This is a genomic window from Streptomyces sp. NPDC001530 (genome assembly GCF_042894545.1).
Lineage (GTDB): Bacteria > Actinomycetota > Actinomycetes > Streptomycetales > Streptomycetaceae > Streptomyces.
This window is the reverse complement of the sequence record NZ_JBIAVS010000026.1, coordinates 1-115343: the sequence shown is the minus strand read 5'-3', so window position 1 is coordinate 115343 and position 115343 is coordinate 1. Positions and strand designations below refer to the sequence as shown.

Below are 115343 nucleotides of genomic sequence, written 5' to 3'. Positions count from 1 at the left end.
GCCGCGCGCCTCGCCGAGGAGGGCGGCTCACTCACCATCCTCGCCACCGCCCTGGTGGAGACCGGCTCCCGCGCCGACGACTACTTCTTCGAGGAGCTCAAGAGCACCGGCAACATGGAACTCCGCCTCGACCGGGCCCTGGCCGCCCGGCGCGTCTTCCCGGCCGTCGATATCACCCCGTCCGGCACCCGCCGCGAGGAACTCCTGCTTCCCGCCGCAGAGTTGACGGCCGTACGAGGACTGCGCCGCGCCCTGCAGACGCGCGACAGCCAGGCCGGCCTCGACACCCTCCTGGAGCGGCTGCGCGCCACCCCGGACAACGCGACCTTCCTCCGCCAGGTCCAGCCGACGCTGCCCGCCACCTGACGGCACCCGCCCGAACCTCTCACGTGCGGCATCCGGGTGCTGGATCCCGCCGCTCGGCCCTGGCACCCCGGTGTACGGCGACTCCGTTCCTACGTTGGCGGAATGACCATCGGATTCTCATCCCGCGCCGCCGCCCGCGCCGGCCTCTCTCGCGCCGCCGCCTCCTGTTCCGCCGCCTGCGTGGTCGGCGCGCTGGCCTTCGCGCCGAGTGCGGCCATCGCCCGGACCGGCGCGGACCCCGGAGCGCCGCGGCCCACGGCATCACAGCCGCCGCCGCTGTACCGGTCCGGGACGCAGGTGCGGCCACAGGCCGGGGCGCCCGAGGTTCCCGAGGACGTCTCCGCGCTGTCGTGGCTGGTGGCCGACGCCCGTACCGGCGACGTGCTCGCCGCACACGACGCCCACCTCAAACTGCCACCCGCCAGCACCCTCAAGACCCTGTTCGCCCTCACCCTGCTCCCGACCCTGCCCGGCGGCATCCGGCACACCGTCACGGAGGAGGAACTGGAGGGCATCGGCGACGGGAGCAGCCTGGTGGGCGTCGCGGAGGGGCACACCTACCGCGTGGCCGACCTGTGGCGCGGTGTCTTCCTCAACTCAGGCAACGACGCCGTGCACGTGCTGGCCGCGATGAACGGCGGCTGGGAAACCACGGCCGCCCGGATGCAGGCCAAGGCCCGCTCGCTGGGCGCACTCGACACCCGCGTCCTCTCGCCCGACGGGTACGACGCACCCGGCCAGGTCTCATCCGCGTACGACCTGGCGGTGTTCGGGCGGGCCGGGCTGCGCAACCCGGACTTCGCGCGGTACTGCTCCACCGTCGAGGCCACGTTTCCCGGCGAGACCTTTCCGTACGAGATCGAGAACACCAACCGGCTGCTGACCGGCGCCGACGGGGTGGAGCCGTACCGGGGCCTGATCGGTATCAAGAACGGCTACACCAGCAACGCGGGCAACACACTCGTCGCCGCCGCGCGGCGGGGCGGGCGCACCCTCCTGGTCACCGTGATGAACCCTCAGTCGGACGGCGGGTTCACCGTCTACGAGGAGGCGCGTTCGCTGCTCGACTGGGGCTTCAAGGCCTCCGGGCACGTCGATCCCGTCGGGTCACTGCTCGACACGCGTGGCGTTCCGGCGGCGGGACCCGCCGCACTGCCCGCCGCCCACGCCTCGCGGGGGGAGCCCGCGGACGAGGGAACCGACTGGCCCGCGGTGGCCGGGATCGCGGGCGCGGCGGGGCTGGGCGCCGGGGGCATGGCCCTGGGCCTGTGGAAGAGCGGGCGGTTCACGCGCGGCTGACCGATGGGCAGCCACAGCAGCAGCCCGAGCGTGATCCACGTATACGTGTTGCTGCCGAGGAATCCGTCGAGGCCGGAGGCGTCGTCGAACCACAGCCACACCACGCTGCTGCACAGCACCGCGTACAGGGCGCCCGCGACCCGCAGCCGACGCCGGTGCAGCAGCACCGCGAAGGACGGCAGCAGCCAGACGAGATGGTGCACCCAGGTGATCGGGCTGACGAGGCAGGCCGCGAGTCCGGTGAGGGCGAACGCGGCCGTCCAGTCCTCGTCGGCCAGCGCGCGGGAGGTCCGCCACGCCCACACACACAGGACCAGCAGAGCGGCCGTCGCCCAGGCGGCCCTGCTCGGTTCGTCCGGTGCCGCGAGCCGGGCCAGGACGCCCTGCAACGACTGGTTGGAGACATAGGCGAGCTGTCCGATGCGGGTGGTGTCCCACAGCGCGTCGGTCCAGTAGAAGCGCGAGGCGTCCGGGGCCACCCAGGCGGCCAGGGCGGTGGCCGCCGCGGCGACGGCCGTCGCGACCCCGGCGGCGCGCCAGCGGCGGGTGAGCAGCAGCAGACCGATGAAGAGCGCGGGGGTGAGTTTGACCGCCGCGGCCAGGCCGATGCCGACGCCCGCCCGGCGGCCGCGGCCGGTGGACAGCAGCCACGCGTCGCTCAGCACGAGGGCGAGGAGCAGAAGGTTCACCTGGCCGAAGCTGAAGGTGTCGCGCACCGGTTCGAGCAACGCCAGCAGACAGCCCGCGAGGGCGAAGCCGAACCAGCCGTAGCGGCGCAGCGCGGGCCCCACCAGGATCCACACGATGACGGCCATGGCGGTGAGGTTGAGCAGCAGTTCGACGGTGATCGCCGTGCGCAGCCCGACCAGCGCCATCGGCAGCATGCCGAGGGCGGCGAACGGCGGATAGGTGAAGCCGTACGTCGTCCCCGGCACGTGGTAGTCGTAGATCCGGCCGCCGTGGTGGACCCAGGCGTCGACCGTCCCGTAGTAGACGCGCAGGTCGAACCAGTCGCGCAGCAGCGGCACGGTGGCGGTGAACACGGCGACGGCGAAGGCGAGTCCGAGCACGAAGAGCAATCGCCGGCGGTCGGTACTCAGCGCTCTCATGCCGCTCGACACCTTCGTGCTGCCCTGCCCTCTCATGCCGTCCAGACCTCTCTCGCCACCCAGCCCTCTCATGCCGTCCGCCCGAGCACCGGTGACTGCGCCGCCTGGTGTGCCTGCCAGAGCACGACGAGCGCGAGCGCTCCGCCGGAGACGGCCAGGACCACCTGTTCGGCGTCCGGTGGACCCCCGCTCGGCAGCACGGCGAGCGCGAGCACCGCGCTGGCGGCCGCGACCCGGTGACGCACCGAACCGCTGGGCGCCGCGGCGGCGATGAGGAACAGGCCCCACAGCGCGTACCAGGGCCGGATCGCCGGGCCGAACACGGCCACCGCGGCCAGGCTCAGGCCCAACGCGTAGATCGGGCCGGGCCGCAGACGCAGCCATATGAACAGGACCACGATCACGGTCAGCGCGAGTCCTGCCGCATGCCAGACGGGCAGGGCCAGCGGTGCGAGGCCACTGCCGAGTTTCTCGAGCAGGGCGCCGGTGACGCGGCCGAGGACGCTGGTGGGCGACCAGTTGTGCGGCGAGACGGGGGTCTTCAGGGCCGCGATCCATCCGTATCCGGTACCGGTCGCGGCGGTTGCCGCGACCGTGGTGGCGAGGGCGACCACCGTCGTGGTCAGGGCCGACTTCACCATCCCTCGGCGCCCGCGCAGCGCGACGACCGCCAGCAGGCCGAGCGCGGCGGGCGCCTTGACCAGCGCGGCGAGGGTGATCAGGACGACGCCCAGGACGTGCCACCGGCCGCGCGCGGCCACCAGTCCGACGCCGAGCAGGCCGAGCATGATGGCGTCGTTGTGCGCGCCCGCCACCAGGTGGAGGAGGACGAGGGGGTTGAGCGCCCCCAGCCACAGTGCGGCCGCCGGGTCGGCGCCACTGTGCCGGGCGAGGCGCGGCAGCGCCGCCGCCATCAGGGCGACGCCGAGCAGGGCGACCAGGCGCATGCCGAGCAGGCCGGCCGGTATCTCCCCGCGCGTGAGTCCCGACAGCGCGGAGGCGACGGCGAGGAAGACCGGGCCGTACGGCGTCGTGGTCTGCTGCCACACCGGCGCCACCTCGTCGGCGAGCGGGCCGCCGAGTTGCGCCGGCCCGTGCGCGTAGACGTCGATATGCGCGTCGACCATGGCGCCCTGCGCGAGATAGCTGTACACGTCCCGGCTGAACAGCGGCGGCGCCAGCAGCAGCGGCGCCGCCCACACGGCCAGAACGAGCAGCAGCGAGCGGGGAGTCGGCGGTTCGGGTCCCCGCACGACGGTGCCGAGGAGCGCCCACGCGGCGATCAGCAGGACGACACCGAAGTACACGCCGACCAGGCCGAGTACGGCACGCCCGGACTCGGGGGCGAGCAGGTCGCGCGCGGGCAGCGCCCCGGCGGTCTCACCGCCCAGCGCGAGGAAGGCGGTACCGGCCAGGCCCAGAGCCTGGCAGCGGCGGAGATCGACGGGGAAAGCCATGGCCAACACTCGGGAAGCGTGTCAACGCCGGGTGGCCGGAAGGCGACGCGGTGCCCTCCGGGCGGGGGCCGTCGAGTGACCTCCGCGTGGTCGCTCCGCTGAATTCGCCGGAATGCTGCCGGTAGTTCGCTGGTTGCGCACCGTCTGGGGCTGGTCGCGCCCACGCGGCGGAGCCGCCAATGTCACAGCCCCGCGTCCCTTACAGGGGCGCTCGACGCACCCGTCTCAGAAGACAGACAGGCCCGTCAGTGTCGTGAAGCGGTCCAGTGCTGCCACGCCCGCCACCGAGTTGCCCCGCTGGTCAAGGCCGGGGCTCCAGACGCACAGGGTGCAGCGGCCCGGCACGACCGCGATGATGCCGCCGCCGACGCCGCTCTTGCCGGGCAGGCCCACGCGGTAGGCGAAGTCGCCCGCCGCGTCGTATGTGCCGCAGGTGAGCATGACGGCGTTGACCTGTTTGGCCTGGCTCCGGGTGAGCAGTCGGGAGCCGTCGGCGCGGATGCCGTGCCGGGCCAGGAAGCCGGTGGCGAGGGCGAGGTCGGCGCAGGACGCCTCGATCGAGCACTGCCGGAAGTACTGCTCCAGGAGCACCGGTACCGGGTTGTCGATGTTGCCGTACGACGCCATGAAATGGCCGAGCGCGGCGTTGCGGTCGCCGTGCGCGGCCTCGGAGGCGGCGACGTCCTTGTCGAAGGTGAGCTGCGGGTTGCCGCTCTCGGTGCGCAGGAACTCCAGGAGCGTGCCCGCCGTGTCACCCGTCCGGGTGTGCAGCCGGTCGGTGACGACGAGGGCGCCCGCGTTGATGAAGGGGTTGCGCGGGATGCCGTTCTCGTACTCCAGCTGGACCAGGGAGTTGAAGGGGTTGCCGGAGGGCTCGCGGCCGACGTGCTCCCACAGTTCGTCGCCCTCGCGGGCCAGGTCGAGGGCGAGGGTGAAGACCTTGGTGATGGACTGCGTGGAGAACGGCTGCCGCCAGTCCCCCACGCCGTACACCGTGCCGTCGAGCTCGGCGACGGCCATGCCGAAGCTGCGCGGGTCGCAGGCGGCGAGCGCCGGGATGTAGTCGGCGGGCCGCCCGCGCCCCGGCGTCTGCGCGATCTCGGTGGCGATGCGCTCCAGGACCGGCTGGAAGGTCAGGGACGGAGACATGATCACCATTGTGCCGCCGGGCCGGTCCCGGTGCTCATCGGCTCAGACCGCCTGCGGGGTGCCGCTGCCCGCGACCACCTCGGGCCGCAGCAGTTCCGCGAGCCGCTCGGCGGGCAACAGTCCCTTCTCCAGGACGAGTTCGGCCACCCCGCGCCCGCTGGCGAGGGCTTCCTTCGCGATGTCGGTGGCCGCCGTGTACCCGATGTGCGGGTTGAGCGCGGTCACCAGCCCGATGGAGTTCTCCACGGCGGCACGCAGTTCCTCGGTGCTCGCCGTGATGCCCGCGACGCACCGCTCGGCGAGGGTCAGGCAGGCCGCCCGCAGGTGCGTGATGCTCTCGGACAGGGAGTGGAGGATGATCGGCTCGAAGGCGTTGAGCTGGAGCTGGCCGGCCTCCGCGGCCATGGTGATGGTCACGTCGTTGCCGATCACCTCGAAGGCGACCTGGTTGACGACCTCGGGGATCACCGGGTTGACCTTGCCGGGCATGATGCTCGAACCGGCCTGCACCGGCGGCAGGTTGATCTCGTTGAGGCCCGCGCGCGGGCCCGAGGACAGCAGTCGCAGGTCGTTGCAGCTCTTGGAGAGCTTGACCGCGATCCGCTTCAGCACGCCCGACATCTGGACGAAGGCGCCGCAGTCCTGGGTCGCCTCGACCAGGTTGGCGGCGGTGACCAGCGGCAGCCCGGTGATGTCCGCGAGATGGCGGCGCACCGACTCGGCGTATCCGGCAGGGGCGTTGAGGCCGGTCCCGATGGCGGTGGCGCCGAGGTTGATCTCGTGGATCAGTTCGACGGCCTCGGCGAGCCGGCTGCGGTCCTCGTCCAGCATCACCGCGAAAGCCGAGAACTCCTGGCCGAGCGTCATGGGCACGGCGTCCTGGAGCTGCGTACGGCCCATCTTCAGGACGTCGCGGAACTCGACGGCCTTGGCCGCGAACGCGTCCTGGAGCACGCCCATCGCCTTGAGCAGGCCGCGCACCGCGAAGACGGTGGCGACCTTGACGGCGGTCGGGTAGACGTCGTTGGTGGACTGGCCGAGGTTGACGTCCTCGTTGGGGTGCAGGTGCTGGTACTCGCCCTTGGCGTGGCCGAGGAGCTCCAACGCCCGGTTGGCGACGACCTCGTTGGCGTTCATGTTCGTGGAGGTGCCGGCGCCGCCCTGGATGACGTCGACGACGAACTGGTCGTGCAGTTTGCCGTCCCTGATCTCCCGGCAGGCCTCGACGATGGCGGCCGCCTTGCCGGGCTCCAGCAGGCCGAGTTCCTCGTTGGCGCGGGCGGCGGCCTCCTTGACGGCGGCGAGGGCGTCGATCAGGTGCGGGTAGGCGGAGATCGGGGTGCCCGTGATGGGGAAGTTCTCCGTGGCGCGCAGGGTGTGGACGCCCCAGTACGCGTCGGCGGGGACGTCGCGGTCTCCGAGCAGATCGTGTTCGCTGCGGTGGGCTGCGGCGGTCATGACGGTGCGGGTCTACTTTCAGCAGAGAGTCAGTGGAATCTGGGTGTTTCAGGCGTACGTGGGTGCTGTCCCACCTGGACGGTTCAGGCGTACGTCGGCTCCGTCAGCGGTTCGAGCGCGCGGGCCGGTCGGATGTTCCCGACCACCGCGCCGCCCCCGAGGAGCGGCGCGCCGGCGAACTCGGCCAGCGCGGCCGGGTCGACCCCGCAGCGCGCGAGGGCGGCCGCTGCCACCGGGATACGCGCCCGGTCGGCGCCGTCGGCGATCTTCACGGCGACGGCCCGGCCGTCCGGCAACGCCGCGACCTGCACGCCTTCGAAACCGTCCTTGGTGAGCAGCCCCGGCACGGCGCGCATCAGCGCGGCGACGTCGCGTCCGGACCCGGAGGCCATCTCGGCGTGTTCGCGCATCGCGTCCGCCACCCGCGCCTCGGGGGTGCCGGGCGCGGCGGTGGTGATGCGGGCGGCGGCGCGGGCGAGGCCGTGCAGCGAGATGGAGAAGAGGGGTGCGCCGCAGCCGTCGACGGTCACCTGGGCGATGGCCTGTCCGGTGAGGTCCTCGACGATCTCCGCGATGGCCTGCTGGAGCGGGTGCGCCGGGTCGAGGTAGTCCTCGAGCGACCAGCCGTTGAGGTGGGCCGTGTACAGCATGGCCGCGTGCTTGCCGGAGCAGTTCTGGGCGAGCTGCGAGGGCAGGCGGCCCTCGCGCACCCAGTCCTCGCGGACGACCGGGTCGAACGGCAGGTCCGCGACGTTACGTAGCCGGTCCTCCGGCAGTCCGGCCAGCTCCAGGATCCGCCGGGTCCCGGCGAGGTGCCGCTCCTCGCCGGAGTGGCTGGCGACGGTCAGCGAGAGCAGCTCGCCGTCCAGCGGCAGCCCGGCCCGCAGCATGGCCACGGCCTGGACGGGCTTGAGCGCCGAGCGCGGATAGAAGGCGGCTTCGATGTCGCCGATCTGCAGCTCCACGCTGCCGTCGGCGGCCAGGACGACCACCGAGCCGTAGTGGATGCCTTCGATGACACCGCCGCGTACGAGATGGGCGACGGGGGCGTGCAGGGGTTCGCGGATCACGGGGGCGGCGGCGAGTGAACTGCCGTATGTCAGGGGCTGGTTCACGCGTCTGCTCCGTCGCGTATCCCGGCGACCCTGCGGCGCACTCCGTACCAGCCGGCGACGAGCGCGGCCGCGATCAGCGGCAGGCACAGCACGGTGGTGCGGCCCGCTCCCCCGTCGGCGTACATCAGGACGAGCACGGAGGCGAGGAAGCCGATGGTGACGATCTCGGTCCACGGCGAGCCGGGGAGGCGGTAACTCGGCCTGGACAGCTCGCCGTTCTGGGTCTTCCGCCAGAACAGCAGGTGACAGAGCATGATCATGCCCCAGGTGGCGAGGATGCCGATCGCCGCGAAGTTCAGCACGATCTCGAAGGCGTCGGCGGGCACCACGAAGTTGAGGCCGACGCCGAGGACGCAGATGCCGCTGGTGAGCAGGATGCCGCCGTACGGGACGTGGCTGCGGCTCATCACGCCGGTGAACTTCGGGGCCGAGCCGGACATCGCCATGGAGCGCAGGATGCGGCCGGTGGAGTACAGACCGGAGTTGAGGGACGACATGGCGGCGGTGAGGACGACGAGGTTCATGACGCCGCCCGCGGCCGGGATGCCGATGTTCGACAGCACGGTGACGAAGGGGCTCTGGTCCGCGCTGTACATGCTCCAGGGCAGCAGCATCGACAGCAGGACCACGGAGCCGACGTAGAAGAGGCCGACGCGCCACATGATCGAGTTGATGGCCTTCGGCATGATCTTCTCGGGGTTGGCGGTCTCGCCGGCGGCGACGCCGACGAGCTCGACGGAGGCGTAGGCGAAGACGACGCCCTGGATGATCAGGAGCATCGGCAGCAGACCGTTGGGGAAGACGCCGCCGTTGTCGGTGATCAGGGACGGTCCCGGGTTGTGCCCGTCGACCGGGTGCTGGGTGACCAGCAGGAAGATGCCGATGAGCATGAAGACGACGAGCGCGCTGACCTTGATGATCGCGAACCAGAACTCCAGTTCGCCGAACATCTTCACCGAGATGAGGTTCACGGTGAGGACGACGGCGAGCGCGATGAGCGCGATCACCCACTGCGGGATGTCGGAGAACATGCCCCAGTAGTGGGTGTAGACGGCCACGGCGGTGATGTCGGCGATGCCGGTGGTGGCCCAGTTCAGGAAGTACATCCAGCCCGCGACGTACGCGCCCTTCTCGCCGAGGAACTCACGCGCGTACGACACGAAGGCGCCGGACGACGGCCGGTACAGAACGAGTTCGCCAAGTGCGCGGACGACCAGGAAGGCGAAGAGGCCACAGACCGCGTAGGCGACGAAGAGGGAGGGTCCGGCGTCGGCGAGGCGGCCGCCGGCGCCGAGGAAGAGGCCGGTGCCGATGGCGCCGCCGATGGCGATCATGTTGACGTGCCGGGACTTCAGCGACTTGCTGTAGCCCGCGTCTCCGGCGTCGACGTGCGCGGCGGGCCGCGTCGCCTTCTGCGAGGACTGGCCTTGTACGGATTCTTCTTGCAGGGATTGCTCGCTCACGCCTGGGGTCCGCCTTCCGCGGGTGAGTCCGTGCGCTCGGGGCGCACGATGGAGGTGAGGGTGGTTTCGACACGGTCGAGGTGGTGGGACATGGCCTCCACCGCGTCGTGCTCGCTGCCGTCGATCAGCGCCTCGACGATCGCCCGGTGCTCGCGGTTGGACTGCTCGCGGCGGCCGCCGAGTTCGTTCAGGAAGGCCGACTGGCGGGCCAGGGCGTCCCGGATCTCCTCGATGACCCGGCGGAAGACCGGGTTCTGGGAGGCCTCGGCGACGGCGATGTGGAAGATCGTGTCCATCGCGACCCACGCGGTGGTGTCGGTCTCCCGCTCCATCCGGTCGAGCAGATGGGCGAGGTGGTCGAGGTTCTCCGGGGTGCGGCGCGCCGCCGCGTACCCGGCGACGGGGATCTCGACATGGCGGCGCACTTCGAGCAGGTCGCTCGCCGCGTAGTCGCCGAAGGTGGGGTCCTCGACCGCGTTGGCGACCACGAAGGTGCCCTTGCCGGTACGGGACACGGTCAGGCCCATGACCTGCAGGGCCCGCAGCGCCTCGCGGAGCACGGGGCGGCTGACTTCGAGGCGGCGGCAGAGCTCCGCCTCGGAGGGGAGCTTGTCGCCGATGGCGTACTCGCCGCGCTCGATGGCGCCGCGGAGGTGGGTGAGCACCGCTTCCATGGCGCTGACGCGCCGCGGTACCGAGCCACCTGTCTGGCTGTCTGACAGGTTCACGGGGGAGATACTCCGGGTGAGCGGAGGGCGCTGTCAAGGGCAGCGAAAGGAAAAATTCAGGGGGCGCAAAGCCTGAAAACCGGCTTTACGCCCCCTGTGATCAGCTGTTTCCGTGATCAGCCGGCTGCTTCAGCTGTCGAGGACCCCGGTCGCCAGCAGCCCGAACAGCGCCACGCCGATGACGATCCGGTAGATCACGAAGGCGTTGAAGGAGTGCTTGGCGACGAACTTCAGCAGCCAGGCGATCGAGCCGTACGCGACCACGAAGGACACGAGGGTGCCGACGGCCAGCGGGGCGGCGCCGACACCTGTGCCCAGGGCGTCCTTCAGCTCGTACAGACCGGCGCCGGTCAGGGCGGGGATGCCCAGGAAGAACGAGAGCCGGGTGGCCGCGACGCGGTCCAGGTCGAGGATGAGCGCCGTGGACATGGTGGCGCCGGAGCGCGAGAAGCCCGGGAAGAGCAGGGCGAGGATCTGGGAGCTGCCGACCAGCATCGCGTCCTTGAACGAGGTGTCGTCCTCACCCCGCTTGTGCCGGCCCATCTGGTCCGCCGCCCACATCACGCCACTGCCGACGATCAGCGAGGCCGCGACCACCCACAGGGAGGCGAGCGGGCCCTCGATGAGCGGCTTGGCCGCCAGGCCCACGATCACGATCGGGATGGTCGCGTAGATGACCCACCAGGCGAACTTGTAGTCGTGGTGGTAGCGCTCCTCCTTGTTGCGCAGCCCGCGCCCCCAGGCGGAGACGATCCGCACGATGTCCTTGAAGAAGTACACGAGCACGGCGGCGATCGCGCCGACCTGGATGACCGCGGAGAAGCCGACGACGGCGTCGTCGTCGACGGGGATACCCATCAGCCCTTCGGTGATCTTGAGATGGCCGGTCGAGGAGACGGGGAGGAATTCGGTCACCCCCTCGACGGCTCCGAGGACGACGGCCTGACCGACGTTGATGACGCTCATGGGATCCAGTTCTGAGGAGTTGGTCGACAGTGCTGTAGACGGTGCTGGGGACAGTGTCGCCTATGCGCGTGAGCGCCCGGCGCCTACGCCCACAAAGCTTGCGCAAACGAGACCCCGGCGAACGCCGCGCCCAGGCCGGCCGTCACGCTCAGGATCACGTTGGCGGCAGCGTAGAACCCCGCGCCGGTCTCGGTCAGCCGCAGTGTCTCGTACGAGAACGTCGAGTACGTGCTCAGGGCCCCGCACAGGCCGGTGCCGATCAGCAGTTGCAGGTGCGGGGAGGCGTGGCCCGCCGAGGCCGCGCCGGTCAGCAGGCCCAGGATCAGACAGCCTGTCACGTTGACGACGAGGGTGCCCCAGGGGAAGACCGTGTCGTGCTTCAGCTGCACCGCCCGGTCGGTCAGATAGCGCAGGGGCGCGCCGACCGCGGCGCCGATGATCACCAGCAGCCAATTCACAACGTCTTCTCACCTTTCGCCCCCGTGGCGCCGCGGGCGCCGTCCCGTCCGACGTACCGGATGACCTCGCAGTCGTCGAGGATCACCAGCCCCTCGGTGACGAGTTCGTCGAGCTTCGGCAGGAATGCCCGTACGCGCTCCTCGGTGTCCACGATCACGATGGCCACCGGGAGGTCCTCGCTCAGCGAGAGCAGCCGGGAGGTGTGGATCAGGGAGGAGGCGCCGAAGCCCTCGATGCCCCGGAAGACGCTGGCGCCGGCGAGGCCGGCGGCGTGGGCGCGGTGCACGATCTCCGTGTAGAGCGGTTTGCGGTGCCAGGTGTCGTTCTCGCCGATGAAGATCGTCACCCGTAGGGCGCTGCCTGTCAGCCTCGTCATCGCTGCCTCCATGCCAGGGCGCGGCGTGCCGCCGTCACCGTGAGCCACACCGCCGCGAGCGCCGCGCACAGGGTCGCGGCGAGATAGGCGAGCCCGGTTCCGGGGTGGCCCGCGTCGACCAGTTTCTGGATGTCGACGGCGTACGTCGAGAAGGTGGTGAACCCGCCGAGCACCCCGGTGCCGAAGAAGGGCCGTACCAGCCGGTGAGCCGCCCATACGTCGGTGATGACGACCATGAAGACACCGATCACGGCGCAGCCGACGACGTTCACCCAGAACGTGGTCCAGGGGAATCCGCCCGTCTGCGCCGGCCACAACTGCGCCGCTCCGTAGCGGGCGGTGGCGCCGAGGACACCGCCGAGGGCGACCATCGCGACGACCGGCCCCTGACCGTGCCACGGGGACGCGGTCCGGGCAGGCACGCGGAAGGGTGTGTCGGGTTCGTCGACTCGCTCGGGGTGCGGGACGGTCATGTACGTACTTCTCCTACTCGCCGGGTCCCGGGCAGCACCCGGGCGCGCTCCATCGCAAGTAGGGACCGTTGGCGGCACCGGTGCCGCGGTTCGGGTACGGCGGGCCCCACCGCCGCGCCGCGAGGCAAGATCGCGGCCGGTGAACAGGGTAACGCCGGGGGTACGGGCGACGCACACCCGACTCAGCCTGTGGTCACTTGCCGGCACACCGGCTCCGCCCGTGGCCACGGGCCGCACACACCGGCCCCGGCCAAGGCCACCAGCCGCACACACCGGCCCCGCCCAAGGCCACCAGCCGCACACACCAGCTCCACCCAAGACCACCGGCCGCACACACCAGCTCCACCCAAGGCCACCAGCCGCACACACTGGCATCGCCCGAGGCCACCGGCCGCGTGCGACGGCTCCGTCCGTGGCTACGGGCCGTGTGCGACGGCTCCGTCCGTGGAAGCGGGCAGGTCACAGACGGCGATCCCCCGTTCCCAGAGGCTCCCCAGCACCAGCCGCCCTTCGGCCTCGCAGGCGCTGGTGACCATGCGGAAGCTTGCGCGGCGGCGTTCGAGGTGGTGGAGCACGCGGCCTTCGTCGTCGACCGCGATGACCCCCGTGGTGCCCGGCGGACGGAACGGAGCCCGTACCGCCACGCGGGCGGCGGCGTGCCGCAGTGCGGGGCCTCGGCGGTGGAGGAGTTCCAGGGCGGCGACGCGGGGTCCGGCCAGCGCGACCCAGATCGGGCCGCCGGGGGCACGCCAGAGATTGTCGGGCTGACCGGGCAGATCGTCGGCGAAGGTCTCGCTCCGGCCCCGCTTCGGCCCGGCGAGCCAGTAGCGGGTCAGGCGCCGCGCCCCGGTCTCCGCGAGGACGAGGAAGGATTCGTCCGCGGCGGGTGCGAGTCCGTTGGCGAACTGCAGCCCCTCCAGGAGCACTTCGGGTTCCTTCTCCCCCGGTGCGAGCCGCAGCAGGCGGCCCGTTCCCGTGTGCTCGACGAGATCGCCGATCCAGTGCTCCAGGGGGTGACTCCGGCTGGAGACGGTGAAGTAGAGCGTGCCGTCCGACAGAGCGACCACGTTGCTGCAGAAGCGCAGCGGTGCGCCGGCCACCGCGTCGGCGAGGACGCGTACGATGCCGTCGTCGAGCGCGATGCGCAGCAGTCCGCGCCGCGCGTCGCAGACCAACAGGGCGTCGTCCGGGAGGAGTTCGAGGCCCAGGGGCCTGCCGCCCGTCTCCGCGATCACCCGGACGCGGGTGCGCTCGGGGTCGCCGAGTCCGTCGACGCGCACGATGCGGCCGTCCTCCAGGCCGGTCAGCACCCGGCCCCGGGAGTCGGCCACCACGTCCTCGGGGCCGCGGCCGCCGAGCGGAACGACGTGCCGGAGGACGAGTGGGGCGGAGCGGCCTCGATCGCGCGAGTGTGCCGTGTGAGCCTCCTGCGGCCGGTGGCCCACGCCGCTACCAGCCCTTCTCGAAGAAGTGCGCGACCTCGGCGATGCGCCACTCGTCACGGCGGTAGAAGGTCCGCCGTCTGATCTTCTTGGCCCGCAGCAGACCGACCCCGGTGAGCAGGTCGAGGTGGGTGCGCGCCACGGCACGGCTCACACCGAGCTTGGCGGCGAGGGCCTCCGGGCTGACGCCGTCCTCGACGAGGTCGCCGTAGCGCTGTGGTGGGAAGTGCACGGCGGGGTCCCGCAGCCACTCCAGTATGTCCAGGCGTTGCCCACTGACGGGAACCCTCAGCATCTCGTCCCCCTCCGTCCCGGCGGTCTCCCGCTACTGTCCCGCAGCCCGGGGCGCCGCGCACGGGCTTCCACGACCCTGGCCGGGGCCGAACGGGTAGACCTCGCGGGGCCGAACGGCCCTGGGCACCGCAAGGCCCCGGCTGCCGCGGCAGCCGGGGCCTCATGGGCTCATGGGGCTCAGCGGTGACTGAACACCGACATGGCCGGAAGCGCCTTGTCGTCGAAGCCGAACAGGGCCTGGTTCTCCCAGCCGTTGCCGGAGGTGGCGTCGGTCGGGTCCCAGCCGTTGCCGGTGACGGCGGTCCAGGTGGCTTCCCAGTAGAAGACGCCGAGACCGCGACCGTTCGGGACGGCCTCCACGATGTTCATCACGTCGCGCAGCCAGGCGGTCTGCCCGGCCGTCGTGGCGCCGTAGCCGGAGACCAGCTCACCGGTCGTGTCGATCTGGTTGACGAGCGAGTCGTCGCTGTCCAGACGGAAGGGGTAGGCCGTCTCGGCGACGAAGACCGGCTTGCCGTAGCGGGCCGCCGCGTCGTCCAGGGTGGTCTGGAAGTCGTAGAGCCAGCCGTGCCAGTAGCCGTAGTACGACAGGCCGATGACGTCGAACTTCACACCATTGGCGACCGCGCTGTCGAACCACGCGCGGGTGCCGGACAGGTCACCGCCCTTGGCGAGGTGCAGGGCCACCGTGGTGGAGGAGTTGACCGCCTTGACCGCGTCGTAGCCGGAGTTGAGCAGACCGGCGAGCTGCGACCAGTTGGCGGTGGAGCCCTCGTTCCACAGCATGCCGCCGTTGATCTCGTTGCCGACCTGCACCATGTCGGCCGTGGTGCCCTGCGCCTTCAGGGCGTTGAGCACGTCGTACGTGTGGTTGTAGACGTCCGTCTTCAACTGGCTGTACGAGTGCCCGGCCCAGGCGGCCGGCTTGGTCTGGGCGCCGGGGTCGGCCCAGGTGTCCGAGTAGTGGAAGTCGACGAGGAGCTTCATGCCCTGCGCCTTGATGCGCTTGGCCATCGCCAGGACGCGCGTCTTGTTGTTGTAGCCGTCGGCCGGGTTCACCCACACCTTGAGGCGGGCGTAGTTCATGCCGGAGGACTTGAGGATGGCGAGCGCGTCGCCCGTCGTGCCCGAGCTGGTCTTGTAGACCCCGCCGAGGGCCTCGCTCTTGGCGAGGGAGGAGATGTCGGAGCCCTTGATGGACAGCCCGGTGGTGCCCGAGGTGAACGTCAGGTCGTCGACGTTGATCCAGTTGCCCGCGTTGGCGTCGGAGTAAATGCTGATCGTGCACTGGTTGTTGGTCACGGAGACAGGAACGACCAGGTGTATCCATCCGCTGCTGGAGACCGGCAGGTCGGTGCGCTGCTCGGTGCCGCCGCAGTTCTTCAGCGCGAGGTAGGCGGAGTTCTGGCCGCCGCCCGAGCGCACCCAGGCGGTGAGCTTGTAGTTCCCGTTGGTCAGCCCGGAGAGGTACTGGTACGTCTCCACCTTGTACGCGGAGGACGAGTAGTGCGCCAGGCGGTAACTCCCGCTGTGGCCACCGGACTCCACGTACGAGGCGCCGGTGTCGCCGTACTCCGACCAGCCGCTGGGCGTGGCGACGCCGGAGCCGTCGGACTCGAATCCGGTGTTGGTGAGGGTGCTCGCCGCCTGCGCCGTCTGCGCGGGGAGGGCGGTGAGGGCGAGCCCGGCCGCGAGCGGCAGCAGCAGGGCCCTGAGTGTGCGTCTGGGATGGAACATCGTCGTCCGTCGTCCCTTCGACGTGATGGGGATGGGTGCCCCCGAGATGGAACTGGAGGGGCGACCCCTCCGCCCGCGGCTCGTGCGCTCACACGGGCGGAGGGGAGTCGGCTCGGCCGTGCGGGTCGGGCGACCCGCACGGCGGACATCGGCTCAGCTGTCGAGTCGTACTACTCGGACGGCGCCCGCGGGGACCGCGAGACGGCCCGCGGCGCCTTCGCCCGTCAGGAGCTCGGTGCCGTGCGCCTCCAGCGGCACCTTGGCGTCCGTCGAGGTGTGGTTGATGGCGAAGACGTAGGTGCCCGACTCGCCGGTGCGGCGCACCACTTCGACATCGCGGGGCAGGTCGGCGCGCGGCGCGATGCGCGCGTCGTCGGCGGCCCAGCCGATCAGGGCGTCCAGGCCCTGGGCCGCGAGGCGCGTGGACACGTACCAGGCCGAGCCCTCGCCGAGGCGGTGCCGGGTGACGGCCGGGTGGCCCGCGGTGAGGCCGTCGGCGTACGTCCAGACGGTCTCCGCGCCGCGGGGCACCACGAACTCGGTCCACACGTCGCCGGTGAGTTCGGAGCCGTCGGGGCCGGTGATCCGGACGAGGTCGCCCTGGAGGAGAGGCGAGAACTCCTCGACGGTCAGGCCGAGTACGTCGCGCAGGGCGCCCGGGTAGGGGCCGTCGTGCACGGCGTCGTGCTCGTCGACGATGCCGGAGAAGTACGAGACGACGAGGGTGCCGCCGTTCTCGACGTACTCCTTGAGGTTGTTCCCGGCCGCTTCGGTCATCAGGTACAGCGCGGGCACGACGACAAGGGGATACGCCGACAAGTCGGCTTCCGGGTGGGCGAAGTCGACCGTGAGGTGGCGGTCGTAGAGCGCCTCGTAGAACGCGTCGGCGCGCTCGCGCGGGTCGTGGTCCTCGCTGGGGCGCCACTGGAGGTTCTGCGCCCACCAGGACTGCCAGTCCCACAGCACGGCGACGTCGGCGACGGTGCGGGTGCTCTTGATGGGGGCCAACGAGTCGACGGACGCGCCCAGTTCGACGACCTCGCGCCACACCCGGGAGTCGGTGCCCGCGTGCGGCAGCATCGAGGAGTGGAACTTCTCGGCGCCACGCCGGGACTGCCGCCACTGGAAGAACATCGCGCCGTCGGAGCCGCGCGCCACGTGTGCGAGGGAGTTGCGGGCCATCTGGCCCGGGGCCTTGGCGGGGTTGCGGGGCTGCCAGTTGACGCCCGACGTGGAGTGTTCGAGGAGCAGCCAGGGGGCGCCGCCGGCGACCGACCGGGTGAGGTCGGCGGCCATCGCGAGGTTCACATGGGTGCGGCGGCCGTCGGTGATCAGGTAGTGGTCGTTGGTGACGAGGTCGACCTCGCGGCCCCAGGCCCAGTAGTCGATCGAGTCGCACTGGCTCAGGGCGGTCATGAAGTTGGTGGTGACCGGGATGCCGGGCGCGAGGCGGTGCAGGATGTCCCGCTCGGCCACGAAGTTCTCGCGCAGGGTGGTATCGGCGAACCGCTTGTAGTCCAGGGCCTGGGCCGGGTTGCCGACCGTCGGGGTCACGCGCGGCGGGTTGATCTGGTCGAAGTCCGCGTAGCGCTGGCCCCAGAAGGCGGTGCCCCAGGCGTCGTTGAGCGCGTCGATCGTCCCGTACGTCCGTGTCAGCCAGCGGCGGAAGTGTGCGGCGCAGGACTCGCAGTAGCAGGCCGAGACGGGGACGCCGTACTCATTGTGGACGTGCCACAGGGCGAGCGCGGGGTGGTCGGCGTACCGGGTGGCGAGCCGTGTGGTGATGTTCGCGGCGGCGGCGCGGTAGTCGCTGTTGCTGTGGCAGATGGCGCCGCGTGAGCCGAACTCGTAGCGGGTGCCGTCGGCGGCCACCGGCAGCGCGTCGGGGTGTTCCCGGTAGAACCAGGCGGGCGGCGCCACGGTCGGCGTACCGAGGTCGGCGCGTATGCCGTTCTCGTGGAGCAGGTCGAGCAGGTGGTCGAGCCAGCCGAACTCGTAGGTGCCCGGCGCCGGTTCGAGCAGCGCCCAGGAGAAGATCCCGACGCTCACCATCGTGACGCCCGCCTCGCGCATCAGCCGGACGTCCTCGTGCCAGACGCTTTCCGGCCACTGCTCGGGGTTGTAGTCCCCACCGAAGGCGAGCCTGGTGAGGCCCCTGGGTGTGGTCTCCGGCATGGATCTCTCCCGTTTTATCGATCATTTGGGAACGTGCACACACAGCGCCAGCGGCGCGAGCCCAACATAACCGCACAGCAACAACCATTGACAAGTGTCCGGGATGTTTCTCTACTGTGAACGCTCACAGAAGCACCGCGAGTGAGCCGGAGGGGCGCGCCGGTGTCGAGGGCGCGAGCGCGCGGAGGCCCGAAGGGCTGAGCACGGTCGCGGTCTCGACACCGGCTGAAGCGCCCCGGAGGCGAGCCGCGCATGGAATATGGCAGGCCTCCGCAGCAGGCGGAGACCCAGGTCAGGGGAGAACGATCCATGCCCATCACGAAGCACAGCCGCCTCGTGGCCACCACCATCGCCGTCGCGCTCGGCGCCACCTCACTCGCCGCTTGCGGCTCGGAGGACAAGGACAGCGACGCCCAGTCCGGACCCGCGTCGCTGACGTACTGGACCTGGACCCCGGGCATGGACAAGGTCGTGGACCTGTGGAACAAGGGGCCGGGGAAGAAGCAGCAGATCACCGTCACGGTGAAGAAGCAGGCGTCGGGAGACGACCTGGTCACCAAGATCCTCACCGCGCACAAGGCGAAGAAGGCCCCGGACCTCGTCCAGGCCGAGTACCAGGCACTGCCGACGCTGGTCAGCAATGACGCACTCGCCGACATAGCGGGCGAGTCGAAGGACGCGAAGGGCAAGTTCGCCGAGGGCGTCTGGCAGCAGACGACGCTGGGCACGGACGCGGTCTACGCGATCCCGCAGGACATCGGCCCGATGATGTTCTACTACCGCGAGGACCTCTTCAAGAAGTACGGCCTGACGGTCCCGACGACCTGGGAGCAGTTCGCCGAGACCGCCCGCGCGCTGAAGAAGAAGGCCCCGGACAAGGACCTGACCACCTTCTCCGCCAACGACTCCGGCCTCTTCGCCGGTCTCGCCCAGCAGGCCGGCGCCAAGTGGTGGACCGCCTCCGGGGACAAGTGGAAGGTCGGCATCAACGACGCGGCGACGCAGAAGGTCGCCAAGTTCTGGGGCGGTCTCGTCAAGGAAGGCGTGATCGACAACCAGCCGATGTACCAGCCGGCCTGGAACAAGGCGCTGAACACCGGCCAGCAGATCGCCTGGGTGAGCGCTGTGTGGGCGCCGGGCACCCTCACCACCGCGGCTCCCGACACCAAGGGCAAGTGGGCGATGGCCCCGCTGCCGCAGTGGTCGGACAGCGAGAACGTCACCGGCAGCTGGGGCGGCTCCTCGACGGCCGTCACCACGGACTCGAAGCACAAGGCGGCCGCCGCGAAGTTCGCCGCCTGGCTGAACACGGACCCGAAGGCGGTGGCCGCGCTGGCGAAGGAGGGCGGCATCTACCCGGCCTCCACCAGCGCCCAGCTCAGTGACGCGTTCATGGAGCCGCCGGCCTTCTTCTCCAACCAGACGGACTTCTACACCAAGGCCTCGGAGATCGCGAAGACCACCGCGCCGTCCGCCTGGGGCCCGAACGTGAACGTCGCCTACACGTCCTTCAACGACGCCTTCGGCGCCGCCGCCAAGAACAAGTCGGACTTCGGTGCCGCCCTGAAGACCATGCAGGACACCACCGTCGCCGACCTCGAGAAGCAGGGCTTCGGGGTCGCTCAGTGACAACGGCACGTCGGAAGTCGTACGGGGTCAAGGGGGCCCCGTACGCCCACCCGTCTCCCACCACCGCCCTCAAAGGAGCGCTTCGCGCGCCCTACTTTTTCCTCCTCCCCGCGACGCTCCTCTTCGCCCTCTTCTTCGCACTGCCCATCGGCTACGCGCTGTGGCTCAGCCTGCACAAGGTCCAGGTCAAGGGCCTGGGCCTGGGCGCAGGCGCCCGCAGCGAAGTCTGGGCCGGCCTGGAGAACTACACCGACGCCCTCACCGACAACGAGCTGCTCGACGGCGCGCTGCGGGTGCTGGGCTACGGCGTCATCGTGGTTCCAGTGATGCTCGGCCTCGCGCTGCTGTTCGCGCTGATGCTCGACACGGACAAGGTGCGCCTCGCCCCCTTCACCCGGCTCGCGATCTTCCTGCCGTACGCCATTCCCGGCGTCGTCGCCGCGCTGCTGTGGGGCTTCCTGTACCTCCCGGACGTCAGCCCCTTCTACTTCATCCTCGACAGGCTGGGGATGCCGCAGCCGGACCTGCTGGACGGCGGCCCGCTGTATCTCGCCCTGTCCAACATCGCGGTCTGGGGCGGCACCGGCTTCAACATGATCGTCATCTACACCTCGCTGCAGGCCATTCCGGCCGAGGTGTACGAGGCGGCGAAGCTGGACGGCGCCACGCCCCTGCAGATCGCGCTGAAGATCAAGATTCCGATGGTGACGCCCTCGCTGGTGCTCACCTTCTTCTTCTCGATCATCGCGACGCTCCAGGTGTTCAGCGAGCCGACCACCCTCAAACCCCTCACCAACTCCGTCTCCACGACGTGGAGTCCGCTGATGAAGGTGTACCGGGACGCGTTCGGCGCGGGCGACATCTACTCGGCCGCCGCCGAGGCCGTGATCATCGCCATCGTCACGCTGTTCCTCTCCTTCGGCTTCCTGCGCGCCGCGAACTCCCGTAACAAGCAGGAGGAAGCACGATGAGTTCTCTTGCCGTACGCAAGGCCGCGCCGGCCGCCGGTACGACGCCCGGGACCGCCCAGGGGCCGCCGCTGCGCCGCCGGATCGCCCTGGTGCCGACGCTGACGCTGCTGCTCGGCGCCCTCTACTGTCTGCTGCCCGTCGCCTGGGTGGTGATCGCCTCCACCAAGTCGGGCCGTGAGCTGTTCTCGACGTTCACGTTCCTGCCGGGAACCGGCTTCACCCAGAACGTGCGGGACCTCAACGCCTACCGCGACGGCATCTACTGGCAGTGGATGGGCAACTCCGCGCTCTACGCCGGTCTCGGCGCCCTGCTCTCGACCGCCGTCTCGGCGCTCGGCGGTTACGCCCTCGCCCTCTACCGCTTCTGCGGCCGCGAGACCATGTTCAGCATCCTGATGGCGGGCGTGCTGATGCCGCCGGTGATCCTCGCGATCCCGCAGTACCTGCTGATGGCGAAGGCGGACCTGACGGACTCGTACGCCTCCGTCCTGCTCCCCCTGATCCTCTCCCCGTACGGCATCTATCTCGCCCGGATCTACGCCGCAGCGGCCGTGCCCGGTGACGTGGTCGAGGCCGGACGGATGGACGGGGCGAGCGAATGGCGGATCTTCACGCGGATCGCGCTGCCGATGATGGTGCCCGGACTGGTGACGGTGTTCCTGTTCCAGTTCGTGGCGGTCTGGAACAACTTCCTGCTGCCGTACATCATGCTCAGCGACGACGAGAAGTTCCCGATCACGCTCGGTCTGTTCACCCTCCTCAAGCAGGGCTCCAACACTCCGGCGCTGTACACGCTGGTGATCACCGGCGCGATGCTCGCGGTCATCCCGCTGGTCGCGCTGTTCCTCGTCATCCAGCGGTTCTGGAGCCTCGATCTGCTGTCCGGAGCCGTAAAGTCATGACCATGAGCAATACGGGGGCCCGGCGCAAACCGCCGACGATCCACGATGTGGCGCGCGAGGCAGGAGTCTCACGAGGCACCGTCTCGCGTGTGCTCAACGGCGGGCACTATGTCAGCCCCGCCGCACAGGAGGCGGTCAACGCCGCCATCCGCAAGACAGGTTACGTCGTGAACCGGCACGCCCGCTCCCTGATCACCGGGCGCTCCGACTCGATCGGCTTCCTGCTGACCGAGCCCCAGGAGAGGTTCTTCGAGGACCCCAACTTCAATGTCCTGCTGCGCGGCTGCACGCAGGCGCTGGCCGCACACGACGTTCCCCTCCTGCTGATGCTCGCGGGCACCGAGGACGAACGGCGGCGCATCACGCGGTACATCACCGCGGGCCATGTCGACGGCGTGCTGCTGGTCTCCAGCCACTCCGGCGATCCGGTCGCGGAGGAGCTGCGCGACGCGGGCGTGCCACTGGTCGCGTGCGGCAAGCCCATAGGCATGGGGTCCAAGGTCAGCTTCGTCGCCGCGGACGACCGGGACGGCGCCCGTGACATGGTCAGGCACCTGCTCTCCCTCGGCCGCCGCCGGATCGGCATGGTCACCGGCCCGCTCGACACCCCCGGCGGCGTCGAGCGGCTCGCGGGCTACCGGGAGGTGCTCGCCGAGGCGGGCATCGAGGCCGACGACCGACTCGTCGCCTCCGGCGACTACAGCCGGGCCAGCGGTGAGGCGGGCGCCGAGCAACTCCTGCAGCGGGTCCCCGACATGGACGCCGTGTTCGTGGCGTCGGACCTGATGGCACAGGGCGTGCTGGCCGCACTGCACAGGGCCGGCCGCCGCGTCCCGCAGGACGTGGCCGTCGGCGGCTTCGACGACTCCCCCGCCGCCACCGCGTCCACGCCCGCCCTCACCACCATCCGCCAGCCCTGGGACCGCATCAGCGCCGAGATGGTACGGGTGCTGCTCGCCCAGATAGGCGGCGAGGACCCGGCGGCGGTGATCCTGCCGACGGAGCTGGTACGGCGCGAGTCGACATGAGAGCCCGTAGCTGAACCGGGAACCGCCGCGGGGCTCCGGGAGCACGGGGGACTCCCGGGCCCCGCGGCCCCGGTTCGGCGCGGGGATCCATCAGAAGCCCCCTAGCCTTCTGCCATGGACAAGGGGCAACAGGGCGAGCCGCGTTACGCCTGGCGCGATCTCCTTCAACGCTGGAGTGATGAGTGGCTCGATCCGATCCTGCACGAACAGGAGAGACCCGAGCCGTTTCCCGACGAGGTACGCGCCGCCCGCTGGCTGGGCACATCCGGAGCAAGCCCTGAGGAGGTCGAGGCCTTGGAGGCACGGCTGGGGGCCGCGCTTCCACCGAGCTACCGGCAGTTCCTGCTGACGAGCAACGGCTGGCTGAACACGACCACCTCCATGGGCCGGCTCCTGCCGGCTCAGGAGGTGGGCTGGGCCCGCGACCTCGACCCTGAGTTGGTCGCCATCTGGACCGATGGACGCCGCTGCGACTACCCGCGCGTCCCCGACGAGGAGTACTTCGTCTACGGCGAAGAGCAGGACACGGTCGCGCTACGGCCCGAGTACCTGCCGCGGACGCTCGTCATCAGCCGGACCCCGGATGCCACCGACATGTACCTCCTCAATCCCTGCGTGATCACCCCCGACGGGGACTGGGAAGCCTGGTACCTCGCCCACTGGCTGCCCGGCGCGATCCGCCACCGGTCCTTCTGGGACCTGATGAACGACGAGTACAAGACCTTCCGCGACGCGGAGTGACCGCTCCTGGGCGTCGGCACGACTGGTCAGGATTCGAGAAGCCACCCGGTGCTCCCCCGCCGTAGCGTGAAAGCGCCGACGGGGAAGGCCGTCGGCGCGAGCAGCACCGCGCAGGCACTGACCAGCATCACGGAGGAGTCGCCATGACCGCCGGCCTCAACACCATCATCTACCCCGTCAAGGACCTCGCACAGACAAAGGCGCTGTTCAGCGCGCTGCTGGGCGTGGAGCCGTACGCGGACGAACCGTACTACGTGGGCTTCAAGGACGCCGGGCAGGATGTCGGCCTGGACCCCAACGGTCACGCCAAGGGGATGACCGGGCCGGTCCCGTACTGGACCGTCTCCGACATCAGGGGAACCCTGGCGGGCCTGCTCGCCGCGGGGGCCGAGACGCTGCAGGACGTCCATGACGTGGGCGGCGGCAAGCTGATCGCCTCGGTGAAGGACGCGGACGGCAACCTCATCGGGCTCACCCAGGACCCGACCGCCCAGTAGCTCGGCCCCATAGCGCCGGCGACTGGATGCAGGTGCACTAGTTGCACGCTCAATGACTGGCCGGATTTCTGTTACCGTTCAGTTATGTCAGCGAAGACGGCCGGATCCTCCCTCGAAGACCGGTGGCGGGAGATCCTCTCGGTGCACGCGCGCACGATGTGCGAGATCGACCGCGCGCTGCATCCCCACGGCCTGGGGGCCAGTGACTTCGAGGTCCTGGACATCCTCGCCGCGGCCACGGTCACCGAGGCCGGCGAGCAGTGCCGGGTGCAGAACATCGCGGGCCAGGTCCATCTCAGTCAGAGCGCCCTGTCCCGCCTCATCGGCCGGCTGGAGAAGGACGGCCTGGTGGAACGCACCGTCTGCGAGGAAGACCGACGCGGAGTATGGGTCGCGCTCACCAAGAAGGGTCGCGACCTGCACTCCGAGGTACTCCCCCTGCAACGCGCCGTCCTGGCCCGCATGCTGACGGCCGGCACGACCGGCTAGACCACGAACTCCGCACCGTCCGGCAGGACTTCGACCCCGGACCAGGTCACCCGCGCATGGGCGTCCGAGAGTTTGTCGAGCAGCGGATTGGTGTTGTTGAGGTGGGTGTAGATCCGGCGCGGACCGGGATGGCGGGCCAGAGCCGCCAGGCTGCCGTGCGCCCCGGATACGGGCAGGTGCCCCATGGCGGCCTGGCCGCCGGGGGCCCGCACCGCCGTGCCCATCTCGTCGGCCGCGTAGAAGGTGCCGTCGAGCAGCGCGCAGGTCGCCGTGGCGAGCAGGGCGTCCAGCGCGGGTGTCCACCTGCCCAGGCAGGGCGCGTAGACGAGTACTCCCCCGCTGGCCAGGTCCTCGATCCGGTACGCCGTCACCCAGCGGGCGTCCGCGGCAGGTCCTGCGACATACTTCGGGGCCTTGGAGCCGACCGGGTGCGCGGTGACGACCAGACCGCCGGCCAGCACGAAACCGCCCTCGGTCAGGCTGTCCGCCCACTCCCACGGGGCGTAGCGGTCGAGCAGGGCGCGCAGCGGGGCCAGCGTGGTCAGGACGGGGGGCGCGGCATAGACCTTGAGTCCGGCGCCGCCGCGCAGGACGGTCAGTCCCGTGACGTGGTCGGCCTCGGCGTCGGTCAGGAGCACACCGCGCACCGGTGAGTCCCTGGGCCCGGGCCCGGGTGCGAGCGCGGGCGTGGCGGTCAGCTGCGCACGGATGTCGGGTGAGGCGTTGAGCAGCCACCAGTCGCGGGAGTTGCCGCTGACGGCGACGCACTCCTGCGTCCGCGCGGGCAGTTTGCCGTCGCGGGCGGCCTGGCACAGCGCGCAGGCGCAGTTCCACTGAGGGAAGCCGCCACCGGCGGCCGTGCCCAGCAGCACCACTTTCAAGGGAACCCCACCCCTCCGTCTCGGACCCTCCCGGGGATCTTCCCGCCAGGACGGCCGGGACTACCCTGCGGAAGGGGGCAGTTCCGGACGACCTTGGCCCGGGCGCCGGTCCTTCGGGCGGCGGGGAGGGATCGGGACGGTGGCGAAGTCCCGCGGACCGGTCCACAGTGCGGGTACCGCGTCGCCGCGACGGCACAACTCGTATGCGATCGCCTCGTAGTTGACCCGCCAGCCGTGGAAGTGCGGCCAGGCCTGCTCGGCCGTCCGCTCGGCGGGGAAGCCCGCCGCCTCCACCCTCGCGACGGCCGCGTCGAACTCCAGGAAGGACAGCTGGATCGGCGCGTCGGGTCTGGGGTCCATGTCGTAGGCGAAGCGCAGCGCGCGGGCGATGTCGCGCAGCGCGGTGAAGCCGGAGCGCAGCACCAGGCGCGCCTCGGGCGGTGCGCTGCTGGGCGTGAGCGCCAGTTGCATGGCGGCCGCGTCCATGACGGCGACCAGGCCGACGATCCAGCTGCGGTAGGGCTGCGGGGAACGGAACGCCAGCAGGACCGGGTACGTGGAGTGGCTCTCGCCGATGTCCGCGGCGAGCCGCTCCCAGGCACGGTACAGCTCGGGCAGCGCGGTCTCGGTGTCCACCAGCCACTGCCGGGCCAGGATCTCCGGGCCCCAGGCGGGTTCGCCCGCGCGCGACTGGAGCAGCGTCACTTCCAGTTCGCGGCGGTTGTAGGCGGCGTACAGCGTGGGCAGATAGGCGATCTGCAGCGCGATCACCACGGGCCCGGTGACCGCCGCAACGAAGTCCACGACGGACAGGTGCAGCCGGTCGCCGCTGGCGAAGCCGAGCGTGAACAGGCTGGAACCGGCCTCCCGCACCGACTGGGTCCAGGACAGCGTGGACAGGGCGTGCAGCACAAGCCCGAATCCGAGCAGCGCCCCGGCGAGCCAGCTCGTGAGCATGCCGACGAGCATGAGCGGAGCCAGCCAGGTCTGCGCGCGGTCGTGGGCCTGGTAGCTGCCGCCGGGAGCGGCGAGACGCAGCAGCAGGCGCAGCGAGCGCCACCAGCGGATCACCAGCGGGGAGTACAGCCCGCGCGGCACCACGAGGGTGCGCAGGATGCTGACGAGAACCACCGCCAGGAGCAGTCCGCCGGCCACGCCGGAGATCCATTTCATGCGGCCATTGTCATGCCGGGAGGTTTCCGCCCGAGACGCTCCCGCCCGCGCCGGGACGTGCGTCACCTCAGCGCAGCACGCCGTCCAGGGGATGAACGGTGTCGGATCCGTTCATCCCCACCACGCCCGTGTCTGTCAGATCTGCGGCCGGGCCAACAGCGTACGTACGCCCTCGGAGGTGAGGGTCAGGCCGTGCGGTGAGCTGGCGTCGATGGTGAGCGACAGGTCGCCGGAGGGCCACTGGGAGGCGAGCGCACCGAGCGGCACCAGGCGGTAGCGGGAGACGAACGGGAGCAGTTCGGCCATCTCCAGTTCCGAGGTGAACACGGGCACCACCTGCTCGCCGCCCGGCTGGTCCAGGACGGGCAGGGCCACGGCCGTGGGGTCGGCGGCGTCCTCCTCGACGGCGTCGTCGGGCACGGGGACCAGCACGTCGCTGCCGGCGAGCGTGTCGAGGGCCGTCGCGTCCTCCGTGTTCTCCACGAGGGTGTTCAGCGCCTCCTGAGCGGGCGTCTCGGCCGTGGGCCGGTGGTGGTTCGAGGGTGTGACCATGGCAAATCCCCGGGTTGTGGCGGACGGGCCACCCGGGGCGATGTCCGTCCCGGGCGCAACGCCCGTCGCGTACCCAGTGCGCGCCGCGGCATTCCTCCTGTTGTCTTTCAGGGCAGCAGCGGGATGTCGTCCGACGGCAGGCCGAGGCGGTCGCAGCCGACGCGCCGGTGGAGCGGCTCGGCCATGGTCGGGCCGACATGGGTCATCTGACATGAGCATGGGGCCCGGGCATTCGAAGTCCGGGCCCCACACGGCTGCTTCCGGATACTTCCGGCCGCTTGTGTCTACTTCTGGCTACTTCAGGTACGGCCCGTCGCTCCCGATCTTGCCGGGACCGTTCAGGACGTACACGCGGAGGTTGCCCTTGCCAGGTGCCGCCACGGACAGCGTGCCGTTCGAGACGGTCTTCACGTCACCCGTGACGGCGTCCGTGTAGGTACCGTTCGGGATGCCCGTGTACGTCGCGTCGCCGGTGACCGTGACGAGCGCGAAGCTGTCCGTCGAGCCGCTGGTGTAGCGGCGCTTGAACGCCATCGAGCCGCTGATGCCGTCGGTGGAGTACTGGCCCATCTGCAGGGCCGGGATCGCCCGGCGGATCTGGTTGAGCCGCTGGAGGTGCTTGACCAGCGGCTGGGCCAGGGTGGTGGCGACCTCGCCGCTCGCCGAGTCGACCTTGCCGAAGTCGGAGGCCGTGACGGATCCGGCGAGGTGGTCGCCGTAGTACGCGCGGCCGGTGGACGGCGTAGTGCAGATAGGTGGTCGGCCAGTTCAGTTCTTGGTCTTCGTGTATTGAAGTGCTCTCCCGGCTGAAGTGAAGCCGGGAGATTCCTGCTTACCTTGCGGCAGCGGGCTTAACGCGCTTCGCGCGCCTGACGACTGCCCTCCCGGCAGCCGGGATGAGCGCGAGGCCCATCCGGTAAAGGTGCAAGATGTTCCGGGCTGCGTTGTGGTCGGCGTTGCCTGACCATCCGCAGTCCGGGTTCTTGCATACGAACGTGGCCTGGTCCTCCCGGTTGCCGGGCGTAATGAAGCCGCACGCGGAACAGCGCCGGGACGTGTGGGGGGCCGGGACCTTGTGCAGGGTGCCGCCGTACTGAGCGGTCTTGTACGCCAGCATCGTGACCGTACGGCCCCACGCTTCGCCGGTGATGGAGCGGTTCAGCCCTGACTTCTGGGCGACGTTCTTTCCCGGCGACTGGACGGTGCCCCTGGCGGACTTGACCATGTTCGTGATGGTGAGTGCTTCGACCACCACCGTGCCGTACTGCTTGGCGATGGCGGTGGTCGTCTGGTGCTGCCAGTCCAAGGCCCGACGCTTGGCTTTCGCGCGGAGTCCTGCGATCTGGTCATAGGTATGGCGCAGACGGCGGCTGGTTCGCATCCCGGGCTTGCGGTGCTGCTTACGCTGGGCGGCGCGCTGCTCCAGACGCAGGAGCTTGGACTGATCCTGCTTGGTCAGCCACTCGCCGTGGTTCTTGGTGATGCCGTCCGACAAGGCGATGGGCACGGTGACGCCCACGTCCATGCCGACCTGCGGCCCCTGGTGAGGCTCGGGCTTGGCTTCGAGGACCTGGACGCGGAATGCGATGTGCCAGCCGAGCGCGTCTTTGACCAGCCGCGCGCCGGTGATGCGGTTCTCCTTGTTGGAGTGTTTGCCCACGGGGAGGTCTTTGGTCCAGCGGAACCGGACGCGGCCCACCTTGGGGATGTTGGCCATGCCCCAGCGGCGGTGCACACGGACGATGTTCAGGTCCCGTCCCTGCGGGATGTCCACGGACATCACCGACCGGAACCGGCCCTTGAAGTTCGGGGCATCCGCCCGGCCGTCCCAGCAGTTCTTCCACGCCTGGAAGTACGTCTTCAACACGGCCTGCGCGGCCTGGGCCGGGAGCACTGCGAGGAATTCGATGTCCTTACGGGCCTGGCGGATCGCGGCATCCGCGCTCGCCAGCGTCCGCTTTTCCTTCGGCATCATCTGCCACCACGCGTGGAGGAGATTCCACATCGTGCGGGCAGCGTGCGCCTGGGCGTCGGTCTTGAGCTCGCATGCAGGGGACAGTGCCAGTCGGGCGCGATGCCCGAACTGTCGCTTCCTCAGACCGCATTCGCTCATGGCAGCCACGCTACTACAGTTGGCTTATGTCACCGCGCTGGAATCCGAATCCCGATGTACGCACCGGCCGTCACGTCGTCCACAACTTGCATGCCCACTTGGTTTTCGTCACCAAGTACCGGCGTAAGGCATTCACCGATGCCATGCTGACTCGCACCGAAGAGATCATGCGCGAGGTCTGCCAAGACTTCCAGGCCGAGCTGAAGCAGTTCAACGGCGAGCAGGACCATGTGCACCTGCTGGTGCACTACCCGCCCAAAGTGCAGCTCTCCAAACTGGTCAACAGCCTCAAGGGCGTCAGCTCGCGAAGACTCCGCCAGGAGTACGACGCGCATGTGCGCCGGTACCTGTGGGGCGGCCACTTCTGGTCCGGCTCCTACTTCGCCGGGTCCTGCGGTGGAGCACCGCTGACCGTCGTCAAGCAGTACATCGAGAACCAACAGCGCCCTGCTGACTGAGGACCACACCCCGGACCCGTGCTCACGTTCGGGTCAGAGCGGTTCCGAGATGGCCTTCACCTCCGCCGTAAACGGCGGAGCACCGGCCAAGAGCAAAGGTAGAAGACGGTCGCCGTGTTGGAGCGGCGGCGGTCTTCTCCATGGGGGCGGAGCCCGCGTCCGGTGGGATCAGTCCGAACAGCCCGGTAGCCGCCACGAACGCCACCAGTGGGCGCAGCAGGCGTGGGGGTCCACGTCTCATGGGCGTCTCCAATGCGGGCCGGGGAGTGGGGAGTTGCGGGGGACGTGCATTGCAAGGAGAACCGGTAATTTCCTGAAAGCCCTTGCAGCCGGAAGCTACAGGGACATGACAGCGACGTAAAGAGATCTCGCAGCGACCGGAACGCAGGGTGAAAACAGACCAGTAGTGGTGACCGCCGCCCACGCGCGGACCGGGTCCGCGCCTCTAGCGTGAGCGCATGCCGATGCAACCCTGGTTCACCGATGCCAAGCTGGGCATCTTCATCCACTACGGCATCTACGCCGTCGACGGATGGGCCGAGTCCTGGTCCTTCTACACGGGCGAGGTCTCGCACGAGCGATACATGAAACAGCTCGACGGCTTCACCGCGTCGCACTACGACCCGCAGGCCTGGGCCGAGCTCTTCGCCCGCGCCGGCGCCCAGTACGCGGTGCTGACCACCAAGCACCACGACGGCGTCGCCCTGTGGGACACCGCGCACGGCGATCTGAACGTCGTCCGGCACACACCGGCCGGCCGCGATCTGGTCGCCGGGTTCACCGACGCCCTGCGCAAGCGGGGCCTCAAGGTCGGCCTCTACTACTCCCACTCCGACTGGAACCATCCCGACTACCCGAGCATCCGGCACGTCGAGCCCGGCGACGAGCCCCCGAGCCCGTACTCGCACGCCGAGCCCGGTAAGGAGGACCCGGCGGCCTGGGAGCGCTATCTGGCCTACCGCGACGGCCAGGTCGGTGAGCTCGTCACCCGCTTCCACCCGGATCTGCTCTGGTTCGACGGAGAGTGGGAGCGCACCGAGGAGCAGTGGCGGATGCGGGAGCTCGCCGAGCTGATCCTCGCGGGCAACCCGGACACCGTCCTCAACGCCCGCATGCTCAGTCACGGCGACTACGCCACTCCCGAACAGGGTGTCCCGCTCCAGGCCCCGGACGGCCCGTGGGAGCTGTGCCTGACGGTCAACGACTCGTGGGGCTACCGGCCGAAGGACCGCGACTTCAAGTCGGTGCGCCAGCTGGTGCGTTACTTCACGGAGACGATCGGGATGGGCGGCAATCTGCTGCTCGGCGTCGGCCCCCGGGAGGACGGGACGATCCCCGAGGAGCAGGTCGCACGCGTGGAGGGCCTCGGCGCGTGGATCAGGAAGCACGCCGACGCCGTCTACGGGACGGTCGGCGGGCTCCCGGCCGGGCACCACTACGGGCCCAGCACTCTCTCCGCCGACCGGCGCACCCTGTACCTGATGTGCTTCGACGTACCGCGCGAGTCCGTCTCGATCCGCGGACTGCGCAACCCGGTTCGACGGGTGACCGTCCTCGGCACGGGCACCGAACTGGGCCACCACATCACCGGCGGCCTGGACACGGTCCCCGGCGTGACCTGGATCGACGCCCCCGCCGCGGCGGACCTCGACGAGTACGCCACCGTGCTCGCCGTCGAGTTGGACGGGGAGCTGGACCTCTACCGGGGCGCGGGCCGCGACTGACGGGCACGAGCCAACCGGTATACGGGCCGCGACTGACGCGCGCGAGCGGGCCGGTATACGGGCCGCAAAGGCGGGGCTCACGGTGAGAAGCTGTGCCCGAACCGGCGTACTCAAGGTCGAGGGGCAGCAGCCACCGAGCCCTTCCCTACCGGAGGTACCTCACCCGTGACCATCACCAAGGCAGCCCCGCCCCCGGTTGACCACCGCGACGCGGACGACCAACAGGGCCGGAAGGGTTGGCAGTTCAACTCCCCCCTCGTCCTGACGATGCTGCTGCTCCTGGTGGTCGCGGCGCAGGGGCCGATCCGCCGGGCGCTGGCCGCGCCGGTGATGCAGAGCTGGATGACCGTGTTCGTCGCGGTGGTCATCCAGGCGCTGCCCTTCCTGGTCCTCGGTGTACTGCTGTCGGCGGTCATCGCGGTGTTCGTGCCTCCGTCGTTCTTCGCCCGCGCGCTGCCGACCCGGCCGGCCCTGGCGGTGCCGGTGGCCGGGATGGCCGGGGCGGTCCTGCCCGGCTGCGAGTGCGCCTCCGTGCCGGTGGCCGGGGCGCTGGTACGACGGGGCGTCACGCCGGCGGCGGCGCTGGCGTTCCTGCTGTCCGCCCCGGCGATCAACCCGATCGTGCTGACCGCGACGGCCGTGGCGTTTCCGCGCGATCCGGAGATGGTCCTCGCCCGGTTCGCGGCGAGTCTGCTCGTGGCGTGCGCCATGGGGTGGCTGTGGCAGCGCCTCGGCCGCACCGACTGGCTGCGCCCACCGGCCCGCCCCGCGCACGAGGGCCTCGGCAAAGGGGCGGCGTTCTGGGGATCCGTACGGCACGACGTGATGCACGCCGGTGGCTTCCTCGTCGTCGGCGCGATGGCCGCGGCCACGCTCAAGGCCGTCGTACCGGCGAGTTGGCTGCACGCCGCGGCCGGCAACCCCGTGGTGTCCGTCCTCGCCCTGGCGATACTCGCCGTGCTGTTGTCGATCTGCTCCGAGGCCGACGCGTTCGTGGTCGCGTCGCTGTCCCAGTTCTCGCTCACCGCGCGGCTGGCGTTCCTCGTCGTCGGACCGATGATCGACCTGAAGCTGTTCGCCATGCAGATCGGCACGTTCGGCCGCGGGTTCGCGCTGCGGTTCGCGCCCGCCACCTTCGCCCTGGCGATCCTCATGTCGGTCCTGGTCGGGGCGGTGCTGCTGTGAACCGCCAGGCGCAGGCAGCCGTACTCTTCCTGGTCGGCGCGGCGGTGCTGCACGCCGGGGCCACCGATCTCTATCTGCGGTACGTGAAGGCCGGGTTGCAGCCCTTGCTGCTGGGGGCGGGGGTGGTGCTGATCGTCGCGGCGGTTGCCACGGTTTGGTACGAGGTGCGTGGGGCGCGGGCGCCGCGTTCGCTGACCTCGCTGCCATCGCAGCCTTCGGAGGACAAGGACGACCACGACGGCGCGCAGGGGCACGTCGACGAAAGCGCGGACGAGCACGGGCACGGGTACGAGGGCGCGGACGAGCACGAGTACGGGCACAGCCACGAAAGCGGAGACGAGCAGGGGCACGCCCACCGCGAACCCCGTATCTCCTGGCTCCTCATCCTCCCCCTGCTCGCCCTGATCCTGGTCGCCCCACCCGCCCTCGGCTCCTACAGCGCCATGCGCACCGGCACGGCCCTGCAAGCGCCCTTCGGCTACCCCGCCCTCCCGGCCCGCGATCCGCTCCCGCTCAGCCTGGTCGACTACGCAGGGCGCGCGGCCTACGACCACGGCCGTTCCCTCGGCGACCGGCGGATCAAGATCACGGGTTTCGTCGCCCTCGACCACGGGGGCACGCCGTATCTCGTCCGCATGGCCCTCAACTGCTGTGCCGCCGACGCCCAGCCCGTCAAGGTCGGCCTGACCGGCCGCATTCCGCCCGTCCTCCAACCCGACACCTGGCTCGAAGTCACCGGCACCTACACCGGCAAGCGGACCAAGGATCCCGTCAACGGCGGCATCATCCCGTTCCTCGACGTCAGCGCGGCGAGGCCGGTCCCGACGCCGCACGACCCGTACGACGAGAGCTGGAACAACTGAGCGCCTGATTTCCAACCCCTGAACACCATTCGCCCGCGCCCGTCACACCTTGCCCCCGAAGAAGACCTGCACCTCCTGGATGAGCCCGTCCCGGACGGTGATCGCCTCGACATTGCGGTACCTGTCGCCGGTCGTGAGCTCGTACTCGTAGTGGACGAAGACGAGTTCCTCGTCCGCGGGAGTGACATGCAGCAGCCGCTGCTCCTGCAATCGGTCGGCAGTCGGGAAACACCGCTCGAAGAACGCGGCCTTGTCGATGTGATCGTCCTGCGGACTGGTGAACGAGAAGTCGTCCGCGTAGAGAGCGAAGGCCGCGGCACGATCCTGTGAGCGGTAGTACCGAAACGCCGCCTCGACGACGTCCGTCGGACTGTCGGTCATTCGGTCTCCTCACCCGGACGATTAACCCCCTTCCGTCACCGTATAGCCGAGTCCCGAGACCGGCTCGCAAGCCGTCAGATGCCGTCCAGCAGCTGACAGCGGAGCCGTGGACCGTCCCTCGGCGGACCCTGCCGGGACCTGCTGACGGAGCAAAACGATGATGGGGTTAGCATATGAGCGCCGCCTAGCTCGAAAGATGCACCTGTGACTGTCAACGACGACTCGTTCACCAACTGGAAGAACCGCGAGGAGATCGCGGAGTCGATGATCCCGATCATCGGGAAGCTGCACCGGGAGCGAGACGTCACCGTCCTGCTTCACAGCCGCTCCCTGGTGAACAAGTCGGTGGTCAGCATCCTCAAGACCCACCGATTCGCCCGGCAGATCGCCGGTGAGGAGCTCTCGGTCACCGAGACGCTGCCGTTCCTGCAGGCTCTCACCGCGCTCGACCTCGGTCCTTCCCAGATCGACATCGGCATGCTCGCCGCGACGTACAAGACCGACGACCGCGGTCTCACGGTGGAGGAGTTCACCGCCAGGGCCGTCGCCGGCGCCACGGGTGCCAACAAGATCGAGCGCGGCGAGGGGCGCGACGTCGTCCTCTACGGCTTCGGCCGCATCGGCCGCCTCGTCGCCCGTCTGCTCATCGAGAAGTCCGGCTCCGGCAACGGCCTGCGGCTGCGTGCCATCGTCGTCCGCCAGGGCGGCGAGCAGGACATCGTCAAGCGCGCCTCGCTGCTGCGCCGCGACTCCATCCACGGCCAGTTCCAGGGCACGATCACCGTCGACGAGGCGAACAGCACGATCATCGCCAACGGCAACGCGATCAAGGTGATCTACGCGAGCGACCCGTCGGAGGTCGACTACACGGCGTACGGCATCAAGGACGCCATCCTCATCGACAACACCGGCAAGTGGCGCGACCGCGAGGGCCTTTCGCAGCACCTGCGCCCCGGGATCGACAAGGTCGTCCTGACCGCGCCCGGCAAGGGCGACGTCCCGAACATCGTGCACGGTGTCAACCACGACACGATCAAGCCGGACGAGCAGATCCTGTCCTGCGCGTCCTGCACCACCAACGCGATCGTCCCGCCGCTGAAGGCGATGGACGACGAGTACGGCGTCCTGCGCGGCCACGTGGAGACCGTCCACTCGTTCACCAACGACCAGAACCTGCTGGACAATTACCACAAGGCCGACCGTCGCGGCCGTTCGGCGCCGCTCAACATGGTCATCACCGAGACCGGTGCCGCCTCCGCTGTCGCCAAGGCGCTGCCCGACCTCAAGGCGCCGATCACCGGCAGTTCCATCCGCGTCCCGGTGCCGGACGTCTCGATCGCGATCCTCAGCCTGCGGCTCGGGCGCGAGACCAGCCGCGAGGAGGTCCTCGACTACCTCCGCAACGTGTCACTGACCTCGCCGCTCAAGCGCCAGATCGACTTCACCACCGCCCCGGACGCGGTCTCCAGCGACTTCATCGGCTCGCGCCACTCCTCGATCGTCGACGCCGGCGCCACCAAGGTCGACGGCGACAACGCGATCCTGTACCTGTGGTACGACAACGAGTTCGGCTACTCCTGCCAGGTCATCCGCGTCGTCCAGCACGTCTCCGGGGTGGAGTACCCGACGTACCCGGCCCCCGCTGTCTGATCCCGGCGGACCGTCCGATCCGATGTGGCGACGGGCGGGGCGGCGAACTCACCTTCTGAGCAGAACCCGCCCCGCCTGGCGCGCCCCCTCCCCCGCTCGCCCACGAAGGGCGATGCCCCGCGGGCGCGAAGTGCTGCGACGGCACTGTGCCCAGCCCTGTCTGCCGTGACCAGGCCTGTCTGCCATGACCAGCCTGTCCACGACGCGACCGGTCAGGCGGCCGCCGGGGACCGCCTTCCGCCCGGGGCCAGCGCGAGCCGCGTGACGTGCGGCCAGTCGGCCACCGGCCGGCTCAGCGGTGTACGCCGACGGTTGCGCGGCACGCGGACCCGTAGCGCCCCGGGGGCGATCCGGCACACCACGGGTGCCGGCAGCACCACGTGTTCCCCGTCGATGCCGATCGGGACGGTGTCCGTGTCCGCTTCGACGACCACCTCGTCCGCGGTGAGCCGCATGAGGCCCGCGGAACGAGCGCCGCGCACCATCCGCGCCGCCTGCGCGGCGTTGTCGACCCGCACGCAGAGCACGCCGAGCAGTCCCGAGTCCAGCCGCTCCCTGCGCCCGGGGCGGGCCGAGTCGACGGCTCGCAGATAGGGGTTGTTGCTGACGAGCAGCGCCTGCAGCCCTTCGGCGCGCGTGGCGCCGGCCCGCATCCGCAGCCTGGACGCGTCCGGGCGGGTGAGCAGTCCGGGCAGCGCCTGCAGGATCGTCTGCACCTTCTCGTCGCGGTAGGCGGGATCGCCGACCACGGCGGCGTATGTGCCGAAGGAGGCGTTGTTGACGAACACCCGGTCGGCGGCGAACGCGAGGTCGACGCGGAGTTCGACTCCGTCGGAGAGGGCGGCGAGGTTCGCCGCCGGATCGTCGCGGTCGAGGCCGAGGTCGAGGGCGAAGTGGTTGCGGGTGCCGGCGGGAATCACCACGAAGGGCAGATCGTGCCGCGCCGCCACCTCGGCCACCAGGGCCTGGGTGCCGTCTCCGCCCGCCACCGCCAGCAGGTCGGCCCCCTCGGCCACGGCCTGCCGGGCCAGTGCGGCCACGTCCTGCCCTCCGGCGCCGAGCAGGACGACACGGGCGCCCGCCGACCGTGCCTTGTCCACCAGGTGGAAACGTCCCACCTTGCCGCCGCCGGAGCGCGGGTTCATGAGGATCCAGGGATGCCGGGGAGCCCCGGTGGGCTCGCCCTCGCGTGTGGAGGGGACGTGTCCCGGCACCACGGCGATCCGGGCCGCCCCCGTGGCCAGCATCCACAGGGCCAGGGAGAGAAGGGCCGGCCCCAGCATGCCGTACGCGGCATACAGCGCCAGGACCGTGACCGGCGCGGCCAGGGACAGCGCGACTCCGGCCACCCGCACCACACCGGTGTGGGCCAGAGTCCACCACACCCCGGCGGCGGCGAGGGCCAGTCCGCCGATGCCGATCAGCGCCCAGAGCACGCTCCGCAGCCCGGCGACGACGAGCGCCACCAGCACGCTCGCCAGCAGGGCGAGCAGTGCCAGACGCGCCCATCCGGCACGGCCTTCGCCGACGGCTGCCGCGGAGCGGCCTGCCGGGGCCGGTTCATGGCTGTGCCGGGCCTCGTTCACACGTTCACACGTTCTGCCGTGGGCGCTCGAACGGGGTGGAGGACGTCTCCTGCTGGTCCACGCACAGGGCCCAGATGATGAACCCCGAGAAAGCGATCATCACGATCGACCAGACCGGGGAGTACGGCAGGGAGAGGAAGTTGGCGATGATGATGAGTCCGGCGATGCCCACCCCGGCGACGTGCGCCCACTTCGCCGTCTGGAAGATTCCGAGACTGACGATCACGGCGACGGCGCCCAGTACGAGGTGGACCCAGCCCCAGCCGGTGAGGTCGTAGGCGAAGACGTAGTTGCGTGTCGTGACGAAGATGTCGTCCTGGGCGATCGCCATGACGCCCCGGCAGATGTCGAGTATGCCTGCGATCATGAGCATGACGGCTGCGAAAACCGTCAGGCCTTCGGCCCAGTGCCGCCTGTGCGCATGTGTGGTCTGTGTCGCGGTCATCCTGCTGCCTCGATTCAGTCTCGTGCGGTGCCCTCAGCGATCGGAGGTGGAGGTGGCGGCGCCCGCGCTTCCCGACGGGCCGGAGCCGCTCAGGACCAGTTCCTTGGCCCTGCGGAACTCCTCTTCGGTGATGTCTCCGCGGGCGCGGATCTCGGACAGCTTGGCGAGTTCGTCAACGCTGCTGGGGCGGCCTTCGCCACCCTTGGCGGTCTCCCGGACGTAACGGTCGAAGGCCTCCTGCTGCGCGCGCGCCTGCGCCACCTCACGGCGGCCCATTTCCTTGCCCCGGGCGATCACGTAGACGAAGACGCCCAGGAAGGGCACGACGATGACGAACAGCAGCCAGCCGGCCTTGGCCCAGCCGCTCATGGTGTCGTCACGGAAGATGTCGAGGATGATCCGGAAGAGCAGGATGAACCACATGATCCACAGGAAGAACCAGAGCATGGACCAGAAGACGCTCAGCAGCGGATAGTCGTACGCGAGATACATCTGCCCACTCATGTCTCTCCTCCGTCCCGGGCGTTCGCCCGGCAGCCGTTCTCTGCCGTCTCCAGCGTGCGCATGGCAAGGACCGGGCGGCCTCACCCGAGGCGGGTGAGGGGACGCGGGCCGCGGACGGTTCCCAGAGCGTGGGACGGTACAGAGGTCCTGCCCATGACCAGTTCCTGCTTGACCGCGTGTGTCCGCCCCCGGTCGCAAGGCGGGGGCCGCCCACGGCCGGCGAACCGGTCCGCGCGGCGTCGGGCGGGGGTCTCAGACCGTCCCGGCGGGGCCCTGTGGCCCCGCGACGTCGGCCCTGCGCAGTGCCGCCCTCCAGGCGAAGGCGAGGACCACCTCGGCCAGACCGAGCAGGACGAGCCACAGTCCGAGCAGCCGCGTCAGCGCCCGGGCCGACTCGAACGGCAGGGCCAGCACCACGATCCCCGCGAGGATGCCGATCACCGCGGCGCCGATGGCGAAGCCGCGGTGCGGCAGGTCCTTGGCGGCGATGGCCGTGTAGAGGGTGAGCATGCCGGACACCAGCCAGACGATCCCGACGATCAGCGAAAGCGCGGCGATGGTCTGCAACGGGTTCCTCAGGCACAGCACCCCGGCCAGGACGTACAGCACCGCGAGGAGCAGCCCGGGCAGCCGTTCGCCGTGCTCCTCCCGGGCGAACGCCGCGACGAACCGGAACACCCCGGTCACGAGCAGGTACAGGCCGATGACGACCGCCAGGACGTGCAGGGTCTCGTCCGGCCAGACCAGGATCAGAATGCCCGGCACGAGCGTGGCGACCGCGGACCCCAGGATCCACGTCCATGAGCGCCCGAGTTGAGCCAAAACGTCCGCCGGGTCGGAGGCCGCCCCGCCGGGCATGTGGTTCGGTCCGGTATGCGGTGCCGGACCACGCGACACGGTCATGGCTCCTCCTCGCGCGATCGAACGGTTCGCTCCCGGACCGCCGACGGGGCGGTGTGCGGGGACCTCACCGGGCCAGCGTCCCGCCTGCCGTCGGCCACCGGGTCACCCTCGGCGGGTGATCCGTGCGCACCGCCGGGGCGATGAGGTGAGTGAGGAAGGGCGTGCAACAGAACGGACGAGGAACGGACGAAGAGACACCAGATGAGCGATCCACTGGCTGCCCGGACGGAGCCCTCCCGGTCCGGGCGGGGGACGTATCGGGGGCGACCGGGTCCGGGACGGCGCGCGACGGCCGTGTCCGTCGGGCGAGCCGTGTGCGTCGCGGCGGGCCTCGTCACCGCGTACTACCTGCTTCCCTTGGACGGGGGAAACTCGGCCGGCACCTCGGCCCTGCTCGCATGCGGCCTGCTGGCGGTCGTCGTGGTCTTCTGGTGGGAGGTGCGGGCCGTTGTGCGCTCACCCTATCCCCGTGCGAAGGCCGTCGAGGCCCTGGTCCCGACGCTGGTGTTGTTTCTGGTGCTCTTCGCGAGCGCCTACTACCTGCTGGAGCGTTCCACCCCCGGTTCCTTCAGTGAACCGCTGACCAGGACGGACGCCCTGTACTTCACGCTGGCCACGTTCACCACCGTCGGGTTCGGCGACATCACCGCCCGCTCCCAGACGGGACGGTTGATGACGATGCTTCAGATGACCGGCGGGCTGCTGCTCGTGGGCGTCGCCGCACGGGTGCTCGCCGGTGCGGTCCGGGCGGCGTTGCAGCGGCAGGGCCGGGTGCCGCCGCCGGACTAGGGCTCCTCGGCATGAGGACAGCGTGCCAGGAGGTGTGAGCCATGGCCGTACCCAGCGCATTCACGGCGTCCCTGTCACCGGCCGAGAGAGCGGCGTACGGCAAGAGCACCGCCGTCCGCTCCGGCAGGATCCACGCCGAGACACTCTGAAGCCACCCTGAGGTCATCACCCGTGAGGGAACCCCGAAGTCATCACCTGTGAAGCAACCCTGAGGTCACCCGCCCGACCCCGGCGGCGCTCCGTGCGCGCAAGCGCCGGTCGCGGCGCCGCTCGTCGTACGGACGCGTCACTCCGGCAGCTGGCGCATCTCCAGGACCCGTAGCCCCAGCGACTGGCAGCGGGCCAGCAGCCCGTACAGATGCGCCTCGTCGACGACGGAGCCGAACAGGACCGTCTGCCCGGACATCACCACATGGTCCAGCTCCGGGAAGGCTTTGGTCAGCGTCTCCGACATGTGTCCTGCGACGCGGATCTCGTAGCGCATGAGCTGCTCTCCCCCGGGTGGCCTGGGACAGGCGGGCTGCGCCCCTTCCCTGCGATGCTCCGCCTCGGCGCACCGCCCGGCCTCACCCCGTAGAGGTGATACGTCGGTCGGTATGCGCTCCCTCTGCATCACGCTTCCCACCTGCATCAATGCGTCACGAAGAGCTTGAACGCGGTGATCAGCAGACCGAGCAGCAGATTCACCGAGGCGGAGACGGCCACCAGGCTCCACGAGGCGCCGGCACGTCGTGCCGCGGCCGCCGACCAGCCCACCTGGCCCGCCACGGCGACCGCGAGCGCCAGCCAGAGGGCGCCCGTCACGTCGAGGCCCAGAAGAGGGCTGACGGCCACCGCGACGGAGGGCGGGACGGCAGCCTTGACGATCGGCCACTCGTCGCGGCACACGTGCAGCACGGTGGGGCGGTCCAGCTTCCGCTGCGCCAGGCGCGCCCCGAACAGCTGGGCGTGCACATGCGCGATCCAGAACGCCACGCCGGTGAGCAACAGCAGCAGCACCAGCTCCAGGCGCGGAAACGGGCCCAGCGTGCCGGCGCCGACGACCACCGACGCGGCGAGCATGGATCCGTAGACGCCACCCGTGTAGTCGGTATGGGCCCGGCGCTCGACGGCGCGCGCTCGGGGCGTGGCGTGCTCGGCCTTGGACATCGCGCCCTCCCTCGGAGTCAGCGGGTCGAGCCGATCTCGCCGGCCGGAGCGCCGGTGTCCGGTTGCTTCGGACGGCCGGCCCGCCCGGTCGGCAGATGCGACGTGACCAGGAAGCTGGCAAGCGTGATTCCCCCGGTGGCGAGGATCGCCGCCTTCAAACCGTTGAGCTGCGCCGACGCGTACGAGTCCACGAGGGCGTCGATCTCGGACGGCGGCAGGCCGGCACGTACGGCCGCCGAGCGCACCTGGTCGGTGGGCACGAAGCTGATCCCGGCTTCGAGCGCGACACCGGTCTGCTGACGGGCTTGCTGCGACAGCGCCGGGTTGTCCTCCACCTTCGTGGTGAACGCGTGGGCCAGGGCGCCGATGAGCAGCGATCCGATGAGCGCGGTACCCAGCGCGGAACCCAGGTTCTGGGCCGTGAACTGCAGCCCGCCGACCTCGCTGCGCTCCTCCTCTCCCACGCTGGACTGGACGACGTTGCCCAGCTGCGAGGCGAGCAGGCCCATGCCCACGCCGAGCAGGGCCATGGCTCCGGCGAACTGCGCGTCGTCGATGACCGGGTCGATGGTGGCCAGCAGCCACACGATGGAGGCGGCCAGGGTCGCCAGGGCCAGTCGGACCACGCGGCGCGGTCCGACCATGCGCCCCAGCCGGGCGGCGATCACGGAGGTCACGAGCATGGTGACGGACACCGGGAGCAGCCGCAGCCCCGTCTGGAAGGCGTCGAACCCCTGCACCACCTGCAAGTACAGCGGGATGGCGAAGAACAGTCCCAGCAGGATGAGGTTCTGGCTCAGCAGGGACATCAGGCCGGATCGCAGCACGGGCTTGTGCAGCAGGGGCAGATGCACCAGGGGCTCGGCACCGCGGACCTCCCGCCGCTTCTCCCAGTCCACGAAGACGGCCAGCACGGCCACCCCGGCGCCGATGACGAACAGCGTGGGCGCGAAACCCAGGACGGTGAAGGGCGGGTTGCTGGGCTGCACCCATCCCCAGGTGCCGCTCTGCAGCACGCCCAGCACGCCCAGCGCCAGCCCGGCCGCCGAGAGTGCGGCGCCGACCCCGTCCAGCCCAGGGACCGGACCGGTCCGGGGGGACTCCGTGATCACCCGGCGGAAGCACAGGACGGCCAGGACGACCACGACCTCACCGGCGAACACCAGCCGCCAGGTGAGGTACGTCGTCACCCAGCCGCCCAGCAGCGGACCGACCGCGATTCCCGCTCCGGCGAGTCCGCCGATGACGCCGTAGGCGACGGCCCGGTCCCGCCCGCGGTAGGTCTCGGCCACGAGGGCAGCCATGGCCGGCAGCACCATCGCGGCACCGAGTCCCTCGATCACCGACCAGCCCAGTGCGAGGACCCAGAGGGTGGGAGCCGCGGCGGTCAGAGCCGACCCCGTGGCATAGACGACCAGACCGAGGAGGAAGAGGCGACGCCGTCCGAAGATGTCTCCCAGCCTGCCGCCGACGATCATGAACGCCGCCATGACCAGCGAGTACAGCGTGATGACGGCCTGGATGGCGGTGACCTCGGTGTCGAAGTCCTCCACCAGTTGGCTGATGGACACGTTCATGACGGACGTGTCGAGGACCATCAGGAACTGGGCGGTCCCCAGGACGATCAGCGCCCGCCAGTGTGCCACGGTGTCCTCCTCGCCGAGTCGGCCCGGAACGCCGGCGGAGTCGGCCGGGCCGGCCGGCACATGCCCTGCCGCCTCCCCCATGGCATCCGAAGAACCCGCCCTGCGCCTCACCCACCACGGGCGAGCCGCCAAAGCCCCGTTACGGCCAGGCGGTCACAGGAGCCGCAACTCGCGCGCGCGGCGCACCGCGTCGTGGCGCCGGTTCACCGCCAGCTTCCGGTAGACGCTCTTGAGGTGGGTCTTGACCGTGTTCACCGACACATACAGATCGGCGGCGATCTCCTCCGTCGACATCATCTGGGCCAGCCGTTGCAGCACATCGCGCTCGCGTCCGCTCAGCTCCTCCAGGACCGGCGCCGGCGGCTGGTCCTCGGGCCGAGGCGGCCCGCCGTGCGGCGGCGGCCCGGGGGTGAGCCAGCCCGCGGCCAGCCCGCGCAGGGGCACCGTGCCCAGCAAAGGCCGGATCCACGGGCCGGCTTCGAGGAAGGGACGCCGCAGCCGCTCGCGCCGCGCCTCCTGCAGAGCCTGGGCGAGGAGCCTGCGCGAGGTGGCCGGGTCCCCCGCCCCGTCCGCGGCCTGCGCCCTGACCAGCGAGGCCCGGACGGTCACCGCGGGGCCGGCGCGGCCGTCGGGGTGCACTCGGTCGAGCAGGTCGATCGCCGCGGCGGGCTTGCCCGCGGCGAGCTGGGCGCGCGCGGCCCCCACGGCACACGCCACCTGGTCGCCGGGCACCGCTTGCAGCAGTTTGGCGGCCATCTCCGGGCGGCCTTCGGCCAGGTGCGCGGCGGAGGCCACCAGCGCCGTGTGCCCCTCCGCCCAGGGTGAGACCACGTCGGCGGCGACGGCCGGTTCCGCCGCTTCGAGCGCGGCTTGCGTGTGGCCGCGGGCCAGCAGCAGACCCGCGGTGGCGATGGCCCGCCCCGCGTCCCTCACCGGGTCCCGCATCGCACGGTGCGCGTCGGCCGCCGCGTCGAGGAGGGCCTGGGCCTGACCCAGTTCGTTGCGGTCGACGGCCACGGCGGCCAGGACCAGCAGCCCGATGCCGGAGCCGGACGCCTGGGGCAGGCTGAACCGCTCCGTCTCGGTCATCGCCGCCAGGGCCTTGCGCTCCGCCCTGCCGAGCCAGCCGTTCAGGTAGTCGATCAGGGCCAGGTGCCCCAGGGACTCCTCGCGCGGGAGCGCCGTCGAAGCTCCCCCGGAGCGGTCCGCCACCGTGGTCAGGGCGGCGCGCGCGTCCTCGAAGCGCCCGGCCCACAGCCGCGCCGAGCCCAGATGGGTCAGCAGCAGCGCGGTGAGTTCGGGATGCTCGTCGAGGAGGTGGGTGGGCACCTCCTCCTGGAGTTTCTCGGCCGCCTCCGCGGCCGACTCCGCCCTTTCCGGCGAACCGGTCAGCCGGGCCGCCAGGGCTTGCAGCAGGGCACAGCTCAGCCGGGCCGCCGCCAGGCCGGGTGAGTCGTCCTGCGCCGGCGGCTGTTCCCCCGCCAGGCTCTGCTCGGCGTGCTGCAGGTGGGTCAGACCGCGGTCGAGATCGCACTGGGCCAGGTCACGGGCCGCGCGGACGAGATCCGCGGCGGGGCTCGTGGCCTCGGGCCCCATCCGCGAGAAGAGCTCGGTCAGGTCGTCGGAGCGGAGGCCGGTGAAGAGCTGACCGATGGCGAGGTCGTCGACGAGGGCAGCGGCGGTGAACTCCCAGTCGCCCGCGGCGGCGCCGTGGCCGAGCGTCTCCGTGAGGGATCCGGAGCGGCGCAGCCATTCCGCGGCCCGCCGGTGGAGTTCGGGCTCCAGGCCAGGCAGGCGCACCCGCAGATGGGCACGGAGGATCTCCCCGAACAGCGGGTGGAGGCGGTACCAGGCGTGCCCAAGGTGCTCGACGAACGCGTTCTCGCGGTGCAGCCCGGCCAGGATGGGCTCGGCGTCGGCGCGCTCCGTCAGCGCGTTCGCCAGCTCGGGACAGAAACGTTCGAGGACGCTGACCCGCAGCAGGAGATCCTGCGTCTCGGGGGTCTGCCGCTTGAGCACCTCCGCCAGCAAGAAATCGGCGACGGTGGTGCGGTCGGCCTCGAACTCCTTGAGATACGTCTCCGGATCCGGGCTCTCCCGCGCGGCCAGGGCGCACAGCCGTAGTCCGGCGGCCCATCCCCGGGTGCGCTCCACGAGCGCGCGCACGACGGACACGGTAAGGCGCAGCCCGTGCCGCTCCAGCAGCGCGGCCGCTTCCTCGGGAGTGAAGGACAGCTCCGCGTCCCTGATCTCCGTCATGTCGCCGGCCGCCCGGTAGCGGTGCAGCGGCAGCAGCGGTTCGGTGCGGGTGACGAGGATCAGGCGCATGCCCCGTCCCGCGTGGTGCAGGACGAACTCCAGCTGCTCCGCGATCTCCGGGTCGGTCACCCGGTCGTATTCGTCGAGCACCACGATCACGGGCCGGTCCCGAGCGCTCAGTTCGGCGGCGAGTCGCGCCAGCAGGGTGTGGTCCACGCGGCTCGCGTCCGCGGGGAAGCCGACCTCGGCGGGCAGCGGCACACCGGAGGCGCGCAGGGCCTGGAGCAGGTACGCCCAGAACATGCCGCACCCCTGGTCCGCCGCTTCGGTGGTGAGCCAGGCGACGGACCCCTCCCGCCCCGCGGCCCAGTCGGCGACCAGCAGGGTCTTGCCCGCGCCCGCCGCTCCGTTGACCATGGTCAACGGCGTCAGCAGCGCCTGGTCGAGGTGCTTGACCAGGCGCTCCCGCCGCAGGAACGTCGCGGGGCGCCTCGGTATGGCGAACCGCGTGCGCAGAAAGGGGTCTCCCTGGGGATCGGCGTGCGGCGCGGTCGGTTCCGGACCGTTCTCCTCCCACCCAGCCATGGCGCTCACCACCACTGTTCGTCAGGTCATGGGCAGCGCTCCCTCCTCAGCATCCCAGTGTTCTCGCGTACACGCGCGCCACATGAGACCCAGTGGTCCCTCCAGAGGGCCCTGTGGTCCGTCCAGAAAGTCGACTGCCGCCCGCCGGAAAAGCGCGGCCGGCGTGGGTCCGCGGGCGTGCGGCGCCGCTCGCCTCGCGGGCGCGGCCCGGCGCTCTGCGGGTGCGGGCGTGCCGACCGCGGAGCACGCTGGAAGCACGCCCGGATACCGGGCGGCCGTGCGTCGGAGCAAGCGCAGCAGGACGGAGCTCGGAGGTGGTCTCGTGGCGCACACCGATCCTGGTGGGCGAGTGGACGAGACGGCGGCCTCGATGCTGGAGGCGCTGTTCACGCAGTCACCGGTCGGGCTCCACCTGCTGGACACCGATCTGCGGGTGGTGCGGGTCAACACCGCCACCCCCCTCATGCATGGCATGCCCTTGGACGACCTCAAAGGGCGCCCGGCCCGCGACGTCTACGACATCGTCGAACGCGGCGACGTGGAGGAGCTTCTGCGCGAGGTGCTGGAAACCGGAGTCCCCCTGCTGCAGCACGTCGTCCAGATGCATGTGAGGGGGGACCCGCCGCAGGACCGGCACTTCGAGGTCAGCGCGCTCCGCCTGGAGAGCCCCCGCCGGCAGGTGCTCGGTCTGGCGGTCACCGCGATCGACGTGACCGAACGGGAGCGGGCCCGCGCCCGCACCCAGGTCCTCGACGCCGTGCGCCGGCACGTGGGACGCACCCTGGATCCGGCCGTGACCGGCGAGGAACTCGTCGCGGCCGTGGTCCCGGCGTTCGCCGATGTCGCCGTCGTGGAGGTGGTCGATGCCGTGATCCGCGGCGACGACCCACCACTGGCCCCGTTGCCCACGGGTACGCCCATGATGCGCACCGCGTTTCGCAGCACCCATCCGCGGCCGCCGCAGGCCCACCCGGTGGGCGACGTCCGCCGTCTGCCGGCTCCGACCCCCTTCACCCAGGCCCTGACCGACCTGGGTCCACGCGTGATCGAGCTGCATCCGACCGCCCCGTGGCTGTCGGTCGATCCCCCGCGCGCGGAGGCGATCCTCTCCTCGGGGGCCCACTCCCTGCTCGTGGTTCCCCTGGCGCTGCGCGACGCGGCCCTCGGCATCGTCAGTCTCTACCGCACCGGACACTCGCCCCACTTCGACGAAGGTGACCGGGAGTTCGCGGTCGAGCTGGCCGCGCACACGGCGCTGTGCATCGACAACGCGCGGCGCTACACACGGGAGCACACCGTCGCCGCCACGGTCCAGCGCCAACTGCTGCCCCGCCACCCGGAGACCCACCCGTCGCTGGAGACCGCCTACCTCTCCGTCACCGGCGCCGATCCCGGCGCCTGGTACGACACCATCGTCCTGTCCAGCGCTCGCACCGCCCTCGTCGTCGGGAAGGTGTCGGGAAGTGGTCTGAACGCGGCCGCGACCATGGGGCAACTGCGCACTGTCGTACGCTCCCTGGCGGCGTTCGACCTCGCCCCCGACGAACTCCTCGCCCGTCTGCACGGCACGGCGGGCCAGCTCGCCGCCGAACGGGCGCATCTCCCGCTCGGCGATCCGCTGCGCCGCGAAGCGCTCACCGCCGACTGCGTGTACGCGGTCCACGACCCCCTGACCGGCAGGTGCGCGATGGCGGCAGCCGGACACCTGGCCCCCCTTGTCGTGCGCCCCGACCGCACGGTCACCGTCCCCAGCACACCGGCCGGGCCGCGGCTGGGCACGACGGAGGGCGCGCCCTTCGCGGCCGTCGACGTCGAGGTACCCGACGGCAGCGTCCTGGTGTTCACCAGTGATCCGCTCCTCACCTCGTATCTCGCCGAATCCTCCGGGCCGTTGCCCTCGACGGCGGACTACCAAGACCGCCTGCTGCAGGACCTCTGCGACGCCCTCGTCTACGCGCTCCCGGCGGGTCTGGGCGCCGGTGATGCCGCAGTGATCGTCGCGCGCACTCGGTCCTTTCCGCCGGACCGGTTCGCCGCGTGGCCGCTCGACCCCGACCCCGCGGCCGTGGCCGTCGCCCGACGCCGTACCCGTGGGCAGCTCGCCGCATGGGGCGTGGACGACGAGACCGCCTCCGACACCCAGCTCATCGTCAGCGAACTCGTCACCAACGCCGTGCGCTACGGAAGTCCCCCGATCGAGCTCCGCCTGATCCATGACCGCACCCTCACGTGCGAGGTGCGGGACGCCGGCTCGGCCGCACCGCACCTGCGCCACGCCGCCACGGCCGACGAGGGGGGACGCGGTCTGTTCATCACCGCGCAGCTGGCACAGGCCTGGGGCACCCGTTTCACGGCTCCGGGCAAGACGATCTGGGCCGAGCTGGCCCTGACCGACGCCACCGGGCCCTACGACACACGCTGACCCGGCCCGACAGCACGCTCCGGCGGAGCGCCGCGCTGAACGGCAGCAGCCATACCGCGTCTGCGCGAGGTACTCACCCTGCTGAAGGAGCGGTACGGCCACAACCCGATGCGGTTGTGACCACCGCGTACCACCGCGTACCACCGCTCGACCGGCATGGATCGCCGGCGCAGGCTCACGCGATCTCGACGAGCAGGTCACCGCCCTCCACCTGCTGGATCGGGTTGATGGCCAGCCTGGACACCTTGCCCGCCTTCGAGGCGGTGATCGCGGCCTCCATCTTCATCGCTTCGATGGTGGCCACCGTCGCACCGGCGTCCACCTCGTCGCCCTCGGCGACCGCGAGCGTGACCACGCCCGCGAACGGCGCGGCGACGTGGTCCGGGTTGGCCCGGTCAGCCTTCTCGGTCACCGGGATGTCGGAGGCCACCGCGGTGTCGCGCACCTGGATCGGGCGCAGTTGGCCGTTCAGGGTGGACATCACGGTGCGCAGGCCGCGTTCGTCGGCCTCGCCGATGGCCTGCAGCTCGATGAGCAGCCGTACGCCGGGTTCGAGGTCGACGGCGTACTCCTTCGCGGGACGCAGCCCATAGAAGAAGTCCTTGCTGTCCAGCACGCTGGTGTCGCCGTAGGTCTGACGGTGCGTCTCGTACTCGCGCGTCGGCCCGGGGAACAGCAGCCGGTTGAGCGTCGAGCGCCGGTCCTTCACCAGCCCGGTACGGTCGTCCGCGCTCAACTCCTGCACGGGCTTGGCCGCGGCGCGGCCCTCCAGGGCCTTGGTGCGGAACGGCTCCGGCCAGCCGCCGGGCGGGGTTCCCAACTCGCCGCGCAGGAAGCCGATGACGGAGTCGGGGATGTCGAACGTGTTCGGGGCCGCCTCGAAGTCCTCAGGCGACACGTCGGCGCCCACCAGGTGCAGTGCCAGGTCGCAGGGCGCCGATGAGCAGCGATCCGATGAGCGCGGTACCCAGCGCGGAACCCAGGTTCTGGGCCGTGAACTGCAGCCCGCCGACCTCGCTGCGCTCCTCCTCTCCCACGCTGGACTGGACGACGTTGCCCAGCTGCGAGGCGAGCAGGCCCATGCCCACGCCGAGCAGGGCCATGGCTCCGGCGAACTGCGCGTCGTCGATGACCGGGTCGATGGTGGCCAGCAGCCACACGATGGAGGCGGCCAGGGTCGCCAGGGCCAGTCGGACCACGCGGCGCGGTCCGACCATGCGCCCCAGCCGGGCGGCGATCACGGAGGTCACGAGCATGGTGACGGACACCGGGAGCAGCCGCAGCCCCGTCTGGAAGGCGTCGAACCCCTGCACCACCTGCAAGTACAGCGGGATGGCGAAGAACAGTCCCAGCAGGATGAGGTTCTGGCTCAGCAGGGACATCAGGCCGGATCGCAGCACGGGCTTGTGCAGCAGGGGCAGATGCACCAGGGGCTCGGCACCGCGGACCTCCCGCCGCTTCTCCCAGTCCACGAAGACGGCCAGCACGGCCACCCCGGCGCCGATGACGAACAGCGTGGGCGCGAAACCCAGGACGGTGAAGGGCGGGTTGCTGGGCTGCACCCATCCCCAGGTGCCGCTCTGCAGCACGCCCAGCACGCCCAGCGCCAGCCCGGCCGCCGAGAGTGCGGCGCCGACCCCGTCCAGCCCAGGGACCGGACCGGTCCGGGGGGACTCCGTGATCACCCGGCGGAAGCACAGGACGGCCAGGACGACCACGACCTCACCGGCGAACACCAGCCGCCAGGTGAGGTACGTCGTCACCCAGCCGCCCAGCAGCGGACCGACCGCGATTCCCGCTCCGGCGAGTCCGCCGATGACGCCGTAGGCGACGGCCCGGTCCCGCCCGCGGTAGGTCTCGGCCACGAGGGCAGCCATGGCCGGCAGCACCATCGCGGCACCGAGTCCCTCGATCACCGACCAGCCCAGTGCGAGGACCCAGAGGGTGGGAGCCGCGGCGGTCAGAGCCGACCCCGTGGCATAGACGACCAGACCGAGGAGGAAGAGGCGACGCCGTCCGAAGATGTCTCCCAGCCTGCCGCCGACGATCATGAACGCCGCCATGACCAGCGAGTACAGCGTGATGACGGCCTGGATGGCGGTGACCTCGGTGTCGAAGTCCTCCACCAGTTGGCTGATGGACACGTTCATGACGGACGTGTCGAGGACCATCAGGAACTGGGCGGTCCCCAGGACGATCAGCGCCCGCCAGTGTGCCACGGTGTCCTCCTCGCCGAGTCGGCCCGGAACGCCGGCGGAGTCGGCCGGGCCGGCCGGCACATGCCCTGCCGCCTCCCCCATGGCATCCGAAGAACCCGCCCTGCGCCTCACCCACCACGGGCGAGCCGCCAAAGCCCCGTTACGGCCAGGCGGTCACAGGAGCCGCAACTCGCGCGCGCGGCGCACCGCGTCGTGGCGCCGGTTCACCGCCAGCTTCCGGTAGACGCTCTTGAGGTGGGTCTTGACCGTGTTCACCGACACATACAGATCGGCGGCGATCTCCTCCGTCGACATCATCTGGGCCAGCCGTTGCAGCACATCGCGCTCGCGTCCGCTCAGCTCCTCCAGGACCGGCGCCGGCGGCTGGTCCTCGGGCCGAGGCGGCCCGCCGTGCGGCGGCGGCCCGGGGGTGAGCCAGCCCGCGGCCAGCCCGCGCAGGGGCACCGTGCCCAGCAAAGGCCGGATCCACGGGCCGGCTTCGAGGAAGGGACGCCGCAGCCGCTCGCGCCGCGCCTCCTGCAGAGCCTGGGCGAGGAGCCTGCGCGAGGTGGCCGGGTCCCCCGCCCCGTCCGCGGCCTGCGCCCTGACCAGCGAGGCCCGGACGGTCACCGCGGGGCCGGCGCGGCCGTCGGGGTGCACTCGGTCGAGCAGGTCGATCGCCGCGGCGGGCTTGCCCGCGGCGAGCTGGGCGCGCGCGGCCCCCACGGCACACGCCACCTGGTCGCCGGGCACCGCTTGCAGCAGTTTGGCGGCCATCTCCGGGCGGCCTTCGGCCAGGTGCGCGGCGGAGGCCACCAGCGCCGTGTGCCCCTCCGCCCAGGGTGAGACCACGTCGGCGGCGACGGCCGGTTCCGCCGCTTCGAGCGCGGCTTGCGTGTGGCCGCGGGCCAGCAGCAGACCCGCGGTGGCGATGGCCCGCCCCGCGTCCCTCACCGGGTCCCGCATCGCACGGTGCGCGTCGGCCGCCGCGTCGAGGAGGGCCTGGGCCTGACCCAGTTCGTTGCGGTCGACGGCCACGGCGGCCAGGACCAGCAGCCCGATGCCGGAGCCGGACGCCTGGGGCAGGCTGAACCGCTCCGTCTCGGTCATCGCCGCCAGGGCCTTGCGCTCCGCCCTGCCGAGCCAGCCGTTCAGGTAGTCGATCAGGGCCAGGTGCCCCAGGGACTCCTCGCGCGGGAGCGCCGTCGAAGCTCCCCCGGAGCGGTCCGCCACCGTGGTCAGGGCGGCGCGCGCGTCCTCGAAGCGCCCGGCCCACAGCCGCGCCGAGCCCAGATGGGTCAGCAGCAGCGCGGTGAGTTCGGGATGCTCGTCGAGGAGGTGGGTGGGCACCTCCTCCTGGAGTTTCTCGGCCGCCTCCGCGGCCGACTCCGCCCTTTCCGGCGAACCGGTCAGCCGGGCCGCCAGGGCTTGCAGCAGGGCACAGCTCAGCCGGGCCGCCGCCAGGCCGGGTGAGTCGTCCTGCGCCGGCGGCTGTTCCCCCGCCAGGCTCTGCTCGGCGTGCTGCAGGTGGGTCAGACCGCGGTCGAGATCGCACTGGGCCAGGTCACGGGCCGCGCGGACGAGATCCGCGGCGGGGCTCGTGGCCTCGGGCCCCATCCGCGAGAAGAGCTCGGTCAGGTCGTCGGAGCGGAGGCCGGTGAAGAGCTGACCGATGGCGAGGTCGTCGACGAGGGCAGCGGCGGTGAACTCCCAGTCGCCCGCGGCGGCGCCGTGGCCGAGCGTCTCCGTGAGGGATCCGGAGCGGCGCAGCCATTCCGCGGCCCGCCGGTGGAGTTCGGGCTCCAGGCCAGGCAGGCGCACCCGCAGATGGGCACGGAGGATCTCCCCGAACAGCGGGTGGAGGCGGTACCAGGCGTGCCCAAGGTGCTCGACGAACGCGTTCTCGCGGTGCAGCCCGGCCAGGATGGGCTCGGCGTCGGCGCGCTCCGTCAGCGCGTTCGCCAGCTCGGGACAGAAACGTTCGAGGACGCTGACCCGCAGCAGGAGATCCTGCGTCTCGGGGGTCTGCCGCTTGAGCACCTCCGCCAGCAAGAAATCGGCGACGGTGGTGCGGTCGGCCTCGAACTCCTTGAGATACGTCTCCGGATCCGGGCTCTCCCGCGCGGCCAGGGCGCACAGCCGTAGTCCGGCGGCCCATCCCCGGGTGCGCTCCACGAGCGCGCGCACGACGGACACGGTAAGGCGCAGCCCGTGCCGCTCCAGCAGCGCGGCCGCTTCCTCGGGAGTGAAGGACAGCTCCGCGTCCCTGATCTCCGTCATGTCGCCGGCCGCCCGGTAGCGGTGCAGCGGCAGCAGCGGTTCGGTGCGGGTGACGAGGATCAGGCGCATGCCCCGTCCCGCGTGGTGCAGGACGAACTCCAGCTGCTCCGCGATCTCCGGGTCGGTCACCCGGTCGTATTCGTCGAGCACCACGATCACGGGCCGGTCCCGAGCGCTCAGTTCGGCGGCGAGTCGCGCCAGCAGGGTGTGGTCCACGCGGCTCGCGTCCGCGGGGAAGCCGACCTCGGCGGGCAGCGGCACACCGGAGGCGCGCAGGGCCTGGAGCAGGTACGCCCAGAACATGCCGCACCCCTGGTCCGCCGCTTCGGTGGTGAGCCAGGCGACGGACCCCTCCCGCCCCGCGGCCCAGTCGGCGACCAGCAGGGTCTTGCCCGCGCCCGCCGCTCCGTTGACCATGGTCAACGGCGTCAGCAGCGCCTGGTCGAGGTGCTTGACCAGGCGCTCCCGCCGCAGGAACGTCGCGGGGCGCCTCGGTATGGCGAACCGCGTGCGCAGAAAGGGGTCTCCCTGGGGATCGGCGTGCGGCGCGGTCGGTTCCGGACCGTTCTCCTCCCACCCAGCCATGGCGCTCACCACCACTGTTCGTCAGGTCATGGGCAGCGCTCCCTCCTCAGCATCCCAGTGTTCTCGCGTACACGCGCGCCACATGAGACCCAGTGGTCCCTCCAGAGGGCCCTGTGGTCCGTCCAGAAAGTCGACTGCCGCCCGCCGGAAAAGCGCGGCCGGCGTGGGTCCGCGGGCGTGCGGCGCCGCTCGCCTCGCGGGCGCGGCCCGGCGCTCTGCGGGTGCGGGCGTGCCGACCGCGGAGCACGCTGGAAGCACGCCCGGATACCGGGCGGCCGTGCGTCGGAGCAAGCGCAGCAGGACGGAGCTCGGAGGTGGTCTCGTGGCGCACACCGATCCTGGTGGGCGAGTGGACGAGACGGCGGCCTCGATGCTGGAGGCGCTGTTCACGCAGTCACCGGTCGGGCTCCACCTGCTGGACACCGATCTGCGGGTGGTGCGGGTCAACACCGCCACCCCCCTCATGCATGGCATGCCCTTGGACGACCTCAAAGGGCGCCCGGCCCGCGACGTCTACGACATCGTCGAACGCGGCGACGTGGAGGAGCTTCTGCGCGAGGTGCTGGAAACCGGAGTCCCCCTGCTGCAGCACGTCGTCCAGATGCATGTGAGGGGGGACCCGCCGCAGGACCGGCACTTCGAGGTCAGCGCGCTCCGCCTGGAGAGCCCCCGCCGGCAGGTGCTCGGTCTGGCGGTCACCGCGATCGACGTGACCGAACGGGAGCGGGCCCGCGCCCGCACCCAGGTCCTCGACGCCGTGCGCCGGCACGTGGGACGCACCCTGGATCCGGCCGTGACCGGCGAGGAACTCGTCGCGGCCGTGGTCCCGGCGTTCGCCGATGTCGCCGTCGTGGAGGTGGTCGATGCCGTGATCCGCGGCGACGACCCACCACTGGCCCCGTTGCCCACGGGTACGCCCATGATGCGCACCGCGTTTCGCAGCACCCATCCGCGGCCGCCGCAGGCCCACCCGGTGGGCGACGTCCGCCGTCTGCCGGCTCCGACCCCCTTCACCCAGGCCCTGACCGACCTGGGTCCACGCGTGATCGAGCTGCATCCGACCGCCCCGTGGCTGTCGGTCGATCCCCCGCGCGCGGAGGCGATCCTCTCCTCGGGGGCCCACTCCCTGCTCGTGGTTCCCCTGGCGCTGCGCGACGCGGCCCTCGGCATCGTCAGTCTCTACCGCACCGGACACTCGCCCCACTTCGACGAAGGTGACCGGGAGTTCGCGGTCGAGCTGGCCGCGCACACGGCGCTGTGCATCGACAACGCGCGGCGCTACACACGGGAGCACACCGTCGCCGCCACGGTCCAGCGCCAACTGCTGCCCCGCCACCCGGAGACCCACCCGTCGCTGGAGACCGCCTACCTCTCCGTCACCGGCGCCGATCCCGGCGCCTGGTACGACACCATCGTCCTGTCCAGCGCTCGCACCGCCCTCGTCGTCGGGAAGGTGTCGGGAAGTGGTCTGAACGCGGCCGCGACCATGGGGCAACTGCGCACTGTCGTACGCTCCCTGGCGGCGTTCGACCTCGCCCCCGACGAACTCCTCGCCCGTCTGCACGGCACGGCGGGCCAGCTCGCCGCCGAACGGGCGCATCTCCCGCTCGGCGATCCGCTGCGCCGCGAAGCGCTCACCGCCGACTGCGTGTACGCGGTCCACGACCCCCTGACCGGCAGGTGCGCGATGGCGGCAGCCGGACACCTGGCCCCCCTTGTCGTGCGCCCCGACCGCACGGTCACCGTCCCCAGCACACCGGCCGGGCCGCGGCTGGGCACGACGGAGGGCGCGCCCTTCGCGGCCGTCGACGTCGAGGTACCCGACGGCAGCGTCCTGGTGTTCACCAGTGATCCGCTCCTCACCTCGTATCTCGCCGAATCCTCCGGGCCGTTGCCCTCGACGGCGGACTACCAAGACCGCCTGCTGCAGGACCTCTGCGACGCCCTCGTCTACGCGCTCCCGGCGGGTCTGGGCGCCGGTGATGCCGCAGTGATCGTCGCGCGCACTCGGTCCTTTCCGCCGGACCGGTTCGCCGCGTGGCCGCTCGACCCCGACCCCGCGGCCGTGGCCGTCGCCCGACGCCGTACCCGTGGGCAGCTCGCCGCATGGGGCGTGGACGACGAGACCGCCTCCGACACCCAGCTCATCGTCAGCGAACTCGTCACCAACGCCGTGCGCTACGGAAGTCCCCCGATCGAGCTCCGCCTGATCCATGACCGCACCCTCACGTGCGAGGTGCGGGACGCCGGCTCGGCCGCACCGCACCTGCGCCACGCCGCCACGGCCGACGAGGGGGGACGCGGTCTGTTCATCACCGCGCAGCTGGCACAGGCCTGGGGCACCCGTTTCACGGCTCCGGGCAAGACGATCTGGGCCGAGCTGGCCCTGACCGACGCCACCGGGCCCTACGACACACGCTGACCCGGCCCGACAGCACGCTCCGGCGGAGCGCCGCGCTGAACGGCAGCAGCCATACCGCGTCTGCGCGAGGTACTCACCCTGCTGAAGGAGCGGTACGGCCACAACCCGATGCGGTTGTGACCACCGCGTACCACCGCGTACCACCGCTCGACCGGCATGGATCGCCGGCGCAGGCTCACGCGATCTCGACGAGCAGGTCACCGCCCTCCACCTGCTGGATCGGGTTGATGGCCAGCCTGGACACCTTGCCCGCCTTCGAGGCGGTGATCGCGGCCTCCATCTTCATCGCTTCGATGGTGGCCACCGTCGCACCGGCGTCCACCTCGTCGCCCTCGGCGACCGCGAGCGTGACCACGCCCGCGAACGGCGCGGCGACGTGGTCCGGGTTGGCCCGGTCAGCCTTCTCGGTCACCGGGATGTCGGAGGCCACCGCGGTGTCGCGCACCTGGATCGGGCGCAGTTGGCCGTTCAGGGTGGACATCACGGTGCGCAGGCCGCGTTCGTCGGCCTCGCCGATGGCCTGCAGCTCGATGAGCAGCCGTACGCCGGGTTCGAGGTCGACGGCGTACTCCTTCGCGGGACGCAGCCCATAGAAGAAGTCCTTGCTGTCCAGCACGCTGGTGTCGCCGTAGGTCTGACGGTGCGTCTCGTACTCGCGCGTCGGCCCGGGGAACAGCAGCCGGTTGAGCGTCGAGCGCCGGTCCTTCACCAGCCCGGTACGGTCGTCCGCGCTCAACTCCTGCACGGGCTTGGCCGCGGCGCGGCCCTCCAGGGCCTTGGTGCGGAACGGCTCCGGCCAGCCGCCGGGCGGGGTTCCCAACTCGCCGCGCAGGAAGCCGATGACGGAGTCGGGGATGTCGAACGTGTTCGGGGCCGCCTCGAAGTCCTCAGGCGACACGTCGGCGCCCACCAGGTGCAGTGCCAGGTCGCCGACCACCTTGGACGACGGCGTGACCTTCACCAGTCGGCCGAGGATCCGGTCGGCGGCCGCGTACATCGCCTCGATCTCCTCGAAGCGGTCGCCCAGGCCCAGCGCGACCGCCTGGGTGCGCAGGTTGGAGAGCTGGCCGCCGGGGATCTCGTGGTGGTAGACGCGTCCGGTCGGCGAGGCCAGGCCCGCCTCGAACGGTGCGTAGATCCTGCGGACGCTCTCCCAGTACGGCTCCAGGTCGCCGACCGCCTGGAGGTCCAGGCCGGTGGGCCGTTCGGAGTGGTCGGTCGCGGCGACGATCGCCGACAGCGATGGCTGCGAGGTGGTGCCCGCCATGGATGCCACCGCGCCGTCCACCGCGTCCGCGCCGGCCTGGATCGCGGCGAGGTAGGTGGCGAGCTGGCCGCCCGCCGTGTCGTGGGTGTGCAGGTGCACCGGCAGGTCGAACTCCCGGCGCAGCGCGGAGACGAGCGTCGCGGCGGCCGGGGCGCGCAGCAGGCCCGCCATGTCCTTGACGGCCAGGACGTGGGCGCCGGCTTCGACGATCTGCTCGGCCAGGCGGAGGTAGTAGTCCAGGGTGTACAGGCGCTCCGACGGATCGGACAGGTCGGAGGTGTAGCAGAGGGCGACCTCGGCGACGGCCGTTCCCGTCTCCCGTACGGCGTCGATGGCGGGCCGCATCTGGCCGACGTCGTTGAGCGCGTCGAAGATCCGGAAGATGTCGATGCCGGTGGCCGCGGCCTCCTGCACGAAGGCGTCGGTCACCTCGGTCGGGTAGGGCGTGTAGCCCACGGTGTTGCGGCCGCGCAGCAGCATCTGCAGACAGATGTTCGGTGCGGCCTCGCGGAGTGCGGCCAGGCGCTCCCAGGGGTCCTCGGCGAGGAAGCGCAGGGCGACGTCGTACGTGGCGCCGCCCCAGCACTCCAGGGACAGCAGCTCGGGCAGGGTCCGTGCCACCACCGGGGCGACGGCCAGCAGGTCCTTGGTGCGGACCCGGGTGGCGAGCAGCGACTGGTGGGCGTCCCGGAACGTGGTGTCGGTGACCCCGATGGTCGGCGACTCCCGCAGCCACCGGGCGAAGCCCTCCGGGCCGAGTTCGACGAGCCGCTGCCGGGAGCCCGCGGGCGGCTCGGCGGCGGGCAGCGGCGGCAGCTTGGTGACCGGGTCGATCAACTCGGGCCGCTCGCCATGCGGCTTGTTCACCGTGACGTCGGCGAGGTAGGTGAGCAGCTTCGTGCCGCGGTCGGCGGAGTGCCGTGCGGTGAGCAGGTGCGGCCGCTGTTCGATGAACGACGTCGTGACCCGCCCGGCCTGGAAGTCCGGGTCGTCGAGGACGGCCTGCAGGAAGGGGATGTTCGTGGCCACGCCGCGGATGCGGAACTCGGCCACGGCGCGCCGGGCCCGGCCGATCGCGGCCTGGAAGTCCCGTCCCCGGCAGGTGAGTTTGACCAGCATCGAGTCGAAGTGTGCGCTGATCTCCGTACCCGCATGCGTCGTACCGCCGTCCAGCCGGATGCCCGAGCCGCCCGGCGAGCGGTACGCGCTGATCCTGCCGGTGTCCGGGCGGAAGCCGTTGGCCGGGTCCTCGGTGGTGATACGACACTGCAGTGCGGCACCGCGCAGGGTGACGGACTCCTGCGACAGCCCGAGGTCGCCCAGCGTCTCGCCGGCGGCGATGCGCAGCTGCGCCTGGACGAGGTCGACGTCGGTGACCTCCTCCGTCACCGTGTGCTCGACCTGGATACGCGGGTTCATCTCGATGAAGACATGGTTGCCGTCGCGGTCGAGCAGGAACTCCACGGTGCCGGCGTTGCGGTAGCCGATCTCGCGGGCGAAGCGCACCGCGTCGGCGCAGATCCGGTCCCGCAGCGCCGGATCGAGGTTCGGCGCGGGCGCCAGCTCGATCACCTTCTGGTGGCGGCGCTGCACCGAACAGTCGCGCTCGAACAGGTGGATGACGTTGCCCTGTCCGTCGGCGAGGATCTGCACCTCGATGTGGCGGGGCTCGACGACGGCCTTCTCCAGGAAGACCGTGGCATCGCCGAACGCGGACGCCGCCTCGCGGGCCGCCGCCTCGATGGACTCGCGCAGCGCGGCCGGGTCCTCGACGCGACGCATGCCGCGTCCGCCGCCACCCGCGACGGCCTTGACGAACACCGGGAAGCCGATCTCCTCGGCCGCACGGACGAGTTCGTCGACGTCGGTGGAGGGTGCCGAGGAGCCCAGCACCGGTACGCCGGCGGCGCGGGCGGCGGCCACCGCACGCGCCTTGTTGCCGGTCAACTCAAGGATCTGCGCACTCGGCCCGACGAACGTGATGCCCGCCTCTTCGCAGGCACGCGCCAGTTCGGGATTCTCGGACAGGAACCCGTACCCCGGGTACACCGCGTCCGCTCCCGCCCGGCGCGCCGCGCGGACGATCTCCTCGACCGACAGATAAGCCCGTACGGGGTGCCCTGGCTGGCCGATCTCATAGGCCTCGTCGGCCTTCAGCCGGTGCAGCGAGTTGCGATCCTCGTGCGGGAACACGGCGACGGTCCTCGCGCCCAGCTCATAGCCGGCCCGAAACGCCCGAATCGCGATCTCACCACGGTTGGCGACCAGCACCTTGCGGAACATCCTGGATCCCTTCAGCCTGCCGGTGACGTGCACCATGGTGTCGGCCACGCCCCCGTCGTGCCATGTGAACCCGGCCACTCGCCTCTCGGAGGAGCGAACATTCCTCAGCAACTCTCAGATTCCAGGAGTCAGTTCCGTAATTTCCGTGTCCGTTGGGGGATTCCGAAACTCGACGCTTCATGTTGCTCAGCGGGTCCGGCGAGCCGAACGGTTCTGCCAGCACTGGGGAACTCGGGCGCGAGCGCCGCGACGACAGCGGGGCCCGCGCCCGGGCACTGGGGCCAGGCGGGGCGGAGGTGGTCGGTGCTCGCGCTCATCGGCTCTCGTCCGTACGGGTCGGGGTCGGCGCGGGTGCGGAGGGGGCGCTCCAGCTCGCGAGCAGGGCGAGGGCGTCGGCGGAGGGCGAGCCCGCTTCCGCCGTGTAGAGACAGAGGGCCCAGAAACGCCTGACGGTGTGGCTCGCGTGGTTTCTGCCGTCGTCTCCGGAAGGAGCCCGCCGCGGTCCGGGGTGGCCGGGCTGCGGTGCGTACGGGGTCGACCGACAATGGGGGGGGCGGGGCGCGTGTCCGGCCCGCCCACGACGCCTCGGCGGCGTCGGCCCGAGAGGAACGTGCTCATGCGCGCTGAGTCTTCGCCGGCCGCGCGGACGGGGGCCTTCATCGCGGTCGCCCTGGTCCTGTTCTGCATCCAGCTCGACTTCTTCGCGCTGAACCTGGCCGTCCCGGGGATCGCCGAGGAGTTCGGTGTCACCGCCTCGGCCGCCCAGTGGACGCTGTCCGCGTACATGCTCGCCATCGGCTGCTGTTTCATCGTGGGCGGCAGAGTGGGCGACGTCTTCGGGCGCAGGGGCTCCCTGCTTGCCGGGACGGCGCTGTTCGCGGCCGGGTCGGTCGGCTGTGCGCTCGCCCCGGAGCTGTGGCCGCTGGTGGCGGCACGGATCGTGCAGGGCATCGGTGCGGGCTTCGTTTTCCCGGTGTCGGTGTCCGTGATCACCAACGTCTTCCCGGACACGACCCGGACGCGTGCGCTGGGGGCGGCCTTCGGGATCGCCAACGTCGGCACTGCCCTGGGTCCCTTCGTCGGCGGCGGTTTCACCGAAGGGCCCGGCTGGCGCTGGATCTTCTGGCTGCTTGCACCGTTGAGTGTGCTGGCCCTGATCGTGGCGTACGTGTGCGTTCCCGACTCCCGGGACCCCTCGGCTCCCCGCCAGCTCGATCTGGCCGGCTGTCTGGCCCTCGTGTGCGCCCTGGCGGCGCTCACGCTGGCCCTAGAGCGGGGCAGCGCCTGGGGCTGGGACCATGCCCGCACGCTCACCCTGCTGGCCATCGCCGTGGTGGCGGGCGGGCTGTTCGTGCTGCGGGAGCGGAGGGCCCGGCATCCGCTCATCGATGCCCGGCTCTTCCGCAACATCCCCTATGTCCTGGTGACGGGCGCGGGCAGCGTCACCAACATGGGCTACGCCGTCACCGTCTTCCTCTCGACGCTGTACCTGCAGCAGGTGCGGGGGCTGTCACCCCTTCAGGCGGGCGTGGTGTTCCTGGCGCCCGCGGTGCTCGTGGCCGTGAGCGGGCCGCTCGGCGCAAGGCTGTCCGCGCACATGCGGCCGACGGTGGTGATGGCGCTCGCCGGGACCATCGCCGGTACGGGCATGATCATGCTCAGTCAGGTGACGGCCTGGTGGCTGTACGTCGTGGTGTTCGCCTGGTGCGGGCTGGGCCTGGGCCTGGGCTGGACCTTTGCCAGCGTCGCCACACAACAGGTCGTGGCGCCCGAACGGGCCGGCGAGGCGTCCGGCGTCCTGCTGACGTTCTTGGTCACGCTGGGCGGTGTCGCGCTGGCGGCGGCCGCGGCCGCGATCACCGCGATGACGCCGGAACGGGCGCCGGAGGCGGCGTACGACGCGATCCTGCGCTCGGGCGGGGCGGTGATCCTGGCGGCTTCCGCCGTCGTCATGGCCGTACGACACCGGCTCGTGGTCCTGGGCCAGGTCCCGCCGCTCGGCTCGCCCGCCCTTCACGGCGGGGACCCGCGGTGAAGGGCGGGGCCGAGCGGGCCGAGATCCTGCACCGGTCGGTGCGGGTGGCACTGGCGGCGTCCGCGGGGTTCTACCCCTTCCTGTACGGGCTTGGCGAGCCGGTGCTGGCGCTGTACGCGCTGTTCGCGCCCATCGCTCTCGGGCTGCTGTCCTCGATCCCCGGGTCCGGGCGGCAACGGGCCGCGGTGATGCTGAAGGCGCTGCCGGTGGGCCTGGTGCTGGTGGCACTGGGGACCGTGCTGGCGGTGCAGACCTGGGCGGCGGTGCTCGGGATGCTTGTCGTCGGCTTCCTCCTGGCCTTCGCGGCCATCGCGGGGCCGCGGCCGGCCGGGGCGGCGCCGGGACTCCAGCTCTTCTACATCCTGGCCTGCTTCCCGCCCTACGAACCGCAGACCCTGGGGCCGCGGCTGACCGGGCTCACCGTGGGCGTGGTGCTGCTGGCGCTGTGCGAGCTGTTCCTCCTGCCGCAGCCTGCGGGCGAGACGTACCGATGGAGCCTCGCAAAGGCCGTGGCGACCGCGGGCGACACCCTCGCCGGCCGCACCAGTCCCTCGCCCGAGGTCCTGCGCGCCGCGGGCACGCGGCTGCGGCTGTCCAAGATCCCGCCCGCGGAACGCCCCGCGGGCCCGGGCCGTGCGATGCGCGGTCTCTCCCAGGCGGGTTCCGGGGCCCGCCGGCTGCTGGAACAGCTGGCCCATCTGACCGAGACGGGACAACTGCGCGACCTCCTCCGGGACGGCGGCTGGGCCGACACACGGGACGACTGCCGGGCGGACGAAAGGGGTGGCGCCCGTATCGACACGGCATCCCAGTGGCTGCTGCCACAGGTGATGTCCCTATGCGACGACACTGCCGCGGCCCTGCGGGCGGGCCAGGCCGCTGCGGGCCCGCAGCGGCTGGACGCGGCGATCAGCGCCTTCCAGAAAATGCGCGTGCGGCAGGCGGCGGAGCCGGCCGCCGAGGCGCCGGCGTCGATGCCGGTGCTGCGTCGGCAGGCTGCGCTGCTGGCCGTCGCCGAGTCGGTGCGCATCCTGGAAATCTCCGTACGGGTCGGCCTCGATGGGCGGCGCACCCCGCCGATCGAGCCACGGGAGTTGTTCTGGTACACGGAGGCGGCCACGTCCCTGCTGTGGCTGCGCCGGATCGTCGGCAACATGACGCTCCGCTCAGTGCAGTTCCACAACGCCGTGCGGATCGCCCTGGCCCTCGGCGCGGCGCGGCTGGTCGCCGGTTCGCTCGACCTGACCCACGGGTTCTGGGTGCTGCTGGCGGTACTGACGCTGAGCAGGACCACCGTCGGGGAGACCTGGGCGGCCATTCGCGAGGCGGTGGCCGGCAATCTCGTGGGCGCCGTCGCGGCGGGCGCCCTGCTCATCGGCGTCGGACAGCACACCGAGGCGTACGCCGCGATCCTCGCACCGGGCATGCTGCTCGCCTTCGCGTTCGGGCCGCTGTTCGGCATCGCCTGGGCGCAGGGGCTGTTCACGCTCGTGGTGGCCACCGCGTTCGCCCAGATCGCTCCGGCCACCTGGCGGCTGGCCGAGGCGCGGATCGTGGACGTGGTGACCGGCAGCGTCATCGGTCTGCTGTGCGCGATGCTCGCCTGGCCGGCCGGCGCCCGCCAGGAGGTGCGCAGGACGATGGCGGGGCTGCTGCGCGAGTGCGGGCCGCTGATCAAGGGCACCGTCGCGGCATTGACGGCCGTGCCACCGGGCTCCGCACCTGCCCCGCCGACGCTCCCCGCCCTGCACCGGCTGCGCTTGGCCGAGTCCGCCTACGACCAGTTCCGCAGTGAACCGGCCGCCCGCGCCTCCGTCAGCGCCGACTGGCACGGCGTGCTCATCGCGGCCCGCCAGATCCTGCTCGGTGCCCAGTGGCTGCCCCGGTTCGACATGCCCGCGCGTGCCCTGCCTCCGGACGCAGCGGAACGGGCCCGGGCCGATGCCCGGGCGGCGGCCGAGACCACCGATCGGCTGGCCGCCCTGTGCGCCGGGGAACGGCCGCCGCCGGACGGAACGCGGCCAGAACCCGCGCGGCCGCCCACACCGCCGCTGCCCACGCTGATCGACGTCGAGGTGTGGCTGACGAGCCTGACCGCCCAGCTCTCCCGCATCGAGGCCGGCCTGCCCAGCGCGGGTGGCCGCGCGGCGGCCGAGGCGACGGGCGGCGGCACCGCCCGCTCTGTGACCGGCCCCGGCGGGCACGGAAGCTAGGGCGCGCACCGTGTCCCTCGGAAGCCTTCGTGCCGAGCTGAGGCCCCCGTCCCCGCGCCGGGGGTGGGCGTGGTGGCTGCCGCTGATGGCAGTGGCCATCGACGTGCTCGCCGAAGTGATCGTCAGGGGCCGCGAACCGGTGAGCTTCATGCTCATCGCCGTACCGCCGCTCGCGGCCGCGACGCGCGGCCCGCGGGGCACCGCGCTGTCGGCCGTGTGGTGTGCCTGGGCCTGCAGATGTGGCTGGCCGCCCGCCGCCCCGGCCACTTCGACGAGCAGCACCATGTCGCCGTCTACGCCGCCACGTTCCTCATCAGTATCGCCAGCGTCGCGCTGGCCTGGCAGCGGGAGCGGACCCGGCAGCACCTGATCCGGGCCAACTCGGTCGCGGAAGCCGTGCAGCGGACCCAGCTGCGGCCCGTGCCGCGCCGGCTCGGCCCCGTCCATGCCGCCGGGTTCTACGAGGCGGGGGAGGGCGGCACGCTCGTCGGCGGAGATCTGTACGACGTGTGCGAGACGCCGTTCGGGGTCCGGGCGATCATCGGCGACGTCCGCGGCAAGGGGCTGGACGCGGTCCAGACCGTCGCGGCGGTGCTGGGCAGCTTCAGGGTGTCGGCCCACGAGTGGCAGAGCGTCTCGGGAACTCTGTGTATGCCTCAGGGTTTCAGGCTTTTCGGGCGCGGCGTGGCCGTCTGCCGCCTGGGTGGGGTCCGAACCTCGGGGTGAGGGTGTGGACTTCGGTGGCGTGCAGGTGGTGGAAGCCGGTCCGCTCGGCGGCGTGGGTGTGCCGTCGACAGGTTCCGCGTGAGAGCCGCCCCACCCCGTTGGGAAGAACCTCCTCCCGGCGGGGTGGGGCGGGTACTCCATGACCTGACATCGGAGCGGGAAGGACCGGTGTCTGAACGTCATGCCCCGCCGGACGCTGAACCACCCCGGCAGGGGTGGTGGCGGGGACCGTACGTACTTCGGGCATACGGCGGGAAGTCTTCACAGCCACGGCCGAGACCGGGCCCGGGGCCTGTTGTCCGGCGGCGCGTGGGGGGCGCCAGCGGGGTGTGTTGGCCGGTCTGCCGGGGGTGGGGTGGCCTTTGCCCGGGGTGGTCTTCGGTCCGCGCGGCCGGGGTGGGGCCGTGGAGGCCTGGCGGGCGCGGCGCAGGCGGCGGGTGGTCTTCTTCGGGCGGCGTACCGGGCGGACGGTGCCTTCCACGGTGGTACGGATGGTACGGGTGCCGGTGGCGCGTTCGGTGACGGTGTGGGATTGGGCGAGCAGGCCGCGTGCGACGATCCGGCGGGCGGCGGCGTGGTCGCGGTCGAGGGACAGCCCGCAGCGGGTGCAATGGGCCCAGGTCCAGCCGCGCTCGGCCAGCCGGTCAGGGGCGGGATGGTGGCCGAGCCGGTGGAGGCACGCGGGGCAGCGGGCGGAGGTACCGAGGGCCGGTGCGGTGGCGGCGACGGCGGGCAGGATGCCGAGGCCCGCGCAAGGCTCGGCGCCACGACCGCCGTGCGGTGTGCGGAACCCAACCGCATCGTCCCCCCAGTGAATGGGGTCCAGGACGCCGGGACCCCGACCGAGGATCCTGGAGTCAGGATGCGGATCGTCTGTGTCGTTGTCGTCCTGGTCGCCGCGAACCTGCTCAACAACTGGCTCGCGCGGGGCCCCTACGCGTATGTGCTCACGTGTGTGACGGCGACGGCCCTACTGGTACTGATCGCCCGCTGGGACAGTCTCACCTTGGCCGATCTGGGGCTCGACGCAGCGGGTGTGCGCCAGGGACTGCGGTGGGCGTCCGTCCTGGCCAGCGCCGTCCTCGCCATCCTCCTGCTCCTTCTCGCCGTTCCGGCCGGCCGAGAGGCGTTCCGGGATGCCAGGGCCGTCGACCTGTCCGCGGAGCAGCTGCTGTGGCGGGTGTTGGTACGGGTCCCGTTCGCCACCGTGCTGCTGGAGGAGACCGCCTTCCGCGGTGTTCTGTGGGCCATGATCCGACGCCGACGCGGAACGGCCTGGGCCACCGCCGTGTCGTCACTGCTCTTCGGTCTCTGGCATCTGCTGCCATCCCGCGGACTCAACCGTTCCAACACCGCCGTCGCAACGGCCTTCGGAAGCAGCTCGGCAGACGTGCCACTGACCGTCATGGTGGCCGTCGTCGCAATGGTCGCCTCCGGGGTGGTCCTGTGCGAGCTGCGGCGCCGTTCCGGCAGCCTGCTGGCTCCGGCGGCGCTGCACTGGGCGATCAACGGCTTCGGCTACGCGCTGGCATGGGCGGCGCCCAGGTGGTGGCTTCCGGCTTGAACCTCCAGGCAGCGCAGTTCCTGATCAAGAGGGGCGGTCCTGCGGGTCAGGGTACGGAGATGCTGTCGCCGCGCTGGCGATCGCGATCTCGTTGGTCCGGGAGCGGATCCGCCGCAACGGCACCCAGGACGCGGTCGCGCCCGGTAGCCGCCACGAAGTGCCGTACGGATGCCGGCATCCCCTGCTGGGCTGACAAGGGCTCCCAAGGCGCTGGCGGCACGGTCCGCGTTCCCCACCGCGGTCGTTGGCACCGCCTCTCCCCAGGCCAGCAGGCTGTCAACCGCTCACATGCCAAGATCCGAGCCCTCGGCGAACAGGCCGTGGCTACCCTCAAGACCTGGCGACTCCTGCGCAAAAGACCCCACTCTGGTGATGATCTCAGACTGCGGTGCGGCCTGTTGGAGCCACTTCCGGACCACGCCGAGGTCGTCACCGGCGGCGCGGTACTCACCCGCCCCGGCTACTTCCACCAGGTCACGGTGGTCGCGGGGGCGCGGCAGAACACAGGTCAAGCACGTCATGTTGTAACGGGCGCCGTACGCGTCACAGCCTGGCGCCGAAGTCCTGCGTCCACCACGGGCCGCCCGAACCGCGGTGGACGCCCACACCGATGTCCTTGAACGAGCAGTTGAGGATGTTCGCGCGGTGGCCGGGGCTGTTCATCCAGGAGTCCATCACCGCCTCTGGTGTCTGCTGACCCTGGGCGATGTTCTCCCCGTACGTGGACCAGCGGTAGCCCGCGGCGGTGATGCGCTGCCCGGGGTCGGCACCGTCCGGGTTGGTGTGTTCGAAGAAGTTGCGGGCGGCCATGTCGTCGGAGTGGCCCTGCGCGGCTTTCTCCAGTTGCGCGTCCTCCTTGAGCGGACCGCAGCCGGCGGCCGCCCGCTCCTTGTTCACCAGCGCGACCACCTGCGCAACGGTGTCCGTCGGCACCGACTGCGCCTGCGGTGTACTCGCCGCACTCTGAGTCGGCCGAGCGGATTGCCTGGGAGCCGGCACGCTCTTCTTGGCAGGGTGCGGGGTCGTGGAAGCGCTCGCCTTCTTCGATGTCGAGGCGGACGGCGAGGGTGACGTGGGGGCCGACGGCGAGGTCTCGACGGCTCTGGATGCCGTGAGATCCGCGACGGGGGCGCCGGTGGTCCGCGCGGCGGTCGCCTCTTCGGTCCCGGCCTCGGAGTCCGTGCCGAAGTACCAGAGGCCGCCACCCGCCACGCAGGCCGCCACGACGGCACCGCCGACGGCCCGGCGCCGGATGCGCCGGCGGCGGCGGGCCTCGCTCCGGGAGGTCGCCCGGCCGCGCGCGGCACGGTGTCCGGCTCCCGGGCTCGATCCGGCGCGGCCTCCGGAGGCGCCGGGCCGGAACGCCGAGCCGGCCGCAGCCATCCCGCCCGAGGCTGAGCGCATCTTGCCGAGCAGCACGGGCGCCGCCGCAACCAGCGCCAGGCCGGCCAGCAGTCCCTCTGCGGGCATCAACCCGCTCCACAGGCCGGAGCAGCGCGCGCAGCCGCGGGCGTGCCGGGCTATTCGCTTGCGCCACAGCGCCGAGGGCCGCGCGTCCCAGGGGGCCAACACGCCACGCAGTTCCTCGCACGGCGGCTGCGCGTCGAGCGCCCGCACCACCACGCGGGCCGCCTCCAGTTGCGCCTTCATCCGTTGCACCCGGACCGCCGTGTGCTGAGGCGACAGCTCCAGGGCCGCGGCGACCTCGGTCCGGGTCAGTTCCCCGGCGCACTCCAGCCACCAGAGCGACAGCAGTCCTCGATCGTCCGGCTCCAGCCAGCGCGTGGCGCGCGCGGTCTCCTGGCGCTGGCCGGAGAGCTGCAGCTGCACCATGGTGAGGTCCACGAAGTCGGCGCCCGGATCCGCGAGGTCCTCGGCCTCTTGCACGTCGCCGGGGGCGAACTGCCGGTCCTGCCAGTGCTTCCGGACCTGATTCATCGCGATCGCCACGAGCCAGGAGCGGAAGTTTTCGGGGGAACGCAGATCGCCCAGCGAGTCAAGGGCACGGAGCATGGTGTCCTGCACCACGTCGTCGACATCGACCGAGCCGTTCAGAGCCCGCCCAACGATGTTGTAGACGAGCGGGAGGTACGCACTGACCAGGGCTTCCTGAGCCTCCGGGTCGCCCCCTAGGGCAGCGGTCACCAGTGCCGTCGGCTCCACAGTGCGCTGTGTACTCATCAAAAGTTCCCCTGTCCTCGACGCCGAACGATGCTGTCCGATACCTGGGAGATCGCTCGGTGAGCCTCGGATAACAGTTCTTCGGACAATCGCCCCACGAGAGGTTCACCGCGCGGACCGGCGATCGCAATGGAGGACGTCACATCAGGGGACGGCGGCGCGAACGAGAAGTCCGGATTCGGCGATCGACGACACGATCAACCGCGTCCACCGGATGAACAACCTCTCGGTCTGGCCCACATGCCACGTCAGCGCCACATAGCCGCTGGGCAGCCGCCCCTCCTCCCCGCTCACGGCCGCAGGGGTACACCCCGCCACTGTCTCCTCGATGCGGTGCCCGACGGTTACCAGTGACGGGCCCATTCCGACGGCAGCTTCTCCGGCACCGCCTGGACGTTCACTACGGACACCCCGGACCTGCGCGCGACTGGCAACAACGACGCCATCGCCTCGCTGAAGGTGACGTTCGACCCGGCCGTCCACTCGGAGTTCAACGCAGCGTAGTCAGACCAAGTCGGCACGACACCGTCACATCATGGCCAATGACGCATCTCAGACGCCGTCCTTGCCGTTGCCGATCGGGCCCCTGACTCGGGCTCAGGAACGGGGACATGGGGGCTCCACGCACACCCCTCCCCCGAACTATGTTGTCCCACCACATGTCCGCCCGACCTGCCCCTTCCTACCGTGTGCCGACACGTACCCGTCCCCACCGCACACGAGGAAGTGGCGCACATGGCCTCCGCAGCAACCGCTCCCCCACCTTCCGCCAGCCTCAAGCGCATCGTCGCCGCGAGCCTCATCGGCACCACCATCGAGTGGTACGACTTCTTCCTCTACGGCTCGGCCGCCGCGCTCGTGTTCAACAAGCTGTTCTTCCCGGACTCCGACCCGCTCGTCGGCACGCTGCTGTCGTTCCTGACGTACGCGGTGGGGTTCGCGGCCCGGCCGCTGGGCGCGCTCGTCTTCGGGCACTACGGCGACCGGCTCGGCCGCAAGAAGCTGCTGGTGCTTAGCCTGCTGCTGATGGGCGGGGCGACCTTCGCGATCGGCCTGCTCCCCACGCACGCGACCGTCGGGGCGGCCGCCCCCGTGCTGCTGACCGCCCTGCGCCTGGTGCAGGGTTTCGCACTGGGCGGCGAGTGGGGCGGCGCCGTACTGCTGGTGTCCGAGCACGGTGACGCCAAGCGGCGCGGGTTCTGGGCCTCGTGGCCGCAGACCGGGGCGCCCGCCGGGCAGCTCCTGGCGACCGGCGTGCTCTCGCTGCTGACCGCCACGCTGTCGGACGACGCCTTCGGCTCCTGGGGCTGGCGCATCCCGTTCCTGCTCTCCGGCGTCCTGGTGGTCGTCGGTTTGTGGATACGTCTGTCTGTCGATGAATCACCTGTCTTCAAGCAGGCGTTGGCACAGGCCGAGGCCCGTAAGGCGGCGGTGGACGCGCAGGCCGCGGAGCCCGAGAAACTGCCGCTGGTCTCCGTGCTGCGCCACCACTGGCGTGACGTGCTCGTCGCCATGGGCGCCCGCATGGCGGAGAACATCAGCTACTACGTGATCACCGCCTTCATCCTCGTGTACGCCACCACCTCGGCCGGCGTCTCCAAGCAGACGGCGCTGAACGCGGTACTCATCGCGTCCGCCGTGCACTTCGCCGTCATTCCCGCCTGGGGCGCGCTCTCGGACCGGATCGGCCGCCGGCCCGTCTATCTGCTGGGCGCCGCCGGAGTCGGCCTGTGGATGTTCCCGTTCTTCTCCCTCATCGACACCGGCGGCTTCGGGAACCTGGTCCTCGCCGTCACGGTCGGCCTGGTGCTGCACGGCGCGATGTACGCGCCCCAAGCCGCCTTCTTCTCCGAGATGTTCGCGACCCGGATGCGGTACTCGGGTGCCTCCATCGGCGCCCAGTTCGCCTCGGTCGCGGCGGGCGCGCCCGCACCGCTCATCGCCACCGCCCTGCTGTCCGACTACGACAGCTCCACACCGATCGCCCTGTACGTGATCGCGGCGGTCGTCCTGACCCTGATCGCGGTGGGCGCCGCGAAGGAGACCCGGCATCGCGACCTGGCCGAGGTCGAGGCGCCGGCCGACGATCGGCCCGCGGCGGCCCCGACCGCGGACGCGCACACCGTCTGAGCCCCGGATCCCGCCCCCTCACCACCCCCGTACGCAGATGACGCGTACGGGGGTCAGTGCGGTGCGGCGGACGACAAGCGGTGCAACCGCAGGGCGAGTTGGATCTCCAGCGCGCGGGCCGGGCTCTGCCAGTCGTCCCCGAGCAGCCGTCCCACCCGCTCCAGCCGCTGCGCGACCGTGTTCACATGCACATGCAGGTCGTCCTTCGTGCGCGCCGGGCTCATGCCGCACGCGAAGTACGCGTCGAGGGTGCGCACCAGATCGGTGCCACGCCGTTCGTCGTACGCCACGACCCGGCCGATGGTGCGGTCGACGAAGCCGGCGATGTCCCGGTCCCCGGCGAGCAGCAGCCCCAGGAACCCGAAGTCCTCGGCGGCGGCGCCGTCTCCGGCCCGGCCGAGCAGGCGCAGGGCGTCCAGGCAGCGCAGTCCCTCCGCGTACGCCGCGGCCACCAGGTCGGGGCGGGCGGCGAGCCGCTCGACGGGCGCGGAGGCACCGACGGTGACCTGCCCGTGCACCGCGGTGCCGAGGTCCTTGGCCGTGCGGCGGGCCAGGGTCGTCGCGGTGTCGCCGGGCCCGAGGGGAAGCAGCAGGACGGTGCCGCCGTCGCGGGCGGCGGCCAGTCCGTGCCGCGTGGTGGCGAGATGGGAGGCGGCGGACCACAGGCGTCTGCGGGCGGCGGCCTCCTGGTCGGCGTCGGCGGCTGTGGCGTCGAGCCGGGCGGCCAGCACCACATGGGGGCCGTCGAGGTCGGCGTGCAGGCGGGCGGCCCGCTCGCGCAGCAGGCGTGGATCGCGGTCGCGGGCGTCCAGCAGATCGTCCAACAGCTCGCCGCGCACGCGCTGTTCGGCCTCGGAAGCCGAGCGTCTGGCGAGCAGGAGCAGTGATGTGACCATCGCGGCGCGTTCCAGGGTGCGCTGGTCGACGGGGTCGAGGCCCGGGTGCCCGCGCAGCACCAGCGCGCCGAGCAGCTCGCCGCCGGCCGCCACGGCGGCGATCCAGTCGTCCCCGTGCCGTACGGCGTGGCCCTCGGCGCGGGACGCCTCCACAGCGGTGGTCGGCGCGTCGCCCGGTTCGCAGAACTCGACGGTACCGTCCAGGACTTCGGACACCGCGGCGGCCACATCGTGCACCCCGCCGCCGCGCAGCACGAGCTCGGCGAGCCGGTCGTGGACGTCCGAGGCACGCTCGATCACTCCGCTGCGGTCCCGGATGATCTCGTTGGCGCGGCCCAGCCGGTCGAGGGCCGAGCGGGTCTCCGCGAGCCAGTTCGCCGTGTCGATGGCCGCCGCGGCCAGGGCCGCGAACGAGCCGAGGAGGGCGATCTGCTCCCGCTCGAAGACCCGCGCGCGGCGGTCCGCGGCGAACAGCACACCGATGACCTGGGGTCCGATCATCAACGGCACGCCGAGAATCGCGACGAGCCCTTCGTCCCGTACGCCCCCATCGATGGCCTGGGTGTGCTGGAAACGCTCGTCCTTGAAGTAGTCGTCGGTGACATAGGGGCGGGCGGTCTGTGCGACGAGTCCGCCGAGCCCCTCCCCCATGCCGAGCCGCAGCTGCTGGAAGCGCGCGGCGACGGAGCCCTCGGTGACCCGCATATAGGTGTCGCCCCTCGCCTCGTCGTTCAGGCTCAGATACGCGACGTCCGTGCCCAGCAGTGACCGGGCCCGCTGCACGATCGCCTGCAGTACGGCGTCGAGGTCCCGCAGGCCCGCCAGGTCGTGTGCGGTCTCGAACAGCGCGGAGAGCTCGGCCTCGCGGCGGCGCCGTCCTTCTATCTCCGAGCGCACCCGCAGGGCGAGCAGCTTGGCCTGTTCGAGCGCGGCGATGCGCTCGGGCGGCCGGCCCTCGGCGCGGGCCAGCAGCACCGGCTGCTCGTACGCGTCGGCGGACGCGCCCCTGGCCAGGAGTTCCAGAAACGGCGCCTCCGCGTTGTCGGCGGAGCGCTCTGCGGATTGCACGTGATCGCGGGACATGCTCACAGGATTACGCATCGGCGGGCCGGCACCAGGGCCCTGTGGATAACTCTCGACCGGCTCCGGATCGGGTCCGGATCGGGTCCGGATCGGCTACGGCTCAGTGCGCGGTCCAGCCTCCGTCCAGCACCAGCGAGGTACCGGTGATGAAGGCCGCCTGCGGACCGCACAGATAGGCCACCGCCTCCGCGACCTCGGCCGGCTCGATGAGCCGCTTGACCGCGCTGTCCTGCAGCAGCACCTCGGTCAGGACCTGCTCCTGCGGAATCCCGTGCGCCTGCGCCTGGTCGGCGAGCTGCTTCTCGACCAGTGGGGTGCGCACATAGGCGGGGTTCACACAGTTTGAGGTGACTCCGTGGGGCGCGCCTTCCAGAGCGGCGGTTTTCGAGAGGCCCTCAAGGCCATGTTTTGCGGCCACATACGCCGACTTGAACGCCGACGCGCGCAGCCCATGGACCGACGAGACATTGACGATACGGCCCCAGCCTTGCCCGTACATATGGGGCAGCGCTCCGCGGATGAGCCGGAACGGCGCCTCCAGCATCACGGTCAGCACGGTGTGGAAGACGTCGGGCGGGAACTCCTCGATGGGGCGCACCAGTTGGAGCCCGGCGTTGTTCACGAGGACGTCGGTGCCCGCGGCGGCCTGCTCCGCCGCGTCGAGGTCGGTGAGGTCGAGGATGTGCGGATCGAGGGTGCCCGCCAGGCCCTGGGCCTGTTCGGCCAGCGCGTCCAGGCCCGTGGCATCCCGGTCGACCGCTCTCACCTTGGCACCGGCGGCGGCGAGCCGCAGCGCGCAGGCGCGGCCGATGCCGCCTGCGGCGCCGGTGACAAGGGCGGTGCGTCCGCCGAGGTCGAGTGCGGGGGCGTGGGGGCCCGGGAGGGCGCTGGGCGCGGTCATGCCTCGACCCTAAGCAGCGCCCACGCCCCAACCGATGTGGTTACCCCACACACTTCACCCTCAGGTCATGGGTGCGAACCATGTGGGTGCGTCGGACAGTGCTTGCTTGATCCGGAACAGCGCGTGCTCGTTCAGCTCCGGCAGGGCGTCCACGTCGAACCAGCCGACTTCCAGCGACTCGTCGTCGTTGACACGCGCTTCGCCGCCGACGGCCCGGCAACGGAACGTGGTGTCCATGAACTGGCAGACGTCACCGTTGTCGAAGGTCACCTGCTCCCCGGCTTGGACAAGAACGACCCGCTCGACTTCGCAGCGTACGGCGGTCTCCTCGTACACCTCGCGCACGGCGCACGCCGCGGGCTGCTCGCCCGGATCCGGGATACCGGAGATCAGCGCCCATCGGCCGTTGTCCGAGCGCTGCCCCAGCAACACTCTGCCCGCGTCGTCGAAGACGACGGCGCTCACGCCGGGGAGCCACAGAAGCTGATGGCCGGCGGAGGCCCGGATCGTGCGAATGAAGTCAGGAGTAGCCATGACTCGACCCTAATGGCCCCGCACCGTTACTCCCTGGCGATCCGGAAACCCCCGCCCTAAACGTCTCCGTCGGGGAAACGCCGGTGCTCTCCTAAACGCTGGTGCTCTCCTGAACACTGGCGCTCTCCTGAACGTCGGCGTTCTTGCGCCCGCGGACCGCCGTCGCCACCGCCCAGCCGAGCCCGCCCGCCGCGACCAGCAGCAGGGCCATCTCGGGGAGGATCCCGAGCTTCGTGGCAGGGGTCTCGGAGGAGCGCAGCGGCACCTTCTGGACGAGCGAGTCGGCCACGAACATCCCGGTCCTCTGGGTGATCTTCCCGTCCGGCATGATCACGGCACTGACCCCGCTCGTCACCGGCACCGTGACGGTGCGGCTGTGCTCCACGGCGCGGACGCGGGACATGGCGAGCTGCTGGTAGGTCATCTCGCTGCGGTCGAAGGTGGCGTTGTTGCTGGGCACCGAGATCATCTGCGCGCCGTCGGTGACGGTGCTGCGCACGGCCCAGTCGAACGCGGCCTCGTAGCAGGTGGCGAGGCCGACCTTGGCCCCGTCCATGGTGAAGACGCCCGCCTTGGTGCCACGACTGAAGTCCTGGCGCACCATGGTCGTCCAGTTCTTGTTGATGGCCCCGAGGAGCGAACGCAGCGGAAGGTACTCGCCGAAGGGCTGCACCTGCCGCTTGTCGTACGTGTCGACGGCGCCCTTGTTCGGATCCCACAGGATCTGCTCGTTGTAGAGCTTGCCGTCCCGCTCGACGACACCGCCCACGGAGATGGGCGCGCCGATCGCCTTGGCCGCACTGTCGATCACGGCGCGCGCGTCGGCGTTCGTGAACGGGTCGATGTCGGAGGAGTTCTCCGGCCACAGCACGAAGTCGGGCTGGGCGAACTTGCCCGCCTTGACCTCGGCGGCCAGCCGCTCGGTCTCCCGCGCGTGGTAGTCGAGGACCGCGCGCCGCTGCGCGTTGAACTCGAGCCCCGCACGCGGCACGTTGCCCTGGATGACCGCGACGGTCGCCGTCCCGTTCTCGGCCTTGTCGCTCACCAGCGTCCGCGCGGCGAACGCTCCGACCACGGGCAGGACGACGCTGAGCAGTGCCACCGCGGCGACGCCGCGCTGGACGACACGGGTGCGGCGGCCTTCGACGACCAGGCGCACGATCTCGTACAGTCCGAAGCCGCACAGCACGACCGCGAAGCCGAGCACCGGGGTGCCGCCCACCGCGGCGAGCGGGAGGAAGACACCGTCCGCCTGCCCGAAGGCGATCTTTCCCCAGGGGAAGCCGCCGAACGGCGCACGCGCGCGTGCCGCCTCCCCCGCTATCCACACCGCGGCAGCCCACAGCGGCCAGGCGGGCAGCCGGGAGACGAGCGTGATGCCCGCACCGACGAGCGCGACGTACACCGCCTCCACCGCGACGAGCGCCAGCCACGGCCCGGAGCCGACCTCGACACCGGTCCACACGAGCAGCGGCAGCAGGAACCCGAGGCCGAACAGGTAGCCGAGCCCGAGACCCGCCTTCCAGGTGCGGCCGCGCAGGGTCCAGCCGAAGACGGCGAAGGCCGGCAGGGCCAGCCACCACAGGGTCCGGGGCGGGAAGCTGACGTACAGCAGCACTCCGGAGAGCGCCGCGGTGGCGGCCGGAACGAGACGCCGCACCAGTCCGGCACCGCGCGAGGCGGGTGCGGCCTGGGGTTCGAGCTGCTCCGGCTCGTCTACGGTGGTTGCGGTGGCGGTCACTCGGGGAGTGTACGGCGCGTGACCTGGGCGCCGACAGCACGGTCCCCTCGGCCTCGGTGGCAGACCGGCCACCCGGAAGCCCCCTCCGCACCCATCTGCTGCAACGTTCCTGCGCAACATGTCCACAAACCGGCGCATCACCCGTTACGGTGTGCCCGAGCCTCTGACGTGCGGCCGGACACGGCCACGACGACCGGGGCCCGTCAGAGTCGGGGGGCGACGGGGTGGGGTCCACGGGGATGACGTCCGCGGCCGATGCGGCGACCGCGGGCGAGAGACGCAACGCTTCGGACGCCACGGGCGTGATCGTGCTCGCGGCCTGCGCCGTGTGGTCCTTGATCACGGCGGCCACACAGGATGGCAGGCCCGAGGGCGTACTGCTGGCGGTGCTCGCGGTGGCGGCCGGTTACGCCTCGGGGCGGATCCTCGGGGCCCTCCTGCCGGTCGCCGCCCCTTTGGCCGGGGCACTCGCCGGACTCGGCCTGGCGATCGCCACACCCGGCCCGCAGATCACCTTGCAGCTCGGACACAGCGGCGCCACGGCCGCACTGCTGACGCTCGCCACCGGAGCCGCCTGCTGCGCGGCCTGGGCGGCGCGCCCGCCCGCGCTGCGGCTCACACTGCGGCTGCTGGCCGCCGGGATCGCGGTGACCGCGGCGCTCCTGGGGTCGACCACCGGGTTGGTCACCTGTGCCGGGGTCCTTCTGTGTTCGCTGGCCGCCGCCCGTATGCGCCGCCGCGCCCTGGGACTCGCGGGCCTCGCGCTCGCCGCGGCACTGGTGACGGGAGCGACCTGGGCCATCGCCGATGACGCATTGCCCGACGGCCTGACCGCCTCCCTGGAGGGGCAGCTCACCCAGCACCGCGTCCTGCTCTGGCACGACGCGCTGCACCTGGCCCGCGAGGATCCGGCACTGGGTGTGGGGCCCGGGCGCTACGGAGAGCTCAGCCCGACGGTCGCGCAGTCGCTGGTGCCCGACGGCAAGCCCCACTCGGCGCTGCTGCAGCAGGCGGCCGAGCAGGGTGTGATCGGCGTGGCACTGCTCGCGGCGGCGTTCTGCTGGGTCCTGTACGCGCTGGGGCGCGCTCCACGCTCCACACCGATCGCGCTGACGGCGGGCGCGGCGCTGACGGCACTGGCCGCCATCGCCTCGATCGGCAACGCGCTGAGCTTCACCACGGTGACGGCCGGGGCCGGCCTGCTCGCGGGGCTCGCCACGGCACGGCCGCTGGCCGACTTGGGGCCGGAGAACGTCCTGGACACCGCGGAGCGTCCCCGCGGCGACCGGATGGAGCCGTGAGCGCGATACGCCACGGCAGGTCGCACCGGGTCAGGTCACGGGGCCGGGAACGGTCGGGCTCAGGCGGTCACGAATGATCCGTACCGCCGCCTCCGCGTTGTCCACCGTGATCGTGAACGTATGCCCGTCGCCAAGACGCAGCACCACGCCCTCGCCGCGCCGGACGATGACGGCGGTCCCCTTCTCGGGCCGCCACCGGTAGCCCCAGCCGCCCCACTGGCGTGGGGTGACCCGGGGCGCGAATTCCGCGCCCACGACGTTCGAGAGGGGGATGCGGCGGCGCGGCAGACCGATGTGGCCGCAGCGCACCTCGATGCAGTCCTTGTCGACCTTCACGGCGACGTGCACGAACGCGAGCGTGCCGAACAAAATGAGCAGTCCGGCCGCGATGCATCCGACCACGGACATGACGAGCGGGGCCGTGCCCGATGTCCACACGGAGTCGACGGCCAGCTCGATACCGAGCGCCAGGCAGGCAGCACCGCCGAGTGCGGGCAGCCACTGGACGCGGTTGGTCGCGCGACCGGTCCAGACCTCCGGGTGCGGGGTCTCTTCGCCGTGGGGGTGGTCCCTCATGCCAATGAGAGTACTCAGGTTCCGCACCGCGGGCACCGGGTTGCGGAGCGTTACTGCTCCGGGTGGGCGGCCGCCGCACGGAGGGCGTACGCGCGGTGACCGGCGGTGTTCGTGTGTCGGTCGGGGTCCGGCGGTGGTCGTACGGCGCGTGTCCGTCCGTGGCCGACAGTGGTCGTACGCAGGGTGTCAGTCGGTGACTCTCCGTCAGCGGGCGTGGCTGACCGCCGCCAGAAGGCGACCTTCCTCGTACTCCAGCGCGGTCGCGGGCAGCGCGCCCTCGCTGCCGCTGAGAAGCACGGTGACAGCGGAGTCGGCGGGAGCCTCGGGGTCCGGGAGCTCGCCGATCCTGCGCAGCGCCTGGGCGGCGACCGCCCCGGCGGAGCCGTGCAGGGCGAGTGGGGGGAGGCCGGGCTGCTGGACGGCGGCGCGGATCCGCTCGGCGACCAGCTCGTAATGGGTGCAGCCCAGGACGACGGCCCTTACATCCGCGGGGGTGTGCGCCGCGGCCGCGGCGATCGCGGCGTCGATGGCCGCCTGATCCGCGTGCTCCACGGCGTCGGCCAGCCCGGGGCAGGCCACTTCGGTGACGGTCACTCCGTCCGCGAATTCGCTGATGAGGCCTCGCTGATAGGGGCTGCCGGTCGTGGCGGGCGTGGCCCAGATCGCGACGGGTCCGCCGCCCGCCGCGGCCGGCTTGATCGCCGGGACGGTGCCGATGACGGGCACCTCCGGCTCCAGGCGGGCACGCAGAGCGGGCAGGGCGCGCACGGAGGCGGTGTTGCAGGCGACGATCAGCGCGTCCGGCCGGTGCTGCGCGGCGGCCTCGGCGACCGCGAGGGCGCGCGCGGTGACGTCCTCCGGCGTGCGCGGCCCCCACGGCATGCTGCCGGGGTCCGAGGAGAGCACGAGATCGGCGTCGGGCCGCAGTCGACGTACCGCGGCGGCAGCGGCGAGCAGTCCGATTCCGGAGTCCATGAGCGCGATCTTCACCCGGTCACCTTAGACGATCCGCCTCAACGGGCGGCTGCGGTGGGGCAAACTGCGGCGGGTGAGCGCCGTTGTGTGGACCGCTGTGGGATCACTGGCCGCGTGGCTGTGGCTGCTGCTCGGCCAGGGCTTTTTCTGGCGTACGGATGTACGACTGCCCCCGCGCCGGGAGCCGGACGACTGGCCGTCCGTCTGTGTCGTCGTACCGGCGCGGGACGAGGCCGCCGTGCTGCCCGCGAGCCTGCCGTCGCTCCTGGCGCAGGACTATCCGGGGCGGGCCGAGGTCTTCCTGGTCGACGACGGCAGCTCGGACGGCACCGGGGAACTCGCTCGTGAGCTCGCCGGCACGCACGGCGGGCTGCCGCTCACCGTCGACTCGCCCGGGGAGCCGCCCGCGGGCTGGACCGGCAAGCTCTGGGCCGTGCGCCACGGCATCGGCCTGGCACGCGCGCGTGCACCCGAATATCTGCTGCTGACGGACGCGGACATCGCCCACGCCCCCGACAGCCTGCGGGAGTTGGTGACGGCGGCGCGCACCGGTGGCTTCGACCTCGTCTCGCAGATGGCCCGGCTGCGCGTGGAGAGCGTGTGGGAGCGGCTCGTCGTGCCCGCCTTCGTCTACTTCTTCGCCCAGCTCTATCCCTTCCGCCGGATCGCGGTGAAGGGCTCGCGGACGGCTGCCGCGGCGGGCGGATGCGTCCTGCTGCGTGCGGACGCCGCCGAGCGGGCGCGGATTCCGGACGCGATCCGGCATGCCGTCATCGACGACGTGGCACTGGCCCGGGCGGTCAAGCACGGCGGGGGCCACATCTGGCTGGGGCTCGCCGAGGGGGTCGACAGCGTGCGGCCGTATCCGCGGCTGCACGACCTGTGGCGGATGGTCTCGCGCAGCGCGTACGCCCAGCTGCGGCACAACCCGCTGCTGCTCGCCGGAACAGTCGTCGGCCTTGCCGTGGTCTACCTGGTGCCGCCGGTCGCTCTCGTCGTCGGCCTGGCCGCGGGCAACGCGTGGGCGGCGACGGCAGGAGGGCTCGCGTGGCTGCTGATGACGGCGACGTATCTGCCGATGCTCCGCTACTACCGGCAGCCCCTGTGGCTGGCTCCGCTGCTGCCGGTCACCGCGTTCTTGTACCTCCTGATGACGGTCGATTCCGCGGTGCAGCACTACAGGGGGCGCGGCGCGGCCTGGAAGGGCCGCACCTACGCACGCCCCGACACCGCCCTCGACGAGAGCTGAGCCCTCACTTCCTGCCGGGGGTCCAGTTCATGCCCCACCCGTAGGCGTAGTCGACGGTGCGCTGAGGACTCACTCCGCGCTCGGGGACCAGGTAGCGGGCCTCGCGCTGGACGACCAGGTCGCCCCCGTTGTTGGTGATGAGGGCGAGGGCGCAGACGGTCGAGGGCACCGTGCACTCGTCGAGCGAGAAGTCGACCGGCGCACCGTTCCGCGGCTGGAGGGTGACCGTGGCGTGCAGGTCGGCAAAGGAACGCGCTCCTTCGTAGATGGTCACGAAGATGAGGATGCGCCGGAAGCTCTGCTTGTGGTCGAGGTTGATCGACAGGTTCTCGCCACTGGCCACGGCGCCGGTGCGGTCGTCGCCGTCGAGATGGATGTACGGCGGCTGATGCAGCGCCCCGAAGGCGTTGCCGAGTGCCTGGACGACTCCCTTGCGGCCGTCGGACAGCTCGTACAGGGCGCACAGGTCGAGGTCGAGGTCCGCGTGCATCGCGACGGCCCGGCCCCGCTTGCTGCCCCACCCCGAGAACTGCTTGCGCACCTGCCAGTTGAGGTTCACCCGCATCGTGCCGGACGTGCCGCCCTGTTTGGTGAGCGAGACCGAGGGGGCTTCCTTGGTGAGCGTCACCTTGGACAGGCGGACCGGAGCCGCAGGCGCCGCGGGCGGCGGGGCTATCGGGGGCGGCGGCATGGTCACGGGGGGCGCGACCGGTGGCGGCATGGTCACCGGCGGAGCCACGGGCGGCGGACCCTGCACACGCGTGCCGGGCCCGGGCGGTACGGGGGCCGGTGGTGCCGCGTGCTGCGGCTCGTCCACGGTGATCCCGTAGTCCGTGGCGAGCCCTTCGAGTCCGGTGCTGTAGCCCTGCCCGACGGCGCGGAACTTCCAGGCGCCTTGGCGCCGGTAGAACTCGCCGAGCACGAAGGCGGTCTCGACTGTCGCGTCGGCGCTGTCGAAGCGCGCGACCTCCGTGCCGTGCTGTGCGTCGAGCACCCGGATGTACAGCCCGGGCACCTGCCCGAAGGTGCCGCCGTCGGCGGAGGCGGCCAGCACCACGGTCTCGATGGCGGGCTCCACGCGCGCGAGGTCGACGAGCAGCGCGTCCGTCACCTGACCCCCGGCGTCCCGCTTGCCCTCGTGCCGCACTGCCCCGGAGGAGTGCGCGGGCTGGTTGTAGAAGACGAAGTCGCCGTCCGAACGGACTTTTCCGGACACCAGCAACAGCGCGGAGGCATCCGCGTCGGGCACCCCCGGTCCTGAACGCCAGCCCAATTCGACGCGCAGTGCGGTCGTCGGCACGGGAACATTCGATCCCTTAGGCATTGACATGTACGCCCCCATCACGTGTCTCCGCGCCGGGCCGCGCCTCGGGCAGTCCACTGACTCCGTTCCCGCCAAACCTAATGCCCCGACCCACCGAACTCCCATGACCCGCACAGGAAGATCCGTGGTCAACCGCCGGTAACCCGTCAGGAACTCGGCCTTTACACGATCCGAGCGCCGTTTGGCGTCCTTTTTTGCCGAGTTCGCTCGCATTGGGGATCCCGCGTCACTGCCGACACGGAAAACAACCCTCTTATCGGTCTCCCCAACCAGCACATCGTGGGCTTAACTTATGTGCCATGACCTCCCCCCGCTCCACCTATGGCGGCGGTTACTACTCCGCGCCGTCCTTCTTCCCGGACACCCCGATCTACGACTCCCTCGTCGCCGAGCGGGGTACCCCCCAGATCGCTCCGATCCGGGTTCCCGCCGCCTACGACACGGGCAGCCATCTGCCCGCGCTCCCGTCGGCACTGCCCGCCCTGCCGGCCGGGCCCTCGCACCAGGCTCCGTCGTACGGCTACCCGCAGGCCCAGCAGCCCGCTCCGCTGCAGCAGGCACCCGCGCCGTACATCCCGCAGCAGGCGGGGGGACCGCGCGGATATCCGGGCGCCCAGCCGCAACAGCAGCAGCGACCCATGGCGACCGGCACGGGCTACGAGGCAATGCGCCCCGCGGCTCCCCGCCCCGCTCCGGCCCCCTACCAGGATCCGTACAACAGCCAGCAGTACCGCGGCTACTGACGTATTCGTGCCGGATTGTCGGTGCCTGCTGGCACCATGGCGGTCATGGGGAATGCGGAGCTGCACTCGATCCATGTCCATCCGGTCAAGGCGTTCCAGGGCCAGTCGCCCCGGGAGGCCGTCGTGGAGCCCTGGGGGCTGGCCGGAGACCGACGCTGGGTACTGATCGACGACGGGGGAAAGGTCGTCACGCAACGCCAGCAGCCGCCGCTGGCGCTGGCCGCCGCCGAGCTGCTGCCCGGCGGCGGCATCCGTCTGTCCGCGCAGGGGCGTGAGCCGGTGAGCGTTGCCGTGCCCGAGCCGAGCAGCACGACGACGGTGGACATCTTCGGCGAGAAGGTGGAAGCCGTCCTCGCCGACGCCGCCGCGCACGCCTGGTGCAGCGACTATCTGGGGGCCGATGTCCGTCTCGTCCACATGGACGATCCCGCTGCGCGCCGGCCCGTCGACCCGGACTTCGCGCGCCCGGGCGAGACGGTCAGCTTCGCCGACGGCTATCCGCTGCTCGTCACCACACTCGCCTCGCTGAAGGCCCTCAACTCCTTGATCGCACAAGGCGATCACGCCCATGAGGGTCCACTCCCGATGAACCGCTTCCGGCCGAACGCGGTCGTGTCCGGCACGGCCGCCTGGGCCGAGGACGACTGGTCGCGGATCGCCATAGGCGAAGTCACCTTCCGCGTCGCCAAGATGTGCGGCCGATGCGTCGTGACCACCACCGACCAGACAACCGCCGAGCGCGGCAGAGAGCCCCTGCGCACCCTCGGACGCCACCGCCGCTTCGGCGGCCAGCTGGTCTTCGGGCAGAACCTGGTGCCCGAGTCCCCCGGCACGGTGCGCGTCGGCGATCCGGTCACGGTCCTCGAATAGCCCGCGCGATCAAGCCCGCCAATCGGCCCGCGGGGAGGGAACCAGGGCCCTGGGCACGATCGTTGAGACTGTGTGAGAAGTTCATGAGAGGCCCATGGGAGGGGTGATTTCGCTCTCTCTTCCCCGGGCTCTCGCGTGAACGGCTCCGCTGCGGGTTATCACGGACGCGGAAGGGGGTGCGGGACGGTGCGAGCGATCAGCGGACTCTGGCGCTGGCGGCACAATCCGCTGCGCCGCACGACCGATCTCGTCGAGGCCTGGCTGGCTCTCGCGGCCATCCTGCTCATCCTCGTCGCCGCGCCCCTCATCGGTGCCGCCGTCGGAGCCTCGGCCCAGGACGCCCTGCAGCAGTCCGTGCGCGACCAGCGTCAGGCCCGCCACGAAGTGGCGGCCACCGTGGTCAAAAAGCTCTCCCGCAGCCCGCTGGAGCCCGACCCCGAGACCTCGTCGGCACGCGACGCCCACAGCCGCGTGCAGGCCGACTGGACGGCGCCGGACGGCACCGTGCGTCATGGCACGGTGATAGCCGCGCTCAAGTCCCCCCATCCCGGGGACCACTTCACGATCTGGACCGACCTGCACGGCCGAATAGTCGGCCGCCCGCTGGACAGCGCCACCGCGACGACGCACGCCGTGCTGGCCGGGTTCGGCGCGGCCCTGATGGCCGCGGGACTCGTCGAGGGCGGCAGGCGGCTGATCGTCTGGCGCATGATCCGTCGGCGGTACGCCCGTTGGGACCAGGCATGGGACAAGGCGGGCCCCGACTGGGGCAAGGCCGGCACCGGCAGCTGACGGCCTTCCCGCTCCGGTCAACCCCGCGTCTCCGCGCACGCTACGGTGGACCGGCCGAACTGTTCGGCACGTCGTGAGAGGCTGTCCTTGATCCCGACGGGCTTTCAGCAAGGCCTCACAAGACCCGCGTACGACGAGGTGGGGGCACAACAGCGCCATGGCACAGGGCACGGTCCAGGTGACGCACACCGGCACCTCGCGGTGGCGGCGCCGCACGGGAGAGTACGCATCGCTGGCCGCCGCACTGGAGGCCGCGGCAGACGGCGATGTACTCACCGTCGCTCCCGGCACCTACCGGGAGAACCTGGTGGTGCAGCGCGCGGTGACGCTGCGCGGCCCCGAGGGCTCCCCCGGCTCCGTGCGCATCGCGCCGGTGGACGGGGTGCCGCTGACCGTGCGCGCCTCCGCCGTGGTCCAGGACCTGCACGTGGAGGGCCAGGACTCGGCGGCGCCCGCGCTGCTCGTCGAGGAGGGCACTCCGGAGCTCCTGGACGTGCGGATCGTCACGCGGTCCGCGGCCGGGATCGAGGTGCGCGGCGGCGCCCGTCCGACCGTGCGCCGCTGTACGGTCGACAATCCGGCGGGGATCGGTATCGCCGTACTGGACGGCGGCGGTGGGGTGTTCGAGGAGTGCGAGGTCGTCGCGGCCGGTCAGTCCGGCGTCGCGGTCCGCGGGGGCGCCCATCCGCGCCTGGAGCGCTGCCGGGTGCACCACACCTCCGGTGCGGGCCTGTCCGCGACCGGTGAGAACTCCTCGCTGGAGGCGGTCGGCTGCGAGGTGTACGAGGTCAAGGGTTCCGGGGTGCAGATCACCGGGCGGGCCACGGCTCATCTCACCGACTGCGATGTGCACCGCACGACCGCGGACGGCGTCACCCTCGACACCGACGCGGTGCTCACGCTCGCCGACTGCCGCCTCCACGACATCCCGGAGAACGCGGTCGATCTGCGCTCGCGCTCGGTTCTCACGCTGACGCGCACGAGCGTGCGGCAGTTCGGGCGCAACGGTCTGTCGGTCTGGGACCCGGGCACGCGTGTGGACGCCAACCAGTGCGAGATCTTCGACAGCACCGGCGACTACCCCGCGGTGTGGGTCAGCGACGGCGCGACCGCGGTCCTCGACTCCTGCCGGGTGCACGACGTGCCGGACGCCCTGTTCGTCCTCGACCGCGGCTCGCGTGCGGATGTCGTCGACAGCGACCTCTCGCAGGTGCGCAACACCGCCGTCTCGGTCAGCGACGGCGCCACCGCGCAGCTGGACGACTGCCGTATCCGGGACGCCGCGACCGGCGCCTGGTTCCGTGACCATGGCAGCGGCGGCACCCTGTCCGGCTGCACCGTGGACGGCACCCAGACCGGCGTGATCGTCACCAAGGGCGCCGATCCCACCATCGAGCGCTGCACGGTCACCTCACCCGCCGAGGCGGGCTTCTATGTGTCGGCGGGTGGCCGGGGCAGCTTCCTCAACTGCCGGGTGACCGACAGCGGGGGCTACGGCTTCCATGTGATCGACGGCTGCCGCGCGACGCTGAAGAAGTGCCGTACGGAGCGGTGTGCGCGCGGGGGCTACGAGTTCGCCGACGGCGCCGCGCAAGGCGCGGGCGGTGGCCCGGTCGTCGAGGACTGCACCAGCGACGAGAGCGCCGGACTGCGACCGCCGGCGCACGAGACCGCCGTACAGACGTCGAGCCCGTCGGCGAGCCTGCTGGGCGCGATCCCCGGGCAGCGCACCACCGAGCAGGAGCCCCTCGTAGCCGCCGTGCCGCCCGCGCAGCCGGCGCGCACGTCGAAGGCCGTCCTCGGTGAACTCGACGCGCTGGTGGGCCTGGAGAGCGTCAAGCGCGAGGTGCGGGCCCTCACCGACATGATCGAGGTGGGCCGGCGGCGACAGCAGGCGGGCCTCAAAGCGGCCTCCGTCCGCCGCCATCTGGTCTTCACGGGCTCCCCCGGCACCGGCAAGACCACGGTCGCCCGGCTGTACGGCGAGATCCTTGCCTCGCTGGGCGTGCTGGAGAAGGGCCATCTCGTCGAGGTGTCCCGAGTGGACCTGGTCGGCGAGCACATCGGCTCCACGGCGATCCGTACGCAGGAGGCCTTCGACCGGGCGCGTGGCGGTGTGCTGTTCATCGACGAGGCGTACGCGCTGTCGCCGGAGGACTCGGGCCGCGACTTCGGGCGCGAGGCCATCGACACGCTGGTGAAGCTGATGGAGGACCACCGGGAGGCGGTGGTGGTGATCGTCGCGGGGTACACGGTCGAGATGGAGCGGTTCCTTTCGGTCAACCCCGGTGTGGCGTCCCGCTTCTCACGGACCATCACCTTCAGCGACTACGTCCCCGAGGAGCTGCTGCGGATCGTGGAGCAGCAGGCCGAGGAGCACGAGTACCGGCTGGCCCCGGGCGCGGCCGAGGCGCTGCTGAAGTACTTCACGGCCATCCCGAAGGGACCCGCGTTCGGCAATGGCCGCACCGCGCGGCAGACCTTCGAGGCGATGGTGGAGCGGCACGCGGGGCGGGTCGCCCAGCTGGACGAGCCGAGCACCGACGACCTCACGCTGCTCTATGCGGAGGACCTGCCGGAGCTGCCCTGAGGCGCACCGGCGCCAGCCGCCCTGAGGCCCGCCGCCTTCAGCCCGCCCCGAGGGCCGCCGTCGTCAGCTGCCCTGGGGCAGGCCGTCGTCGTCCTGTGCGCGCGGGGCCGGGACGTCCGGCCTCAGTCGTGCCAGCAGCCGTTCCCGCTCTTCGGCGAAGGCCGGATCCGCCTGGTAGTCGGAGTGTCCGAGGATGGGCGCGGGCAGTGGGTGCCGCTCGGTACGTCCGTAGGCGAGCGGGTCCTTCAGGGGCTCGCGGTCGACCTGGGGGCCGCAGTCGCCGGGCAGCCGGACGGGCCCGCCGATGGGGTCGGTCAGGCGGTGCAGATTGCGCCAGCAGGCGACCTCGCGGTGCAGCGAGGTGAGGGCGGCCGGACCGAAGTGGGCCGGGAACCAGCGCCCGTACAGGCGCTCCAGGGGTGAGCCATAGGTGAGCAGCGCAACGCGTTTGCGGACCGACGGCCTCAGCTGCCAGGCCGCGGCGGCCGCCAGCACGCTGCCCTGGGAGTGCCCGGAGAGCACGAGCCGTCCGCCGGTGGCGCGGATCCAGGTGGCCATGCGCCAGGTCAGGTCGGGCACGGCGCGCTCGGCGTAGCAGGGGGGTGCGAAGGGGTGGGCGGCGCGCGGCCAGAACGTGCCGACGTCCCAGAGGATGCCGATGGTGCGGCGGGCGGCGGGGTCCTTGTAGGCGCGGCGGCCCCAGGTGACGAACAGTATGAAGCCTAAGCCGATCAGCCAGGACCCGAGCGCCTGCGCTGTCTCGGCGGCGCCCTGGACGAAGGCGTACGCCCCCTGCGCGGCCTCGCCCGGCGGGTCCTCCGTCGCCAGGGCCCCGGCCAGGGCACCGGCGCCCAGGAGCAGCGTCACGGACGAGATGATGCCGATCATGAGGGGCGCCCGGTCGGTGAGGGCGGCCATCGCGCGCGTGGACGCGATGCGGCGCGTACGGGCGGCGTCCTTGGGCTCTCCCTTGTAGTCGAGCCCCACGCTGCCCATCTCCCGGCTCCGCAGCTGCCAGGTGCGCCGGGCCAGCCAGCCGATGAGGCCCAGCACCACGACGAGCAGCGGGGGGATCACGGAGGCCTGCCAGGTCAGCAGCACGGGCGGGCCGGGGATCGAGTCCCGGGTGCCGTCCAGCCAGTCGGCCACGCGCTGGGACACCCCTCCGGACATCACGCCGCCCAGCGCACAGGCCAGCATCGCGACGGCGGGACCCGCGAGACCGCGCATCGCCGTGCGCGCGTCGGGCCGGGTGCGGTACAGGAGGTGGGCCACCACGCCGAGCACGATGACCAGCAGCCCCTGTACGAGGGCGATGCCTCCGAACGTCATATCGCCGGGCAGTCGCCCCGCCGAATGCCAGCCCGGCCGCGACCACCCGGCGTACACCAGGGTCAGGGTGAGCAGGACGATCGAGCCGACGGGCAGCCAGCGCACGAGGGTCTGGTCCAGTTCCTGGTCCAGCCGGTTCTCGCTGCGGCCGCGGCGGCAGACCACCCACAGCACAACGCCCGCGCCCACCGCGAGCGTTGCGTCCAGGAGCCACCCCAGCGTGTCGAGCACGACGGGGCCACCGGACGCACGGTCGTGGCGGGCCGCGGAGGTGCCGACCGCCGCGGCGACCGTCAGGAAGCCCGCGGCGGTGTGCGCGGCACGCAGCCGGGCCACCAGCCGGCGCCCGTACCAGAACCCGGGCCGGCCGAGCCCGGTGCGGCTGGCCTCCTCGTCGGGCTCAGCCTCGCGGGACATCGGCTGCTGCGACTCGTACGCGCTCCAGGTGCGGTGGGACAGATACCACAGGAGGCCGGTCAGCGCGGCGGGCACCAGGCAGGCCAGGGCGAGGCGTCGGCCCGGCTGACTCCACCAGCCGCCGCCGGACACGTCCGGTGAGAGGAACCCCAGCCAGGAGTGCTCCTGGGCGCACGCGCGCGTGCCCGCGCACTGCCAGGCGGTCAGGTCGAGGGCGACCTCGCAGGCGGCGGCGACCAGCAGCACCGTGAGGGTGAGTCCGGCGAGGCGGACGAGCAGACCGTACAGGCGGACCGTCCGTTTCCGGCCGCGGGCGGTGGGGCGCATCCAGTGAGCGAGGTTGACGACCATGAAGGGCAGCAGTAACAGCCACAGGGCGCGGGCGCCGTTGCCCGAGGTGAGGTTGCACCACACATAGGCCTCGTGCACCGGTCTGCCGCGGTAGTCGTCAGGACGCCGCTCCGCATCGGCGTCGTCGACGCGCCGGTAGACCGCAGCCGTCGTGTCGCCGGTGATCCGGACCGTGCGTGGATCGTTCAGCATCTCCTCCGGCGTCGTGCCACCGACACCGTGGACCAGGAGTTCAAGGGCGGTTTCGGCCGCTTCGGGCCGCTGTGCGGGGCTGCCGAGCTCCCCCGTCGAGGCATTTTCCCGTGCACGTCCCACTGTTTTGCACTTCCCCCGTGCCGCGTGTTGCGTGTGTCATGTGCAGGAACAAGGATCTCCACTCCGAGAGGTGCGCACACCTGTAGTCACGGAATCTCCCCGATACGTGTGACAGTGACGGCACGGGAGGGGCCGGTGACCGTGCCGGCAGTGGCGCGACTGTCGGTGACCCGTGCAAGGATGGGTCGTCCTCCAGACCTCGGACAAGGAGAATGTCCACGTGGGAGTGGGTGCGGACGGAGTGTCGGGCAGTCAGTGGCGAAAGGACCGGAGCGGCCGTGAGTGAGAATCAGAACCTCCTCGCGGAGCAGCGCCGCGCCTTGATCCTGGACGAGGTGCGCCGCCGCGGTGGCGTCCGTGTGAACGAACTGACCCGGAAGCTCGGCGTCTCCGACATGACGGTCCGCCGCGACCTCGACGCCCTCGCCCGTCAGGGCGTCGTGGAGAAGGTGCACGGCGGCGCGGTGCCGGTGGCCGAGGCGAGTACGCACGAGCCGGGCTTCGAGGCCAAGTCGGGTCTGGAGCTGACCGCCAAGGAGGACATCGCGCGCGCCGCCGCCGAGTTGGTCGCTCCGGGCTCGGCGATCGCGCTCTCGGGCGGTACGACGACGTACGCGCTGGCCCATCAGCTCCTGGACGTCCCGGACCTGACCGTGGTGACCAACTCGGTACGCGTGGCGGACGTGTTCCACTCCGCGCAGCGCACCTCGGGTCAGCGGCAGGGCGCCGCCACAGTCGTCCTGACCGGCGGGGTGCGCACGCCGTCCGACTCCCTCGTCGGGCCCGTGGCCGATCAGGCCATCGCGGCGCTCCACTTCGATGTGCTGTTCCTCGGCGTGCACGGGATATCGGTCGAGGCGGGGCTGTCGACGCCGAACCTGGCGGAGGCCGAGACCAACCGGCGGCTCGTGCAGTCCGCACGGCGTGTCATCGTCGTCGCCGACCACACCAAGTGGGGCACGGTGGGCCTGAGTTCGTTCGCCGCGCTCGAACAGGTCGACACGCTGGTCACCGACGCCGGGCTGCCGGCCGAGGCACGCGCGGAGATCGCGGAACACCTGAGGCGCCTGGTGGTGGCCGGTGAACCCGGAGACGATACAGACATCTGACGGTCCGCCAGCTATGGTGACGCTGCCCGTGCCGCAGGTGACACCGCTCGCGGCGCCTGTGACGGTGCCCGCGCGCCACCCGCGGAGCGGGCGCGCCCACGTCATCGCCCGCTGCCGCCCGGGGCTCCGTTCCCGCTAGGGGGTTTTGTCCATGGCACGCCGTCTGCGTCCGGTGGGACCCGAGTTCGTCGAGACCGCTCCGCTGCGCCTGGTGTTCGCACGAGAGGTGGCCGCCTCCCCGGAGGCGGTCTTCCACGCGCTCGCCGAGGACGTGCCCGGCTGGAGCGAGTGGTTCTCGGCCGTGACGCTCGCCCGGCCGACCCAGGACGGCGCCGGGCGCGAGGTCCGGCTCCTGGGCGGCACGCGTTTCGAGGAGACGGTCCTCGCGTCCAGGGCCCCCGAGCTGTACGCGTACCGGGTCGACGTCACGAACGCGCCCGGGGCCCGTGCCCTGGTCGAGGAGTGGCGCCTCACGCCCGACGGGACCGGCACCCGGGTGCAGTGGACCTTCGCCGCCGACGGGACCGCCCTCTTCCGCGGGACCCTCAAGGTGGGCCGGGCAGGTATGGGCCGCGCCTTCCGCCACGCGGTGAGTGCGCTGGACCGGCGACTGGCTTCGACGCCCGCCTGAATGCGGCCGGGCGCGACACCCGCTTGAATGCGCTCGGACGCGACACCCGCCTGCATGCGGCCGGATGCGACACCCCCCTGACGTCGGCCGGATGCGACGTCCGCCTGCATGCGGCCGGGCGCGACGCCCGCCTGCCCTCTGCCAGCCATGGCGCACGCTTGACCTCGTCAGATCCGGCCAACGCATGGCTCAGTCAGATCCGACCCGCGCTTGTCAGCAGGCACGCGCCCAAGTGCCGGCCGAGGCGGCACACGGCGGGCGCCTCGCCAGGTCTTACCCACGCCTGACCTCGCCAGGTCCGGCCCACGCCTGGCCTCGTCTGACGCGCCACCCGCCCGGCCCAGGTCAGGACGGCCACACGCCCGTCTCCAGCAGCGAGGTGATCGCCGCCGTGTACGGTGCGATGTCCAGCCCCTGTTCGGCCAGCCACGCGTCCGAGTAGTACTTGTCGAGATAGCGGTCCCCGGGGTCGCACAGCAGGGTGACCACGCTTCCCGTACGCCCCTGCGCCACCATCTCGGCGACGATCTTCAGCGCGCTCCACAGACCGGTGCCGGTCGAGCCGCCCGCCTTGCGGCCGATGGCCTGCTCCAGGGCGCGTACGGCGGCGACGCTCGCCGCGTCCGGCACCTTCATCATCCGGTCGATGGCACCGGGCACGAAGCTCGGCTCCATACGCGGCCGGCCGATGCCCTCGATGCGCGAACCGCGGTCGCAGTTGACGTCCGGATCGCCGGTGGTCCAGCCCTCGAAGAAACACGAATTCTCCGGGTCGGCGACACAGATGCGGGTGTCGTACTGCATGTAGTGGACGTAGCGCGCGAGCGTCGCCGAGGTGCCGCCGGTACCGGCCGTGGCGACGATCCACGCGGGCTCCGGAAAACGCTCCAACTCCAGCTGGCGGAAGATGGATTCAGCGATGTTGTTGTTTCCGCGCCAGTCCGTGGCCCGTTCCGCGTAGGTGAACTGGTCCATGTAGTGGCCGCCGGTCTCGACCGCGAGGGCGGCGGACTCCTCGTACATCTTGCGCGAGTCGTCCACGAAGTGGCACTGCCCGCCGTGGAACTCGATCAGGCGGCACTTCTCGGCGCTCGTCGTGCGCGGCATCACCGCGATGAAGGGCACGCCGATGAGCTTGGCGAAGTACGCCTCGGAGACGGCCGTAGAGCCGCTGGACGCCTCGATGACAGGGCGGCCCGGCCGGATCCAGCCATTGCACAGCCCGTACAGGAAGAGCGAGCGGGCGAGGCGGTGCTTGAGGCTGCCGGTGGGGTGGGTCGACTCGTCCTTCAGGTACAGGTCGATGCCCCACTTCTCGGGCAGCGGGAAACGCAGCAGGTGCGTGTCGGCCGAGCGGTTGGCGTCGGCCTGGACCTTGCGGACGGCTTCTTTGAGCCAGGCCCGGTACTCCGCGTCGCTGTGGTCGACGTCGAGGGTTTCACCGGTCCGGGTCTGCTGGGGGCTGCTCACGGCGGGGCTCCTTACGCATCGTGCCGACGCCGGTTCAGCTGGTCGGACGCCTCGATGATAAACACCTTCCGCACGCTTCTCACCTGCATAAACACACCTTTGAGCGCCCCAAAGGCACCCCTGGGGGCGGCTCGCGAGGCGATGGGGGCGCATACCGGCGTGTGCTCCCATCCCTGCCGCCGGCTCGCCATGCGCACTGGTGCTCGACGCCGCCTGCGGGCAGACTGCACCGCACGGGGCGACGGTCCCCGACGGGGATGCACACTGGATCACGACAGAGCACCACCGCGGCGCACAAGGGGGCGGGGCATCATGGCGGAGCCGGAGTTCACGGCCACGGGCGTGCGGATCGGGAAGAGGCTGCGTTCACTCACCCGGGCCGGCCAGGTCCGGATCAGCGACGGCAGGCTGCAGTTGCTCACCAGTTACGGCAGCGAGATCGACAGCGCGCCGGTGCAGGCGGTGCGCGCGTCCAAGCCCTGGTTCGCCCACGAGGACCGGGCGTTGGCCGACGTCAACGGCACGCGCTACTCCCTCACCCTCGGTGAACACGACCCCGCGCCCGGCACACCGGGGCCGCCCTCGGCGCGCCGGTTCATCGAGGCGGTACGCAAGGCGGCGGGGCGCAGCGGCTGACGCGGTGCGCTTGGCAGCACGGCGCAGCGAAGCTGTGCGTGAGGCAGCGGGGCACAACAGCTGAAACAGGCCGCGGGACAGCGGGGGCGCAACAGCTGAGCCAGCCCGCGGGGCAGTGGGCGCAGCAGCTGAAGCAATTCGTGAAGCAGCAGGTCTCGCAGGGTGAAGCAAGCCGCGAAGCAGCGGGGCCCTGCGGTTCGGACAGCGGCCGCGAAGGCGGCAAGTGCCGCGAGTTGCAGGACCGCACCCCCTGAGTCACGCTGGTCTCACATCACTCTGGGTTTACCGGCGATAACGCTGCGAACCAGCCCGCCGGCCACCACAGCAGGCGGCCGTTCCACTCAGCCACTCTGCTGGATCCGATCTCCGTCTTCTTCCGGACCTCAATTCGGGGAGTCGCAGCCGTGATCAGCCAGCCAAGCAGGCATTGCACGGTGGAGCTCCAAGCCCTGCCGTCGCGGATCGGCCAGGTCCGCAGAATCGTCTCTGCACAATTGCGCTACTGGCATCTGGACGCCTTAATAGACCGGGCCGCGCTCGGAGTGACCGAGCTGCTGACCAACGTCCACCGGCACGCCCAGCCCGACAAGCTGTGCACCGTGGAGATCGAGCTGCTACTCGACCGGCTCACGGTCTCGGTGCGCGACCACGACCCCCGCCTTCCCGAGGTGCACGACGCGGACCCGACCTCCACCACCGGACGCGGCCTCGCGATGGTCGCCGCCGTGAGCGAGAGCTGGGGCGTGCGTCCCGACGGCGAGTCGGGCAAGGTCGTGTGGTTCACGCTTCCGGCGCCGGCGCCCGTGGTGACGGCGCCCGTCCGCCCGGCATACGACACGGCCCGCGAGACCACGCGCAGGCACAACGTCGACGGCCTCAGGCCGGAACACGCTCCCGCCCGGTCCGCCGTTGCCGGCTGACCGGGCGGTGACCGTTCCTTTGGACTGAGCAGGAGTGAACCTGATCAGCCGCACGCCCCGAACGGTGCTGGGCGCACTGGTCGTCCGCTTTCGCATCCCGGGCGGCGACACGAATCCTGTCCGTGGTCCGAGCCGGGTGGGCGGAGTCCCTCACGACCTGGCCATATGGATGCGGCCAGAGGCGACGGGGAGGCCCTGGACCATCTCGCTGGTGGAACAGGGGCCCCGCACGCCGGCACCGCATCCGGCGTCCCAGATCGCACGGCGACGCTACCCCGGTCCGCCCAGGGCACCGCAAGCCCGCGAGCCGACCATCACACGATCGAGTCAAACCGTCCTCGTACACACTCCCCGACGACCAGTTCCCACCCCCACCTCGTACGCTCCTGGAGGGCGAAGGCGGTGCGTCCCTGGGTGGTGGCTCACTCGGTGGCGATGGCGCGCAGTACGTCGAGGCGTGCCGCCCGCCGGGCCGGGCGCAGTCCCGCGAGAGCTCCGGCCGCGAGGCCCACCAGCGCCACCACCACGAGCCGCAACGGCGGAACCGCGAAGGCGAAGGCGGTGTCCGAGGCGCCGTCGGAGGCCTTGACGAGCACCCAGCCGAGGAAGGCGCCGAGAGCGAGCCCGCCCGCCGTGCCGAAGGCGGCCACCAGGACCGACTCCCAGCGGACCATGGCGCGCAGCTGCGCCCGGGTCTGTCCGACGGCCCGCAGCAGACCCAGTTCACGGGTGCGCTCGTGGATCGCGAGCGTGAGGGTGTTGGCGATGCCGAGCAGCGCGATGAGCACCGCGAGGGCGAGCAGCGCGTAGACCAGGGTCAGCATCATGTCGATGCCGCCGGCCGAGGACTGCGCGTACTCGCCGCGAGTTTGCACCTCGGGGTTGCCGTACTGGTCCGCGACCTTCTTCACCGCGGCCTTGCCGTCGGCCGTGCTGACGCCGTCCTTGAAGGAGACGGCGACCAACGTGTCGGAGTCCTGGGTGCGGTGCGGGGCCCAGGCGGCGCGGGTGATGACGTAGTCGCCCGCGAGTTCCGACTGGCCGTAGACGGCTCGGACGATGAAGTTCTCCTTCTTGCCGTCGGTGAAGGTGAGTCGGGTCGTGTCACCGGTCTTGAGGTGCTGCTTGTCGGCCTCCTTCTGGGTGATGGCGATGCCATCGGTGCCCAGGTCGTCCAGCGAGCCGTGTACGTCGCCCAGGTCGAAGACCCTGCCGAGCGTGACCGCGTCGGTGACGGTCAACGCGCGCCCCTCGCCGTCGACTTCGGCTACCCCGCGGCCCAGGCCGACGGCGTTTTCGACCGTGGGCTGCTTCGCGATCGCGGGCGCCAGCTTCGGGCTCAGTCCGCTGCCGCCTGCGCCGAACGACGGGGTGCTGACGGCGACGTCGCCCGCGAAGGACCGGGAGACCGTCTGGTCCATGGTGGCCTTGAGCGAGGCGCCGAAGACCGTGAACAGCGAGACGACGGCGACGCCGATCATCAGGGCGCTCGCGGTGGCGGCGGTCCGCTTCGGGCTGCGCAGCGCGTTGCGCCGGGCGAGTCCGCCGGTGACGCCACGCAGCCTGTCGAGGGGGATGCCGAGGACGCGTACGGCGGTCGAGGACGCGACGGGGCCGAGCACCACGAAGGCGGCGAGGGCGAGTACGGCGCCGAGCCCGGCCAGCCACAGGGACGGATTCGCCAGGACGCCGGTCAGGGTGGTACCGACCGCCAGCGCGGCCAGCCCGCCGCCGACGATCGCGCGGCCGCGCGAGGCTCCCGACTGGTCGACGGCCGTCTCACGCAGCGCGGCGAGCGGCGCGGTGCGTCCGGCGCGTACGGCGGGCAGCAGGGCGGAGCCGAGGCAGACCACGATGCCGACCGCGAGCGGCAGCAGCATGGACAGTCCGCTGATCACCAGGTTCCCGTCGGGGAACGGGAATCCGATGGCCGGGAAGAGTGCCTGGAGTCCGGCCGCGATGCCGATGCCGCCCGCGAGGCCGGCGGCCGAGGCGGTCACGGCCACGACGCTCGCCTCGACCAGGGTCGAGACGGTGACCTGGCGGCGGGAGGCGCCGAGGGCACGCAACAGGGCGTTCTCGCGGGTGCGTTGGGCGACAACGATCGCGAAGGTGTTGTGGATGGAGAAGGTCGCGACGAGCAGCGCGATGCCGGAGAACACGAGCAGGAAGGTCGTGAAGAGGGTCAGGAACTGACTGGAGATCATGTCGGTGTTCTCCTGGGCCGACTCCTGGCCGGTGATGGCCTCAACTCCCTTGGACAGGACGGGAGTCAGGTCGGAGACGAGCTGGTCCTGACTGACGCCGGGGCCGGCCCGCACGCGGATGCTCGCGGCCTCTCCGGGCTTCGCGGTGAGGTACTTCTCGGCGTCGGCCTGCGTCATTCCGGTGAACGTCACCTGCGCCATGCCGTCCTCGCCGCCGAAGGTAGCGAGACCCACGATCGTCACCTTGACGGGATCGGGCGTGCGCAGGGTCGTCGTGTCGCCGATCTTCAGATCGCCCTTCTTCGCGGCCCCTCGGTTGACGACGACCTCGCCGGACTTCGACGGGGCGCGGCCTTCGGCGAGTTGGTACGCGTTGAGCTTCGGGTCCTCGATCCAGTTGCCCGCGAGGGTGGGCGGGCCCTGGCCGCCGATGGGCTTGCCGCCCGCACCGACGAGCTGGCCCGCGCCCTGGATGTCGGGCACGGCGGCCGCGACACCAGGGGTCTGCTCGATCGACTTGACCAGTGCGGTGTCGACGGGCTGTCGCACGCCCTGGCTCTCGCCGGGCGTCGTGATGGTGCCGGCGCTGCGGACGACGGCATCGGTGCCCTTCGTCGCATCGCCGAACATCGTGTCGAAGCTCGCCCGCAGCGTGTCGCCCATGACGAGCGTTCCGGCCAGGAACGCGACGCCGAGGAGCACCGCGAAGAACGTACCGGCGAAGCGCCGTTTGTGGGCGCGCAGGGACGAGACGCTGATGCGTAGGGAGGCGTTCATGACGGCGCCCCCTTGCCGTCGAAGGCCTTCATCCGGTCGAGGACCTTGTCGGCCGTCGGGGATTCCATCCGGTCCACCAGACGTCCGTCGGCGAGGAAGACGACCTCGTCGGCGTGCGCGGCCGCCACCGGGTCGTGGGTGACCATGACGACCGTACGGTCCATCTGGCGCACCGCGCGGCCGAGGAGGTTCAGGACCTCCTCGCCGGAGCGGGAGTCGAGGTTGCCGGTGGGTTCGTCGGCGAAGACGACATCGGGCTGTCCGGCGAACGCCCGTGCCACGGCGACGCGTTGCTGCTGTCCGCCGGAGAGCTCGCTGGGGCGGTGGTGGAGCCGGTCGCGCAGGCCGACGACGTCGACGAGCGCGTCGATCCAATCGCGCGAGCCCTTCGATCCGGCGAGGTCCATCGGCAGCGTGATGTTCTCCGCGACGGTCAGCGTCGGGACCAGGTTGAACGCCTGGAAGACGAAGCCGATGCGGTCGCGGCGCAGCAGGGTCAGACGGCGGTCGTCGAGCGTGCCCAGGTCGGTGTCGCCGATGAACGCGGCTCCGGAGGTGAGCGTGTCCAGGCCTGCCGCGCAGTGCATCAGGGTGGACTTGCCGGAGCCCGAGGGCCCCATGATCGCGGTGAAGCGCCCGGCCGGAAACCCGACGCTCACCCCGTCCAGGGCCCGCACGGCGGTGTCTCCGCTGCCGTACACCTTGACGGCGTCGGTGACACCCGCGGCATGACGCGTCGTGGTCGCGGTGGTCATGCCGCTCCCCCCTTGCCCGTACGCCCGAACTGCTCGTCCAGGACGGAGAGCCGGCGCCAGTACTCGTCCTCGTCGATCTCTCCGGAGGCGAAGCGGCGGCCGAGTACGGCGATCGGCGAGTCACCCGTCGGACGGGGGTCGCCCTCGGGGCCGAAGCCGCCCATCGCGCGCCACGGACCGCGGCGACCGCGACCGACGGTGCGGCGCAGGACGGTCACGACGCCGATCACGACGGCTGCCCAGATCAGCGGGAAGAAGAGGATCCACGGGCCGGGGCCGCCGTCCCAGTTCGCCAGGGTCTGCATCTCGAGTCATCTCCTCAGTGGGATATGCGGTGGGATCTGTTGCGATGCTTCGAGATTCGCTCCGGGAAGGGGTCCAAGTCGTCGTACGGCCAGCGGCCGTGCTCATACCTCCGTGGGAGTACGCGGGGCGTCGCTGGCTGCTCCCTAGGTGTCCTGGGCTCCCCCTTGAAGGCCTCGACTCCTGTACCTACTAGTATGTACAGTGAACTGCATGGGCACTGAGGAGCGACTGATCGAGTCCACTCGCGAGCTGCTGTGGGAACGCGGTTACGTGGGCACCAGCCCCAAGGCGATCCAGCAGCACGCCGGCGCGGGGCAGGGCAGCATGTACCACCACTTCAAGGGCAAGCCCGATCTGGCCCTCGCCGCGATCCGCCGCACTGCCGAGGAGATGCGCGCTACCGCCGAGGGCGTACTGAGCGCGCCCGGATCGCCGTACGAGCGCATCGAGGCGTATCTGCGCCGTGAGCGTGACGTGTTGCGTGGCTGCCCTGTCGGGCGGCTGACGATGGACCCGGAGGTGATCGCGAGCGACGAGCTGCGCGCGCCGGTCGACGAGACGCTCGACTGGCTGCGCGAGCGACTCGCCGGAATCGTCGAAGAGGGCAAGGAACAGGGCCAGTTCGCGCCCACGCTCGACGCGGAGGAGATCGCCGCGACGATCCTCGCGACCGTCCAGGGCGGCTATGTCCTGGCCCGCGCCTCCGGCTCACCGGCGGCCTTCGACACGGGGGTTCGCGGTCTGCTCGCCCTGCTCGCGCCTCTCCGATAAGCGAACACCGCGTGAGATACACCGCGTGGCCCCCGCCACCCGGACGCCTCTCCCGCCCGAGGAAGCCCAGGAAGCCCAAGGAAGCCCAAGGAAGGCCCTTCCCATGCACGCCATGCAGTACGAGCTCACCTTCCCCGCCGACTACGACATGGACATCATCCGCGGGCGTGTCTCCCGGATCGGGCACTTGCTCGACAACTGGGACGGGCTCGGATTCAAGACGTATCTGATGCGGGAGCGCGGGGTGGACGGTTCGCCGGTCAACCAGTACGCGCCGTTCTATCTGTGGAACACCGCCGAGGGGATGAACTCCTTCCTGTGGGGCGGCGCATTCCAGGGACTCGTCAACGACTTCGGGCGCCCCGTGGTGCAGCACTGGACGGGTCTCGCGTACGAGGAGGGCGGCGCCGCCGGCTCGCCCGCCAAGGTCGCGGTGCGGCGCCGGCAACCCATCGCCGAAGGAGTGGAGCTGTCGGAGGTGATGGAGGAGGCCGTGCGCGAGGCCGGTCGGCTGGCCGCGCTGGACGGCGCGGTGTGTGCGACGGCAGCCGTCGATCCGCGGCGCTGGGAGCTGGTGCACTTCTCGCTCTGGGACCACGACTCCCCCAAGGCTTCGGGTGAGATCTTCCAGGTGCTGCACATGTCGGCGCCGGAACGCGACCGGCTGCCGCGGGGTCGGCAGTGGTGAGCGCCGTTCGGACGGTCGCCGGGGACGTCCTCCCACAGGACCTGGGGGTGTGCGACGCGCACGACCACCTCTTCTTCGCCAGCCCCCAACTCTCTGGCCAGGAACTGCGCGACATGTCCGCCGCGCGGGCCGAGCTGGCCGCGTTCCGCGCCCAGGGCGGGACCAGCGTGGTGCAGTGGACGCCGTACGGCCTGGGCAGGCGCGCCGCCGACCTGCCGCCGCTCGCCCGCGACACCGGCGTCCACGTGGTCGCCGCGACCGGACTGCACCAAGCGGCGCACTACGCACCGGAGTTGCTCACCGGGCTGCGCGGCAGGCTCGCCGACGTCTTCGTCTCCGAGCTCATGTCCGGCATCGGCACCTCCGGTGTCCGCGCCGGACTGATCAAGGTCGCGGGCGGCTTCCACGCCCTCGACGCGCACGCGCGCTGGACGATGACCGCCGCGGCCGAGGCCCACCACGCCACAGGGGCGCCGATCGCCGTGCACCTGGAACTGGGCACGGGTGCCCTCGACGTACTCGACCTGCTGTGCGGCGAGCTGGGCGTGCCGCCGCGCCGGGTGATCCTGGGCCACCTCAACCGCTCGCCAGACTTCGTGGTGCAGCGCGAGGCCGCCGAGGCGGGCGCCTACCTCGCCTTCGACGGTCCCTCCCGCGCCCATCACGCCACCGACTGGCGCATGCCCGACGCCGTACGCGCCCTCGCCGACGCGGGTTTCGGCCACCGCCTGCTCCTCGGCGGCGACACGACGACCGCCGCGGCACGCTCGGTCAACGGCGGCCCCGGGATGCCGTATCTGCTGCGACGGGTGCGCCCCAGGCTCGAACTCGCCCTGGGTAAGGAGCTGGTGGACCGCATCCTCACGGAGAATCCCGGGCGCGCCTTCGCAGCCGATTGGCGCTAGGCGGTGTCGCGTCACATTCCCGTCGTCCGCCCGAAGGGCGAGCCTCGCCTCCCACGCCCTTAAGACAGTGGGGGAGCGTGCGTGGCGTCCCGAGGCAGGCGGGAGCGGAACTTCGGCGGACGAGAGTGACTCATTGAAGTCGTGGGACGACTGTCCCGAGGGGAGTGGGGGTGGCGTCGGTGAGGCGGGTCCAGTGCAGGAGGGTCTCCTGGTGGGATCCGGCCGCAGTGGCGCCGGCCACTGCCGCGGCGTCATCCGGGGTGCACGGTGTCCCGGAGCGGGTCAGGAGCGCCAATGGCCACTCGGGGACTTCGGGGACCTCCTGACCGTCGAAGGCAAACCAGTCCCAGGGTTCGTCGAACCGCCATGCCCGCCCCGCGGCGTCGGCGACCTCGTCACCTGGCTGTAGGAATGCGTACGGCCTGAACAGCAGGTCGAAGGTGAATGGTGTCCCGTCGCCCGGATGTATCTCGTAGCCTGTGCCGTTGACATGGCTGTCCGCCGGGACCTCGCGGTAGGACAGACCCCGGGGGAGCACGGCGACGGCCAGGTGCGGGCGAGGTAGCCAGCCCGTCTCCAGCGGGGGATCGAAGTGGTCGACCGCGGTCACATGGACCACTGTCGGCGGCACGCCCACCCGGCACACGTCACCCGGTTTCAGATGTTCTGGTGCCGGGTCGGTGCGGAAGAGTTCCATCTCGTGCCAGACGACGGTGCTCGCGTCGACTCCCAGTGCCACGATCCCGTTCCAGTGGACGAACTCGCTGTCGGGGTCAGGTCGCCACCACGGCCATTCCAACGACAGGTGATCCCACTTCAAGCCCTCATCAACCCGGGTCTGAGTGAACGGACAGGCGACCGACAGCACGTCGCCCACCCGGAAACCCACGTCATCCGTCATGACTTCAGGCTAGGTTGCGCCCCCGGTCAGGACGGATCAGGGTCTGCGACCTCAGATTGATCCACAAGAGACGGCCCGGCCGTGGGCCCGCGGCGCCGTATGCGCAACTGGCCGGCCGCCCGGTGCCGGCCTGACCGCATGAGTACGACGGCTGGGCTATCCCTCCCGGAGATCACCGCTGAGTGTTGCGCGTGCGGTGGTGAGGATCTGGTCGGACAGCGGCGAGTCCTTGACGGCACGGGCCAGTGCGACGGCGCCGAGCATGGTGCACAGCCTCGTGATGCCGTCCTGGTCGTCGGTGGCGAGCCAGGCGGCGAAGTCCTGTACGCCTTCGGAGTAGGCACGGTGGGCCTCGGGATCACCGCTGTCGCGGGCCATGTCGGCGGCGAGCGCCGCGGCGGGGCAGCCTGTGGACGCGTTGTCCCGGTGCCGGGGAGACAGGTACGCGTCGATCATGGCCTGCTGGGCTTCTTCGCGCCGCCCCTCGTGCTCCTCCAGAGCGGTCGTGCGCCACTGGGCCAGTTCGTCGAACGCATGCCTGACCGCCTCGTCGATCAGGGCTTCCTTGGAGTCGAACTGCTTGTAGAAGCCGCCGTGGGTCAGTCCTGCCGCCTTCATCAGATCGGCGACGCTCACACTCGTGCCCTGTTCGCGAAAGAGGCGCGAGGCCGTCTCCACGACCCGCTTGCGGTTCTCCCGCGCCTGCGCCTGCGACACCCGGCCCATGAGCACCTCCTCGATCAGATGACGGTTAGCATCTATCCTACTCCTGGAATAAATTACTCTCATCATCTATTTGATACGACTGATCGCTTGCCAGCCACAACCTGCCCACGGTGCCGCCCATCGCTTGGCCCCTCCCCTCGCACCTCCCTTCCACCAGAAAGCCCCTTCATGGAAACCCCCGTCGGATCCGCTCCCGAGCGTGAGCGGACACCCTCCGCAGCGGCCGAGCTCTCCCCCAAGCCGAACCAGGCCGCCCGCCGTCGGCCGCCGGTGAGGTCCTGGCTCCAGCCGACGGTGATCGCCCTGATCGTCGTGGCGGCCTTCATCGGCTGCTACGTGGGCCTGCAGCGCGACCCTCAGCCTCATCAGATCCCCATCGCTGTCACCGCACCGGACCTGCCGGGCCAGATAGGACAGGCCCTCGGCGACAGTGTCGATGTCCACCCGGCCGCCGGCGCCGAGGCCGCGCGCCAGGCACTGGAGCGCCACGACGTCGTCGCCGCGCTCAGCACCGACGGTCCGGGCCGGCTGCGCCTGGAGATCGCCGGGGCGGCGGGCACGTCCACCACATCGGCCGTGAAGAACCTCGTCGGCGCCTACGCCAACGGTGCGGGCGAGCACGTCACCACCGAGGATGTCGTCCCCCTGACCCACTTCGACGCCCGGGGACTGGCCAGCTTCTACATGGCCTTCGGCGTGACCCTGGCCGGTTTCGTCCTCGGTTCGAACGTTCTCGGCCTGGCCGGTCTGCTGCGCCTGCGCCACCGGTTCTGGCTGCTGGCCGGCGCCTCCTCGGCGATCGGCACGGTCGCCGCGATCATCGCCGGCCCTGTTCTGGGAGCGGTCCCGGCCCCGGTCATTCCGCTGGTCTTCACGCTCACCCTGCTGGCAGCTGCGGCCGCCTTCACCACCAAACTGCTCGGCACCTACCTCGGCCCGGTCGGGCTCCCGGTTGCAACCCTTGTGCTCCTCACCGCCGGCAATGCCACCAGTGGTGCCACCATCGGCGCCGATCTGCTGCCCACCGCGGCCCGAGCCGTCTCGGCACTGCTTCCACCTGGCGCGGCCGTCCGCGCCATCACCGACCTGAGCTACTTCGACGGCGCTCACACAGCAGGCCCTGTGATCACGCTCGCGCTGTGGGCCGTCATCGCCGGGGTCCTGGTCGGCCTACGCCCCCGCCTGACGCGCAGGCGCACCGCTGCCGCCGCCTGACCCAGGTCACGCGCCGCACGCACGTGTGATCACACCACCACTCAACTACTCAGCAATTCAGTCAGAAGGAGATGGACCGATGGCTGCCAGCAACCTTGTTCTCATCACCGGCGCCGGTGGCGTGGGCCGCACGGTCCTCGACCAACTGCGCGCGCAGGACGTGCCGGTGCGCGTGATGGTCCGCCGCGACGACGATCGAGCGGCCGAGATGCGTGCACTCGGCGCGGAGGTCGTCGTCGGCGACCTGACCCGACCCGAGACCGTCGCGGCAGCGCTGGAGGGCGTCGGGCGGATGTACTTCGCGATGCCCGTGTCGCCGGACCATCTGCTGGCCGCAACCGTGGTGGCCACCGTGGCGCGCGAGCACGGGCAGCTGGACGGCCTGGTCGACATGTCACAGATGACGGTGTCGCAGATGACCGCCACCAGCACCGCGGAGTCCCACCAGCAGCGGCTGCACTGGCTGGCGGAGCAGGTACTGAACTGGTCGGGCCTGCCGGTGATCCACATCCGGCCGACATCGTTCCTGGACAATCCGCTGTTCACCACGCTGGCGGCGCAATCGATCCGGGAGAACGGCACGATCGCGCTGCCGTTCGGTACCGGGCGCACGTCGCCGGTCGCCGTCGACGACGTCGCCCGGGTGGTCGCCACCGTGCTCCGCGACCCGGCTCCCCACGTCGGGCACGTCTACGAGCTGACCGGGCCGCGCACGGTCGACATGACAGAGATGGCCGAGGAGTTCTCACGGGCACTGGGGCGTCCGGTGACCTATGCGGACGTGCCGCTGGACCAGTGGCGGACCGAGGTGCTCGCCAAGGTGGGCCTGCCGCCACACACCGAACAGCACATCGTCACCATGGCCCGACTGCACCGTGAGAACCGCTACGACCGCGCATCCGACGACGTCGAACGCATCACGGGTGTACCCGCCCAAACCATCGAGGCGTTCGTGGCCGCTCGCAGAGACCTCTACCTGGGCTGAAGCCGCTCCGCCGGGGCCAGACCCGCCGCAGAAGCACCGCCCCTCGGGCGGCTTCCGCGGCGACCCCGCCCCTCGTCGGCCGGGTCGGCCCACAACCGACCCGGAGCCGTCACCAAGCCGCAGAGGAGCCGTTGCAATGCACCCTGCGACGGAGAGCCCCGACCCCGCCGAAACGGCACACCGCGCACGGCGGAGGGCCACCGTTTACGTGAATACGCGGCCGAGGCCCTGGAGTTGTGGCGCTCGTACCGCGAGGGGCACCCGGACCCGGCCGAGCTCACCGGCCGTCTCACGGTGTTCGCAACGGTGACGGCCTGCCAGGCGCCGCTTCCCGACCTGTTGGCACCCTTCCGGGCCGCGCATCCGCAGGTCCGCCTCGATCTGCGGACGGGCGACGCGCCGGCCACGCTGGCCCGGCTCGACGAGGGCGAGGTCGACGTGGCGGTCGCGGGGATCCCGGCGCGATTGCAGGAACCCCTGGTCAGCCGGACGGTGGCGACGACAGAGCTGGTCTTCGTCCCCGCCGGCGACCGCCCGGACCCAGGGCTCGAGGGCCCCTTCGTACTCCCCCACCGGGGACTCGTCCGCGAGGCGGCCGACCGCTGGTTCCGCGCGCGGGGCACGGCCCCCGAGGTGGCCACCGAACCGGACGGCCACGAAGGGCTGTTGACCCTGATCGCGGCGCTGTGGAGCCTGACCGGATCCTGAGCGCTCAGACCTCGGCCAGCGCCGCCGGAGGATCGTCGAGGACCGGCTGCCACGCCAACTCGGCCGCCCCCACCAGGCTGTTGTGGTCCAGCGTGCAGGCGAGGATCGGTACGCCGCCGCTCTGTCCCCACAGGCTGCGGTCGGCGACGACGGCGCGCAACCGCTCCGGGTCGGCGTCGAGCAGGGTGCGGTGCAGCCCGCCGAGGATGATGCGGTCCGGGTTGAGGATGTTGACGAGACCGGCGAGTCCAAGGCCCAGGCGGTCGATCAGCGCCTCGGTGGCCGTGCGGACGGACGGGTCGGCGTACTGGCCGCGGATCAGGTCGTTGGCCTGCTGGAGCAGCGACACCTCGGGGCCGGGGTCGCGCCCCGCCGCGTCGAGGAAGGCCAGTGGGTCGGCCTCGACGTCGAGACAGCCGCGGCTGCCGCAGTAGCAGGGGCGGCCCTCGGGGTTGACGGTGAGGTGGCCGACTTCGAGGGCGAGCCCCGAACTGCCCGTGTGCAGCCGCCCGTCGAGCACCAGCGCCCCGCCGACGCCCCGGTGTCCGGTGGCCACGCACAGCAGGTCGTGGGCGCCGCGGCCCGCGCCGTGGCGGTGCTCGGCGAGGGCGGCGAGGTTGACGTCGTTGGCGGCGAAGGCGGGTCCCTGGATGCCGGCCGCGCGGACCCGCTCGGCGAAGATCTGGCGTACCGGAGATCCCGCCGGCCAGGCCAGGTGCAGCGGGTTGAGGGCGAGCCCTTCGGGTTCGGCGACGGCGGACGGGACGGCGAGCCCGGCGCCCACGCAGCGCCGCCCGGTCTCGCGGAGCAGCTCGGCGCCCGCCTCGACGACCGAGCCGAGCACCTTCGCCGGATCGGCGTCGACGGTCTCGCAGCCGGGCGCGGTGGCGACGATCCGGCCGCCGAGACCGACCAGCGCGGCCCGGAATCCGTCGGCGTGCACCTGCGCGGCCAGTGCGACGGGCCCGTCCTCGGCGACCTCGAGCCGGTGCGAGGGCCGCCCCTGCGAACCGGCCGCCGCCCCGGGCCGGGCGTCGACCCGGATCAGCCCCAGCGCCTCCAGCTCCGCGGCCACCGCGCCCGCGGTCGCCCGAGTGACGCCCAGCTCGGCGGTGAGCACGGCACGCGTCGGCGCACGCCCGGTGTGCACGAGCTCCAGCGCCGGTCCGAGTGCTCCTCGCCCCCGGTCCAGTCGCGTCCGCGTGTTCCCTTCCCCCGCCGCCCGGGGGCCCGCCTTGCCGTTCATGAGGGCGAGTCTCCCATGATCCGCTCGTGCGGTGGCCCCGCGCCTGATGCACGGCACAGGCTCTGGAAGCCGCTCACCCGCAGAGTGACGTTCAGCCGGCCGGTCAGCCCCAAACTCCCGCGGCGCCGTTCCCGCGTGCACCCGGGGCACCCCGTGGAAGGCGAGCCGGGAGGCCCCGCCGAACACGAAGAGATCGCCGCTGCGCAGCTCCACATCCGTGTACGGCCGTGCGCGTGACTCCGTGTTCCCGAAGCGGAAGACGCAGGTGTCGCCGAGGCTCAGCGACACCACCGGCGCGTCCGACCTCTCGTCGCTGTCGCGGTGCATGCCCATGCGGGCATCGGCGTCGTAGAAGTTGATCAGTGCGATGTCGTACGCGGCTGTCGCCTCCTGGCCTCCGAGGGCGTCCGTGACCGCGCGGCGGCCGAGATCGTCGAGCCACCGCGGGAAGGGCTTCACAGGGGCGCCGTCGCCGTCGACGACCGTGCGCGCGTACCCGTACGGATACCAGTGCCAGCCGAGGCAGACCTGCCGGGAGGTCATCGTGCCGCCACCGGGGGTGCGGACCGTGCGCAGGCCGGCCGGTGGGCGGGCCCAGTCACGGCAGGCCGCCACGAGCTGCCGCTGGCGATCGGCGTCCAGCCAGTCCGGGACGTGCACCGCGTCGGGCGCGATCTCCGTCCGGCTCCGGGGGAACAGCTCTGCGTCCATGGACATGGGACCATCCTCGCGCAGCCGGCCCGGCCCGGCGTCGCTTAGCCTTGACCCACGATGAACGACCGGATGACCACACCCTGGGGCGAGTACACGCTGGCCCGATTCCCGGAGAACCCCCGCGAACAGCTGCGTGCCTGGGACGCCGCCGACACCTATCTGCTGCGGCACCTCGCGGAGAGCGGGACCCCCCTGACCGGATCGGTCGTGGTCGTCGGCGACCGGTGGGGCGCGCTCGCCACGGCGCTGTCGGCGCACCGGCCGACGCAGATCACCGACTCGTTCCTCGCGCACGAGGCGACCCGGGCGAATCTCGCGCGGGCCGGTGTCGAGGAGGCCGCGGTACGGCTTCTCACCACGCAGGACCCGCCTCCGGAGCGCATCGACGTGCTGCTGGTGCGGGTGCCGAAGAGCCTCGCCCTCCTGGAGGACCAGCTGCACCGGCTGGCGCCCGCCGTGCACGAGGGGACGGTCGTCGTCGGCACTGGGATGGTCAAGGAGATCCACACCTCCACGCTGCACCTCTTCGAGCGGATCCTGGGCCCGACCCGCACCTCGCTGGCCGAGAAGAAGGCCCGGCTCATCTTCTGCACCCCTTACCCGGGGATCGCGCGGGAGGCCAACCCGTGGCCGTACCGCTACGAGCTCCCCGACGGCATCGGTCCGGTCTCCGGCCGCACCGTCGTCAACCATGCGGGCGTCTTCTGCGCCGACCGTCTCGACATCGGCACCCGGTTCTTCCTCCAGCACCTGCCGCGCAGCCGCGGTGCCGAGCGGGTCGTGGACCTGGGCTGCGGCAATGGGGTCGTGGGTACGGCGGTCACGCTGGCCAATCCCGAGGCCGAGGTGCTCTTCGTCGACGAGTCGTACCAGGCGGTGGCCTCGGCGGAGGCGACCTACCGGGTGAATGCCGACGGGAGCGCGGAGTTCCGCGTGGCGGACGGGCTGGCGGGCGTCCCCGCCGGGAGCGTCGACCTCGTGCTCAACAATCCGCCGTTCCACTCGCACCAGGCGACGACGGACACGACGGCCTGGCGGATGTTCTCGGGGGCGCTGCGTGCGCTGCGGCCGGGCGGCGAGCTGTGGGTGATCGGCAATCGCCACCTCGGCTACCACCTGAAGCTGCGCCGCCTTTTCGGCAACAGTGAACTCGTGGCCAGCGACGCGAAGTTCGTGATCCTCAGGGCCGTCAAGAAGTAGCGCCACGCAGGACGCGGGGTGAGGCGCCGAGTTCGCGGCGGCACGCCTTGTTGAAGGCCTGCAGGTCGGGGATGCCGACGGAGGCGGCCACGGCCGGGATGGAGAGGGTCGAGGCGCGCAGCAGGTGGCGGGCGCGCTCCAGTCTGCGGCGGCGGATGTAGGCCACGACCGTGGTGCCCGTCTCGGTGCGGAAGAGCCGGGTCAGATGGTTGTGGGAGACCCCGGCGGCGCGGGCGATCTCGGGGATGGTGAGCGGGGCGGCGAGGTGGGCCTCGATATGGGCGATCGCCGTACTGACCGCGGGGTGTGGGCCCGGGCTCGTGACGGCGGGCGGGGTGAGGTCGGCGATGCGCCACAGCGCGGTCCAGATCTCGGCCCGGGTGCGCTCGGATGCGCCGGGCGCCGCCGTGATCGCGTGCAGCAACAGCCCGGAGAGCGTGGGGAGTTCGGGCCCGGCGTCCTGCATGACGGGAATGGTGCGCGGCGGGCCGGTGGGGGCGATGCGCAGATGGGCGTAGAGGTGTTCGGAGCGGCCCTGGTAGCGGTAGCGGACCGTCGCGCCGGGGGGTACGAGGCTCACCCGGCCGGGGCGGATGAGGTGCGGTGTGCCGTCGACGGTCAGCTCGGCGTCGTACTGGTAGAGGTGCAGCTGCCACAGCTCCGGCAGCCGGAAGACGTCGGTGGGGCTCGCGACGCCGTGGACGCCGACGCCGATGTTGACGACAGCGGGCGGCTCGCCGAGGTGCAGCTCCGTCTCCCGCATGGTGAAAAACTACCAGTAGTGGTGAGTGGGGCCAACGCGCCGACGAAGGCGCCGCTCCTACGGTGGGCGCATGACCAACACGTTGGAGCACACAACCGGCACCCCTCGGTTGAGTTCGGTGCGGATGGCGCACTTCGTGGCCCACGGCTCGCTGCGGCTGGACGCCGTGGTGCCGCCGGAGATGAATGCCGAGGGGATGGAGGTGCTGCGCGGGGGCCTGCCCGACGTGCCCTACGGCAGCCCCGTGCCGGACGCCTACCCGGAGGGGTCCTTCGTCCGCCGGCTCCTCGAACTCCCCGCTGTGGCCGGTGCGTTGCACAGTCTCGTCGGTCCCGGCCCGTCCGTCGACCACCACGCGGTGCACATCCGCGAGCCCCGCGAGGGGCGGGCGCAGCCGCTGCACGGTGACGCGATCATCGATGTGCGCACGGACGCCTTCGACGTCCAGTTGATGTACTACCCGCAGGACGTCACCCTCGACATGGGCGGCACCCTCAGCGTGCCGGGCAGCCATCTGCGGCGCACCAACGAGTCGGACACCGGGCGCTATCAGAACCTGCGCGGGCAGAGCCGGCTCGTCTGTCCGGCCGGCACCGTGGTGTTTCTGCACCATGGCCTGTGGCACGGCGGCCGACGCAACGACAGCGACACGGTCCGCTACATGTTCAAGATCCGCTTCAATCCGACGGTGCGGCAGCGGCGGCTGTGGGACACCTCGGACCTCGGGGACCCCCGGGTCGCCGAGGAACTCGCCACCACCTTCCCGTGGTACGAGCACGCCACCGGCCGTCTTGAGATCTACAACCGCGTCCTGCTGTGGCGCTCGCTCACCGGGGACGACTCCTTCGACCTGGATCACTGGGTGACCCGGGTCTCCAACCGCCCGCAGAGGCAGGCAGCATGAGTATCCGTCAGCAAGTCCTGGTCCTCTACCTCGCCACCTCCGCGCTGGACGCGGACGTGGTGGGCTGGTCGGTCTACGACGGCACCGGCCGTACGTCCCCCACGACCGGGGACAGTGACGAACCCCCGTACACGTCGGGCGTGCACGCCCTGGAGGACGGGTGGCGGCTGTTCCAGGCGGCGCGGCTGATCCCGCCGTATCCAGGGCGCGAGTACGACGTGTCGTTCCTCAAGCACGAGTTCTTCTTCGAGAAGCTGGTCGACATCGAGGCCGTCTGAGATCACCCGAGCCGGTACGCCGATGGGATCAGCCCCGTAGTACGCCGATGAGCCGTGCCACCGCCCGTGCCATCGCCTCCCGCCCCACGCTGAGGTACTTGCGTGAGTCCACCGCCTCGGGGTGGGCGGCGAGGAACTCGCGGATGGCGCCGGTCATCGCGATGTTCAGCGCCGTGCCGACATTGACCTTGGCGATGCCGCCCGCGACGGCCGCCGTCAGCTCGTCGTCCGGCACTCCGGAGGAACCGTGCAGGACGAGCGGCACGCCGAGCGCGCCGGTCAGTCGCTTGAGGAGGTCGTGGTCGAGGGTGGCGGTGCGGGTGGTCATCGCGTGCGCGCTGCCGATCGCCACGGCCAGGGCGTCCACGCCTGAGTCGGCCACGAAGGCGCGGGCCTCGGCGGGGTCGGTGCGGGCGCCGGGGGCATGGGCGTCGAGTGGCGGCTCGCCGTTCTTGCCGCCGATCTCCCCCAATTCGGCCTCGATCCACAGCCCTTGGGCGTGCGCCCAGTCGGCGGCAGCCCGGGTGGCGGCGAGGTTCTCCTCGTACGGGAGCCGTGCCGCGTCGTACATCACGGAGCTGAACCCGGCGCCGGGCGCCTGCCGCAGAAGGTCGTCGCTCTGGACGTGGTCGAGGTGCAACGCGACGGGCACCGCGGCGCGTTCGGCCGCCGCGGTCGCGGCGCGGGCCAGCGGGAGCAGCCGTCCGTAGCGGAACTTCACCGCGTTCTCGCTGACTTGGAGGACGATGGGTGCGTCCACGGACTCGGCTCCCGCGATGACCGCCTCGACGTGTTCGAGGGTGATGACGTTGAACGCGGCGACGGCGGTCCGCGCTCCGGCGGCCGCGGTGACCAGGTCACCGGTTGCTGCGAGTGGCACAACTCCTCCTTTTCAGTGGGTGGTTGAGCCGAGTCAGTGGCTCAGGATCACCGAACGGGTGAGGTGGCGCGGCTGGTCGGGGTTCAGCCCACGGGCCGCGGCGACGGCGACCGCCAGTCGTTGGGCGCGGACGAGTTCGGCGAGCGGGTCGAGCCGGCCGGCCACCCACAATCCGCCGGTCTCCCGCACCTGTTCGGCCAGCCCTTCGGGCGCCTCGCCGAGCATCCAGGTGGCAGTGCCCCGGGTGGTGATGCTGATGGGGCCGTGCCGGTACTCCATCGCGGGGTAGGCCTCGGTCCAGGCGAGCGAGGCCTCACGCATCTTGAGCCCGGCCTCGTTGGCGAGCCCGACGGTCCAGCCGCGGCCGAGGAAGGTGAACTGCGTGCACTCCACGAGCCCTTCGGGCAGCGGAGTCTCCAGCGCGGTGCGCGCGTCGGCGACGACAGCGTCGGAGTGCAGGCCCAGGTGGGCCCGGAGCAGCGTGAGTGCGGTGGTCGCGAACCGCGTCTGCACCACGGACCGCTCGTCCGCGAAGTCGAGCACGACGATGTCGTCCGCGGACTCCATCACGGGGGTCTCGGGGTCGGCGGTGATGGCGGTCGTCCGCGTACGCCCGCGCAGGCCTCCGAGGAGTTCGAGCACCTCGGTGGTGGTGCCGGAGCGGGTGAGGGCGACGACGCGGTCGTACGCGCGCCCGTGCGGGAACTCCGACGCGGCGAAGGCGTCCGTCTCGCCCTGCCCGGAGTGCTCGCGCAGCGCGGCCACGGCCTGCGCCATGAAGAACGAGGTACCGCACCCCACGATCGCGACCCGCTCCCCCGCCGCGGGCAGCGCGGCACCGTGCGCGGCGGCCTGCTCGGCGGCGCGGATCCAGCACTCGGGCTGGCTGCTCAGCTCGTTCTCGACATGGGTCATGCCGTACCCCTCCCACTGATGCTTGTTCATGCAAGATATAGCGAGCTTTCGAGCACAATCAAGCATTCGAGCCAGGAGGGGGTGCGCTAGGGTCGCGGAAGATCGAGGAATGGAGAGTGCGGATGTCCCGCGACGCCCGCTGGAAGGCGCTATTGGAACTGCTCGTGGAGCGGGGCCGGTTGGATGTCGAGGAGGCCGCGGCGCAGCTTGAGGTGTCGGCCGCGACGATCCGGCGCGACTTCGACCAGCTCGCCGAGCAGCAGATGCTCGTCCGCACCCGGGGCGGAGCGGTCGTCCACGGCGTCTCCTACGAACTGCCCCTGCGCTACAAGACCGCCCGCCACGCCTCCGAGAAACAGCGCATCGCCAAGGCGGTGGCCGACCTCATCGCCCCCGGCGAGGCGGTGGGCCTGACCGGCGGCACCACGACCACCGAGGTGGCCCGCGCCCTGGCCGTACGCCCCGATCTCGCATCCGGCTCCCCCGCGCTGACCGTCGTCACGAACGCCCTGAACATCGCCAACGAGCTCGCCGTGCGCCCCCAGTTCAAGATCGTGGTCACGGGTGGGGTGGCGCGCCCGCAGTCGTACGAGCTCATCGGTCCGCTCGCGGACGGCGTACTCGGCCAGATCACGATCGACGTCGCGGTGCTCGGCGTGGTCGCCTTCGACGCCACGCACGGCGCGGCCGCCCACGACGAGGCGGAGGCCGCGATCAACCGCCTGCTGTGCGAGCGCGCCGAGCGCGTGATCGTCGCCGCCGACTCCAGCAAGCTGGGCCAGCGCGCGTTCGCCCGGATCTGCGCTGCCGAGTCGGTGGACACGCTGGTCACGGACGCGGCGGTGGAGCCGACGATGGTGCGGCGCTTCGAGGAGGCGGGGGTGGCTGTTGTCGCCGTGTGACGGCTGACAACTCGGTTCACAGCCGAGCCTTCGGCTGCTCCGATCACGACCTGAGGAGCGACAACTCGATTCACAGTCGGACACCGGGACTCTGCGATCACAGCCGGCCCACCGAGGCTCCCCCTCCGCCGGCCGGAGCCGACTGCGACGGCAAGCGCACACAGGGCCTGCCCATGACCGCACCGAGCAGACGTCAGCGAGCCCGTGGCGCCCCCGCATACCCCGCCTCCCGCCGTGGAAATCATGAGAAACTGTGCGATATCGGCAGCGAGGTGGCGGCGGCATGACGGACGCGCGGATCGACTACGCGGCGGTGTTCCGGGCCTTGCCCGGCATGGTGGCGCTGCTCACGCCCCAGCTCGTGTACGCGGACGCCAACGAAGAGTTCCTGCGCATGTCGGGGCGGACACGGGAACAGCTGATCAACCGCCACCTGTTCGACGTCTTTCCGGACAACCCGAACGACCCCACCTCGACAGGCATGCGCAACCTGGAGGCCTCGCTGCGCCGGGTGCTGGCCACCGGCGAGCGCGACGCGATGGCCCTGCAGCGGTACGACGTCGAATCCATCGAGCGGCCCGGGCAGTGGGAGGAACGCTTCTGGAGCCCGATCAACGCACCGGTGCACGGCCCGGACGGGGAGGTGGTCCTGCTGGTGCACCGGGTCGAGGAGGTCACCGAACTGATCCGGGCCCGCGGCGGCCCGACCGGGGGCCGGGCCCGTGTGCTCGAAGCCGAGCTGTACACGCGCGCCCGTGAGCTGCAGGAACTCAACGAGCGCCTGCGTCAGGCACACGCCCGCGAGCGCGAGGTGGCACTGGCCCTGCAGAAGGCGATGCTGCCGGCCCCTCAACAGATGGGACACCACCGGGCCGCCGTGCGCTACCGCCCGGCGGTCGGCGCGCTGAACGTGTGCGGGGACTGGTACGACCTCGTCGACCTGGTGGGCGGCAACCGCATCGGCGTGGCCGTGGGCGACGTGGTCGGTCACGGCCTGGAAGCCGCCGGCGTCATGGGCCAGCTGCGCAGCGCGCTCACCGCCGCCTCACGCGTCGCCGTGGGCCCCGCTCAGGCCCTGGATGTCCTGGGGCGCTTCGCCCACGTGGTCGACGGCGCCGAATCGGCCACCGCGGTCACCACGTTCATCGACTTCGACGACCACACCATCACCTACAGCAGCGCCGGCCACCCCCCGCCGGCACTGGTCCACACCGACGGTCGCGTGGAGTTCCTCGACCAGGCCACCGACCCGCCGCTCGACGCCCGCCCCGACCCGGTCCCGAGGCCGCAGGCCTGCACCGCGTTCACCGACGGCGCCGCCGTGGTCCTGTACACCGACGGTCTGATCGAACGGCGGGGCGAGGACATCGGCACCGGCCTGGACCGCCTCGCCACCTGCCTGACCCGTCACAAGCACGCCGACCCCGAAGCCCTCGCGGACGCCGTCCTGCAGGAGATGCTGCCGCCGGGGGGCGCCACCGACGACACCGCGCTGATCATCGTGCGGTTGTGACCGAGCGTCGGCGGCCGCGTCTCCGGCCGCCCGCGGTGGCGTAGCCGCCGTCGAATGGATACCGATCGAGCTTCTACTCCATGCGGGCGATCAGCCGAGACATTCAGTAATTGAGTGGTGACGTGACGGCATCCTGCCTGTTGAGTGGTCCCGGCCGACGCACCCGCACGCCATCTGCCCTGCAACGCACGGCCGTTGTGGGCCGCGACGAAGCGGCCGACCTGGCGTCCGTCCCGACAGAACAGGAGCCCGGCATGCTCGTCACCCACCTTGCCCTGGTGTCCGAGACCGACCAGATCACCCCGTCCCAGCTCACCCGGGTTGCCGCCGCGCTGCAGAAACAGGCCACCCGGGACTTCGCCCCGATCTGGAACATTCCCGCCACCGTTGACGCCTTCGACAGGCTGAAGGACGTTCCGGTCGGCTACTGGCCCATGATCGTCCGCGATGACATCCAGCAGTCCGGAGCAGCCGGCGTCCACCTCGACAACAACGGCCAGCCCTTCTCACTGATCGAGTACAGCGACAGCTGGTCGCTGACCGCAAGCCACGAAATGCTGGAAATGCTCGGCGACCCCGGCGGCAACCGGCTGGTTGCCGGCCAGTCCCCCAAGGCGGACCAGGGCGTGGTGGAGTTCCTGGTGGAGGTCGCGGACCCGTCGGAGGCTCCGGAGAACGGCTACACCATCAACGGCCTGCTGATGTCGGACTTCTTCACCCCGCACTTCTACGACCCGTTCGCCGCCCCCGGTGTGCGCTACAGCTTCACCGGCAGACTGGACGGCCCCCGGAAGATCCTTCCCGGTGGCTACATCAGCTGGCACGACCCGGTGAGCGACCACTGGTGGCAGCAGATCTGGTTCGACACCGACCAGCCGCGCTTCCGCAACCTGGGCCGTCTGACGGCCCGCGCGGGCAGCCTGCGCTCGGCCATCGACTCCCGCACGGGGACGATCAAGCGCATCGCCACCAGCGGCCCGCAGTCCGACCGCTTCGCCGCCGCCCGCACCCTGACCGCCACGGTGAAGGAGTCCACCACGTCCCGCGCCGACGCGTGGCGCATCCAGATCGACGAACTGCAGGCCGGTCCCGTCATCGAAGGCGCCTGGGAGGGCGGCGAGCACGACAATGAGTAGCACGACCACACTCGGACCGCCCGGGAAGGAGGTGCGCTGTGGCACACGAGAAGAAGGGCCGCAAGGACCGCGCCGACGACCTGCATGCGGTGATCGATCGCCTCACAGCCGCACCGGCAGCGGATTCGCCCCCCATCGCCCCCAAAGGACCTGGCGGGATGAGCCTGCGTGAGGCCATCCATCGCCGGATGCAGGAACTCGACGCCTCCGAAGGCGACTCGCCGCGCACGGAGCAGCCCGTGCAGCCGGTGAAGCCGGTGAAGCCGGTGAAGCCGGACGACGAAACGTCCTGAGCCCACTGACCCCGTCTGCGCACACCCATTGGGCCGCGCCGACGGGGTCAGGCCTGTCGATTGACCTTCTCCGGCGGGGTGAGTGGCTCTACTCCAGCGGGGCCAACGGCTTGGAGAGCGGCCCGGCCGCCCGGCGCCTCGGAGGACCGGCCGCCCGGCGCCTCGGAGGACCGGCCGCCCGGCGCCTCGGAGGACCGGCCGCCCGGCGCCTCAGGTCCGGCGGCCTGGCGTCTCAGGCCCGGCCGGTCAGGAACGAGTCGAGCGCCGCCGTCAGCTCCGCGGGCTTCTCCACCGGCAGTTCGTGGCCCGCGTCCACGATCCGCACCACCGCGTCCGGGTAGGCCTTGGCCATCCGCAGCATCTGCGAGACGGGCAACTGGATGTCGTGGTAGCCGTGCACCAGCAGGGTGGGCGTGCGGATCTCGCCGACCCGGTCGAGGACGTCGAAGGCCCGCATGGCCCCGTAGAGCGTCATGACGACCTCCCGGGGTGTGTCCGCGGAGGCGTGGACGTACGCGCGGATCTCCTCGCGCGGGTAGCCGGGAGCGAAGGCCCGCTGGATGTTGGCGGCGACGAACAGCTTGAACGGCACCAGCGTGGATGCCGCCATCAGAAGACCCCGTCCCCGGCTGTAGGTCATCCGGCTGATCGAGTTCACCAGCACCATGCGCTCCACCCGCTCGGGATGGGAGAGGGCGATGGTCTGCGAGATCATCCCGCCCATGGAGTGGCCGACCGGGATGAACCGGTCGACCTTGAGGTGGTCGAGGAGGGCGAGGACGTCCTTCGCCAGCTCCTCGACAGTCCGCACCCCCGCCCCGCTGCTCTCTCCGTGCCCGCGCAGGTCGAGGCGTATCACCCGACGCTTCTCGGCGAAGTGCGCCACCTGGTGGTCCCAGCGGTGCCGGTTGGCCGTCCAGCCGTGGATGAACACCAAGGGCACGCCGTCGCCGTCGCGGGGGCCCTCGTCGTCGTACGTCAGTGCTGCGCCGTCGACTTCGAGCTGCGGCATGGGTCGCCTCCTGCGGTGCGGTCCGGTTACTGACGGGTACGGTAGCGGCCCGCCCGGGCAGCCGTCACCGGCGTTTGCCGAGGAAATCGAGGATGTGCCCGAACACGTCGAGGGCGGCGCCCCGGCCGAGGAACGTAGCGAGGTGCCCGTAACCGGTGATCTCGGTGTACGCCACGTCCAGTTGCGGCTGCCGGTGGCCGAGTACGTCGCGCAGAGCTTCAACCGCGTCTGCTTCCTGCGGGGAGGGAGGGGCAGCGAGGAGTGATCCACATGGGTGGACGGCATGGGCCTGCCCCCCGTGAGGACCCGGAAGTGCCCCTAGTACTCCAGCAGCGTTTCGCTATCTGGCCTGGTCAGAGGCGTCGTCCGGAGTGTAGTTGGCTGATGGCGTGTCAGGGGCGGTCTTGGCGGA

95 protein-coding genes and 8 pseudogenes (1 of these 103 running past the window's edge) are annotated in these 115343 nt (G+C 71.2%); 47 read left to right on the top strand and 56 right to left on the bottom strand.

Translation table 11 applies throughout. The features are described 5' to 3' along the window. Together rho and ACFY0T_RS41095 are read left to right on the top strand one after the other, a co-directional pair. Positions 1 to 366 (top strand): annotated as a pseudogene (gene rho / locus ACFY0T_RS41100) (transcription termination factor Rho); its annotated part reaches 786 nt to the left of the window's first position; the annotation flags it as partial. A gap of 102 nt (positions 367 to 468) precedes the next feature. After that, positions 469 to 1371, top strand: a pseudogene (locus ACFY0T_RS41095) (D-alanyl-D-alanine carboxypeptidase family protein); the annotation flags it as partial. A gap of 35 nt (positions 1372 to 1406) precedes the next feature. Here the strand turns inward: ACFY0T_RS41095 and ACFY0T_RS41090 are convergent. From ACFY0T_RS41090 to ACFY0T_RS41020, 15 genes are all read right to left on the bottom strand, one after another. Further along, complete coding sequence (locus ACFY0T_RS41090; RefSeq protein ID WP_388883162.1) at positions 1407 to 2774, bottom strand: glycosyltransferase 87 family protein; 1368 nt, start codon at positions 2772 to 2774, stop codon at positions 1407 to 1409. Positions 2775 to 2842: 68 nt separating this feature from the next. Next, entirely contained in the window at positions 2843 to 4231 is a 1389-nt protein-coding gene (gene mptB / locus ACFY0T_RS41085) for a polyprenol phosphomannose-dependent alpha 1,6 mannosyltransferase MptB (RefSeq protein WP_388883160.1), read from the bottom strand. A 225-nt stretch (positions 4232 to 4456) separates the two neighbouring features. After that, entirely contained in the window at positions 4457 to 5389 is a 933-nt protein-coding gene (locus ACFY0T_RS41080) for a glutaminase (protein WP_388883158.1), read from the bottom strand. A 33-nt stretch (positions 5390 to 5422) separates the two neighbouring features. Beyond that, a complete protein-coding gene (aspA, locus tag ACFY0T_RS41075) occupies positions 5423 to 6838 on the bottom strand; it encodes an aspartate ammonia-lyase (protein WP_388883156.1) in 1416 nt (471 codons plus the stop codon). A gap of 83 nt (positions 6839 to 6921) precedes the next feature. Further along, positions 6922 to 7953 (bottom strand): asparaginase, encoded by a 1032-nt coding sequence (locus ACFY0T_RS41070; protein WP_388883154.1) that lies wholly within the window; start codon positions 7951 to 7953, stop codon positions 6922 to 6924. Continuing rightward, positions 7950 to 9416 (bottom strand): amino acid permease, encoded by a 1467-nt coding sequence (locus ACFY0T_RS41065; RefSeq protein WP_388883152.1) that lies wholly within the window; start codon positions 9414 to 9416, stop codon positions 7950 to 7952. The genes ACFY0T_RS41070 and ACFY0T_RS41065 overlap by 4 nt, the downstream gene beginning before the upstream one ends. Further along, positions 9413 to 10090 (bottom strand): FadR/GntR family transcriptional regulator, encoded by a 678-nt coding sequence (locus ACFY0T_RS41060; protein ID WP_388883246.1) that lies wholly within the window; start codon positions 10088 to 10090, stop codon positions 9413 to 9415. The genes ACFY0T_RS41065 and ACFY0T_RS41060 overlap by 4 nt, the downstream gene beginning before the upstream one ends. 183 nt (positions 10091 to 10273) lie before the next feature. Then, entirely contained in the window at positions 10274 to 11110 is an 837-nt protein-coding gene (locus ACFY0T_RS41055; protein ID WP_388883150.1) for an undecaprenyl-diphosphate phosphatase, read from the bottom strand. Between the two features lie 83 nt (positions 11111 to 11193). Beyond that, positions 11194 to 11568, bottom strand: coding sequence for a fluoride efflux transporter CrcB (gene crcB, locus ACFY0T_RS41050; RefSeq protein WP_388883148.1), 375 nt, complete (start codon positions 11566 to 11568; stop codon positions 11194 to 11196). Then, positions 11565 to 11945 carry a DUF190 domain-containing protein gene (locus ACFY0T_RS41045; RefSeq protein ID WP_388883146.1) on the bottom strand — a complete coding sequence of 127 codons (381 nt, stop codon included), beginning with the start codon at positions 11943 to 11945 and terminating at the stop codon, positions 11565 to 11567. Before ACFY0T_RS41045 ends, crcB (ACFY0T_RS41050) begins: the two co-directional genes overlap by 4 nt. Beyond that, the gene (gene crcB / locus ACFY0T_RS41040; protein ID WP_388883144.1) at positions 11942 to 12418 is read right to left on the bottom strand and encodes a fluoride efflux transporter CrcB; all 477 of its coding nucleotides are present in this window, start codon (positions 12416 to 12418) and stop codon (positions 11942 to 11944) included. The genes ACFY0T_RS41045 and crcB (ACFY0T_RS41040) overlap by 4 nt, the downstream gene beginning before the upstream one ends. A gap of 416 nt (positions 12419 to 12834) precedes the next feature. Beyond that, a complete protein-coding gene (locus ACFY0T_RS41035) occupies positions 12835 to 13863 on the bottom strand; it encodes an SMP-30/gluconolactonase/LRE family protein (RefSeq protein WP_388883142.1) in 1029 nt (342 codons plus the stop codon). A gap of 4 nt (positions 13864 to 13867) precedes the next feature. After that, a complete protein-coding gene (locus ACFY0T_RS41030; protein ID WP_388883140.1) occupies positions 13868 to 14155 on the bottom strand; it encodes an ArsR family transcriptional regulator in 288 nt (95 codons plus the stop codon). A 176-nt stretch (positions 14156 to 14331) separates the two neighbouring features. Continuing rightward, the gene (locus tag ACFY0T_RS41025; RefSeq protein WP_388883138.1) at positions 14332 to 15891 is read right to left on the bottom strand and encodes an arabinogalactan endo-beta-1,4-galactanase; all 1560 of its coding nucleotides are present in this window, start codon (positions 15889 to 15891) and stop codon (positions 14332 to 14334) included. 153 nt (positions 15892 to 16044) lie between these two features. Beyond that, positions 16045 to 18066, bottom strand: coding sequence for a beta-galactosidase (locus ACFY0T_RS41020; protein WP_388883137.1), 2022 nt, complete (start codon positions 18064 to 18066; stop codon positions 16045 to 16047). Positions 18067 to 18375: 309 nt separating this feature from the next. Between ACFY0T_RS41020 and ACFY0T_RS41015 the strand changes: the two genes are divergently transcribed. From ACFY0T_RS41015 to ACFY0T_RS40985, 7 genes are all read left to right on the top strand, one after another. Next, complete coding sequence (locus ACFY0T_RS41015; RefSeq protein WP_388883135.1) at positions 18376 to 19695, top strand: ABC transporter substrate-binding protein; 1320 nt, start codon at positions 18376 to 18378, stop codon at positions 19693 to 19695. Continuing rightward, positions 19692 to 20666, top strand: coding sequence for a carbohydrate ABC transporter permease (locus ACFY0T_RS41010; protein ID WP_388883134.1), 975 nt, complete (start codon positions 19692 to 19694; stop codon positions 20664 to 20666). The genes ACFY0T_RS41015 and ACFY0T_RS41010 overlap by 4 nt, the downstream gene beginning before the upstream one ends. Then, entirely contained in the window at positions 20663 to 21568 is a 906-nt protein-coding gene (locus ACFY0T_RS41005) for a carbohydrate ABC transporter permease (RefSeq protein WP_388883132.1), read from the top strand. Before ACFY0T_RS41010 ends, ACFY0T_RS41005 begins: the two co-directional genes overlap by 4 nt. Then, positions 21565 to 22596, top strand: a complete 1032-nt coding sequence (locus ACFY0T_RS41000; protein ID WP_388883130.1) for a LacI family DNA-binding transcriptional regulator — start codon at positions 21565 to 21567, stop codon at positions 22594 to 22596. The genes ACFY0T_RS41005 and ACFY0T_RS41000 overlap by 4 nt, the downstream gene beginning before the upstream one ends. 114 nt (positions 22597 to 22710) lie before the next feature. Beyond that, complete coding sequence (locus ACFY0T_RS40995) at positions 22711 to 23337, top strand: SMI1/KNR4 family protein (protein ID WP_388883128.1); 627 nt, start codon at positions 22711 to 22713, stop codon at positions 23335 to 23337. 143 nt (positions 23338 to 23480) lie between these two features. After that, on the top strand, positions 23481 to 23834 hold the full coding sequence (locus ACFY0T_RS40990) for a VOC family protein (protein ID WP_388883126.1): 354 nt from the start codon (positions 23481 to 23483) through the stop codon (positions 23832 to 23834). 84 nt (positions 23835 to 23918) lie between these two features. Then, on the top strand, positions 23919 to 24323 hold the full coding sequence (locus ACFY0T_RS40985; protein ID WP_388883124.1) for a MarR family winged helix-turn-helix transcriptional regulator: 405 nt from the start codon (positions 23919 to 23921) through the stop codon (positions 24321 to 24323). Here the strand turns inward: ACFY0T_RS40985 and pqqB are convergent. The 5 genes and pseudogenes from pqqB to ACFY0T_RS40960 all read right to left on the bottom strand — a co-directional run bounded on the left by pqqB (position 24320) and on the right by ACFY0T_RS40960 (position 29042). Next, positions 24320 to 25198: a pyrroloquinoline quinone biosynthesis protein PqqB gene (pqqB, locus tag ACFY0T_RS40980; RefSeq protein WP_388883244.1), complete on the bottom strand. Its 879-nt coding sequence runs from the start codon at positions 25196 to 25198 to the stop codon at positions 24320 to 24322. The two genes, ACFY0T_RS40985 and pqqB, sit on opposite strands and share 4 nt — an antisense overlap. 66 nt (positions 25199 to 25264) lie before the next feature. Continuing rightward, positions 25265 to 26377: a hypothetical protein gene (locus ACFY0T_RS40975; RefSeq protein WP_388883122.1), complete on the bottom strand. Its 1113-nt coding sequence runs from the start codon at positions 26375 to 26377 to the stop codon at positions 25265 to 25267. Positions 26378 to 26512: 135 nt separating this feature from the next. After that, positions 26513 to 26929 (bottom strand): SseB family protein, encoded by a 417-nt coding sequence (locus ACFY0T_RS40970; protein WP_388883120.1) that lies wholly within the window; start codon positions 26927 to 26929, stop codon positions 26513 to 26515. Positions 26930 to 27223: 294 nt separating this feature from the next. Continuing rightward, positions 27224 to 27670, bottom strand: a pseudogene (locus ACFY0T_RS40965) (alpha-amylase); the annotation flags it as partial. Positions 27671 to 27761: 91 nt separating this feature from the next. After that, positions 27762 to 29042, bottom strand: a complete 1281-nt coding sequence (locus ACFY0T_RS40960) for an RNA-guided endonuclease InsQ/TnpB family protein (protein WP_388883118.1) — start codon at positions 29040 to 29042, stop codon at positions 27762 to 27764. A gap of 26 nt (positions 29043 to 29068) precedes the next feature. Here ACFY0T_RS40960 and tnpA point away from each other — a divergent pair, with 26 nt between their 5' ends. From tnpA to ACFY0T_RS40940, 4 genes are all read left to right on the top strand, one after another. Then, positions 29069 to 29500, top strand: coding sequence for an IS200/IS605 family transposase (tnpA, locus tag ACFY0T_RS40955; RefSeq protein ID WP_388883116.1), 432 nt, complete (start codon positions 29069 to 29071; stop codon positions 29498 to 29500). Positions 29501 to 29958: 458 nt separating this feature from the next. Continuing rightward, entirely contained in the window at positions 29959 to 31224 is a 1266-nt protein-coding gene (locus ACFY0T_RS40950) for an alpha-L-fucosidase (protein WP_388883114.1), read from the top strand. Between the two features lie 165 nt (positions 31225 to 31389). Beyond that, entirely contained in the window at positions 31390 to 32409 is a 1020-nt protein-coding gene (locus ACFY0T_RS40945) for a permease (RefSeq protein ID WP_388883112.1), read from the top strand. Further along, the gene (locus ACFY0T_RS40940) at positions 32406 to 33272 is read left to right on the top strand and encodes a TIGR03943 family putative permease subunit (protein WP_388883110.1); all 867 of its coding nucleotides are present in this window, start codon (positions 32406 to 32408) and stop codon (positions 33270 to 33272) included. The genes ACFY0T_RS40945 and ACFY0T_RS40940 overlap by 4 nt, the downstream gene beginning before the upstream one ends. 42 nt (positions 33273 to 33314) lie before the next feature. On the opposite strand, the gene ACFY0T_RS40935 is transcribed toward ACFY0T_RS40940, so the two are convergent. Beyond that, the gene (locus tag ACFY0T_RS40935) at positions 33315 to 33653 is read right to left on the bottom strand and encodes a nuclear transport factor 2 family protein (RefSeq protein ID WP_388883108.1); all 339 of its coding nucleotides are present in this window, start codon (positions 33651 to 33653) and stop codon (positions 33315 to 33317) included. 204 nt (positions 33654 to 33857) lie between these two features. On the opposite strand from ACFY0T_RS40935, the gene ACFY0T_RS40930 reads away from it, so the two are divergent. After that, a complete protein-coding gene (locus tag ACFY0T_RS40930) occupies positions 33858 to 35303 on the top strand; it encodes a glyceraldehyde-3-phosphate dehydrogenase (RefSeq protein WP_388883107.1) in 1446 nt (481 codons plus the stop codon). A gap of 212 nt (positions 35304 to 35515) precedes the next feature. On the opposite strand, the gene ACFY0T_RS40925 is transcribed toward ACFY0T_RS40930, so the two are convergent. From ACFY0T_RS40925 to ACFY0T_RS40910, 4 genes are all read right to left on the bottom strand, one after another. Beyond that, positions 35516 to 36802, bottom strand: a complete 1287-nt coding sequence (locus ACFY0T_RS40925; protein ID WP_388883242.1) for a diacylglycerol/lipid kinase family protein — start codon at positions 36800 to 36802, stop codon at positions 35516 to 35518. 91 nt (positions 36803 to 36893) lie between these two features. Then, entirely contained in the window at positions 36894 to 37334 is a 441-nt protein-coding gene (locus ACFY0T_RS40920) for a hypothetical protein (RefSeq protein ID WP_388883105.1), read from the bottom strand. Between the two features lie 33 nt (positions 37335 to 37367). Next, entirely contained in the window at positions 37368 to 37838 is a 471-nt protein-coding gene (locus tag ACFY0T_RS40915; RefSeq protein ID WP_388883103.1) for an SHOCT domain-containing protein, read from the bottom strand. A 252-nt stretch (positions 37839 to 38090) separates the two neighbouring features. Further along, entirely contained in the window at positions 38091 to 38741 is a 651-nt protein-coding gene (locus tag ACFY0T_RS40910; RefSeq protein WP_388883101.1) for an HdeD family acid-resistance protein, read from the bottom strand. A gap of 201 nt (positions 38742 to 38942) precedes the next feature. On the opposite strand from ACFY0T_RS40910, the gene ACFY0T_RS40905 reads away from it, so the two are divergent. Further along, positions 38943 to 39530, top strand: a complete 588-nt coding sequence (locus ACFY0T_RS40905) for a potassium channel family protein (protein ID WP_388883099.1) — start codon at positions 38943 to 38945, stop codon at positions 39528 to 39530. A 286-nt stretch (positions 39531 to 39816) separates the two neighbouring features. Here the strand turns inward: ACFY0T_RS40905 and ACFY0T_RS40900 are convergent, their stop codons facing one another. The 4 genes from ACFY0T_RS40900 to ACFY0T_RS40885 all read right to left on the bottom strand — a co-directional run bounded on the left by ACFY0T_RS40900 (position 39817) and on the right by ACFY0T_RS40885 (position 45169). Then, a complete protein-coding gene (locus ACFY0T_RS40900; RefSeq protein WP_388883097.1) occupies positions 39817 to 40014 on the bottom strand; it encodes a hypothetical protein in 198 nt (65 codons plus the stop codon). A 146-nt stretch (positions 40015 to 40160) separates the two neighbouring features. Next, entirely contained in the window at positions 40161 to 40679 is a 519-nt protein-coding gene (locus ACFY0T_RS40895) for a hypothetical protein (RefSeq protein WP_388883095.1), read from the bottom strand. A gap of 17 nt (positions 40680 to 40696) precedes the next feature. Then, positions 40697 to 42325 carry an MFS transporter gene (locus tag ACFY0T_RS40890; protein WP_388883093.1) on the bottom strand — a complete coding sequence of 543 codons (1629 nt, stop codon included), beginning with the start codon at positions 42323 to 42325 and terminating at the stop codon, positions 40697 to 40699. A 153-nt stretch (positions 42326 to 42478) separates the two neighbouring features. Beyond that, positions 42479 to 45169 (bottom strand): LuxR C-terminal-related transcriptional regulator, encoded by a 2691-nt coding sequence (locus tag ACFY0T_RS40885; RefSeq protein ID WP_388883091.1) that lies wholly within the window; start codon positions 45167 to 45169, stop codon positions 42479 to 42481. Between the two features lie 322 nt (positions 45170 to 45491). Between ACFY0T_RS40885 and ACFY0T_RS40880 the strand changes: the two genes are divergently transcribed. Beyond that, complete coding sequence (locus tag ACFY0T_RS40880; RefSeq protein WP_388883089.1) at positions 45492 to 47591, top strand: SpoIIE family protein phosphatase; 2100 nt, start codon at positions 45492 to 45494, stop codon at positions 47589 to 47591. Positions 47592 to 47766: 175 nt separating this feature from the next. Here the strand turns inward: ACFY0T_RS40880 and ACFY0T_RS40875 are convergent. The 3 genes and pseudogenes from ACFY0T_RS40875 to ACFY0T_RS40865 all read right to left on the bottom strand — a co-directional run. Further along, positions 47767 to 48519, bottom strand: a pseudogene (locus ACFY0T_RS40875) (biotin/lipoyl-containing protein); the annotation flags it as partial. A 1-nt stretch (position 48520) separates the two neighbouring features. Beyond that, positions 48521 to 49810: pseudogene (locus tag ACFY0T_RS40870) on the bottom strand (MFS transporter); the annotation flags it as partial. 153 nt (positions 49811 to 49963) lie between these two features. After that, the gene (locus ACFY0T_RS40865; RefSeq protein WP_388883091.1) at positions 49964 to 52654 is read right to left on the bottom strand and encodes a LuxR C-terminal-related transcriptional regulator; all 2691 of its coding nucleotides are present in this window, start codon (positions 52652 to 52654) and stop codon (positions 49964 to 49966) included. 322 nt (positions 52655 to 52976) lie between these two features. Between ACFY0T_RS40865 and ACFY0T_RS40860 the strand changes: the two genes are divergently transcribed. Beyond that, on the top strand, positions 52977 to 55076 hold the full coding sequence (locus tag ACFY0T_RS40860) for a SpoIIE family protein phosphatase (protein WP_388883089.1): 2100 nt from the start codon (positions 52977 to 52979) through the stop codon (positions 55074 to 55076). 175 nt (positions 55077 to 55251) lie between these two features. Here ACFY0T_RS40860 and ACFY0T_RS40855 read toward each other — a convergent pair whose 3' ends face one another. Next, entirely contained in the window at positions 55252 to 58626 is a 3375-nt protein-coding gene (locus tag ACFY0T_RS40855; protein WP_388883240.1) for a pyruvate carboxylase, read from the bottom strand. A 616-nt stretch (positions 58627 to 59242) separates the two neighbouring features. On the opposite strand from ACFY0T_RS40855, the gene ACFY0T_RS40850 reads away from it, so the two are divergent. The 3 genes from ACFY0T_RS40850 (at position 59243) to ACFY0T_RS40840 (ending at position 63600) form a co-directional block, all read left to right on the top strand. Then, the gene (locus ACFY0T_RS40850; protein ID WP_388883087.1) at positions 59243 to 60661 is read left to right on the top strand and encodes an MFS transporter; all 1419 of its coding nucleotides are present in this window, start codon (positions 59243 to 59245) and stop codon (positions 60659 to 60661) included. Continuing rightward, entirely contained in the window at positions 60658 to 62874 is a 2217-nt protein-coding gene (locus tag ACFY0T_RS40845; RefSeq protein ID WP_388883085.1) for an FUSC family protein, read from the top strand. The genes ACFY0T_RS40850 and ACFY0T_RS40845 overlap by 4 nt, the downstream gene beginning before the upstream one ends. A 216-nt stretch (positions 62875 to 63090) precedes the next feature. Further along, on the top strand, positions 63091 to 63600 hold the full coding sequence (locus ACFY0T_RS40840) for a hypothetical protein (RefSeq protein WP_388883083.1): 510 nt from the start codon (positions 63091 to 63093) through the stop codon (positions 63598 to 63600). On the opposite strand, the gene ACFY0T_RS40835 is transcribed toward ACFY0T_RS40840, so the two are convergent. Continuing rightward, complete coding sequence (locus ACFY0T_RS40835; protein ID WP_388883238.1) at positions 63539 to 64336, bottom strand: zinc ribbon domain-containing protein; 798 nt, start codon at positions 64334 to 64336, stop codon at positions 63539 to 63541. The genes ACFY0T_RS40840 and ACFY0T_RS40835 overlap by 62 nt on opposite strands. 126 nt (positions 64337 to 64462) lie before the next feature. Between ACFY0T_RS40835 and ACFY0T_RS40830 the strand changes: the two genes are divergently transcribed. Then, a complete protein-coding gene (locus ACFY0T_RS40830) occupies positions 64463 to 65164 on the top strand; it encodes a CPBP family intramembrane glutamic endopeptidase (RefSeq protein WP_388883081.1) in 702 nt (233 codons plus the stop codon). Positions 65165 to 65328: 164 nt separating this feature from the next. Then, positions 65329 to 65520, top strand: a pseudogene (locus ACFY0T_RS40825) (transposase family protein); the annotation flags it as partial. A gap of 187 nt (positions 65521 to 65707) precedes the next feature. Here the strand turns inward: ACFY0T_RS40825 and ACFY0T_RS40820 are convergent. Together ACFY0T_RS40820 and ACFY0T_RS40815 are read right to left on the bottom strand one after the other, a co-directional pair. Further along, a complete protein-coding gene (locus ACFY0T_RS40820; RefSeq protein ID WP_388883079.1) occupies positions 65708 to 67345 on the bottom strand; it encodes a sigma-70 family RNA polymerase sigma factor in 1638 nt (545 codons plus the stop codon). Positions 67346 to 67489: 144 nt separating this feature from the next. Continuing rightward, a complete protein-coding gene (locus ACFY0T_RS40815) occupies positions 67490 to 67639 on the bottom strand; it encodes a hypothetical protein (RefSeq protein ID WP_388883077.1) in 150 nt (49 codons plus the stop codon). Positions 67640 to 68080: 441 nt separating this feature from the next. Between ACFY0T_RS40815 and ACFY0T_RS40810 the strand changes: the two genes are divergently transcribed. Beyond that, positions 68081 to 69475 (top strand): MFS transporter, encoded by a 1395-nt coding sequence (locus ACFY0T_RS40810; RefSeq protein WP_388883075.1) that lies wholly within the window; start codon positions 68081 to 68083, stop codon positions 69473 to 69475. A 53-nt stretch (positions 69476 to 69528) separates the two neighbouring features. Here ACFY0T_RS40810 and ACFY0T_RS40805 read toward each other — a convergent pair whose 3' ends face one another. From ACFY0T_RS40805 to lnt, 4 genes are all read right to left on the bottom strand, one after another. Continuing rightward, positions 69529 to 71454, bottom strand: coding sequence for a helix-turn-helix domain-containing protein (locus ACFY0T_RS40805; protein ID WP_388883073.1), 1926 nt, complete (start codon positions 71452 to 71454; stop codon positions 69529 to 69531). A gap of 100 nt (positions 71455 to 71554) precedes the next feature. Beyond that, positions 71555 to 72355, bottom strand: coding sequence for a 3-hydroxybutyrate dehydrogenase (locus tag ACFY0T_RS40800; RefSeq protein ID WP_388883071.1), 801 nt, complete (start codon positions 72353 to 72355; stop codon positions 71555 to 71557). A 60-nt stretch (positions 72356 to 72415) separates the two neighbouring features. Further along, complete coding sequence (locus tag ACFY0T_RS40795) at positions 72416 to 72889, bottom strand: NUDIX domain-containing protein (RefSeq protein WP_388883069.1); 474 nt, start codon at positions 72887 to 72889, stop codon at positions 72416 to 72418. A gap of 91 nt (positions 72890 to 72980) precedes the next feature. Then, positions 72981 to 74630, bottom strand: a complete 1650-nt coding sequence (lnt, locus tag ACFY0T_RS40790; RefSeq protein WP_388883067.1) for an apolipoprotein N-acyltransferase — start codon at positions 74628 to 74630, stop codon at positions 72981 to 72983. A 239-nt stretch (positions 74631 to 74869) separates the two neighbouring features. On the opposite strand from lnt, the gene ACFY0T_RS40785 reads away from it, so the two are divergent. Further along, positions 74870 to 75931, top strand: a complete 1062-nt coding sequence (locus ACFY0T_RS40785) for an O-antigen ligase family protein (protein WP_388883065.1) — start codon at positions 74870 to 74872, stop codon at positions 75929 to 75931. A 30-nt stretch (positions 75932 to 75961) separates the two neighbouring features. Here ACFY0T_RS40785 and ACFY0T_RS40780 read toward each other — a convergent pair whose 3' ends face one another. Together ACFY0T_RS40780 and ACFY0T_RS40775 are read right to left on the bottom strand one after the other, a co-directional pair. Beyond that, positions 75962 to 76507: a hypothetical protein gene (locus ACFY0T_RS40780; RefSeq protein ID WP_388883063.1), complete on the bottom strand. Its 546-nt coding sequence runs from the start codon at positions 76505 to 76507 to the stop codon at positions 75962 to 75964. Positions 76508 to 76711: 204 nt separating this feature from the next. Next, positions 76712 to 77497, bottom strand: a complete 786-nt coding sequence (locus ACFY0T_RS40775; protein ID WP_388883061.1) for a glutamate racemase — start codon at positions 77495 to 77497, stop codon at positions 76712 to 76714. Between the two features lie 58 nt (positions 77498 to 77555). On the opposite strand from ACFY0T_RS40775, the gene ACFY0T_RS40770 reads away from it, so the two are divergent. Continuing rightward, positions 77556 to 78731: a glycosyltransferase gene (locus ACFY0T_RS40770; protein WP_388883059.1), complete on the top strand. Its 1176-nt coding sequence runs from the start codon at positions 77556 to 77558 to the stop codon at positions 78729 to 78731. A 4-nt stretch (positions 78732 to 78735) separates the two neighbouring features. On the opposite strand, the gene ACFY0T_RS40765 is transcribed toward ACFY0T_RS40770, so the two are convergent. Further along, positions 78736 to 80055, bottom strand: coding sequence for a TerD family protein (locus ACFY0T_RS40765; protein ID WP_388883057.1), 1320 nt, complete (start codon positions 80053 to 80055; stop codon positions 78736 to 78738). Between the two features lie 299 nt (positions 80056 to 80354). Between ACFY0T_RS40765 and ACFY0T_RS40760 the strand changes: the two genes are divergently transcribed. The 4 genes from ACFY0T_RS40760 to ACFY0T_RS40745 all read left to right on the top strand — a co-directional run bounded on the left by ACFY0T_RS40760 (position 80355) and on the right by ACFY0T_RS40745 (position 85050). Further along, positions 80355 to 80798, top strand: a complete 444-nt coding sequence (locus tag ACFY0T_RS40760; protein WP_388883056.1) for a DUF6643 family protein — start codon at positions 80355 to 80357, stop codon at positions 80796 to 80798. Positions 80799 to 80843: 45 nt separating this feature from the next. Beyond that, positions 80844 to 81668, top strand: a complete 825-nt coding sequence (locus tag ACFY0T_RS40755) for an MOSC domain-containing protein (RefSeq protein WP_388883054.1) — start codon at positions 80844 to 80846, stop codon at positions 81666 to 81668. Positions 81669 to 81854: 186 nt separating this feature from the next. Next, positions 81855 to 82460, top strand: a complete 606-nt coding sequence (locus ACFY0T_RS40750) for a hypothetical protein (RefSeq protein WP_388883052.1) — start codon at positions 81855 to 81857, stop codon at positions 82458 to 82460. Positions 82461 to 82617: 157 nt separating this feature from the next. Then, positions 82618 to 85050, top strand: coding sequence for a right-handed parallel beta-helix repeat-containing protein (locus ACFY0T_RS40745; RefSeq protein ID WP_388883050.1), 2433 nt, complete (start codon positions 82618 to 82620; stop codon positions 85048 to 85050). Between the two features lie 63 nt (positions 85051 to 85113). Here the strand turns inward: ACFY0T_RS40745 and ACFY0T_RS40740 are convergent, their stop codons facing one another. Beyond that, positions 85114 to 87465, bottom strand: a complete 2352-nt coding sequence (locus ACFY0T_RS40740; protein WP_388883048.1) for a hypothetical protein — start codon at positions 87463 to 87465, stop codon at positions 85114 to 85116. Between the two features lie 278 nt (positions 87466 to 87743). Between ACFY0T_RS40740 and ACFY0T_RS40735 the strand changes: the two genes are divergently transcribed. Together ACFY0T_RS40735 and ACFY0T_RS40730 are read left to right on the top strand one after the other, a co-directional pair. Beyond that, entirely contained in the window at positions 87744 to 88574 is an 831-nt protein-coding gene (locus ACFY0T_RS40735) for a DeoR/GlpR family DNA-binding transcription regulator (RefSeq protein WP_388883046.1), read from the top strand. Positions 88575 to 88725: 151 nt separating this feature from the next. Further along, positions 88726 to 89205: an SRPBCC family protein gene (locus ACFY0T_RS40730; protein WP_388883044.1), complete on the top strand. Its 480-nt coding sequence runs from the start codon at positions 88726 to 88728 to the stop codon at positions 89203 to 89205. Positions 89206 to 89550: 345 nt separating this feature from the next. On the opposite strand, the gene ACFY0T_RS40725 is transcribed toward ACFY0T_RS40730, so the two are convergent. Continuing rightward, a complete protein-coding gene (locus tag ACFY0T_RS40725; RefSeq protein WP_388883042.1) occupies positions 89551 to 90675 on the bottom strand; it encodes a PLP-dependent cysteine synthase family protein in 1125 nt (374 codons plus the stop codon). 312 nt (positions 90676 to 90987) lie between these two features. On the opposite strand from ACFY0T_RS40725, the gene ACFY0T_RS40720 reads away from it, so the two are divergent. Beyond that, positions 90988 to 91311, top strand: a complete 324-nt coding sequence (locus tag ACFY0T_RS40720; RefSeq protein ID WP_388883040.1) for a hypothetical protein — start codon at positions 90988 to 90990, stop codon at positions 91309 to 91311. Between the two features lie 404 nt (positions 91312 to 91715). Then, positions 91716 to 92231: an ATP-binding protein gene (locus ACFY0T_RS40715; protein ID WP_388883038.1), complete on the top strand. Its 516-nt coding sequence runs from the start codon at positions 91716 to 91718 to the stop codon at positions 92229 to 92231. Positions 92232 to 92653: 422 nt separating this feature from the next. Here the strand turns inward: ACFY0T_RS40715 and ACFY0T_RS40710 are convergent, their stop codons facing one another. The 3 genes from ACFY0T_RS40710 to ACFY0T_RS40700 are packed head-to-tail and all read right to left on the bottom strand — an operon-like array spanning position 92654 to position 96275. Next, positions 92654 to 95215 (bottom strand): ABC transporter permease, encoded by a 2562-nt coding sequence (locus tag ACFY0T_RS40710; protein ID WP_388883036.1) that lies wholly within the window; start codon positions 95213 to 95215, stop codon positions 92654 to 92656. Continuing rightward, the gene (locus tag ACFY0T_RS40705; protein WP_388883034.1) at positions 95212 to 95970 is read right to left on the bottom strand and encodes an ABC transporter ATP-binding protein; all 759 of its coding nucleotides are present in this window, start codon (positions 95968 to 95970) and stop codon (positions 95212 to 95214) included. Before ACFY0T_RS40705 ends, ACFY0T_RS40710 begins: the two co-directional genes overlap by 4 nt. Beyond that, a complete protein-coding gene (locus ACFY0T_RS40700) occupies positions 95967 to 96275 on the bottom strand; it encodes an SHOCT domain-containing protein (protein WP_388883032.1) in 309 nt (102 codons plus the stop codon). The genes ACFY0T_RS40705 and ACFY0T_RS40700 overlap by 4 nt, the downstream gene beginning before the upstream one ends. Positions 96276 to 96486: 211 nt before the next feature. Between ACFY0T_RS40700 and ACFY0T_RS40695 the strand changes: the two genes are divergently transcribed. The 3 genes from ACFY0T_RS40695 to ACFY0T_RS40685 all read left to right on the top strand — a co-directional run bounded on the left by ACFY0T_RS40695 (position 96487) and on the right by ACFY0T_RS40685 (position 98640). Then, positions 96487 to 97047, top strand: a complete 561-nt coding sequence (locus ACFY0T_RS40695) for a TetR/AcrR family transcriptional regulator (protein WP_388883030.1) — start codon at positions 96487 to 96489, stop codon at positions 97045 to 97047. A 103-nt stretch (positions 97048 to 97150) separates the two neighbouring features. Continuing rightward, positions 97151 to 97735 (top strand): DUF4865 family protein, encoded by a 585-nt coding sequence (locus ACFY0T_RS40690; protein ID WP_388883028.1) that lies wholly within the window; start codon positions 97151 to 97153, stop codon positions 97733 to 97735. Then, complete coding sequence (locus ACFY0T_RS40685) at positions 97732 to 98640, top strand: phosphotriesterase (protein ID WP_388883026.1); 909 nt, start codon at positions 97732 to 97734, stop codon at positions 98638 to 98640. Before ACFY0T_RS40690 ends, ACFY0T_RS40685 begins: the two co-directional genes overlap by 4 nt. 130 nt (positions 98641 to 98770) lie before the next feature. Here the strand turns inward: ACFY0T_RS40685 and ACFY0T_RS40680 are convergent, their stop codons facing one another. Further along, a complete protein-coding gene (locus ACFY0T_RS40680) occupies positions 98771 to 99541 on the bottom strand; it encodes a hypothetical protein (RefSeq protein WP_388883024.1) in 771 nt (256 codons plus the stop codon). A 156-nt stretch (positions 99542 to 99697) separates the two neighbouring features. Further along, positions 99698 to 100267 (bottom strand): TetR/AcrR family transcriptional regulator, encoded by a 570-nt coding sequence (locus ACFY0T_RS40675; RefSeq protein ID WP_388883022.1) that lies wholly within the window; start codon positions 100265 to 100267, stop codon positions 99698 to 99700. Between the two features lie 168 nt (positions 100268 to 100435). On the opposite strand from ACFY0T_RS40675, the gene ACFY0T_RS40670 reads away from it, so the two are divergent. From ACFY0T_RS40670 to ACFY0T_RS40660, 3 genes and pseudogenes are all read left to right on the top strand, one after another. Beyond that, positions 100436 to 101482, top strand: a complete 1047-nt coding sequence (locus ACFY0T_RS40670) for a hypothetical protein (protein ID WP_388883019.1) — start codon at positions 100436 to 100438, stop codon at positions 101480 to 101482. Between the two features lie 79 nt (positions 101483 to 101561). Next, positions 101562 to 102467, top strand: a complete 906-nt coding sequence (locus tag ACFY0T_RS40665; RefSeq protein WP_388883016.1) for an NAD(P)H-binding protein — start codon at positions 101562 to 101564, stop codon at positions 102465 to 102467. Positions 102468 to 102641: 174 nt separating this feature from the next. Then, positions 102642 to 103148: pseudogene (locus tag ACFY0T_RS40660) on the top strand (LysR substrate-binding domain-containing protein); the annotation flags it as partial. A gap of 31 nt (positions 103149 to 103179) precedes the next feature. Here ACFY0T_RS40660 and ACFY0T_RS40655 read toward each other — a convergent pair. Then, positions 103180 to 104421: an ROK family protein gene (locus tag ACFY0T_RS40655; protein WP_388883236.1), complete on the bottom strand. Its 1242-nt coding sequence runs from the start codon at positions 104419 to 104421 to the stop codon at positions 103180 to 103182. Between the two features lie 159 nt (positions 104422 to 104580). After that, positions 104581 to 105132 (bottom strand): annotated as a pseudogene (locus ACFY0T_RS40650) (alpha-ketoglutarate-dependent dioxygenase AlkB family protein); the annotation flags it as partial. Between the two features lie 72 nt (positions 105133 to 105204). Between ACFY0T_RS40650 and ACFY0T_RS40645 the strand changes: the two are divergent. Beyond that, on the top strand, positions 105205 to 106335 hold the full coding sequence (locus ACFY0T_RS40645; protein ID WP_388883013.1) for a methyltransferase: 1131 nt from the start codon (positions 105205 to 105207) through the stop codon (positions 106333 to 106335). Here the strand turns inward: ACFY0T_RS40645 and ACFY0T_RS40640 are convergent. Next, complete coding sequence (locus ACFY0T_RS40640; protein ID WP_388883010.1) at positions 106325 to 107098, bottom strand: helix-turn-helix domain-containing protein; 774 nt, start codon at positions 107096 to 107098, stop codon at positions 106325 to 106327. The genes ACFY0T_RS40645 and ACFY0T_RS40640 overlap by 11 nt on opposite strands. 70 nt (positions 107099 to 107168) lie before the next feature. Here ACFY0T_RS40640 and ACFY0T_RS40635 point away from each other — a divergent pair, with 70 nt between their 5' ends. Further along, positions 107169 to 108002 carry a phytanoyl-CoA dioxygenase family protein gene (locus tag ACFY0T_RS40635; RefSeq protein ID WP_388883007.1) on the top strand — a complete coding sequence of 278 codons (834 nt, stop codon included), beginning with the start codon at positions 107169 to 107171 and terminating at the stop codon, positions 108000 to 108002. Positions 108003 to 108004: 2 nt separating this feature from the next. Continuing rightward, the gene (locus ACFY0T_RS40630) at positions 108005 to 108280 is read left to right on the top strand and encodes a hypothetical protein (RefSeq protein WP_388883234.1); all 276 of its coding nucleotides are present in this window, start codon (positions 108005 to 108007) and stop codon (positions 108278 to 108280) included. Positions 108281 to 108308: 28 nt separating this feature from the next. On the opposite strand, the gene ACFY0T_RS40625 is transcribed toward ACFY0T_RS40630, so the two are convergent. Together ACFY0T_RS40625 and ACFY0T_RS40620 are read right to left on the bottom strand one after the other, a co-directional pair. Further along, complete coding sequence (locus ACFY0T_RS40625; RefSeq protein ID WP_388883004.1) at positions 108309 to 109160, bottom strand: ketose-bisphosphate aldolase; 852 nt, start codon at positions 109158 to 109160, stop codon at positions 108309 to 108311. Positions 109161 to 109193: 33 nt separating this feature from the next. Continuing rightward, positions 109194 to 110075, bottom strand: coding sequence for an SIS domain-containing protein (locus tag ACFY0T_RS40620; protein WP_388883232.1), 882 nt, complete (start codon positions 110073 to 110075; stop codon positions 109194 to 109196). A gap of 122 nt (positions 110076 to 110197) precedes the next feature. Between ACFY0T_RS40620 and ACFY0T_RS40615 the strand changes: the two genes are divergently transcribed. The 4 genes from ACFY0T_RS40615 (at position 110198) to ACFY0T_RS40600 (ending at position 113919) form a co-directional block, all read left to right on the top strand. Further along, the gene (locus ACFY0T_RS40615; RefSeq protein ID WP_388883001.1) at positions 110198 to 110977 is read left to right on the top strand and encodes a DeoR/GlpR family DNA-binding transcription regulator; all 780 of its coding nucleotides are present in this window, start codon (positions 110198 to 110200) and stop codon (positions 110975 to 110977) included. A 283-nt stretch (positions 110978 to 111260) separates the two neighbouring features. After that, on the top strand, positions 111261 to 112490 hold the full coding sequence (locus ACFY0T_RS40610) for a PP2C family protein-serine/threonine phosphatase (protein WP_388882998.1): 1230 nt from the start codon (positions 111261 to 111263) through the stop codon (positions 112488 to 112490). Positions 112491 to 112744: 254 nt separating this feature from the next. Beyond that, positions 112745 to 113626, top strand: coding sequence for a hypothetical protein (locus ACFY0T_RS40605; protein WP_388882995.1), 882 nt, complete (start codon positions 112745 to 112747; stop codon positions 113624 to 113626). Positions 113627 to 113664: 38 nt separating this feature from the next. Further along, on the top strand, positions 113665 to 113919 hold the full coding sequence (locus ACFY0T_RS40600) for a hypothetical protein (RefSeq protein ID WP_388882992.1): 255 nt from the start codon (positions 113665 to 113667) through the stop codon (positions 113917 to 113919). Positions 113920 to 114151: 232 nt separating this feature from the next. Here ACFY0T_RS40600 and ACFY0T_RS40595 read toward each other — a convergent pair whose 3' ends face one another. Beyond that, the gene (locus ACFY0T_RS40595) at positions 114152 to 114931 is read right to left on the bottom strand and encodes an alpha/beta fold hydrolase (protein WP_388882989.1); all 780 of its coding nucleotides are present in this window, start codon (positions 114929 to 114931) and stop codon (positions 114152 to 114154) included. Between the two features lie 94 nt (positions 114932 to 115025). On the opposite strand from ACFY0T_RS40595, the gene ACFY0T_RS40590 reads away from it, so the two are divergent. Further along, complete coding sequence (locus ACFY0T_RS40590) at positions 115026 to 115196, top strand: hypothetical protein (RefSeq protein ID WP_388882986.1); 171 nt, start codon at positions 115026 to 115028, stop codon at positions 115194 to 115196. Positions 115197 to 115343 lie beyond the last annotated feature (147 nt).

Bases quoted from the DNA above. Each gene is read 5' to 3' on its own strand.
- ACFY0T_RS40975 (WP_388883122.1), bottom strand. From the start codon at position 26,377: ATGAAATGGATCTCCGGCGTGGCCGGCGGACTGCTCCTGGCGGTGGTT.
- mptB (WP_388883160.1), bottom strand. From the start codon at position 4,231: ATGGCTTTCCCCGTCGATCTCCGCCGCTGCCAGGCTCTGGGCCTGGCC.
- ACFY0T_RS41005 (WP_388883132.1), top strand. From the start codon at position 20,663: ATGAGTTCTCTTGCCGTACGCAAGGCCGCGCCGGCCGCCGGTACGACG.
- ACFY0T_RS40830 (WP_388883081.1), top strand. From the start codon at position 64,463: ATGCGGATCGTCTGTGTCGTTGTCGTCCTGGTCGCCGCGAACCTGCTC.
- ACFY0T_RS40695 (WP_388883030.1), top strand. From the start codon at position 96,487: ATGGGCACTGAGGAGCGACTGATCGAGTCCACTCGCGAGCTGCTGTGG.
- ACFY0T_RS40645 (WP_388883013.1), top strand. From the start codon at position 105,205: ATGACCACACCCTGGGGCGAGTACACGCTGGCCCGATTCCCGGAGAAC.
- ACFY0T_RS40720 (WP_388883040.1), top strand. From the start codon at position 90,988: ATGGCGGAGCCGGAGTTCACGGCCACGGGCGTGCGGATCGGGAAGAGG.
- ACFY0T_RS40700 (WP_388883032.1), bottom strand. From the start codon at position 96,275: ATGCAGACCCTGGCGAACTGGGACGGCGGCCCCGGCCCGTGGATCCTC.
- ACFY0T_RS40665 (WP_388883016.1), top strand. From the start codon at position 101,562: ATGGCTGCCAGCAACCTTGTTCTCATCACCGGCGCCGGTGGCGTGGGC.
- ACFY0T_RS41000 (WP_388883130.1), top strand. From the start codon at position 21,565: ATGACCATGAGCAATACGGGGGCCCGGCGCAAACCGCCGACGATCCAC.
- ACFY0T_RS40855 (WP_388883240.1), bottom strand. From the start codon at position 58,626: ATGTTCCGCAAGGTGCTGGTCGCCAACCGTGGTGAGATCGCGATTCGG.
- ACFY0T_RS40810 (WP_388883075.1), top strand. From the start codon at position 68,081: ATGGCCTCCGCAGCAACCGCTCCCCCACCTTCCGCCAGCCTCAAGCGC.
- ACFY0T_RS40985 (WP_388883124.1), top strand. From the start codon at position 23,919: ATGTCAGCGAAGACGGCCGGATCCTCCCTCGAAGACCGGTGGCGGGAG.
- ACFY0T_RS40920 (WP_388883105.1), bottom strand. From the start codon at position 37,334: ATGACCGCGACACAGACCACACATGCGCACAGGCGGCACTGGGCCGAA.
- ACFY0T_RS40745 (WP_388883050.1), top strand. From the start codon at position 82,618: ATGGCACAGGGCACGGTCCAGGTGACGCACACCGGCACCTCGCGGTGG.
- ACFY0T_RS41015 (WP_388883135.1), top strand. From the start codon at position 18,376: ATGCCCATCACGAAGCACAGCCGCCTCGTGGCCACCACCATCGCCGTC.
- ACFY0T_RS40730 (WP_388883044.1), top strand. From the start codon at position 88,726: ATGGCACGCCGTCTGCGTCCGGTGGGACCCGAGTTCGTCGAGACCGCT.
- ACFY0T_RS40905 (WP_388883099.1), top strand. From the start codon at position 38,943: ATGAGCGATCCACTGGCTGCCCGGACGGAGCCCTCCCGGTCCGGGCGG.
- crcB (WP_388883144.1), bottom strand. From the start codon at position 12,418: ATGACCGTCCCGCACCCCGAGCGAGTCGACGAACCCGACACACCCTTC.
- ACFY0T_RS40820 (WP_388883079.1), bottom strand. From the start codon at position 67,345: ATGAGTACACAGCGCACTGTGGAGCCGACGGCACTGGTGACCGCTGCC.
- ACFY0T_RS40760 (WP_388883056.1), top strand. From the start codon at position 80,355: ATGACCTCCCCCCGCTCCACCTATGGCGGCGGTTACTACTCCGCGCCG.
- ACFY0T_RS40990 (WP_388883126.1), top strand. From the start codon at position 23,481: ATGACCGCCGGCCTCAACACCATCATCTACCCCGTCAAGGACCTCGCA.
- ACFY0T_RS40670 (WP_388883019.1), top strand. From the start codon at position 100,436: ATGGAAACCCCCGTCGGATCCGCTCCCGAGCGTGAGCGGACACCCTCC.
- ACFY0T_RS41090 (WP_388883162.1), bottom strand. From the start codon at position 2,774: ATGAGAGCGCTGAGTACCGACCGCCGGCGATTGCTCTTCGTGCTCGGA.
- ACFY0T_RS40690 (WP_388883028.1), top strand. From the start codon at position 97,151: ATGCACGCCATGCAGTACGAGCTCACCTTCCCCGCCGACTACGACATG.
- ACFY0T_RS41030 (WP_388883140.1), bottom strand. From the start codon at position 14,155: ATGCTGAGGGTTCCCGTCAGTGGGCAACGCCTGGACATACTGGAGTGG.
- ACFY0T_RS40900 (WP_388883097.1), bottom strand. From the start codon at position 40,014: ATGCGCTACGAGATCCGCGTCGCAGGACACATGTCGGAGACGCTGACC.
- tnpA (WP_388883116.1), top strand. From the start codon at position 29,069: ATGTCACCGCGCTGGAATCCGAATCCCGATGTACGCACCGGCCGTCAC.
- ACFY0T_RS40960 (WP_388883118.1), bottom strand. From the start codon at position 29,042: ATGAGCGAATGCGGTCTGAGGAAGCGACAGTTCGGGCATCGCGCCCGA.
- ACFY0T_RS40935 (WP_388883108.1), bottom strand. From the start codon at position 33,653: ATGACCGACAGTCCGACGGACGTCGTCGAGGCGGCGTTTCGGTACTAC.
- ACFY0T_RS40605 (WP_388882995.1), top strand. From the start codon at position 112,745: ATGCTCGTCACCCACCTTGCCCTGGTGTCCGAGACCGACCAGATCACC.
- ACFY0T_RS40950 (WP_388883114.1), top strand. From the start codon at position 29,959: ATGCCGATGCAACCCTGGTTCACCGATGCCAAGCTGGGCATCTTCATC.
- ACFY0T_RS40885 (WP_388883091.1), bottom strand. From the start codon at position 45,169: ATGGCTGGGTGGGAGGAGAACGGTCCGGAACCGACCGCGCCGCACGCC.
- ACFY0T_RS40615 (WP_388883001.1), top strand. From the start codon at position 110,198: ATGTCCCGCGACGCCCGCTGGAAGGCGCTATTGGAACTGCTCGTGGAG.
- ACFY0T_RS40800 (WP_388883071.1), bottom strand. From the start codon at position 72,355: ATGACCGCGCCCAGCGCCCTCCCGGGCCCCCACGCCCCCGCACTCGAC.
- ACFY0T_RS40705 (WP_388883034.1), bottom strand. From the start codon at position 95,970: ATGACCACCGCGACCACGACGCGTCATGCCGCGGGTGTCACCGACGCC.
- ACFY0T_RS40970 (WP_388883120.1), bottom strand. From the start codon at position 26,929: ATGGTCACACCCTCGAACCACCACCGGCCCACGGCCGAGACGCCCGCT.
- ACFY0T_RS40780 (WP_388883063.1), bottom strand. From the start codon at position 76,507: ATGAGGGACCACCCCCACGGCGAAGAGACCCCGCACCCGGAGGTCTGG.
- ACFY0T_RS40915 (WP_388883103.1), bottom strand. From the start codon at position 37,838: ATGAGTGGGCAGATGTATCTCGCGTACGACTATCCGCTGCTGAGCGTC.
- ACFY0T_RS41060 (WP_388883246.1), bottom strand. From the start codon at position 10,090: ATGGAAGCGGTGCTCACCCACCTCCGCGGCGCCATCGAGCGCGGCGAG.
- ACFY0T_RS40710 (WP_388883036.1), bottom strand. From the start codon at position 95,215: ATGAACGCCTCCCTACGCATCAGCGTCTCGTCCCTGCGCGCCCACAAA.
- ACFY0T_RS40620 (WP_388883232.1), bottom strand. From the start codon at position 110,075: ATGACCCATGTCGAGAACGAGCTGAGCAGCCAGCCCGAGTGCTGGATC.
- ACFY0T_RS40895 (WP_388883095.1), bottom strand. From the start codon at position 40,679: ATGTCCAAGGCCGAGCACGCCACGCCCCGAGCGCGCGCCGTCGAGCGC.
- ACFY0T_RS40655 (WP_388883236.1), bottom strand. From the start codon at position 104,421: ATGAACGGCAAGGCGGGCCCCCGGGCGGCGGGGGAAGGGAACACGCGG.
- ACFY0T_RS41045 (WP_388883146.1), bottom strand. From the start codon at position 11,945: ATGACGAGGCTGACAGGCAGCGCCCTACGGGTGACGATCTTCATCGGC.
- ACFY0T_RS40765 (WP_388883057.1), bottom strand. From the start codon at position 80,055: ATGCCTAAGGGATCGAATGTTCCCGTGCCGACGACCGCACTGCGCGTC.
- ACFY0T_RS40755 (WP_388883054.1), top strand. From the start codon at position 80,844: ATGGGGAATGCGGAGCTGCACTCGATCCATGTCCATCCGGTCAAGGCG.
- ACFY0T_RS40805 (WP_388883073.1), bottom strand. From the start codon at position 71,454: ATGTCCCGCGATCACGTGCAATCCGCAGAGCGCTCCGCCGACAACGCG.
- ACFY0T_RS41020 (WP_388883137.1), bottom strand. From the start codon at position 18,066: ATGCCGGAGACCACACCCAGGGGCCTCACCAGGCTCGCCTTCGGTGGG.
- ACFY0T_RS40865 (WP_388883091.1), bottom strand. From the start codon at position 52,654: ATGGCTGGGTGGGAGGAGAACGGTCCGGAACCGACCGCGCCGCACGCC.
- ACFY0T_RS41080 (WP_388883158.1), bottom strand. From the start codon at position 5,389: ATGGTGATCATGTCTCCGTCCCTGACCTTCCAGCCGGTCCTGGAGCGC.
- ACFY0T_RS40995 (WP_388883128.1), top strand. From the start codon at position 22,711: ATGGACAAGGGGCAACAGGGCGAGCCGCGTTACGCCTGGCGCGATCTC.
- ACFY0T_RS40635 (WP_388883007.1), top strand. From the start codon at position 107,169: ATGACCAACACGTTGGAGCACACAACCGGCACCCCTCGGTTGAGTTCG.
- ACFY0T_RS41025 (WP_388883138.1), bottom strand. From the start codon at position 15,891: ATGTTCCATCCCAGACGCACACTCAGGGCCCTGCTGCTGCCGCTCGCG.
- ACFY0T_RS40910 (WP_388883101.1), bottom strand. From the start codon at position 38,741: ATGACCGTGTCGCGTGGTCCGGCACCGCATACCGGACCGAACCACATG.
- ACFY0T_RS41055 (WP_388883150.1), bottom strand. From the start codon at position 11,110: ATGAGCGTCATCAACGTCGGTCAGGCCGTCGTCCTCGGAGCCGTCGAG.
- ACFY0T_RS40595 (WP_388882989.1), bottom strand. From the start codon at position 114,931: ATGCCGCAGCTCGAAGTCGACGGCGCAGCACTGACGTACGACGACGAG.
- ACFY0T_RS40680 (WP_388883024.1), bottom strand. From the start codon at position 99,541: ATGACGGATGACGTGGGTTTCCGGGTGGGCGACGTGCTGTCGGTCGCC.
- ACFY0T_RS40675 (WP_388883022.1), bottom strand. From the start codon at position 100,267: ATGGGCCGGGTGTCGCAGGCGCAGGCGCGGGAGAACCGCAAGCGGGTC.
- ACFY0T_RS40785 (WP_388883065.1), top strand. From the start codon at position 74,870: ATGACGTCCGCGGCCGATGCGGCGACCGCGGGCGAGAGACGCAACGCT.
- aspA (WP_388883156.1), bottom strand. From the start codon at position 6,838: ATGACCGCCGCAGCCCACCGCAGCGAACACGATCTGCTCGGAGACCGC.
- ACFY0T_RS40795 (WP_388883069.1), bottom strand. From the start codon at position 72,889: ATGGCTACTCCTGACTTCATTCGCACGATCCGGGCCTCCGCCGGCCAT.
- ACFY0T_RS40640 (WP_388883010.1), bottom strand. From the start codon at position 107,098: ATGCGGGAGACGGAGCTGCACCTCGGCGAGCCGCCCGCTGTCGTCAAC.
- ACFY0T_RS40610 (WP_388882998.1), top strand. From the start codon at position 111,261: ATGACGGACGCGCGGATCGACTACGCGGCGGTGTTCCGGGCCTTGCCC.
- ACFY0T_RS40850 (WP_388883087.1), top strand. From the start codon at position 59,243: ATGCGCGCTGAGTCTTCGCCGGCCGCGCGGACGGGGGCCTTCATCGCG.